Origin of the sequence: Acinetobacter sp. 12966 (genome assembly GCF_031196995.1) — a bacterium.
In the GTDB taxonomy this organism is placed as follows: Bacteria; Pseudomonadota; Gammaproteobacteria; order Pseudomonadales; family Moraxellaceae; genus Acinetobacter; species Acinetobacter geminorum.
In genome coordinates this window covers 1-115,343 of the sequence record NZ_JAVIMC010000071.1, presented here as the reverse complement: position 1 = coordinate 115,343, position 115,343 = coordinate 1, and the positions used below count along the sequence as shown (strand labels likewise).

Here is a 115,343-nt window from a genome sequence, read left to right as displayed (position 1 = left end):
ACCCCGAGTTCTGCAAGCTGATTGGCAAGGTGAATGTCTGCGACGATACCAGGTGTATTTGGGCTAATAATAATTCCGGCAATTAAATAGCCGATAAGAGGGGGGAGTCGTAATCGGGCTGCAATATAGCCAAAAATGAGGGCAACACCGAAACCAACGGCAAGTAAAATAATTAAATCTACGTCATGCGGCACTAAAAACTCCTTTTACGTGAGTTAGGCTAAAAACAAGCATAAAAAATGCCAAGGCGGAATGTAGAGAAAGTTTAACAAAAAGGTGGGTATAAAAAAAATGCAAAAAAAAACGACTTCATAAAGAAGTCGTTTTTTTCGAGGCTAAAATTATTTGATTTTAGCTTCTTTGAAAATCACGTGTTGACGGATTTTTGGATCAAATTTTTTGATTTCCATTTTTTCCGGCATAGTACGTTTGTTTTTAGTCGTGGTATAGAAGTAACCTGTACCAGCTGAAGAAACGAGGCGAATCTTATCACGCATTGCTCAGACTCCTTAGATCTTTTGACCTTGAGCACGAAGGTCTGCAACAACCTTTTCGATACCCAATTTGTCAATAATACGCATACCTTTAGTGGTTAAACGAAGACGTACAAAACGTTTTTCGCTTTCTAACCAGAAACGGTGGTGGTGCAGGTTCGGCTCGAACCGGCGCTTGGTTTTGTTGTTGGCGTGTGAGACGTTGTTACCAACGACTGGACGCTTGCCGGTAACTTGGCAAACCTTAGACATGGTGTAACTCCATTGATTCAGCCAACAGCAAATCTGTGGCCAGTCATACTAAATGTAAACGGATGAATTCATTCAAGGGGCGTTTTATACCAAAAATACGATTAAAAGACAAGCGAAATTGGTAAAAACGAGGCATGATTTAGTATAACAGATCATGCCTTGATCAGTTAGCGCAACAAGGTTTTCGAAATGAAACGATGAATCGGCTTATTGAACGGTGGAAGAATGTATTTAAGGCTATAAAGTTTTGGATTTGACATCACCGAACGCTCATGAGAAAGGCTAAAAAAGCCCTCTGGTCCGTGATATTTACCCATACCTGATGCGCCAATTCCGCCAAACGGTAAATCATCTTGTGCAACATGGGTAATCACCATGTTAATTCCGAAATGCCCTGAATGGGTGTGCTGTGCAATATAGTCAGCACGCGCTTGATCATAATCAAAATAATACATCGCTAGAGGACGTGGACGACTATTAATGAATTCGATGACTTCTTCTATTTGGTCATATTCTAAAATCGGTAGAATAGGCCCGAAGATTTCATTTTGCATAATATCCATTGCGGTCGTCACCCCAGTGACTAAAGTTGGCGCAATTTTACGGACATCATCTAAAATTTCATTTTGCGGATTAATTTCAACAATACGTGCACCTTGATCACGGGCATTTTCAAGATAACCCTGAATGCGGTTGTACTGTTTATCATTAATAATAGAGGTGTAGTCTTGGTTGTTGCGGAAATGAGGATACATTCCAGCCACAATCAATTTAAAGTTTTCGATGAACTCGGCAGTTTTGCCTCGTGGTAAGAAAATATGATCTGGCGCAACACAAGTTTGTCCTGCATTCCATAATTTACCTACAGCAATACGCTGGGCAACATCTTTCATGTCCATTGACGCATGTACTAGGGCAGGAGATTTTCCGCCTAACTCAAGAATAACTGGAACTAGATTTTGAGCTGCGGCTGCCATCACTGTTTTACCAACAGAAGTTGAGCCTGTGAAAATCATTTTGTCAAAAGGCAAATGACTAAACGCATCTGAAATAACGCCACCACCATTTACCACAGCAACTAATTCTTGTGGGAATGCTTCTGCTAATGCACTTTCAAGGACACGTCCAAAATTTGGAGAGGCACTAGAAATTTTGATCATGGCATGGTTGCCCGCAGCTAGTGCACAGATCAGAGGTCCAACCGAAAGTAATAATGGGTAATTCCATGGTGTAATAATACCAATTACACCCATAGGCTGATATTGTACCCAACCTTTTGCTGGCTGATGTAATACACTGATATGGCGTTTTGAAGGTTTCATCCACGCAGTCAGATGCTTACTGTAATATTTGATTTGTTCCAAACTAGTGAGTAGCTCACCAATTTTTGTTTCCATAATTGCACGATTGCCGTAATCAAGGTTAATTGCTTCGGCAATCTGATCTTGATATTTTACCAAGACTCTTTTAAGACGAGCTAAACGATCAATACGCTCTTTAGCAGTGGGTACCGGATGACGTAAATAAGCAAGCTTTTGTTGTTCAAGCAAGTCATGTAAATGCTTTACATCATAAGGAAGCTGAGTCTCTGGATTTGTTTTTGTTTGACTGTTCATCGGTACTTACCAAATATACTGATATACTTATTTTTTAGAGTAAATACTCTAAATAGTCAAGTCAGTTTATGTGTTTAAGTCTTAACCATGTGAATTATTAAAGGTTATTAAAATGTCTCTACCTAAAGCTCTGAAGACAAAAGACCGGATTTTACAAATCAGTTTGCAGCTTTTTAACGAGCGAGGTGAACGGTCGGTTACAACCAATCATATTGCTGCAGAGTTAGGTATTAGTCCGGGAAACTTGTATTATCATTTTCGGAATAAGCATGAAATCATTAAAGAGTTAATGTACCAATATCAGGTTGAGACTTTAGACATGCTTTCTTTACCTGAAGACAGGCCATTAACGACCAATGATAAAATCAGCTATTTTCAAGTGTTAAGCGGTCAACTATGGAGTTATCGTTTTATTCATCGCGATGTGTATCATTTAGTTGAAAGTAACGAAGACTTTAAAAAGATTTATCCACGGTTTGCTGGACAGGTCATGCAGCAGGGGCAAAAGATTTATCAAGCCTTTGTCGATGCAGGTCTTATGAAAATGACGCCGTCTGAAATTGAAGCACTCATTATTAACTTGTGGATTGTATTAACAAACTGGACAAACTTTTTATATATGTCTGGTCACATTAGTGACAATAACCACTTAGAAGAAAAATGGGTTTGGCAGGCATTACGTCAAATGGTTTTCCTTGAAGGTCCTTATCTGATGGGAGAAAGCCGAGCAACTTATGAGCAGTTGCTTGAGTCACTGGGACCTTCTGATCTATTCGCCAGCTTATCGTCGTTAAAAGATGAATAGTTGTGCTTGTTTATTTAGAGCGCTAGAATACTCGGCTTATTAAAAAATTGACTCAATTAAGTGATATTAACCAAATGAATATGACCACTGCCAATACAGCCCGTTTACTGATTACTTGTGAAGACAAGCCTGGGATCGTACAGGCTGTATCGAGCTTTTTGTACCACCAAGGTGCAAACATTACCGCGCTTGACCAGTATGCGACGGAAGCTCAGGGCGGACGTTATTTCATGCGTGTTGAATTTGAACTTGACCATTTACAGTCGCGTAAAGATGCATTAATTCAAACATTTGCTGCGAACGTTGCTGAGCGTTATGGCATGCAATGGCGTCTGGCTTTCGTAAACGAAATTAAAAAGGTTGGTATTTTAGTTTCTAAAGTCGACCATGCTTTACTTGAGTTATTATGGCGTCATGCACGTGGGTCGTTACCTTGTGAAATTACGCATGTAATTTCTAACCATGAAGATTTACGTGAATCCGTTGAGAACTTCGGTATTCCATTTACTGTAATTAAAGTAACAAAAGACAATAAAGCTGAAGCTTATGCACAAATTGATGAAATGATGCAAGGCAATGACTTATTGGTTCTTGCACGTTACATGCAGATTTTAAGCGAAGATTTTGTTGCGAAATGGGAAATGAAAATCATCAATATTCACCATTCTTTCTTGCCAGCTTTCGTGGGTGCTAACCCATACAAGCAAGCTTATGAAAAAGGTGTGAAGTTAATTGGTGCGACAGCTCATTATGTGACTGCTGATCTAGACCAAGGCCCAATTATTGAGCAAGACGTTGAGCGTGTAAGCCATGACTATAATGTTGAGCAACTTCGTGAGCTAGGTGAAGATGTAGAGCGTAATGTATTGGCACGTGCAGTAAAATGGCATTTGGAAGACCGTATCATTGTTGATGGCAACAAGACGGTTGTTTTTTAAATAACGCTTATTTAAAAAAAAAAGCACGCTTCATGCGTGTTTTTTTATATCAAAAAAAATATTGAAATGATATAACGTAACAATGATGAATGAGTTTATGTTAGGATTTGATCTCTTCATAGTGAAATTAGCCTAGCTATATAAGTTAGATTAAACACTTTGTGAACAAGAGATACTCGTTCATGTAACTATGAGAAAACAAAAGCAAAGACACTTAACTGATACAAAGTAGGGATCTTGAGCAAATGTTTTTCTCAAAAAATAGTTGCAAATGAAAACACTTCTCATTTATTATTGTGGCACTTTATTGTTCTATCCGATGTTTGAAATCGTTTCTACAAATAGAAATCTGAAATCATCATCCATTAGGTAATTAGATTCTTATGAGTCAATCTTCCGCAGCCTTAAACTCTCCCAATCCGATGAAAAAGAAAGTCATCACTGCACTAATTGCGGTTGCAATTGGTCATATCGGGGTCTTATGGGCGGTCAGCCATATTAAGCCTGCTGAATTAAAGCCAATCGAGAAGAAGCCTTTACAGGTACGTTTCGTAAAAATTCAAGAGCAACCAAAACCACTGCCTCCTAAACCGAAGGAACCACCTAAAAAGCCGGAACCTAAGAAAGAGGTAAAAGAAGTTAAAGTTGTTGAAAAGCCTGTGACACCACCCAAAAAAGTGGAAAAAATTCAACAGGTGAAAAAGGCCGAAACACCAAAACAAACAGTAAAGACAGAACCTAAAGTTGAAACCAAAGTGGTGACAACGACGACAACAGTTACTGAAAAAGTTGTCGAAAAACCTAAGCCGGTAGTACAAGAAGCGCCTAAAGCTCAACCTGCTCCAGATCCATCACCGAAACGAGTTTCAATTGGTGGTTCAGGTGTACAGTGGAGCCGTTCACCGAAGGTATCTATAACAACGAAGGAATTAGATAATAAAGCTTGTTCTGCAAACGTTTCTATAGATGCGGATGAGAAAGGTCGAGTGACTGATGTTCGCTTCTTGCGTAGTAACTGTCCTCCTGTTGTAGAGGCAAAGATTTTGCGTGCTGTAAAAAGTGCGAAGTTTAAACCTTATACGGAAAACGGGGTTGCTTATCCAATTAAAGGTCCAGAGCAACCATTTGATTTCGTTCCTTAAATAACTTTGAGTCCCAACGGCTAACCTTAATCAGGAGTTCAATATGAACTTTTCAATCTATTGGCAACATGCAGATGCAGTGAGTAAAACCCTGTATTTCATCTTATTGGCAATGTCGATTGCTACTTGGACAGTTTTCATCTTACGTTTGATGGGGACTCGCCAGCTAAAACAACAAGCTTATGCTCAACTTTCTCAGGCTATCACTTCGCTAAAAGCAAAGTTACAACCTTTGAGTTTTGAACAGCGTAAAGCGGTTGCAGAGCAGGCATTACTTCGTCAGATTTCTGCTGAAAAGGCCAATGCTGATAAAGGTATTTCTGTTTTAGGAACGATTGCTTCAATTGCACCATTCGTAGGTTTGTTTGGTACGGTTTGGGGTATTTTCCATGCGCTGGTTGCCGTTGGTAAAAGCGGACAAGCTGGTTTGGCTCAAGTGGCTACACCAGTAGGTGAAGCACTGATTATGACGGGTCTTGGTCTTGCAGTTGCGATTCCTGCGGTATTGGCTTATAACATTTGTGTACGTGCAAACCGTGGTCTTGCTCATGACTTACAAGATCAAGCACACAGCTTATTAATTGACACGATGTTGCAGCAAGACTCAACTGTAAAGTCTGATGTTAAAACTGCACAGCAAAGTTATGTTGGAGGTCAAGCTTAATGGCTTTTCAATTGGGTGAAGACCACGATAGTGGCATGAATGAGATGAACCTCATTCCGCTAATCGACATTATGTTGGTGTTAATGATCATCTTTTTGGTCACAGCAACAGTTGCCAACCCATCGATTCCATTAACGCTTCCTAAAACAACTGCTGAAATTATTGATCCACCACCAAAAGCTATTACGATTAGTATCAATGCAAATGGTGAAGTGGCTTGGGATACTCAAGTAATTAGCCTAGATGAGCTTCAAAAACGTTTTCAAGAAGCAGGTCAAGGTGATGTTAAGCCAACAGTTCAACTTCGTGCTGATAAAGAGTCGAAGTACGATACTGTTGCTCAGGTAATGTCTCGCGCCAGTGAAGCCGGACTGAGCGATATTGCCTTTGTAAGTGAAAACTAAAATTTAGTTTACTCAATAAAAAAGCAACCAGTTTGGTTGCTTTTTTTATTGCTCTGATTTATTGATCTTTCATCAGATGCTGGAATTTACTATATAGCTTGAGCAGCTTTGGTGGAATCGCAAAGTTGCAATAACCTTGTGAAGGGTTCTTTGCATAGTAATTCTGATGGTATTCTTCTGCCGGATAGAATGTCGGAACAGGAGACAGCTCAGTCACAATATCAAGATCGTCATTTTTTAGAGTCTGAATCGTCTGTTCCGCTGCCTGCTTTTGCTCTTCATTATAATAGTAAATAACAGAGCGGTATTGTGTGCCAATATCATTACCTTGGCGATTTAAAGTCGTTGGATCGTGAGTCGCGAAGAACACATCAAGTAATTGGGAGTAAGTTACTTGCTCTTCATCAAAATCAACCAAGATCACCTCAGCGTGCTGGGTATCTCCTTGACATACTTGCTCGTATGTAGGGTTAGTCGTGTGTCCACCTGCATAACCACTAGTTACTTTTTCTACACCGCGTATTTGTAAAAATACAGCTTCGACGCACCAAAAACAGCCGCCGCCAAATAATGCTTGTTGCATTGTTTTTCCCTCTATTTCCTGCCTATTACAATAGGGTTTATGTATTTAAAATACAAAGTAAAGCATGTATAAAAAAGTAAAGAAAAGTGCATTACTTATTTCATTTAGCTTTAGGTAAACCTTGTCGAACGATTTGAGAGAAGTGTTCACTACTCTGATCTGAAAGTTGTTCAAAATTTTCAGTACGTGGATTGATATGCGCAATTTGATACCACTGTTTTAAACTGATATTTTGATTAAGTGCTTTAAGATCATATAAATAATTAGGTAAGTAACCTGAAGCGATTAGACGATAATCTTTAGGAAGCTGATAGGGGTTAATCGCTTGAACCATATCAAAAATTAAGGTTGTACAGTTACTGGTTAAAGTGTTGTACCACTTTGGTTCTGCACGAAGTTCATCGGATTTCTTTAGATATTCTAAAAATAAAGCCTTTTGCTCACTACGAGGCATGTTAACAGGAAAATTATAAACTTGCTCTTTGCGGATGTTACTGCGTGTGTAAACAATATCTTTTTCATCAGAAGCAATTAAGCTCAGTTCATATTTCCTAAAAAATCCGCCAATTGCCGAAAACTCTTCACTCTTTTCTTTGCGAATTTCAATTGAAAAGACTAAAGGTTGTTGGTGAGCAAATTCGAAACTTACCAGTGTATGGGCAATTTGTGGCCCCATCCAGTAAGAGGCAATGATATTTATACCATTCAACTGGTTTAGATCAAAAGTTCGGGTTTCCCAGCGGACATCATAGGTTCCGTCAGGATGCCAGTTGAAGTTACGAACATTGTGTAAAGTAACTACATCGCCATGCTTTTCGTAACTCAGCATATTGGCAACTTCTGGGTTCCAATCACGATCTTGACGTGCGGTAATCGAAAAATACCAGACTAGTGAACAAGCAAAGGCAGCAAGGTAAATCAGGATATCGGTACGGCGGCTAATAAGATGACCTTCAACATATAAGCCAGCCATACTGAGTGCAAAAGCAATCCAGATGCCAATAAGTATGCGACTACCTAACCAGCCAAAAGGTTGTTGGACCCAGAGCGCTACGCATACCCAAATACTAGAGAACACAATAAACAACGTGAATAGACTATGTAACAGCCCAAAAAGTAGAGCAATAATAAATTCACGTGTTCCGATATTGTGCATAGGCATCCATAAAATTATTTTTTATAAGTCGCAAACTCGAATGAAGTTCCTGATTTTTCATCAACTTGCTGTTCACTCGCAATTTTATGAAATTCACTCGGTATTGTTGGATAATGTGCATCACCTTGCACATCTAAGTCAACATGAGTAAGTTCAAGACGGTCTGCAATCGACAATGTTTGCTTAAAGATTTCACCACCACCAATAATGAACAAAGCTTGTTTTTCGGTATTCTTTACATCTTCTAAAGCTGCATTTAAAGCATCTTCAATTGAATACGCAACTTTAACGCCATCAAATTGCCAGTTAATGTCACGGGTAATTACCCAGTTCACACGGTTTGGTAAAGCACGGCCCATAGACTCAAGGGTTTTACGACCCATCACGACCACGCCACCTTGTGTGATTTCTTTAAAGTGTTTTAAGTCGGCAGAAATATGCCATGGCAACGCATTGCCTTTACCAATACAGTGATTTTTGTCCATTGCCACAACGTGGACAACTTCTACATTTTGCCATGCCATAATCTTATTCTCTAAACCGTAATCTAATGAAATTTAAGCCGTCTTTATACTGCAACTGGTGCTTTAATTGCAGGATGTGATTCATAACCTACAATTTCAATATCTTCAAATTTGAAATCAAATAAATCGGTTATTTCTGGATTTAGTTTCAATTGGCATAGCGGTAAAGGCTCACGTGTCAATTGAAGTTTAGCTTGTTCAAAATGGTTGGCATAAAGATGCGTATCACCACCAGTCCAGACAAAATCACCTACACCTAAACCGCAAACTTGAGCAATCATATGGGTGAGTAGAGCATAACTCGCGATATTAAAAGGTACGCCTAAGAAGACGTCAGCACTACGTTGATAAAGCTGACATGACAATTTGTTATCTTGTACGAAAAATTGGAAAAGTGTGTGGCAAGGTGGTAAAGCAACTTGTCCAGCTTCATTCGGGTTCCAGCCAGAAACAATTAAACGGCGTGAATTTGGGTTAGTTTTAATTTCGTTAATTAACCATTTAATCTGGTCAAAACCATCTTGGTTATAAGAGCCGTCTGCATTTTTGGTTGCGCCGAAATTACGCCATTGATGACCATAGACTGGTCCAAGTTCATGTTCTGGACGGCCAAAACGAGCTGTTTGTTCTGCGGTTGCCCATTCATCCCAAATTGAAACTTTATTGTCTTTTAGATATTGGACGTTGGTGTCACCTTTTAAAAACCAAAGTAACTCAATCACAATCGAGCGGAAATGAACTTTTTTTGTGGTGAGTAAAGGAAAACCTTTAGAGAGATCAAAACGCATTTGATGACCAAATACAGAACGGGTTCCTGTGCCTGTACGGTCGCCTTTGTCACCGCCATTATCAAGGATATGTTGTAGTAGGTCTAAATATGCACGCATAACACTCTCGAGTTCGGATTAATTCCATAAAATAGAAGGGAGATAGCTCAGAAGATAAATAATTACTCAATAGAGCTGCTTCATCATGAACCACTGAAGATGATACCTGTTGTAGCTCAAGATGAAAATCTAAAATTAGTTCTAAGATATTTTTGCTGAATGTGTTTAGTTAAATCTTTTAGCTCGATTTTGATAAATCGAGACAAGAAAAAAGCCAACTAGTACAAAGCCTAAAGCTTGTATGAGATGAATCCATTTATGCTGAACAGGGAGCAAATACATCAAAATAATAATGATCAAAATAGGATAGATTTTGATTAAAAGTCCCAAGCTCGATTTGCCTGATGTGTTGTTTGAAAGTTTAGTATTCAAGTAATGCCCAATATGTAAACCAAATCCGAAAATAAGGCTGAGTATTGTATAAATAGGAGATAAGGGCTGAACTTGATTAGCAGCATAAACTGCAACACAAACAACAATAATGAACATAAGTTTGATGTGACGTGGTGCGTTGTACCAATAAGCCAACATATATCAAGCCTATTTATTAAAAAGTGATTGAGGAGAAAAGATAAAAGCTGCAAGTGCCATAAAAGCGATTCCTTGCACACCCCAGATCAGCAAGTTGGGCATTGTTTTAACAAAAATAAGTGCAAATAAAAGAGCGATAGGAATCCAAGTCAGCAGGCGGTAAAGTAGGCCAGTTGGATTTTTCTGAGCAAAATGTAATTTAAAATAGCGGCAGATTAAAAAGATAACACCCGTGCCAGTAAACATTAAAATCGTATCTAAGGGCAAAGGCTGGTATTGATATAGCCCAATACAAATAGCCAAAGTAATAATTAAAATCACTAATTTTTTAAATGTCGGGACTTGTGTGTCAAACCAGAATTCCAGCATGGCATATCTTCATTTTTGGGAGAGTAAAAACTGTAGCATAAAAAAGAAAAGAGGAGCCGAAACTCCTCTGATTTATCATATTAACTGTTCTTTTGTGGGCCCCAGTCATAAATTTTCTTTTGGTAGGCATACCACATCATCCAAAGGCCAATCAGCAACATTGGAACGGTAAGGATCTGACCTTTAGTCATCCAGCCAAATAAAATGAAACCTTGATCGGCATCTGGTTGACGGAAGAATTCCATTACGAAGCGTGCAACACCGTAGCCCATTAAAAATAGAGCAGAAACCGCCATGCGTGGGCGTGGTTTTGAACTAAACCACCACAAAACAATAAATAGGATTAAGCCTTCACAAATTGCTTGATAAATTTGTGATGGATGGCGTACCAGTTGCAATGGATCAGTTGGGAAGATCATACCAAATGGATAATTTGGGTCAGTTACTGCACGACCATATAACTCTCCACCAATGAAGTTACCAAAGCGCCCAAACATTAAGCCAGTCGGTACACATGGGGCGATAAAGTCGAGAGTTTGGAACCATGTTTTTTGATATTTTTTACACCAAAATAACATCGCAATCATGACGCCTAAAAAGCCGCCATGGAAACTCATACCGCCTGTCCAGACTTGGAATAGCCAAATCGGATTTTCAAGGAATTTATCAAACTCATAGAAAAGGACATAGCCGACACGACCGCCCAGAACGACACCTAAAGCACCGTAAAACACCAGATCGGAAACCATGTCCGATGTCCAGCCATCACGCTGTTTGGCACGGTAGGAGGCAAGTCCCCAAGCGCATAAAAATGCCAATAAATACATGAGTCCATACCAATGGACTTGAAGAGGTCCTAGATGTATTGCGACCGGATCGATATTAGGATAGGTCAGCATTGCTGCTCCTTGATCTTACGTTTTGACAGATTGTAGCGGAATGATGTGAAAAATGTTGTACATTCAATGTGTAAAGATAGGGAATAAGAAAAGATGTGTATTGTGGCTTTAGCATGGCATGTTCTTGATGATATGCCCTTATGTCTTATGTCAAATCGGGATGAGTTCTATCATCGACCAACAGCTTTATTACATCAGTGGCAACACACACCGATTATTGCTGGCCAAGATTTACAGTCGGGTGGGACTTGGATGGGCGTAACACCTCAAGGTCGATGGGCTGTCTTGACCAATTTTCGTGATGGACGAGATCAAAAAAAATATGAAACTTCTCGGGGGCATTTGGTTCAGGCTTTTTTAGAGTCTGATTTATTGCCGATTCGATTTGCTCAGCAATTAGAACAGCAGCAACAGAACTTCGCTGGCTTTAACCTGTTTATGGGAAATGCTGATCAAGCAGTTTATATGAGTAATCGTGGTGAAGCACCGCAAGTATTAGCCAATGGTGTTTATGTGGTTTCGAATGGCTTGATGTCTGAACATTGGGAAAAAACCAGACATTTAAGAACACGTTTTACGCAAGAGTTTTTGCCTATGCTTCAGCACCAGACGGAAGAGTTAACTTTGCAACACGCTGCATGGGATATTCTTGAAGATGAACGTAAGGTCACAACTGCATTATTACCCAATACGGGCATTCAGCCAGAAATGGAAGAGTTATTGTCATCGACTTTTATTCAAAGTCCTGTGTATGGCACACGTTGTTCAAACTTTCTAAGAATGACCAATAATGAATGGCTTTGGCTGGAAAAGACTCAGCAAGGCGAGCATAGTGGGCAAATTGTTCAGCAGCAGGTTCTCTTAAATCGATGATAATAAAAATGCCGATCAATCGACCGGCATTTTCATAGTTATAAAAGAATTAGCCCGCGATCACACCGCCATCTTTGCGGGTAATCACAACAGTTGCTGAGCGTGGGCGCGCAGTTTTGTTGTTTGGATCTTTCTGGGTTGCAGGCCAGTTACTTGTTGGGGCATCATATTTTTTAGACTTTTCCCCAGGGTGTTGAACATTAATGAAAATTGCTTTGTGGTCTGGAGTCATCGCAATACCTGTAATTTCACACTCTTTGGGCCCAACAAGGAAGCGACGTAGCGTTTCATCTGTTACTTTAGCACCCACTAAAGTTTGCTGACCATTTGACGTAGTTGCAGTAGTACCATCTCCAATCTGGCCTGGTAACGCAGCAAGCATCATACAGTTAGTAACATCAGTGTATGCGCCATCATCTGTTTGAATCCAAAGTACACCACGTGGGTCAAACCACATACCATCTGGAGATGACAAATCATTGTTGTCTGTCAGACCCGATAAGTTAATGTTTGAAGCCATAGATGCTTCTGCACCAAACAGATAGATATCCCATTTGAAGGTTTCAGCAGTGGTTTTGTCATCAGTTTCTTTAAAACGGATGATATGACCGTTTACATTACCTTTTTGTTGCTCTTCTTTACCTTTGATATCTGTGTAATTACGTGGGTTAGCTGCATCAGTTGGGTAGCTTGAACCACGATTCGAGTTGTTGGTTAGAGTGACATAAATTTCGCCGTTCACTGGATTAACTGTACACCATTCTGGGCGATCCATTTTTGTAGCGCCGACGGCGTCACCCGCCAAACGTGCAAATGTCACAACATCTGCTTGAGATTTAAATGGGTAGGTGGTGTTGCTTTCATTTAAACCATTTTTGCCATAAGCAAGTTCAATCCATTGACCTGACCCATCGTTATTAAATTTGGCAACATAGAGCTTACCTGCGTTCATATATTTGTCACCAGTCGTATAGCCACCATTTATATCCTTAGCATCCCAAGCAGCCGTTGATACAAATTTATAGATATACTCGCCAGTTGAGTCATCGCCCATATAAAATGCTAATGGTTGACCTACTACGGCACGACAAGCACTGTCTTCATGTGCAAAACGACCAAGTGAAGTACGTTTAACTGGATTTTGACGTCTATCAAATGGATCAATCTCAACCATCCACCCGAATGTATTTGGACCGTTACGATAGTCTTGGGTAGCTTGTGCAGCATTTACGTCGGCATTCCAGCGGTCATATAAGTCTTGTGACTCTACTTGACCAATTGCTGTTTCCCAGCTGTAACGTGAACCAGATCCTGCTTTTAAGCCATAGCGTTTCAGTGCAATAATTTCTTCTGGAGTACGTAACGCGTCATCAGTCGTACTACGAGCAAAGTAACCAATAAAGTTTTCTTCGGTAGTTAAGTATGTGCCCCAAGGGGTATGACCATTACCGCAGTTATTATGGGTACCACGTGTTTTACGGGCAGTCGGTGAGAATCGAGTTGCAAGCAAGCCAGAACCAGCTGCTGCACCTGCAAAATCCATTTCTGTTGATGCTGTAATACGGCGGTTAAAAACAGAACTTTTATCAATTACTACTTTTTGAGTTATTGGATCTTTTTTAATGTGAACAATAGATACGCCATGTGCATTTGTTTCACGAATCACTTCATCTTCAGGGCGGCGTCCATCAACTTTTGTTGGACCTTTTGGGTGAAGGAAGGTCTGGTTGATATATTCGTGATTCATCACTAATAAGCCTTCAGCTGAAACATTCCCATCAAATTTGTCTGTTGAAGTATTTAAACCAAAGAAATGCATGCCGTCATGGCAGTCACCAGAACGTAAAAGGAAGCTTGGGCCAGATGGAATATTGTTGTCATCCCATTCGCCAATATCAGGGTTGATTGAATCACCTAAAGCATAAATGACATTGGCTTCATAACCTTCAGGCACTGTCACAATATCATGTAAATTTTTAGCAACTGGGGTAAATGTGAGTTTTTCTGGTTTTTTATTTGGATCTACAGGTGTAGTTCCGCCATTGTTTGAACCTGAATCATCATCGCTATCATTACAGCCTGTTAAGGTAGAGGCTAAAGTTAGCGCTACAGCACCACTTGCTGCTTTAGTAATTAAACTACGGCGACTGATGTGTTGTTCTAAGATGTCGCGGAAGTGGATATTGTCAGAAGTATTATTATCCAATTCTTGGTCTTCATTATATGGCGTCAGCTCTGTCATGGGAAATTCCTAAGTAAATAAAGAGATTGTTCTAAAATTCTTCATGAGCTTAGTTTGTGAATGTGACGAGGCGTTGACGTTTTGATGATAAGTTAATGAAAAGTTCTGTAATTTTTCATTTAATTTTCATCAAAAGTAAAAGCTGAATGTAAAAACATTAAAGCTGACCTTAGCCAGCTTTAATGTTTAAAGAGGTTATGAAAAATTATTTAGTTGTGACTGAAGGGGCAATTGGGTCGGCTGTAATATAGCCGACGTTAGCACTATAACCATTATTGTAATTTTGGTTAATTAATGCCTTAACATCATCAGGTACACTGCTGCTATCGCCTGGGTGCTGGAAGTTGCTCATGATGTAAGTCCAACCGTTGATTGAATCTACAGCATGTAAACCTGTTGACTCTGCACCTGCTGGTGTAGAAAGTAAACGTGTTAACTCTTTGGTATCTACATTGTATGCCCATAAGAAGTTATTCACGTGGTTACCTGAGTCCTCACCAATGAATAATGTTCGTAAAGTTTCAGAGAACTTCAGATTGTCTGGGCTAGCAATTTTGTCTGGGTTCGCTGTATTACCTAACTTATCTGCTGTAGCAAGATCTTCACCCATTAGTAGCATATATGAGTAAAGTGGAACCCACTCACTATTGATTGCGCTACCCTCATTGTCTGTAAAGCTATTACCTAATTTGTGTGCAAGCACGCCACCAGCAGTAATTTTTTTAGAGAACGCAACATTATGTCCAGCCACATAACCCTTACCGCCAATGACCATTGAATCTTGAATATTAGCTAAAGCAGAGTACGCAATTTTATCTTTAATATTTACGTTAGTACCTTCCATCTTGGTGAACGCCATACTTGCACCTTTTAGTGCTGCATAACGATGTGTTTCCAAGAAAGCGGCCGCTTTTTCCATACCTGGTTTAAGTTTTACCCAAAGCTGTTTCTTTGCCAAAGTGATTTCAGTATAGCTGGCATCATTTGGATTGGTTGTTAAACTTTCCATGATGTCAGTTGATTTGATCCCACCAGCAACTAAATCCTCAATTTCTTTACTTGTCGCATGGCCAAGTTTGATCCATTGAATGCTAGCAGTTGAGGTCTCAGTTAGGGTATTAATGTATTTAGCAACATAGAGCGTACCTGCCGATAAATCTTTTTCTTTATCAGCAACGAACATGAAGAAACCACCGTTGGTGTAGTCATCTCCCATAAGCGCTGTACGGTTGTCTGGCATAACATGGATAAGTTCGTGAGAAATACGACCTAAACAATAGTGCTTTTTAATACTACCCGTACCATCAAGGTTAACTGTTACTTCTGGCAAATGACCGTAGTTATATGGGTTTGCTTTAGTTTCATCACCAAAGAAGTATTTACCAAGATATTTTGGATCTGTACCGCCAATGCCTTGATTGAATGCATCTGGTTCGTATTCTTCACTTGATAAGTGAGTGTTCCAAGGTGATAAGCTAGCACCGCAAGTAATCCATAAACCGTGTACTGGTGCAGTATCAACGTTGAAGTATTTTTTAAGTTCTAGGTGACCTGTTTTTGGGTCTTGATCCAACGTTAAAATTGCAATTGGTGAAGGTAACTGACCGTAAGTATCACCACCTGCTTGGTCTTTTGAGTTGTACTCAAATTGAACAACGTGAAACACTGGGTTTGCTACGCCTTCAACTTTCGCACCTTCTAATTGAATTAGAGATGAACCATCTGGACAGTCTGAAAAGAATTGACGTTCTTTGCCAGCAATTGATTTATCCATAATTGGATTGCCATTAACATCAAAATAACCACCAGCGATAATTGTTCCACCACCGTGCTTTGGTACGCTATCACCTGTTTTAAAGAAGGGTTTATAAGCGAGTTGGTATTCAGTACTGGTTGAATTTTCCCAATCAATTTTTAATTTAGAATTCACTAAAGTAGTTGCGCGATCTGCTGCAGTTGTTGGCGCTGGCATTGCTGTGAATTTTGCATTTTTAAATTTGCTTGGTTGTGGTGTTGGAGTGATTGCTGAACTGTCATCACTATCATTACAACCTGCTAACGTTGCTGCCGTAGCCATCGCTCCTAATGGTAGAAAAGGAATCCCCGAAAACCATTTTAAAATTTCGCGACGCGTTGGTTGAGTAGAAGCAGTTGTCATAAGAAATCCGTAAATTTTGTGGGTATATTTGTTGAGTTGATTCTATGGACTGAAAATGACACTTTTCTTACATTTTTAAGTCACTTTGAAGACAGTTTATTGCTTTGTAGATTAAAAAGTGTTCTACATAAAAAAGCCTGAACTTGGAGGTTCAGGCTTTTTCTTAAAAACTATTTTATTCAGCAGGATGGGCTTTTCTTTTCTCAAGAATTTTACCAAAGAGTAGACCAAGTTCGAAAAGCAACCACATTGGAATTGCTAACATTACCATTGAAATTGCATCTGGTGGTGTAATAAACATCGCTACAAAAAAGCATCCAACAATGATAAAACGTCTTTTTTCAGCAAGGCTTTTTGTATTTACCACACCGATTAAAATCAGTAGAAGCGTCGCGATTGGAATTTCAAAAGTCAGTCCAAAAACTAAAAATAGCTTTAAGCAAAAGCTTAAGTAGCTATTAATATCCGTCATCGGTGCAACAGTTTCAGGCGATACACTAATAAAGAAATGTAAAATTGCCGGAAGGGTAATGTAATATGCAAAAGCAACGCCCGCATAAAATAAGACAATACTACCGATGAGTAATGGCAGTGCTAAATGACGTTCTTTTTGATAGAGCGCTGGACGAACAAATGACCATATTTCATAAAGAATAAATGGCATTGCCAGCACAAGTGCGACAAATAAATTGAGTTTAAAAGGCGCCATGAATGTTGCAGTGACATCGGTTGCAATCATTGACGAGGAGGTCGGAAGTTGCAGCCTCAAAGGTTCAGATAGTAATTGGTAAGTATTATTTCTAAAAGGTAATAAGCAAAAAAATAAAAATAAGGTTACTCCGACAATCCTAAATAAATGACGTCGTAAAACGACCAAATGGCTCATGATTGGCATTTGGTCTAAATTTTCCTGATTATTTACAGTGGTTGAAGGCAGTTGGTTCATACGGCAATCTTCAATTTAACAGGTGATGTCTCTGAAATATCAGTTGATGATGCTAAAGGCATAAATTTTCTAATGTATGGGACTTTATAATGGCCAGATATAGGAAGACATATCCGAATAGGTTGGGGCACTGATTTGATTGCCTCAGCCTTATCTATATTTTCAGAAATATTCTGCTTTTGAATTTCTTCAAGCTGTTGTTGTACTTTACGTTCTAGTGCTTCAATGCGGTTGAGTTCTTCTTGCATTTCTTTTCGAAACTCAGAAAGACGCAACTCTTGATCAATCTCATTTTGCAAATTTGTAATATAACGTTTTAGGCGAACATACCAACGACCAGCAAAGCGTGCAGCTTCTGGAAGTTTATCCGGGCCTAAAACTAAAATTGCAATAATTGCAAAACAGAGTAGCTCTGTCATTCCTACATCAAGCATGGTCGAAAACCTTTAGCTTTTTACTGATGTGCTGTCAGGTGTTTTGACTTGGGCATCAATTGTACGTGGAGTATTAAGAGCAGTAGTCTCATCTTCTTCACGGACTGATTTTTTAAAGTCTTTTACTGCACCGCCTACGTCTTTACCGATATTTTTTAATTTCGACGTACCGAATAATAAAATAACGACAATTGCAAAAATAACGACATGCCAAATAGATAAACCGGCCATGATCTTATACCTCTTTTCAGTTTGCTTTATATCAACAGGTTGCCATGACAGGAATGTGACATTTATATGTCATTTTTAAGACAATGAATGGCTGCCAAAATCTAAAAAGTTAATTTTATAAACTGCATATCTCCTTTTTTTTATTTATACATAGTTTGAAAAGAGTCACTTAAATTACTTGAAATGGAGAGTACATTGCATTTTGAAAAGGTGTAGCATAGCAAGCTGATTTTAATGAGCAAGAGGAGAGAGCGTGGCGCTACTACTGCCTGTATTGGCATTTATCACAGGACTTCTACTTGCTCAGACTTCGATTGCAGAAACTATAAAACCTATTCTCTCAGCTTGGCTTGCACGACTCCTGATTCCGATTGTGATTATTTACAACATGGTATTTTATCAGCCAGGTAGTTTGAGTTTGATGCTGTTTAGCTTCGGTTCAGCATTTCTTATTTTCTTTGCCTATTTAGCTCTATTTAAAGACAGATTATTAGCGCTATGCGTGAGTTATACCAACATGGGGTGGCTTGGTTTTCCTTTTGCTATGGCTTTATTTGGCCCTGATGCTACGGCTCCTATTGTGGCTTTATATATTGGTATGTCTCTTTTTGGAAATGCATGGGCTGTTACGGCAGTCACCACTGCACCACAAAGTAAGCTCAACATATTAAAAAAGGTTTTAACTTCTCCACCATGTATTTCAATATTTTGTGCACTTTTACTTAGGTCATTAGGTGCTCAACATATCGAGCATCCTGCTATACATTGGGTATATGAAGTTGCCAAGTTTGTCATGACATTTGCTGGTATGTGCGTGCTAGGAATGTGGCTACGCCGTACTCGAGTGCATTTGAAAGACTTAATTTACAGTACTAAAGCTCAAGCATTTAAAGTAGTGTGCGGATTTATTCTCTGTGGCTTAACTTATAGATTTTTACCCATTCCAAATATCAGCCAGCAAATTGGAGTGATGTTTTTAATGTTCTGTCTGCCACCAGCAGCGAATATTGTAGCGCTAGAAACACATTATCAAGGAACTGGTAGATCTGCGGCTTATATTGCTTCGGGGACGATTGTGAGTTGTGTGTGTATTGCGATTTATGCTGTTTTTTTGCATTTTTATTTCTAAGAAAGATGGTTAAACCCGACGGCCTTTGAATCGTGGTTATATGCTTATTTTGTGTATGTAGGCAATATTTACTTTTGTTTCGTCAAAAGTAACAAAACCATTTGTCGAACTGACGACACATCCTTGATGTCGCAGTTCGACAGGCGACATCCATGTCGCCTAGCACGATAGCAAATGGCTTTAACGTTAAACTAAAACTGATATAAAGTTTTACTTCTGCAAGCTCTCTTTAAATAACCGCATCGCTTGCCCACGATGGCTAATCTTGTTTTTGTCTTCTTTAGACAATTCAGCGCTAGAAACTTGTAGCTCAGGCAACCAGAACAGTGGGTCATAACCAAAGCCATTTTCTCCACGTGGCGCTTCTAAAATTTCGCCGTGCCAGATGCCTTGGAAAATTTGTGGTAACGGATCTTCAGCGTGAGTGACTAAAGCAAGTACACATACAAACATGCCTTCAATCGCTTCACCATTTTTACGGTATGGCATAAGATCATTTAATAATTTTGCATTGTTAGCTGCATCGTCACCATGCTCTCCAGCATAGCGTGCTGAGTAAATACCAGGTGCGCCGCCTAAGACTGGTACACAAATACCAGAGTCGTCAGCCATAGCAGGTTTACCTGAAATTTTAGAGGCATGACGAGCTTTAATAATGGCATTTTCAATAAAGCTTAAACCATCTTCAATTGCATCAGGAATATTAAGGCGACCTTGAGGAATAATTTCTACTGGTAACTTAAGCTGTTCAAAAAGTTTTTCAAACTCTGCGACTTTACCTTTGTTATTGCTGGCAAGAACTAAACTGCCCTGATCAAACCAATGTGGGGTAGACATAATAAAACCAAACTTTATAGCTAATATCGAACAGCAGTTATGTTACGTGTTTTTTGGAAGAGGATATAGAGAAAAACAAATAGAATATAAAATGGGATAACCTAAACTAAAGCCACCTTGTAGAGCATACAAGGTGGCTTTAGTCGAGTAAGGTTTTTTACGGATGAACCGTTATTATTGTGCTTGAATCCATTTGTCCGCACGGTCACGAGCTGTACGGATTTGTTCTTGGGTTAAGTTCGCGGCTAGAGCAGTTTTCTTACCTTCAGATAGGCTAATCACTTTATTGTCGAGCATGCCATCACGAGTTGAAAGCTCATACCATTGGTAAGCACCAACGTAGTTTTTCTTTTGCTCTTCCATCATCGCAAGGTTATAGCTTGCACGATTATCACCATTGCTTGCTGCTTTTTCAAAATATTTACGAGCCATAGACTCATCTTTTTTAACGCCAATACCGTCGGCATACATGCGGCCTACGTTTAATTGTGCTGGTGATAAACCTTGATCGGCTGCTGCTTTAAACCATGCGAAAGCTTGTTTCTCGTCTTTTGCTACATCTTTACCATATTGGTAATGGGTACCAAGGTAAAACTGTGCGCCTGCTTGACCAGCTTTTGCCGCTTTCTGAAGATCGTTAATCCCCATTGTTGAAAAGCGTGCGGCCTGACTCGCAACCGATTGTGGCTGGGCGATATAATCTGCATGAGCCTGCATACTTAGCAGTCCTGCAAATAGTGTGCTAAATAATGTCTTTTTCATAGTGCACTCACTCGATAAATAGCGACTTCACCAAACAAATTTGGAACATGTTTGCTTAACAGGCTTCCCTGCTGATTTCCATTGACGGCGAGTCGATTAATAATTTGTATCTGATTTTCAGCACATAGTGCTTCGAAATCTTTAAATGTACATAAATGAATGTTGGGGGTGTTATACCACATATATGGTAGAGCATCCGATACAGGCATCATTCCTTTTAATGCAAGAAAAGAGCGAGTCTTCCAATGTGCAAAGTTTGGAAATGTAATAATTGCCTGTTTACCCACACGCACCATGTCTCTTAATAAAACATCGGGTGCATCTACGGCTTGCAAAGCTTGTGCCATAACCACATAGTCAAAGGACTGGTCTGCAAAGCGGCTTAAGCCGAGATTCAAATCTTGTTGAATAATATTTAACCCGCGACTGACGGCAATTGCAATCTTTTCTTGATCAATTTCTAAACCATAAGCACGAATTTGATGCTTTTGACTCATATGAGCGAGTAATTCACCGTCACCACACCCTAAATCGAGTACGCTTGAGCCGGGTTTAATCCACTTTTCTGCTAGTTGTTGATCAATACGCATTAGCTTGCCTCCAGTGATGTCGATTTTAAGTGTTCTTCACCGCCTAAGAAAGCGCGCATGGTTTTGACATACAGTGGAATAGGAAATAAGAACGAGTCATGACCTTGTTCAGCATCAATATCAAGGTAACTTACAGGCTTATGATTGGTAATAAGCGCATCTACAATTTCTTGTGAGCGGCTTGGTGCAAAACGCCAGTCAGTTGTGAACGAGACAATAAGGAACTGGCATTTAGTTTTGCCCATTGCTTCAGTTAAAGAATGACCGTACTCACGTGATGGGTCAAAGTAATCTAAAGCTTTAGTCATGATGAGATAGGTATTGGCATCAAAGTTACGGCTGAACTGTTCACCTTGATAACGTAGATAGCTTTCGACCTGAAACTCGACATCAAAACCGTACATAAATTTGCCAGATTTTAAATCACGGCCAAATTTTTGTTTCATGGCTTCTTCTGAAAGATAGGTGATATGACCTACCATGCGAGCCAGAATTAGTCCACGTTTCGGGTAACTATCATTTTCTAAATAACGGCCATGATGGAAATCTGGATCAGACAAGATTGACTGACGAGCAACCTCATTAAATGCAATATTCTGTGCTGAAAGCTTTGGTGCACTGGCAATAATCACACATTTTTGCAGGCGGTCAGGGTAGTCTACAGACCATTGTAGTGCTTGCATGCCTCCTAATGATCCACCAACCACTGCATACCAGACATCTACACCTAGACGGTCCGAAAGCATGGCTTGTGTTTTGACCCAGTCACGTACCGTTACTAATGGAAAATCAGGTCCATATGGGCGATTGTCATTTTCAGGGTTTGGTGAGGTCGGGCCAGTTGAGCCATTACAGCCACCAATATTATTTAGCGAAACTACAAAAAACTTATTCGTATCAATTGCCTTACCCGGGCCAATACAACTATCCCACCATCCAGCTTTTTTATCATCTTCGTGGTGATAACCCGCTGCATGATGATGTCCGGAAAGAGCATGACAGATTAAAATTGCATTTGATTTATCAGCATTTAAAGTGCCGTAAGTTTCGACCATTAGTTCAAAACGTGGCAAAACACGATCACATTCAAGGTGTAATGGTTCTTCAAATTGGAACTTTTGCGGAGTGACTAACCCCACTGAATCAGCTGGAAAAGACACGGGAACATTTCGCCTTTTAAATCTTTCAGGAATAAAAAGAAAGGATACCAAGCTAGGTATCCTTTCCAAAGTCTTTTTTTTAATTAAACAGCGGCGGCAACAACCTGATCTGTACTTAAAACACCTTGATCAATCAAACGGTTGGTACACGCAATAATTGCTTCAATGGATGAGGTGACTGTGTTGTCATGAACACCGGCACCAAACGAACCTTTACCAGTACCTTTTACTTGAAGCTCAATTAAGGTTAATGCTTTCGCATTTGCACCAGAACTAATACTACGTTCTTCATAGTTCAATACGTCAATTGGTAATTGAAGAGCATTTAAGAACGCAGAGATTGGCCCGTTACCTTCACCGCGAAGTTGTTGAGTTTCACCTTCGACATCCACATCAAGTTCGATAATCTGAGTACCGTTAATGTCAGATAATTTGTAGTTTTTAACTGTGTAATGATGGTTTTTCACATCAACATAAGTGTCTTTAAATAAGGTCCAGATTTCTTTGGCATTAATTTCAGTACCGTTCTCATCAGCATATTGCTGAACAACTTGGCTGAATTCGATTTGCAAACGACGTGGCAACACAACGTTGTAGTTTGATTCTAATAAATAAGCAATACCACCTTTACCAGACTGACTGTTTACACGAATTACAGCATCGTAGTCGCGGCCCAAATCTTTTGGATCGATTGGTAAATAAGGCATATCCCAGATTTCTTCATTTTTCTGGTATTCGAAACCTTTTTTGATCGCATCCTGATGTGAACCGGAGAATGCAGTAAATACCAAGTCACCTGCATATGGATGACGTGGGTGTACCGGTAAGCCAGTACATTCTTCAACCGTTGCAATCACTTCATTAATGTTAGAGAAATCTAACTCAGGTGCTACACCTTGGGTATACATGTTCAATGCAATTGCTGCAACGTCAACGTTACCTGTACGTTCACCATTACCAAACACACAGCCTTCAACACGGTCAGCACCCGCCATAATGGCAAGTTCTGATGCAGCAATACCACAGCCGCGGTCATTGTGGCAGTGAACAGAAATGATTACGCCATCACGACGTGCCAAATTACGATGCATCCATTCAATTTGGTCTGCATAAACATTTGGTGTAGAAACTTCTACAGTCGCTGGCAAGTTTAAAATCACTTTATGATCTGGACGTGCATCCCAGATTTCTGTGACGGCATCACAGACATCTTTAGCGACTTCTAATTCAGTTGCAGAGAAACATTCTGGACTGTATTGGAAAATCCAGTCAGTTTGAGGATATTGAGCCGCATACTCTTTAACTTTTTGAGCAGCATTAATTGCTAATTGTTTTGCGCCATCAACATCTACATTCAACACCTTTTGACGGAAGGTTGGAGAGTTCGAGTTATAAATATGTACAATCGCTCGTTTAGCACCTGCCAAAGATTCAAAAGTACGTTCAATTAAATGGTCACGTGCTTGAACCAAAACCTCAATGTATACGTCATCAGGAATATGATTTTCTTCGATTAACATGCGAGTAAAATCGAAATCAATTTGAGATGCTGAAGGGAAACCGATTTCAATATGCTTAAAACCAATTTTCACAAGCATTTTGAACATTTTGAATTTTTGTTCCATGTTCATTGGTTCAAAAATTGCTTGGTTACCGTCACGTAAATCTGTACTCATCCAGATTGGCGCTTTTGTAATTTCTTTATTTGGCCATTGGCGATCTGGTAAATCCACACGCTGGTACATACGGCGGTATTTTTTGCTAGGGTCAGCCAACATCATGAGAAAACTCCTTGTCTCGTAGCGCGGTTGCTCTGGATATATTTAAAAGGCAACGTCTCTACTTAATATATGGTATCTAATTCAGAAAAATTAAAGGTAATTTCAAAGTGCTGCTTTAAAAAGCAGACAAAATTTTTATACGCGCGCTTGGCGCAGCATCAGGAGTTGCAGATGATGTCTTGCTTGAGTAGGCTGGGCAAACAAGTAATTCGTTTTCATCTCTAGACCGTGAAATAATAAGTTTGGTGGTTTGCAGGTAATCTTGTTATTTAGATATATCACATCTAAACAATGATTACACCTTGTGCGAAATTCTTATCATAATTTTAGTTAAGTTGTTTAGAAAATAATTTTCTAATTTTGCGCTGTTTTGTTTTTTGTGGGAAATAATTTTCATATTTTTGCCTTATTAAGGTAAAAAAGATTATCTGGTCTTAAAAAGGCAAAAATAAATATAGTTACAGTTCTGACCACATACGGATTAAATTATGATAAATGTTGGTCAGCTTCATGACTTCTGAGTAGTTATCACCGTGTGATTTACGTAGTTCTCGAATGCTCTCATCAAGATTAAATAAAAGGTGGCGTTTACTATCGTCACGGACCAAACTTTGTACCCAGAAAAAAGAAGCAAAACGAGTACCTGAGGTAATGCTACTGACTTCGTGCAGACTAGTAGACGGGTAGAGCACGACATCACCTGCTGGTAATTTAACTTCGTGATAACCATAAGTGTCTTCAATCACTAGGTCACCACCTTCATATTCATCGGGTTCACTTAAAAATAATGTACAAGATAAATCAGTGCGGAGCTGCTCTGAAGTTCCACGAATAAGGCGAATTGAGTTATCTACATGGAAACCAAAGCTTTCATGTTCATCATAACGATTAAAAAGCGGTGGAATAATTTTGTGGGGTAGGGCTGCAGCCTGAAATACTGGATTTTGCCAAATTTCTTTGATGACGAGATCACTTAAATGATGAGTAAGCGGGTCCTGTTCTGAAAGTTGCTGATTTCTTTTCACTGAAGCAGACAAGGTGCCGGCAGTCACTTTTCCACCTACCCAATTGGCGTCTTCCATGAGCTTACGAAACTCGGCAACTTGCTCTTTGCTTAAAACATTGGGGATATGATGAATCACGGCAAACACCTTTTAAATAGATACTTCATTTGTAAAAATAGCCTCATGACGAGGCTATTTTATATGAACTTTAATTAATTCCATAAATAAATTATGGAATTTAACTTTAGTACTTAAAGTTAATCGCTAAGACAGCATTACGGCCATTACCTTCAAACGCGTAGTGAGCTGCATGCGCACTAGTAAAATAGCGCTTATCAGAGATATTGTTGATATTAAGCTGCAAATTCACATTCTTATTAACATCATATTTAGCCATAGCATTGTAAATGGTATAGGTTGGCAGATATTTCGGAGCAGTTGTGTTCACAAAAACTTGATCGCGATATTCAACACCAGCACCTAGAGTCAATTGAGGCATTACTCGGTAAGTAGACCATAGGGTAGCACTGTTTTTCGCTACAAATGGGAGAGGTTTACCTTCTTGAGCAACTGCATTATAGGCAGCTTCGGTAATTTCACTATCTAAATAGCTATAGCCTGTAGAAACATCCCACTTATCGGTAATTTTTCCGTTCAGACTAATTTCAAATCCATCAACTTTACTTTTACCTGCATTGGCAGTCGTAGTAGGGTCAATTTGGATACGTGTATTTTGCTTTTCAGTACGGAAAAATGCTGCTGTTAAGTTCGCACGGTTATTAAATAAGTCCCATTTTGTACCTAACTCGAAAGTACGTGCTTCTTCTGGCTTGAGAGCATTTGCACTCGCACTTGCAGTACCTGAGTCGCTAATAGAATCTGAACCTGTGTCACCCTCAGCAAGCACGCCTACTGGGTTTGCTGACGTAGCATAGCTTAAATAAATACTACCATCTTCTGTTGGTTTAAAAACTAAACCAGCTTGGTAAGAGAAGTAATCTGTATCGCTTTCTAATTTATCACCAGCTTTATGAGGAGTACGTCCACTTACGTCCTTATTATATTTTTTCTCAGTTTCAAATTTATCCCAACGAACGCCTAGGTTAAGTAACCATTGTGGATTAAATTCGATACTATCTAAAGCATACACGCCTACATTATGACTACGAGTGGTCGATTGTGCTGTGATAGATCCACGCTTATCTGTGAAGGCACCATTTCCAGGATTATTTAAACTCGTACACCAGCCATTTGCCACAGCAGCAGCTGAAGTACAGTTTTGAATATTGCTGTCTAAAATGGTCGATGTGGTTTCACCAGCAGCATTAGTAAAAGTATGTACACCTTGGTCAGTTTCTTGGAAGCTCCACTCGGTACCAACATTAAAAGAATGCTTTAAGCTACCTGTGTTGAATTTACCTCTTAAAGAAAGCTGATCGCTATAAGCATCGCTATCTAAGATACGGCTTAACGCACGGCGAGCGATTGTGCCTCTGTAAATGTTACCCTTAGAGTCATCAGCATTCGTATAAACATAATCAGATTTAGATTTGTTGTAGGTTGCTATATTAGACAAGGTAAGATTTTCATTAAAATCATGTTCCAACTTAAACGTACCAATGTGGTTTTCACGTTTGTCGAAATCACGCGCTTTCCAGCCATAGTAGGTTCCAGCTTTTACGTCAACAGGCTTGCCGTCACCAGGAGTTACAGTAACCCCAACTGGAGGTTTGGTTGGGTTTGCATTATTAAATGGAATACCTGCATCAGGTTCATCATTACTACGTAAATAGTAGTAGCTCAGTGTTCCGTGAGTTGCAGTATCTAAGCCAAATGCAAGACTTGAGGCAATACCGGCACGGGCATATTCTGCACCATTACTTTGACCAGCTTTTTCATTTTCGTGACCCATGATAACTACACGACCAGCAATTCCATTTCCAAAGTCTTTGTTGGCATCAAGTTGGATATGACGATAGTTATCAGTACCGCCTTGGATACTGCCTTGATAAACGTCACCTTCATGAGCAACTTTAGGAATTAAGTTAATACTTCCGCCAACGCTACCACCACCACCAAGAGCAGAAGAAGAGCCTTTGATGACTTCTACTTGTTCAATGGCAAACATATCGCGATTTTGAGACGTTGTATTACGAACACCATCAACATAAATAGAAGATTGACCGCTATAACCACGAATGTAAGGCATATCTGTAAACGGGGTACCACCTTCACCAGCACCTAACGTAATACCAGGTTCATAGCGTAACGCTTCGAGTAGGGTATTAGAGTTTGTATCTTTAATTAATTTTTGAGAAAGGATAGAGACTGATTTTGGTGTGTCTTTGAGAGGAACTACGAATTTAGAGTTTGCAGACTGATCTACTTTTAAAGATTCTTCTTGAGTCGCTTTAGCATGAATTGTTGGTAATTGTGAAACTGCTTCTTGCGCGATGGCTGTTGTTGCAATCATTGATAGCGATGAAGCTATTGCAGAAGAAACAATTTTTTTACGTGTTCTAATCAAAGACATAACTTCAGGACTCTAAAACTAAAAGGTTATGCGAATAATAATAATTCTTATTTATATGTACAGTTTGTGTTAATTGGATTTGCCAATTGAATTATGAAGAGAAAATGAATAATTGAATGGTAAATTGTACTTTTGTGTAGCTAATCTACTGATTATTGGTAATTGTTTGTTAAAGCGATTAAATTCAAAGTTTAATTGTAATTTTAGATTTATAAAGAATAACTAAAAAATTAGTTTTACTTAAGTACTTATGAAAAATATTTAAAGAATCATAAAATTACTGTGAAATTTACTAGAATAATGTCCTTCACTTACATCAAGTGATCGGTTAATTTTGTATATCTTGAAAGTTGTCATATAATACAGCACTTTTTTAAAAACTGTTCCTACTAACTAATTTTTATCGAGGAAGCCATGCAAGTAACGACTGAAGCGGTTTCGGGCGTTGCCCGTCGTTTAAATGTGTCTGTACCGACGAGCCGTATTAACGAGCAATTTGAAGCTCGTTTGAAGCGCACTGCCAAAACTGTGAAGATCAACGGCTTCCGTCCAGGTAAAGTACCTGAAAACGTTGTTCGTCGCGAATACGGTGCAAGCATTTATCAAGAAGTTGTAAATGACATCATTCGTGATAGCGTTTTTGAAGCAATTCAACAAGAAAAAATCAATGCGGTAGGTATGCCGAACATTGAGAAAGTTGAACATAAAGAAGACGCTTTAGTTTTTGAAGCAACTGTAGAAGTTTATCCAGAAGTTGAAGTAAAAGCATTTGACGGCTTAGAAGTTGAACGTAAATCAGCTGAAATCAAAGACGCTGACGTTGACGCTATGATCGAAAACTTGCAAAAACAACGTCAAACTTGGGCTGTAACCAAGGGTATGGCGAAAAAAGACATGCAAGTGACTTTTGACTTTGAAGGCACTATCGATGGTGAGAAGTTTGAAGGCGGTTCTGCTGAAGACTTTAAACTTGTGTTAGGTTCAGGTCGTATGATCCCTGGCTTCGAAGATGGCATCATTGGCATGAAAGCTGGTGAAGAGAAAGTAATTGACGTTACTTTCCCTGAAGATTACCAAGCTGAAAACTTGGCTGGTAAAGCAGCTCAGTTCAAAATCACTGTGAAGCAAGTTGAAAAATCTAAACTTCCAGAAATTGATGCTGAATTCTTAAAAATCTTCGGTGTAACTGAAGAGGAAGGCGTTGAGAAGTTAAAAGCTGACGTTCGTAAGAATATGGAACGTGAAGTTCGCAATGGTTTACGTAACCAAGTTAAACAAGCTGCTTTTGATGCTCTTGTTGCTGCGAATGAAGTTGAAGTTCCAACTGCAATGGTTGCTCAAGAAATTGACCGTCAACGTCAACAAATGGTTCAACAGTTCACTCAACAATTTGGTGGTGCAGGCGCGCAATCTTTTGACAAGAGCATGCTTCCTGACGAATTGTTCAAAGAACAAGCAGAACGTTCTGTTAAGCTTGGCGTATTGGTAAGCAAAGTTTTAGCTGATGCTAAACTTGAAGTTGATCAAGCTCGCGTTGATGCTTACATTGACGACATGGCTTCTTCTTACGAAGATCCAACTGAAGTGATTGAATACTTCAAAAATGATGCTCAACAACGTGCTCAAATCGAAGCAGTTGTATTAGAAGATCAAGTTGTTGATCACATCCTAGCTGGTGCTAAAGTGACTGACAAAGCTGTATCTTATGATGACTTATTGAAAGAACAACAAGCTCGCCGTATGGGCTAATCTTTTAAGAAGTCAGAAAAAGGCGCCGAAGGCGCCTTTTTTGTTTTTCATTATGTGGTCAATTTGAGTGCGGCATTAAGTACTTAGGTATAAATAATATAATATTTCAGTGCGAACCTTTTGCAATTTGAGAAATTATCCCGCATATTGTTGCCATAGGTTAAGTCACAAAAAATTTAGGAATAAATAACGTATGTATGTTCCAACAATTGAAAATGCTTTAGTTCCTGTTGTGGTTGAACAATCTTCTCGCGGCGAACGTTCTTTTGATATTTATTCACGACTTTTACGTGAGCGCGTCATTTTTTTGACAGGTGAAGTTGAAGATAACATGGCAAATCTGATTGTTGCCCAAATGTTGTTTTTAGAAGCTGAAAATCCTGATAAAGATATCCACCTTTATATTAACTCTCCAGGTGGATCTGTGACAGCGGGTATGGCCATTTATGACACGATGCAGTTTATTAAGCCTGATGTTGTGACATATTGTATGGGTCAAGCTGCTTCAATGGGTGCATTCTTATTAAATGCGGGTGCTAAAGGCAAACGCTATTGTTTGGAAAATGCCCGTGTCATGATTCATCAACCATTGGGTGGTTTCCGTGGTCAAGCATCGGATATTGAAATCCATGCGCGTGAAATTCTCTTTATTAAAGAGCGCTTGAACCGCTTAATGGCAGAGCATAGTGGTCAAGACTATGAAACCGTTGCTCGTGATACTGACCGTGATAACTTTATGACAGCCCAAGCTGCTAAAGAATATGGTCTGGTTGATCAGGTGTTAAGTAAGCGTCCATAAGGACCTTCTTATATAAATAACTTGAGATGTTGAAAAAGATCTCCATTTAGTTATTTATGCAGTGCATCTTGCCCTAATATTTAAGATTCTATTTGTGGAGTGAATATGTCCGAACATCCTCAAGGACAAAAACATTGTTCATTTTGCGGTAAAACGCAGTCTGAAGTCGGGAAACTGATTGCAGGTGAGGACGCATATATTTGTAATGAATGTGTGGATGTCTGCTTAGACCTTGTACAAACCAGCCAACAGGTTGAAGCAGGTGACTGGGCGAGTAAGGCATTGCCAAAACCACATGAAATACGTGCTGCGCTTGATCAATATGTTATTGGTCAAGATCTTGCCAAAAAGACATTATCTGTTGCGGTTTATAACCATTATAAACGCTTAAAAGTTGGTCATAATGGCCATGTGTCTAAAGAAGTAGAAATTGCTAAAAGTAATATCTTACTGATTGGACCTACTGGCTCAGGTAAAACTTTACTTGCGCAAACATTAGCTCGCCTTTTAGATGTTCCATTTGCGATGGCAGATGCAACAACATTAACCGAAGCTGGTTATGTGGGTGAGGATGTTGAAAATATTGTGCAAAAGCTTTTGCAAAAAGCAGACTACGATGTAGAGAAGGCTCAGAAGGGCATTATCTATATTGATGAGATTGATAAGATTACTCGTAAATCTGAAAATCCATCAATTACGCGTGATGTATCTGGTGAAGGTGTACAACAAGCATTATTAAAAATGATTGAAGGTACAGTTGCTTCGATTCCGCCTCAAGGTGGTCGTAAGCATCCACAGCAAGAGTTTATCCAAATTGACACCTCAAATATCTTATTTATTTGTGGTGGTGCATTTTCTGGTTTGGAGAAAATTGTACAACAGCGTCAAGAGAAAGGCGGTATTGGTTTTACAGCTGATGTTAAAAACAAAGATGAAACCAAAAAGCTTGCTGAATTGTTCCGTCAGGTTGAGCCAACTGACTTAGTGAAATTTGGTTTGATTCCAGAATTCATTGGCCGTTTACCAGTGATTGCGACACTTGAAGAGCTAGATGAAGAAGCTTTAATGCAAATTTTGACTGAGCCAAAAAATGCATTAACTCGCCAGTATCAATATCTTTTCACTATGGAAAATGTTGATCTGATCTTTGAAGACTCTGCATTGCGTGCTGTTGCTAAAAAAGCGCTTGAACGTAATACGGGTGCGCGTGGTCTGCGTTCTATTATGGAAAACGTACTGCTTGAAACTATGTATGATTTACCAAGTCGTACAGATGTTGGAACAGTCATTATCAATGAAGCAGTTATTAATGGTGAAGCAGAACCTGTTTATCAGGCTGAACGCCAACCTAAAGAAGCTGCAACGCATGAAAGTGTTGCTAAGGCAGATTTAAAGGTTATTGATTCGAAGTCTGCATAGATTTCATTCATCTAAAAAGCATGAATCGCGTTAGTGATTCATGCTTTTTTTGTTTTCAATTTATATGGGTAGTGTTAATCTTAAAATACAAAATACGCATAGTTTTGCGGTGTAAAAAATAAATCAAAAACAAAACGCTTTGAGGGATGCCATGCGTTATTTAATCGTATCTTTGTGCTGTGCTGGACTATTTGTGGGCTGTCAAAGTTCATCTCATTTAGAAAAAAATCCGAGTGAATTGACCGCGACTCTACCTAAAGTTGATGTTGAAAAAGAACCTGGTTTATTAGATCAATATCATTTAGGCGGCTTTACCGTGGGAGGGTGGGTCAACCAAAAATTGGGTCAGACTTTTGCTCCAATCAAACCACAAAATGAACAGGCTGCTGTAGTTTATTTATATCGACCGGACACAAAATGGAATCGTCAAGAAATTGCAGCGATTAATCTCTTTGTGAATGGTAAGCGCATTCCGAGTCTATTACATAATCATTATTACTGGATTGAGTTACCAGCAGGAACGTATCGTCTTTCAGCAAGTCGCCCTTTACTTGGTATCCATTTTCAAGAACCAAAATATATTGATATTACTGTTGAGGCAGGAACGTCTTATTATTTGAAATATGATGAAGAAAATAAAATGGACCGAAGTGAACATACTGGTCCATTTATGTTAATGCAAGACAATATTGGACGTAGAGAGATAGCATTTACCGAGCTTAAATCTTCTAGCTACAACTTTGTTGCTGAAGATACTTCAGGAAAGGTCCGTCATAAACCACAAGAATTAAAGCCAGCCAAATATGATGAGAAATCAGATGTACATCTGATTAAACCATTTAAATTATGGAATCCTTTAACTTGGTAATGAGCTGCAAAAGATAAAGAAAAGTTAAGACTTTTCTTTATCTTTCATTAATGGTGCAAGAATTTTAAGCATTTCTTCTTGCATATGATCTCGTGCTTTAGGGTCATTAAACGTTTGCTGTCCCAACTCCATCATATATTCTGAAATTTGTCCCATAATCTGTACGTTCTTGCGTGTAATTGATTGGCCTTCTGGGGTTTTTAAAAATTTCAGATTAGCCTGAATTTCCTCTTCAGTATAAGTCTTTAGGTAAATATCCTGTAAGGCTTGGGTGGTTTTTGGGTTGCTAATGAGCTGATTGCTCGAATCTTTTAAGAGAGAACCTAACTTCTTCGCGGCCTCTTTTTCTTTTGGACCTAAAGTTTTGATACCCGTGATATTGCTAACGATCTGTTCTGCCTGTTGATCATAGTAAGGCGTTAATTCATCAATTGATTCTTTAAGCAGGTAATCAATTTGGCTCATTTGCATGAGTTCTTTAACTGAACTTAACTTGGCAGGAGAGGCAAACAAGCTTGTGGTAATACAGCTTAGACAAAGGCTGATTGAGAGATTTTTAAGAATAGGGCGAATAGTCATGAAATGACCTATATTCAATATTTGGCGAGAGGGTGCTTTCATTAATAGCACAGATTGACAAACTAATTGTTACAATTCTTTTCAGATTTTAAAATAAAAAAAGAATGCATAAAAAAAGCACCGAATTCGGTGCTTTTCTTGATTAGCCAGCTGCTGCATCGACTACTGGAATTTTTCCAATTTTCGCTTGCCAGATTTTTGGAGCTACTGCGTGAATTGAAGTACCGTTTACATCAACTGCAACAGAAACAGGCATATCTTCAACTACGAATTTGTAGATGGCTTCCATACCTAAGTCTGCAAACGCAACAACTTCAGCTTCACGAACAGCTTTAGATACGAGGTAAGCTGCACCACCAACTGCCATTAAGTAAGTTGCTTTGTTGTCTTTGATTGCTTCAATTGCTGTAGGACCACGATCAGCTTTACCAATCATACCGAATAGACCAGTATGCTCGAGTACTTTACGTGTGAATTTATCCATACGTGTTGCAGTTGTAGGACCAGCAGGACCAACGACTTCATCACCCACTGGATCAACAGGGCCAACGTAGTAAATAAATTTACCTTTAAGATCAACTGGTAATTCTTCACCGTTGTCGATCATTTCAACCATACGTTTGTGCGCAGCATCACGACCTGTGTACATTGTTCCGCTAAGAAGTAATGTATCACCCGGTTTCCAAGAGTCCATTTCTTCTTGTGTAATGGTATCAAGGTTTACGCGTTTAGATTGTGAAGAGTCCCAAGTTACAGATGGATAATCTTCAAGTTTTGGTGCTTGAATATGAGCTACACCTGTACCATCAAGCTGGAAGTGAGCATGACGAGTAGCAGCACAGTTAGGAATCATACCTACTGGTTTACCAGCAGCATGACATGGGTAATCTTTAATCTTAATATCAAGAACAGTCGTTAAACCGCCTAGGCCTTGAGCACCAATACCAAGTGCGTTTACTTTTTCAAAGATTTCGATACGAAGCTCTTCGATTTTGTTCTCTGGTCCACGGCGAAGTAATTCGTCCATATTGATTTCTTCCATGAGTGCTTCTTTAGCAAGCATCATGGCTTTTTCAGCAGTACCACCAATACCAATACCGAGCATACCAGGAGGACACCAGCCTGCACCCATAGTTGGAACGGTTTTAAGTACCCAGTCAACAATCGAGTCAGATGGGTTAAGCATCGCAAGTTTAGATTTGTTTTCTGAACCGCCACCTTTAGCAGCAACAGTAATATCTACTTTATTACCCGGAACGAGTTTGTAGTGAATTACAGCAGGGGTATTATCTTTTGTGTTTTTACGACCAAATGCAGGGTCAGCAAGTACAGATGCACGAAGAACGTTACTGTTTTCAAGGTAACCTTGGCGAACACCTTCATTTACTGCATCGTCTAAGCTCATCGTTAAATCAAATTTAACATCTAAGCCCACTTCAAGGAAAACGTTAACAATACCAGTATCTTGGCAAATTGGACGATGACCTTCCGCACACATGCGAGAGTTAATTAGAATCTGTGCAATTGCATCCTTTGCGGCTTTGTTTTCTTCGCGATCATAAGCACGGCTCATCGCTTGGATAAAGTCTTGCGGGTGATAGTACGAAATAAACTGTAGGGCGTCCTTGATCGATGTAATCAAGTCATCTTGTTTGATAATCGTTGTCATACCAGAAAATCTCTTGAGCGGGCTGTTAGCTAGCGGGCTAAATTATATGACAAAAAGACAGTGTTGTGGGAGATTGGTTGATCTTTTGACCGAAAGTCGCATAAGAACATATTGATGTGATTTAAAAGAGATAGATCGGAAAATTATTTATTTTTGAATGACTAAAATAAAAAAAAGCCATTTGAGCGGACATCAAATGGCGAGAGGTAGTAAAGGTTAATTATATTAATTATTTGGCGGCGGCTTGCTGTTCTGCCTGAATTGCCGTTAACGCAATGGTAAAGACGATGTCATCTACCAATGCGCCGCGAGACAAGTCATTTACTGGTTTGTTGAGGCCTTGCAGCATTGGACCTACACTGACTACATTTGCAGCACGTTGTACCGCCTTATAAGTTGTGTTGCCTGTATTTAAGTCTGGGAAAATAAATACATTTGCGCGGCCAGCAACGCGTGAGTCTGGTGCCTTTTGACGTCCTACGCTTTCAACTGAAGCTGCATCGTATTGAAGTGGACCATCAATCAGTAAGTCCGGGCGACGTTGCTGCGCAATTTGAGTTGCTTGCTGTACTTTTTCAACATCAGCGCCTGTTCCGGAAGTACCAGTTGAGTAGCTGATCATGGCAATACGCGGGTCAATTCCAAAAGCTTTCGCTGAGTCAGCAGACTGAATTGCAATTTCAGCAAGTTGCTCTGCTGTCGGGTCTGGATTAATCGCACAGTCGCCATATACATAGACTTCATCTGGTAAAAGCATAAAGAATATTGATGAAACCAATGAATATTCAGGGGCTGTTTTGATGAGCTGGAATGCTGGGCGAACCGTATTTGCCGTAGTGTGTATCGCCCCTGAAACTAAACCGTCGACTTGATCTAAGGCTAACATCATGGTGCCAAGCACTACGGTATCTTGAAGTTGTTCTTTCGCTTGAAGCTCGTTGAGTTTACCTTTACGTAGCTCAACCATTGGTGCAACGTATTGATCACGAATACTATCGGGGTCGACAATTGCCAATTCGGCAGGTAATTCAATACCGCGTGCTTTTGCAACATCGTGCACAGCATCTGGTTTAGCTAACAAAATACAGTCAGCAATACCACGTGCCTGACAAATTGCCGCAGCTTGAATGGTGCGCGGTTCATCACCTTCAGGTAGTACAATCCGTTTTTTAGCTGCAATTGATTTTTGCACCAGTTCATGACGGAAAGCCGATGGCGACAGGCGAGGGGTAGCGGCATTGTTGCTGTGCTGCTTAAGCCATTCGACATCAATGTGACTTGAAACAAATCGAGTCACTTGCTCAGCACGTTCAGTATCATCTGTTGGAATTTCATTACCAAAATTAGATAAACGCTGTGCAGTTTCAAGTGTGTTTAAACGGGTATGTAAAATCGGTAACCCTTGTTTAATTGCACTTTGACAAAATTCTAAAAGCTCTGGTGCTGGCGCTTCTCTTTCGGTAAGGACTAAACCTGCCAGAGGTATACCGTTGCTGGTTGCTAAGCTACTTGCAAGTAAAACGTCGGTACGCTCAGATGCGCTAATAATTAATTCGCCTGCAATAAACTTATTCAGTTCATATTCAATGCTTGAAGCAATTAAACTTGAATGCAAAATACGACGTGTTTTAGCTTCACCTTGATGTACCCATTGCCCATCAATGACATTTGCAATATCAAGTGTTCTAGGTACGCTTAGCGTGTTACTAAATGGGACTAAACCAATGATTGGTAAATCACTAGAGCCAAAATAACGATTATATTTTTGCAGCTCACTTGTAAATTTCGCGATTTCTTCAGTTGGTCGTAACGATGGATCAAACGCAACAGGAATTTGAGCTGTTTCTTCGGTTAATCCACGGGTACGCATAAACAGTACGCCAGCAGTACGATTTGATGTTGCACCACCAAACTGACGTAAATGAGCATCTACTTTTTCTGCTGCTTTTTTCGGGTTTTGAATATCTGCTGTGCTGACCAGCACGACTTCTGCATCAAGTGCTTGTGCAAGACTTGCGTTGAGCTCACTGGCAAAATGGTCTTGTCCGTTTGGTAATAAGCCTTCCACAATAATGACATCATGGTCTGCTGCCACACTACGATGAAGGCTAACCGCTTCTTCAAGTAATTCATCTACTTCCCCAGCGGCAATAAGCTGAGTTAATTTTTCATGCGAAATAGATTGAACGGTTTTACTTTGAAATAAATGACCAAATAATGAAGTTGTTCGGTCAAGATGCTCTTGGTCTTCTTGAGAAAATGGTTTTAAAAAGCCAGCTTTAATCCCGTTGCAATCAAGTGCGTAAATCATACCTAAGCAGGCAGAGGTTAGGCCAACCCCTTCGCCTGTAGGAATCAATAAAATTGTATTCATATAAACCTATAAATAAACGAATATCGAGTTTTCGCTAGGATCTGATTAAGCAAGGCTTGCTACAGATGCTGTATTTTCTGCCGCTTCAACAACTTGACGAGTTTCTTTGGCAATACGGCCTTCTTCGTCTGTAGGAATGACCCAAATTTGAGGACCTGTTCCATTGTCGATTCGACCTTCGGTGCCACGCTTTAAGTTATTGTTTTGATCTTTATCAAGCTGCAAACCAAAATGAGGTAAATAAGCTAAGGTTTTTTCACGAATATAGGCTGAGTTCTCGCCAATACCGCCCGTGAAGATTAAGCCGTCTAAAGTTGGTAAACCACAGCTTAATGCAGCAAGTGATTTTGCAAGGCGATAGCTAAACACTTCAATTGCAAGACAAGCATCTTCATTACCATTTTCAGCCGCTTCAATCACTGTACGCATGTCGTTAGACAATTGCGATAAGCCAAGTAAGCCACTTTCGTTATTTAAAACTTTATCAATTTTTGCTAAGTCCCAACCGAGGTTTTTAGCAAGGAAGCTGTGTAAGCTTGGATCAACGTCACCACTACGCGTTCCCATTACCACACCTTCAAGTGGAGTAAGACCCATAGAGGTATCAACACTTTGTCCATTCCATACTGCGCAAGTTGAACTGCCGTTTCCTAGGTGCGCTGTTAACCATCCACCCTTTTTCAGGTTACCTGCTAGCTCACTCGCTTTGTCAGATACATAAGCATGGCTTGTACCATGGAAGCCATAACGGCGGACGTTGTGGTCAGTATATAAAAACTTAGGAATTGCATAACGGTATGCATGTGGTGGCATGGTTTGATGGAAGGCAGTGTCGAATACGGCAACTTGAGGTAATTCAGGAAATAGACGTACGGTTGCGTCAATACCAATTAAATGTGCTGGGTTGTGAAGTGGGGCTAAAGGTGTCGCAGCACGAATACGTTCGATAATTTCAGGAGTGAGTAATTCTGCTTTGGTTAAACTGCCACCGTGTACAACACGATGTCCGATTGCCTGCGGTTTGTAGTTGGCAAGACGTGCAAGTAAAGTTTCTAAAGCTTTGGCATGGTCAGCATAAGGGATTGAAAGTTCAAGTGGTTCACCACCTACTGTAATTCCCTTAATACGAGCATCAGCTGCCCCCAAGTTTTCTGCTAAACCGTAAATACGATCTTCACGACGCTCTGAAACCAGTGCGTATTTAATAGATGAAGAGCCGCAATTGATAACTAATACTGATGTAGCCACGTTGAAATACCCAAGTCCTGATTTAAAATAGTTTTCCTAACTTCCTATTCAAGATGTATTATTTTTTGATACAGATTGAACGGGTTGTCATGTTTTAGCATGTGTTGTTTTTCTGTCCAAGATAGACTTTAGCCCATTAGACTTAAGAACTATCGACCATCAAATTATTTGCAACTAATATCTGTCCAGTATAAAGCTTAACCACTGTATTCCTTGTTTTTTTGTAGAAGAATTAAACAGTTTTTTGTATATATTTATGAAAGGTAAATTTTGAATTGATGTAATTTTCAAATATTCGGTATAAATTTTTTAAAGTAAAAGAATTGCTGTTATTTTAATCAAACCCGATGGGTATATTACAAATAATATACGTAACTGGAATTAAGTTTTAATCGCTTATATATAAGTTAAAAAGAATAAATCATAAACATTTTTAATATAAAACTCAGTATAAAAAGTCGGTATCTGTACATTTATAAAGATATTTCATTGCATTGATATTATGAGAATTTTCTCATAGTTTTTAGAGTGTAATATACCTGTAAATATAGTCCAAAATAAAACCCTTCACTTGTTTATAACTTAAACATTATTTGTCTTTAATACTCATGCTTGGGTATTCCCGTAAAGTTGACTAGGGCTTGCATGTCGCTTTTTGCCTTAATAATATTGTTCCTCCCCCTTACCAAATGATTATGAAATATATCATTTGGTCTATTTTTTATGTTCCGGCTTATCCGGTTGTACAGGAGCGTCCAGCATGGACTTGCCGAATCCAATATTGGCAAAAGTGACCGAGCGTGTAATAGCACGTAGTCAAAAAACTCGTTCTGCATATTTACAACGTATTGAACATGCACAAGGCAAATTTCCTGCCCGTGGAGCACTTTCATGTGCCAATCTGGCTCATGGTTTTGCCAGTATGGAAGATAATGAAAAATTAATTATTAAAGTAGGCCGTGAACCAAATATTGGCATCGTATCTTCGTATAACGAAATGCTGTCGGCGCACGCACCTTATAAAACATTTCCAGATTTAATTAAAAGTGCCGCTCGCGAAAATGGTGGCGTAGCACAATTTGCAGGTGGCGTTCCTGCGATGTGTGACGGTATTACCCAAGGTAATGCTGGCATGGAACTATCATTGTTTTCTCGTGAAACCATTGCGATGAGTACAGCGATTGCATTGTCTCATAACATGTTTGACGCAGCTTTATGTCTTGGGGTTTGCGATAAGATCGTGCCGGGCTTGCTCATTGGTGCTTTGCAGTTTGGCTATTTACCTACTATTTTTGTGCCAGCTGGACCAATGACCAGTGGTCTATCTAACGATGAGAAAGCCAAAATTCGTCAGCAATTTGCAACGGGGCAGGTTGGACGAGATGCTTTGTTAGAAGCTGAGTCAGCTGCTTATCATGGACAAGGGACTTGTACTTTTTATGGTACAGCCAACAGTAATCAGATGCTGATGGAAGTCATGGGTTTGCATTTGCCAAGTGCTGCATTTGTTCATCCTCATACACCATTACGTGATGCACTCACCGCAGAAGCTGCGATTCGTGTACTTGATTTGACAGTTGAGCGTGGAAACTACACGCCGATTGGTCATGTTGTCGATGAAAAAGCAATTATAAACGGTATTGTGGCGTTACTCGCTACAGGTGGTTCAACGAACCATACTTTGCATTTGATTGCGATTGCTCGTGCCGCTGGCATCTTGATTGACTGGGATGACTTCGATGAGTTGTCGGCTGTTGTTCCATTACTCGCAAAAATCTATCCAAATGGTAAGGCGGATGTAAACCATTTCCAAGCTGCGGGTGGAGTAGCTTTCCTCATTCGTAATCTACTTGAAGCTGGCTTATTACATAACGATGTAACGACTGTAGCTGGTAAAGGTTTGCAGCATTACACCAAAGAACCGAAACTGATTGATGGTAAGCTCACTTGGGTTGACGGTGTGGTTCAAAGCCTTGATGACAAAGTTTTACGTAGCATTGATGCGCCGTTTCAAGCAGATGGTGGCTTGCGTTTAATGCAGGGTCGCCTTGGCCGTGGCGTAATCAAGATTTCTGCTGTTGCGCCAGAACATCGCAAAGTTAAAGCTCCAGCAATTGTGTTTGATTCGCAAGAAGCAGTGCAAGCTGCATTTGATCGTGGTGAATTACACAGAGACTTTATTGCGGTTGTTCGTTTCCAGGGTGCACGTGCGAATGGTATGCCTGAATTGCATCGTTTAACGCCTGTGTTGGGGGTTTTACAAGATCAAGGTTTCCATGTTGCTTTAGTCACTGATGGCCGTATGTCTGGTGCTTCAGGTAAAGTTCCGGCGGTCATTCATTTATCTCCTGAAGCCTTATTAAATGGGCCGATTGCTAAAGTTCAAACAGGCGATATGTTAATCATTGATGCTGAAGCTGGTGTACTTGATGTCGAAATAGATGACGTTGTATGGCAGTCGCGCCCTGTTGCACAGCCAGAACATCAGGCAGAAAACGAAGTTGGCTTTGGCCGTGAATTATTTGGTGTTTTCCGTGCTGCTGCTGCGCCAGCTGAACATGGAGCATCTGTGTTTGGTGCATTGGTTGGTGAAAATTCACCAGAGCAGATTTGAATCAAAGGAACTGAAAAATAATGATTAAAATTGAAGATATCGTCAAATTAGGCCCAGTCATCCCTGTATTGGCATTTGATTCTGCCGAGCAAGGTGAGGATGTATCACGTGCTTTACATGCAGGTGGCGTGAAAGTCCTTGAAATTACCTTACGTACCGCTGCTGGTCTTGCTGCTATCGAGCGTGCTAGCCAATTGGCTGATGACATTGTGGTGGGTGTAGGAACAATTACCAAACCAGAACACTGTGCTCAAGCCAAAAAAGCAGGCGCTCAATTTGGGGTATCTCCTGGTTTGACTAAAGATCTGCATTTGGCTGCGCAAGATGCTGGTTTACCTCTATTGCCTGGTGTGATGACACCAAGTGACCTGATTCAAGCGATTGAATTGGGTTATGACATTGTGAAGTTCTTCCCAGCTCAACAAGCAGGTGGCGTTGAGATGCTAAAAGCATTTTATGGTCCATTTCCAAACTTGCGCTTTTGTCCGACTGGTGGAATTACGGCAGAGTCAGCGCCAGATTTCTTAAAACAACCTAACGTGGTTTGTGTAGGTGGTTCATGGTTAACACCTAAAGCTACTGTAGCTGCCCAAGACTGGGCTGAAATTACTCGCTTGGCACAAATTGCGAGTCAGTTGAGAGCTTTGTAAATGTAGACAATATTTATAAAAAATGAAGTGCATTCTATGTGCTTTAAAGGCTGTATTGATGTGACCAGTTTGTGCTGGTCACACCTAAATATAAAAATTTAATGTCTTAACAGTAGGAATTACTGTGGTTGAAGACCCTTGTTTAGGCAGTGTGCCTAAATAATTATTCCAAGGAGAAGTGTCCCATGGAGACGGTTCAGGGTGGCATGTTACTGATCTACACTGTAATCGCGATTATTGCTTTAGTGGTCATGATCGCGAAGTTTAGAATTTATCCATTTTTAGTTCTTATTATTGTTTCACTCGGTTTAGCCTTGGCTGTTGGCATGCCAATGGGTGATATTGTTAAGTCTTATGAAGCCGGTACAGGTAAAACCTTAGGTCACCTTGCGATTGTAATCGCACTCGGAACGATGCTCGGTAAAATGATGGCCGAGTCTGGTGGTGCAGAGCGAATAGCAATTACTTTAATTAAGTGGTTTGGTGAGAAAAATATTCACTGGGCTATGATGTTTATTGCCCTTATTGTTGGCCTTCCCGTATTTTTCGAAGTAGGTTTCGTTCTACTCATTCCAATTGCGTTCAACATTGCTAAACGGACAGGCAAATCTTTATTAGTTGTTGGCCTGCCAATGGTTGCAGGTTTATCGGTTGTGCATGGCTTAATTCCACCACATCCAGCAGCATTGTTGGCAGTACAGGCTTATCATGCTGATATTGGTAAAACGATTGCTTATAGTCTGATCGTTGGTGTGCCAACAGCTATTGTTGCTGGACCATTGTATGCACTTTGGATTAATAAATACGTTAAATTGCCCGAAAATAATCCGTTAGCGAAGCAGTTTATTGAAGCAGATACGAATAGAACTCGTGAGCTACCAAGCTTTGGGATTACCTTATTCACAATTATGCTGCCTGTAGTATTAATGCTGGTTGGAAGCTGGGCTGATCTGTTCTTTGCACCACAGACTTTCGCAAATGATTTGCTACGTTTTATTGGTACTTCTGATATCGCATTACTCATTGCCGTACTGGTCAGCTTTATTACCTTTGGTACGATGCAGGGCTTTAACCGTGAACAAATTGAAAAATTCTGCGGTGGATGTTTAGCTTCTATTGCAGGGATTATGTTGATTGTAGGTGCAGGTGGTGGTTTTGGCGGCATTTTGCGTGATACTGGTATTTCTAATGAGATTGTCTCTACAGCGTTGAAAGCAAACCTGTCGCCGTTATTGTTGGGTTGGTTTGTTGCAGCATTAATTCGTTTGGCAACAGGTTCTGCAACGGTGGCTATGGCTACAGCGTGTAGCATTGTTGCTCCAATTGCAGCTACGGCTGGTGTTGCAGTTAGACCAGAACTTTTAGTGCTTGCGACGGGTTCAGGTTCATTAGTTTTCTCACATGTAAATGACGCAGGATTCTGGTTAATCAAAGAATATTTCGGTATGACAGTGGGACAGACGCTCAAGACTTGGTCGGTATTGGAAACGATCATTTCAGTGTTGGGTTTATCTTTTACGCTACTGCTTAGCACTATTTTATAATTAAAGGTGAGTAATCCATGATTGTGATTGCAATGGGTGTCTGTGGAACAGGTAAAACCCTAATTGGTGAATTGTTATCAGAGCGTTTGGCTTGTGAGTTTCTTGATGGAGATACGCTTCATTCAGCTGCAAATAAAAGTAAGATGAGCCAAGGCATTCCTTTAACTGATGAAGACCGCTTGCCATGGTTACAGGCAATTCGTCAGGTCATTGAAACCAAACAAAGAGACGGTGAAACAGCTGTATTTACATGCTCATCTTTAAAGCGAATGTATCGCGATATTTTAAGAGGGCAGGATCAGAATATTAAGTTTGTGTACCTAAAAGGCTCTTATGAGTTATTACAGCAAAGACTGGCAGAAAGATCTGGTCATTTTTTTGACCCAGCGTTGCTACAAACACAGCTAGATACGTTGGAAGAACCTGATATGAATGAAGCAATTGCTATTGATATTGCTCTCACACCAGAACAAATCATTGAGCAAGTCATTCAGAAGCTAGGAATGACTGATAATGTGTGTCGGGGGTAAATTCATCTAGAAAGATTATCAACGCTTTAAGTTATTCACCTTGTGATTTACGGTTCAAGCAAGGTGAATACGGATAATAATAGTGATATTGACCCGAAAAAGACCTGATTACAGTGGACAGTTCGGGGATATATAAAAGACATACGAATAATTAAGGTATTAAGAAGAATGAATCAGTTAAATAATTTACAGCATAAATTCCCAGTAGAGGACAGTATTCCTGAAAGTGTGCGTCTGCCATCTCAAATTCATCAGCGTGTCTCACTAGTGGATGGTGAGTTGAGGTTGTGGGCTGGTGCAACCAAGAAAACATTATCTCCAATCTGGATTCAGCAGCCTGACGGTAGCCTACAGCAAGTTGAACTTGGTAGTTATCCAGTCATGGGTGAAAAAGAAAGTGATGAAGCGTTAGAGGCAGCGGTACGAGCTTACAACAATGGTCGTGGCGAATGGCCAATGATGAAGGTTGGTGAGCGCATTGCCTGTATGCAAAATTTTATTCAGCGCATGGTGGAGCAGCGAGATCTGATCATTAAGCTGATCATGTGGGAAATTGGCAAAAGCTTGGCTGATTCAGAGAAAGAGTTTGACCGTACGATTACCTACATGCGTCAAACGATAGATGCTCTGAAAGATCTGGATAATGCCAACTCTCGCTTTGTCATGGCTGAAGGTACGATTGGTCAAATTCGTCGTACTCCACTAGGCGTAGTGTTGTGTATGGGGCCATACAACTACCCACTGAATGAAACTTTTGCGACTCTGATCCCAGCCATGCTGATGGGTAATACCATCATTTTTAAACCACCTCAATTTGGGACCTTGTTGTTCGAACCATTACTAGAAGCGTTTCGTGACTCATTTCCAAAAGGTGTGATCAATACCATTTATGCACCAGGTTCTTTAGTGGTGCCGCATTTGCTGGCATCTGGGCAAATTAATGTGCTGGCACTGATTGGTTCTAGTAAAGTAGCTGATCACTTGAAGAAGCAACACCCTAAATCTCACCGTCTGCGGGCAATTTTGGGGTTGGATGCGAAGAATGCAGCTATTATTTTGCCGGATGCCGACTTGGATCTGACAGTGAAAGAGTGTCTGCTGGGTGCATTGTCGTTTAATGGTCAGCGTTGTACCGCGCTCAAAATGCTGATGGTACATCGCTCGATAGCCGATGAATTTGTTAACCGCTTAACGACTGAACTAGCTAAACTGAAAGTTGGTATGCCATGGGAAAAGGGTGTATTTATTACGCCGCTACCTGGTATGCACCGTACAGCCTACATGACTGACGTCATTGAAGATGCCGTGGCTAAAGGGGCTCAAGTAGTTAATCCGGAAGGTGGTGAATTCTGCAAAACAATGTTCTATCCAGCCGTGGTTTATCCAGTGACTGAGGGGATGAGACTGTATCGTGAAGAACAGTTTGGTCCAGTGATACCAGTCTCTGTTTATGATGACATTGAAACTGTACTGGAATATGTCACGACTTCTGATCATGGGCAGCAGGTGAGTATTTTTGGTAGCGACCCTGAGCAAATTGGTCATTTAGTTGATCCGTTGGTCCATCAGGTCTGCCGTGTAAACATCAACTGTCAATGTCAGCGTGGCCCTGATGTGTTCCCATTTGGTGGTCGTAAAGATTCTGCGGAAGGTACATTGTCTGTGCATGATGCGCTTCGTGCATTCTCGATCCGTTCAATGATTGCTGCTAAACAGACAGATGATAGCAAAGGCATGTTGGCCTCTATGGTGTCTGAACACTACTCTAAATTTGTGAATACCGACTTTATTTTCTAATAAATATACGATTAAGAAAAACCAGCCTTCGGGTTGGTTTTTTATAGTGACTCATAACTTGAATAATAAAAAACGCCTGATCAAGATCAGGCGTTTTTGTTTGAACCAATAGATTAATTATTGACGAATTTGACCGTCACCTAACACAATCCATTTTTGAGAAGTTAAGCCTTCTAAACCAACTGGACCACGGGCATGAATTTTATCTGTAGAGATACCAATTTCTGCTCCTAAGCCATATTCGAAACCGTCAGCAAAACGAGTTGAAGCATTGATTACAACTGAGCTTGAATCTACACGAGCCAAGAACTGACGAGCTAAAGTGTAGTTTTCAGTCACAATTGCATCGGTGTGATGTGAACCATATTTGTTGATATGGTCAATTGCTTCATCAATACCGCTAACCACTTTAATAGCAAGAATTGGCCCTAAATATTCGGTATACCAATCTTCTTCTGTCGCAGGTTTTACAGAGGCACCCAAAATACGGCGTGTCTCTGGACAACCGCGTAATTCAACTTGTTTTTCAGCATACAGTTCAGCAATGTGCGGTAAGAAAACATCGGCAATTTTTTCATCAACGAGCAAAGTTTCCATCGCATTACAAACGCCATAACGATGTGTTTTGGCATTTAAAGTAATTGGTAATGCTTTTTGCAAGTCTGCCTGTGCTTCAACAAATACATGGCAGTTACCATCAAGATGTTTAATGACAGGAATACGCGCTTCATTGGTTACGCGCTCAATTAAGCTTTTACCACCACGTGGAACAATAACATCAACATATTCAGCCATTGTAATAAGATGACCAACAGCTGCACGGTCAGTGGTTTCAATGACTTGCACGGAATGTTCAGGTAAACCAGTAACTTTTAAGCCATGCTTAATAGCTTCTGCGATTGCTTTATTTGACTCGAGTGCTTCTGAACCACCGCGTAAAATAATGGCATTGCCTGATTTAATCGCTAAAGATGCAGCTTCAAGTGTTACGTTTGGACGTGATTCGTAAATCATACCAACCACACCTAAAGGTACACGCATTTTTCCAATTTGAATGCCTGTGGGGCGATATGCAAGATCAGTAATTTCCCCAATTGGATCGACAAGCGCGATCACATCTTTTAAACCTTGCAACATCCCTTTAAAGCGTGCGGGCGTAAGCTCAAGACGATCAAGTAAGGCACTGTCGAGCTGGTTGCTACGACCTTTATCCATGTCGATTTGATTCGCCGCCAAGATTGCTGCCTGATTATTTTCCAAAGCAGTATAAATAGCAGAGAGTGCATGATTTTTTAGTGAGGTAGAAGCACTTGTTAAGACGCGTGAGGCCTCGCGTGCTTGTTGCCCAACTTTTTGCATATATTGTTCAATTGAATCTTGCATAGCATTTTTTAATCATTTACCAATGAGTAAGATAGTAGCAGTCAAATGCGGAACAATGAATGGCTTTTTTTGAAAAATGTGACCGCCATAAAAAAACATTTAAATATTTTGCAAACTATTAGCGGCTTAAACAAGATGAGCGGTCATTTCAGCGATTGCGTATATTTCAGACAATTGTTTAGAATGTTATTGTGCAATACAAACTAATACAAATTTTAAAGATTTGTGCATAAAAGATTACGTGTTCAAGAAGGAACTCTTGCAGCATAAAAAAATTACAGCAAGGAGGAAGCAAGGATATGAATTCCATTATTCAAATGGATTCGGAGATCAACCAAGCTTATGCCGGTTTTGGCTTTTTCGATATCTACCATAGAGATAGTTTTAAGCAACCTGCTCGTACAACATGGATTGACGGTTGGAAAATTGAATATATGGCAATTGCCGATCCAAAAACGATTCACAAAACACCGATTGTGATTGTTGGTGGTGCTTTCCAGAATTTTAATTCTTATAAATATTGTGTTGAACAGTTGTTTGAAAGTGGTCCTGTTATTTTAATCGATTTACCTTCGATGGGTGCAAATCAGCAAATTACTAATCGCGATACAGGAGTATCTGCGGGAACTTTAGAACTACCTGATTTATCTGAAATGTTAGGACGTTGGTTAGATATCGTTGGAATACAAAAAGTTTCTGTGATGGGAATGTCTTTAGGGTCTGTGATTGCCTCTTGTTTTGCTCATCATCGTCCCGACCTGATGGATCGTATGATCTTGATGGGGGTTATGCAAAAGACTCGTAAAAGTTGGCGAATGATTTTGGAAGAATCGCTCAAACTCATGCAAGAAAACCGTATGGAAGAGTTTGGACAAGCTGTCATTTTGTATTTGGTGAATCATGCAAAATTAGATAAAACTCGTATGTCACCAACTGCTAAGAAGTTGTTTTTTAGACAAATGGCTGAATTTACAGGGACTGAGCGGGAGCGTTATGAAATTAACTGTAATCGCCTTTTGCGTTTAACAGATGTACCTATTCCAGAGTGCAAAACGCTAGTTGCAGCAGGGCAATACGATAGTTTTACTCTGCCTCATGAAAATGCCAATTTTGCGTTGCAATGTCCTGATATGGAATTTGCCCTTATTGCAAACGCAGATCATGTACCGCAGCTACAGCGTCGTAAAGAAACTATGAGTTTGTTCACTTCATTTTTAAAAGGTGAATCTATCCAAAATCTGGATGGTATTATTCCAATGACGCGTTACCAAATGCAAAAAATGGAACGTCGTGGTGAGGAGCGAGTCCCAGTTTTACAACCGCATACTCAACTTACCCATAGAGAGTTTGATGTACAGGTCCCTGTATCAATTGTTGATGTGACTTTCTTCGGTATGTATTTAAAAATGAATGATGTTTCGCAGCTTGATTTTGTGAATGACCATCCACGCGATTTGGCACTTCATTTAGAAGATGAAGAAGGTAGTTTTGCGATTGAGTGCTTAATTTTTGAAAGTACAGCGCAGGGTATTCGAGCTTTATTTAAACATGGTAGTTTTGAGCTTGCTGATCGGTTAAGCCGTTTTATTGCTCGTCAAAAACAAGCAGCTTAATAATATATTTATAGATGGGAGCTCGTTTATTTCGAGCTTCCATTTTTTATATTTATTATTTTATTTGAGAATGAATAATCCAGACTAAATCCCCTAAATGCTCTTCATGGTTATCTTGAGAAACTTGCCCAAAGAATATTTGTGGCTGTTCAATAGTAACTTGCCCAAACTCTGTATCTTTAAAAAAGTCTTTAACCTCTTGTGGACTTTTGAAATGAAAACTAAAAGAACTGCGAGACATTATTTTAAGTAACTTACTACTATTCCAAATAATACTGGCGAGTTTGTTTTTAATAGGTTCAGGGTAGAGGTCAGTTAAATAATGAAAATTTTTAAAAGAAGCGCCATAGTGAGCAATCGATTGGATCAATTGTTTTAGTAAATCTTTATCAAAATAATTAATTAAACCTTCACTAATTACAACCAATGGGCGGTTCGGGTCAAATACTTCAAATGCTTGTGCAAAAGCGTCTGTAAATAAATCAACTGATAAAACTTCAGGCGCATTTTTTTCAATTTGCTGAAGTGCATTTTGTTTGGTTTGTGCCATATCGGGTAAATCAAGCTCCCGATAGGTAATAGAAGGGTAATGCTGTCTAAACCACCAGCCACGTGGCGACAGGCCACATGCTATTTCTAGAACTTGTAAATCAGGATTTTCTTGAATTAATTTTTCTAAATGATGATCAAGCATGGTGTGGCGTTGTTTTAGTGTGGTGCGCATGCTGCCACCCACATATTTTTCTGCCCATGATTCTAGCGGGTGAACCAAATACGCCAGTGATTTTCCTTTAGCTGTAGCAAGTGCTTCGTGAGAAATCCCCATTTGGTACCAGATATAGCCGGTATAGTGTGCAGTAAAAGAAATATGGCGGTGTTTTGAAAGTTGTTGTGTCATTCGTCCTGAACTCGGTTTATTGTTTTTCTGTGATCTTCATTATTCATAACAATGAAGAGGTATGTTGAATGAACCTGCATGACGGAGTCCTGTCAATTAGGTTAGCATTCTGAGATGAACTTTCAGTTGGAGTTACTTTTCTTTCGGGAAAAGTAACCAAAACCATTGTCATCTGCAAAACCTGTTAGATGCATCCATTTGTCTTATATATTGCAAATACAATACTTATTTAAGAACTACGCAGGTTGCAGATGACGCTTCCACGTATCCGTAATTTAGAATGAATTTTTAAACTCTTCAATGGCTGTTTTGACAGCTTGCCACTCATTTCCAAGCGATAAAGTTTCACCAATCTGAATTTGTGGAATTTGGCCACGCATGCGTTCTAAACGCTGTTGATTTGGCAGTGCTAAGTTTGTAATACCTTCGAGCGCTATACAGGCTGCACTTCGATCATTACACACCAGCCCCATGTCACACCCAGCCGCTAGAGCAGCCTGAATACGAGCATCTGCACCACCTGCGACACATGCAGCCTGCATGCTTAAGTCATCAGAGAAAAGTACACCATTAAAATTCAAACGTTTGCGTAGAACTTCTTGAATCCAGAAAGGTGAAAAACCTGCTGGATTTGGATCAACTTGATCATAAATCACATGTGCAGGCATGAGCGCATCTAGCTGAGGCATAAGCTTAATGAAGCTTTGCATATCATGGTTGTAAATTTCGTCATAGCTACGACTGTCGATTGCGGCCGCAACATGAGAGTCAGCTTTTACTGAACCATGACCCGGGAAGTGCTTGCCTGTATTTGCCATGCCGGCTTTTTTCATACCTTGCATAAATGCGCCTGCAAGCGGGGCAATATCATCAATATTTTTAGAGAAGCCACGGTCACCAATTACATCACTAATAGCATTCAGGTCTAGAACTGGCGCAAAACTGAAATCGATGCCGACAGCAAGAACTTCAGTTGCCATTAACCAACCGCATTGATCAGCTAATTGAAGAGCCTTTTGGGGTTGAGTTAAATATAACTCTCCGAAACGACCCATGGCTGGTAATAGGGTGAAACCTGATCTTAGGCGCTGAACTCGGCCACCTTCTTGGTCAACAGCAATCAAAATATCTGGGCGAATTTGACGCATATGGTCGGTTAAAGCACGCACTTGTTGTGGAGATTCAATATTTCGTGCAAATAAAATCATGCCACCGACTTGCGGAGCGCGTAATAGTTCAATATCTTCTTGAGTAAGTTCTGTGCCGGCGATGTCCAGCATCAATGCGCCAATCATATTGGTTCCATTTGAATTTTGATTGAAAAACAATAAGCGAATTTTGCAATGTTTTGCTACATTTTGTCAGTACAGAATATGATAAAACTACACGGTATAAACAATTTAGTTGGTTAAGATTTTGAATCTGCTTAGTTCATATCGAAAACAGAGCGTGTAAGATAGGAACACCCAAGGAAGTATTAAAAATTTATGAAACTTCAAACTATAGCTTGTGCAGTAGCGATCGCGACTGGCGGTTTATTCTTCTCTCATACGATGAATGAAGCGAGAGCGGCAACCAATACTGCTGCGGTTTCTCAATCAATTCAGCCAACGCAAGAACAGGCTTTGGTGGCTCGCCAACTGGCAACTTTAGTTGATCGTCAACATTATTTAAATATGCGTCTGGATGCGACCACATCAAATCGTATTCTGGATATGTATTTAGATAGTCTTGATCCAGATCACTCACTATTTTTAGATTCTGAAGTTCAAAATTATAAAAAACTATATGGTTCAAATTTTGGTGCTTCATTAAAAGCGGGGAATTTAACTGGACCGTTTGCAATTCATCAGCAATATCGGGAACGCTTAAAACAATTTTATGAGTTCATGTTAGCTGAGTTAAAACAACAGCAAAATTTAAAGCAGCCAAATAGCTATATTGAAGTTGATCGTGAAAAAGCACCGTATTTTAAAACGACTGCTGAGCAACAAAATCATTGGCGCAAAATGTTGGTTTCACAGTTAATCAACTTAACCATTAGCCGTGAAGAAGAGCAGGCGAAACAAAAAGCGCTTAAAGAGAATCCTTCACTTGCAAATGGGCAAGACTTAACTGGCCCAGAAGATTTAACGCCAGCTCAAACGTTAACTAAACGCTATACACGTCAGCTTGAAAGAATTAGTCGTGTAAAAAGCGATGACGTCTTGGACAAAACATTAAATGCAATGTTGGCGACCTATGATCCACATAGTAACTATTACCCGCCAATTGATGCGATCGAACTTAATCGCCAAACGACTTTGCAACTAGAAGGTATTGGGGTGTCGATTCGTCCAGAACGTGGCAACGAAGATTACACAAAGATTGAAACCATTGTAGAAGGTGGTCCTGCAAGTAAGTCTGGTCAAGTGAAATCAGGAGATCGAATCATTGGTGTCGCCCAAGAAGGCGAGAAAATGGTTGATGTGATTGGCTGGACTAGTTCTGAAATTGTTGGACTCATTCGTGGTAAACGTGGAACGAAAGTCACGCTAAAACTTCTTGGTGCTGGTGCGTCAATGAGTCAGGCTCGTAATGTGACTTTAGTACGTGATGTTATCCAGGAAGAAGATGCTGGTGTTCGTTCACGCACAGTTGAAGTAACACGTGATGGTAAAAAGCATGTATTGGGCGTAATCGAAATTCCATCATTCTATTTTGACTATCGTTCACGTCGTGCGGGTAAACAATACCGTTCAGTCTCTGAAGATACTGCAAATGCTTTTGAAGCGCTAAAAGCGAAGAAAGTAGAAGGTATTATTATTGACTTACGTAATGACCCAGGTGGCTCATTAGAAGAAGTTGCACGTATGTTGGGGCAGGTGATTAAGTCTGGTCCGGTTGTACAAATTCGTGATGGCAATGGCAACGTAAGCGTGTTTGAAGATAACGATGGTGGTCAGCAAATTTATACAGGTCCACTCGCGGTATTGGTGAACTTGGCATCGGCATCAGCAAGTGAGATTTACTCTGCTGCAATTCAAGATTATGAGCGCGGTATTATTATTGGTAGTACAACAACTGGTAAGGGTACAGCTCAGGTACAACTTGATACTCTTGCATATGGTCAAGCGACTTTAACTCAGCGTAAGTTTTATCGTATTACTGGTGGTAGTACACAAAATAAAGGTGTAGTGCCAGACATTAAACTCGTCGATATCTATAACGAAGAGTTTGGTGAGCGTAAATCGAAGAATGCATTGAAGTGGGACACAATTCCTACTGCACCATTTAAGCGCGAAGGTTCTGTTCAACCATATGTTACGAAGCTGTCTCAATTCTCTGAACAACGTGTTGCCAATGACGCTCAGTTTAAATATCTAAATAAACGTACTGCGATTGCTAAGGTAACGAGTGATCAAAAACAAGTTGTACTTGATATTGATAAGCGCCGTGCTGAATTGCTTGGTTTAGAGAAACAAACTTTAGATGCAGAGAATGAACGCCGTGCTGCAACGGGTCAAAAGCCTTTTGCAAACTGGGAAAGCTATCAAGCTTCATTAGATGCTCTAGCTGAATCTCGCGCTAAAATGAAAGCATCGCAACGTCCAGCGTTACCAGAAGAAGAAACTTTTGTTACTGAAGCTGCTAATGTGCTCATGGATTATGCAAAATTGCAAAATCGCTAAGAGTTACTAGGATTTAAGAAAAAAGCATGCTGTCATCAGCATGCTTTTTTTATTTTTCATGTCAGTAAACTGTCATGCATTTATCATCAAAATGTCAAAAAAACTGCTTAATCTTTAAGCATGAAAATAAATACATTGATGGATGGCGCTATGCAAAGTTCATACGCGACAGCACTATTAAAACAACAGCAACTTCCTGAAAGCTTCCAATTCTTTTTTAAACAAAAGCAGCAGCTATCTAATGCACATTCATTGCATGATTTGGTGCGCCCACGTTTAAAAATTGCGATTGTGACGGAAACTTGGCCACCCGAAATCAATGGTGTGGCACTATCATTATTACAGTTATGCCAAGGTTTACAAAAACAGGGGCATAAGATTTTACTGATTCGCCCAGAGCAAAAAGCAAAATGCCATGACTTTACACCAGAGCAAGAATGCTTGGTTATGTCACAGGCGATTCCCAAGTATCCAACTTTACAGTTTGGTTGGCCACAATATTTAAAAGTATCGAAAGCTTTTGAAAAGTTTGTCCCAGATGTCGTGCACATTGTGACTGAAGGGCCATTAGGTTTAACTGCCATGCAAGCTGCTAAGGCAAAAGCTATTCCAGTTTCTAGTGGCTTTCATTCACCATTTCAAGACTTTAGTCGATTCTTCGATTTGGCTTTTTTAGTCAAACCGATTCAAAAATATCTTTGCTGGTTTCACAATAACACTCAAGTAACTTGTGTGCCGAGTAAAGATACTCAAGAAGCATTACGAGGTTTCGGTATTACTTGTCCACTGGTTGTCGTTGGGCGTGGCGTAGATACAACAAGATTTTCACCGAAGCATCGCTCTGAAAATTTGCGAAAACAATGGGATGCTGATGAGAATACTCGCGTTATGCTTTATGTGGGGCGTTTGTCTCCTGAAAAAGAAGTGCAAGTACTTATTGAAAGTTACGCGAACCTGCAAAGCATTCAGCCACATAAAACTAAATTAGTTATTGTGGGAGATGGCCCAGATTTTGCTCGTTTAAAGTCACTACCTGAAGCGAAGGGTGTTATCTTTACCGGAAGTCTGAGAGGTCAAGATTTGGCGGTGGCCTATGCGAGTGCAGATGTATTTGTATTTGCGAGTCAAGTTGAAACGTTTGGTAACGTAGTTTTAGAGGCAATGGCAAGCGGTTTACCAGTTATAGCGTATGATTATGCATGTGCACATCAATACTTAACACATGGTGTGAATGGCTGGTTAAGCCCACTTGGACAAAAAAACCACTTTATACAACAAATTTATCAGCTTCCTTCGGTACAACAACTTAGAGAAATGGGCGTACAAGCCTGTCATAAAGTACAGCAAAGCGGTTGGCAACTTCCGGTTCAGCAATTGGAGCAGGCATTTTATCAGGTAGTGAAGGAGCCCTCGTTGGACTTCACCTAAGTATCCTAAGATAGGAGAATGACCATGAAATTTAAGAATGCAAAAATAAAAATACTCGATTTAGACTTGAGAGGCTGTTTATATCTGAACAATTTCTCTCACTCACAGCGTGTTGCCCTTTTTTTCAAAATTATCAGTCGTGTTGGTGATGGTCCGTTTTGGTATCTAATGTTGGCAATCGTGTGGGGTATGCAAGGCATTACCTATAGTTTGCAAATCATCTACTTGTTATTAGGTGGTTCTGTCGGCACAGCAATTTATAAATTCTTAAAACATAAAACCACGCGGCCACGTCCTTATCAGGTGCATCAGGTGATTGTGCTCGGTGAAAGACCGCTTGATCATTTTAGTTTTCCATCAGGCCACACACTTCATGCGGTCATGGTGACAATTGTATTGGGTTACATCCAGCCAGTTCTGCTTGCAGCCATGTTCCCATTTATGGTGCTTGTCGCTTTGTCTCGTATGGTACTGGGTCTTCATTACCCAAGTGATGTGATTGTTGGTGCGCTAATTGGTGCAGCGGTCGCGGCTATGATTATTTTTGTGGCGCCATTATTGAACATTGCTTTATAAGCATCGGTAATTTTTATCAGCTTAAGCTATCGATTAGGTTTGTGGATTTGCTAAAGTACACAGTTCGTGATTTAGCAGATTAAACAGATAGGAGCCGCTATGGGCTTACGTTGGACAGATACGATTGATATTGCCATTGAATTGTCAGAAGCACATCCAGAAGTTGATCCGCAATGGATCCGTTTTACCGATTTACATGCATGGGTGTGCGCATTGCCAGACTTCAGCGATGACCCAAATAAATCGACAGAAGGATTGCTAGAAGGCATTCAGATGGCCTGGATAGACGAAGTTCGCTAAAAACAGTAGAAAAAATCGCAACTTTTACACATTCAAAGCTGATTATTGCCTATGACATCGGTATAATGCGGCAAATTTTTTAAAGTTTAAATCTTAAAATAAAGGAGCCACTCATGGCTATTGAACGTACTTTGTCTATCGTAAAACCTGATGCAGTGTCTAAAAACCACATCGGTGAAATTTTTGCTCGTTTTGAAAAAGCGGGTTTAAAAATTGTTGCGACTAAAATGAAACACCTTTCTCAAGCTGATGCTGAAGGTTTCTATGCTGAGCATAAAGAACGTGGTTTCTTTGGTGACTTAGTTGCATTCATGACTTCTGGTCCAGTTGTAGTATCTGTTCTTGAAGGTGAAAACGCAGTTCTTGCACACCGTGAAATCTTAGGTGCTACAAACCCTAAAGAAGCTGCTCCTGGTACTATCCGTGCTGACTTCGCTGTAAGCATCGACGAAAACGCTGCTCACGGTTCTGACTCAGTTGCTTCTGCAGAGCGTGAAATTGCTTACTTCTTTGCTGACAACGAGATCTGCCCACGCACTCGTTAATCGAAAGCATTCAAACCAGATAAGTGGTATACTACTTATCTGGTTTTTTTATTCTCTTAAGAGAATATTGTTTGATTCTTGAACAATATCTTCAGTTTTTTGACATGGTTTAGGTAAATACACATGAGTTCTGCAGTGGTCGTTTCATCTGAAAATCTTGATGGACAGCAGCAATCTTCGTCCACGCCGGTAATCCCTGCTGCCGAAAATAAAGTGAATTTACTCGGCATGTCTCGTCCTGAGTTAGAAAAATTCTTTGAAGATATTGGTGAGAAGAAGTTTCGTGCCGGACAGGTCATGAAATGGATACATCAATACTTTGTTACTGACTTTGCTGAAATGACCAATATTTCAGGCAAACTACGTGCGAAGCTTGAGCAGATTTGTGAAATTAAAGCACCTGAAGTGGTTCACCGTCATTATTCAAAAGATGGTACACGTAAGTGGGTGTTTCGCGTAGGTGAGGGTGCAGGTTCTTTAGTTGAAACTGTATTAATTCCTGCCGAAGATAAAACTGGATTACGTAAAACACTTTGTATTTCCTCTCAAGTGGGCTGTGCATTAGATTGCTCATTTTGTTCAACAGGTAAGCAAGGTTTCCAACGTGATTTAACGCCAGATGAAATTATTGGGCAACTCTGGATGGCAAACTATTCTTATATGGAAGAAGTGCCTGTTGCCGAGCGTGAGCGTTCAGTGACCAATGTCGTGATGATGGGTATGGGTGAGCCATTACTCAACTATGATGCCGTATTAAGCTCAATGCAGATTATGCTTGATGACTTTGCTTATGGCATGTCAAAACGTCGTGTGACTTTATCAACGTCGGGTGTTGTACCGAAAATTGACCAGCTTGCAAAAGACATTGATGTCGCTTTAGCCATTTCTTTACATGCGCCAAACGATGAATTACGTAATGAGCTTGTGCCAATTAATAAAAAATATCCATTGGCTCAGTTAATTGCAGCATGTCAGCGTTATATTGCCAAAGATGGTAATGAAAGTACGCGTAAACATGTAACGATTGAATATGTGATGTTAGAAGGCGTAAATGATCAGCCTGAACATGCACAGCAAATGATTAAATTATTAAAAAATTTACCAAGTAAAATTAACTTGATTCCATTTAACCCGTTCCCTCATGCGCCATATGGTCGCTCAAGCCGAAATCGTATTATCTCGTTCCAAAAAACTTTGTCTGATGCGGGATTTGTGTGTACGATTCGTCAAACACGTGGTGATGATATTGACGCTGCATGTGGGCAGTTAGTGGGTCAAGTGGCTGACAGAACCCGTCGTGCTGAACAGTGGCAGAAAAAAGTCACACAGCGACAAGAGATTTTGCGTACACAAGGATAAATTGAGGGCAGGCTTTGAGTATTCCAAAGTTAAAAACGGTCTTATGTATGGGGATGGCAGTTGCATTTCTGGCAAGTGGTTGTCAGACAACGCATACGCAAAAAAAAGACCCAGAGAAAGCGGTAAAGGTGCGTGCACAACTTGCTGCTGAACATATCCGTTCGGGTGACTTGGACTCAGCAAAGCGAGCTCTTGATCAAGCTTTAAGTGTAGATAGCCGCGATGCTACTGCAAATATGATGATGGGTATTTTGCTACAGCAAGAAGGTAGCAAACCCAATTTAGAAAAAGCAGAACATTATTTCAAACGAGCAATTTCATCTGAACCGGATAATGCTCAAGCACATAATAATTATGGTACTTATTTATATCAAATGGAGCGTTATAATGATGCGGTTGAGCAATTTCGTATTGCTGGTGCAACATTAGGTTATGACCAACGCTATCAGGCATTAGAAAATCTGGGGCGTATTTATTTAAAATTGGGTGATGTTGCGAATGCTGAAAAAACATTCAAACAAGCACTCCTTGCTAACCGTGACTCTTATATTTCAATGTTAGAGTTAGCGGAAATTTTTTATTTGCAGCAGCAGATTCCGGCTGCTACACAAATGTATGAGCAATATGTTCGTACAGTGGGGCAGAAAAATCAGGGTGCAAGAGCACTTTGGATTGGTGTAAGAGTGGCTCGAGCCAATGCGGATAAAATGGGAATGCAAGTGTTAGTAAACCAGTTACGTGCTTTGTTCCCGGAAAGTCCAGAATATCAACGTTATTTGCAATTACAGTATAGTACTGAGGCCGTATGGAAATAAATCCTAATTCACAGCAGCCAACTGGCTCAAGCTTACCGACTTCTGCTTTAGGAAATATTCAACGTCCTGGTGAGTATTTACGTCAAATTCGAGTTGCTCAGAATAAAGAGTTAGGGCAAGTTTCTTCAGATTTAAATATGCCGGTTAAGACCTTGACCGCTTTAGAGCAAGATGACTATAAATCATTGCCGGAAGCGACTTTCATTAAGGGTTATTACCGTTCATATGCAAAATATTTAAATACGGACGCGACGGCAATTATTCAGCGTTTCGATGAGATTTATGCAAATGATACTGGGCTGTTACCAAATCATGCCTTAAATAATTCGCCAATTAAAATCATGGGTAAACTCCCGGGTTCTAATAGTGATCGTAATAAGAAATGGTTAAAGCGCGCACTTCTTGCTGTTGTAATTCTTGCTGTTGTGTCATTGCTTGTTATGGGTGTCCAAAAATGGACTTCAAACAAAGAAGATGCTGATTTACCTAAAGTAAATCAATCGAATGTTGAAGTTTTACCTGTGCAAGGGGCTACCATCTCAACAGTGGGTGACCAATTGGTGTTAAACTTTAACCGACCAACTTCTGTTCATATTGTTGATGCAACAGGTAAAGTTTTGGCGACAGGTCGTCAGTCATCAACTTTAAGTTTAAATGGTGAGTCTCCATTTCAGATTCGTCTTGATGATGCAACAGCTGTGTCATTAAGTCTAAACCAAGAACAGATTTCATTGTCTCCATATACGGTAAACGGTAAAGCAGAATTCCGTTTATCCCGCTAATACCATGAGTTGAGCGATACAATGATAGAGAACCCAATTAAACGTCGACCAACACGCAAAATCCGTGTTGGTTCGGTGTATGTCGGTGGCGATGCACCTATTAGTGTGCAAAGTATGACAAATACCGAAACTTGCGATGTCGATGCAACCGTTGCTCAAATTGAGCGTTGCGTTGATGCAGGTGCTGATATTATGCGTGTTTCGGTCCCATCTATGGAGGCTGCTGAGGCATTTGGCGCGATCCGTAAACGTGTTTCAGTTCCATTAGTGGCTGATATTCACTTTGACCATAGAATTGCTCTAGCTGTTGCAGATTATGGTGCAGACTGTTTACGTATTAACCCAGGTAATATCGGCTCAGATCAGAAAGTGCGTGAAGTCGTTGCTGCGGCGCGTCATCATGGCATTTCTATGCGTATTGGGGTCAATGCGGGTTCTCTAGAAAAAGATTTACAAAAGAAATATGGCGAACCTACTGGTGAGGCGCTGCTCGAATCAGCACTACGTCATATTGATATTTTAGATCGTCTCAACTTCCATGAATTTAAAGTCAGCGTAAAAGCATCAAATGTGTTTTTAACCATGGATGCTTATCGTTTACTCTCAAAACAAATTGATAACCCCTTACATTTAGGTGTGACTGAAGCTGGTATTTACCGTACAGGTACTGTGAAGTCAGCGATTGCCCTTGGCGGATTGTTGATGGAGGGTATTGGCGATACGATGCGTATTTCGCTTGCAGCCGAACCGGAAGATGAAATCAAGATTGGTTTTGATATTTTAAAGTCGCTAGGGCTTCGCTCTAACGGGATTAACTTTATTGCTTGCCCAAGTTGCTCTCGCCAAGAATTTAATGTTATTCAGGTAATGCAAGCATTGGAAGAGCGTTTAGAAGATATTCGTACTCCAATGGATGTGTCGGTAATTGGCTGTAAAGTAAATGGTCCGGGTGAAGCAAAAGAAGCTGACATCGGGGTTGTTGGGGCTGCGCCTCGCTCATTGGTTTATCGTAATGGTGAAAAAAGCCATTTAATCGATACCGATCAATTGGTTGATGAAATCGAAACAATGGTTCGTCAACGTGTCCAAGAGCTTGAAGAAGCTAAATCTAAAGAAATTATTCGTAGTTCATCATGAGTTCAATCGTCGCAATCAAAGGTTTTAATGACATCTTGCCAACGCAAACAGTAGCGTGGAGACGTCTCGAGCAACATTTAGCATCTTTAATGGATGCTTATGGATATCAACAAATTCGTTTGCCGATCGTTGAACAAACGGGCTTGTTTAAACGTGCTATTGGTGATGCTACCGATATTGTTGAAAAAGAAATGTATACCTTTTTCGATAAAGGCAATCCACCAGAGTCATTAACCTTACGTCCGGAGGGTACAGCAGGTTGTGTTCGTGCTTTGGTAGAACATAATTTGTTGCGCGGTGCTACGCCACGCGTGTGGTATATGGGACCTATGTTCCGTTATGAGAAGCCACAAAAAGGACGTTACCGTCAGTTCCACCAATTTGGTGTAGAAACTTTCGGTGTTGCGACTCCTGATATTGAAGCTGAAGTTATCTTGATGACAGCTCGCTTATGGAAACGTATGGGCGTTGATCACATGGTTCAACTTGAGTTGAATACTTTGGGTGAAAAAGATGAGCGTACAGAGTATCGTAATGCTTTAGTTGCGTTTTTAAACGAGCATAAAGATGCGTTGGATGAAGACTCACAGCGTCGTTTAACAACAAATCCATTACGTATTTTAGATTCTAAAATTGAATCGACTCAGAAAATTCTAGAAAATGCGCCGAAATTATATGACTTTTTGAAAGAAGATAGTTTAAGTCACTTCCAACAATTACAAGATTGTTTGACTGCTGCGGGTGTTAAATTTGTCATTAATCAAAAATTGGTGCGTGGTCTGGACTATTACAACAAAACCGTTTTTGAATGGACAACAACTGCACTTGGTTCGCAAGGTACTGTGTGTGGCGGTGGTCGCTACGACGGTTTAGTTGGTCAGCTAAAAGGTAAGCCGGATCAATCTGTACCTGCTGTTGGCTTTGGGATGGGGATGGAGCGCTTATTGCTTCTGGTTGAGCAGGTTGAACAGGCTCAAGTTATTCGTGATTGTGAAGTCTTCTTGGTTGCAGAACCTGCTTATCAAACTAAAGCTTTGATTTTAGCGGAGCAATTACGTGACCAGTTAGAAGCTGCAAATAGCAGTATTCGAATCAAAACAGGTTCACAAGGCAGCATGAAGAGTCAGATGAAAAAAGCTGATCAGGCTGGGGCTGTTTACGCCATGATTTTAGGTGAGCGTGAATGGGAAGCACAGCAGCTTGCTATCAAAGAGTTAGCAACAGCTGAGCAATCTCAAGTTGCGCTGGCTGAGCTTGTACCATTCTTAATCGAAAAATTTACAAAATAAACTGAAACATCTGGAAAAGGACAATCACATGAGCTTAAGTGATGAAGAACAATTCGACAGCTTAAAGTCGTTCGCCAAAAAATATGGTTCTGCCATGATTAGCGGGATTCTCATTGCATTGATTGCCTTTTTTGGGTGGGAATACTGGCAAAAAAGAAATCTTGCGAGCAGCCAGACAGAAACTGCAAAAGTACAGCAGTTAATGGATGAAGCAAATGCAAGTGCTGATAATCCTAATGCCTTAAGTTCGGTAACAGCATCGGCAGATAAAATCGTAAAAGATGATATCGATTCTGTTCAGGCGATACAGACTCAGTTTGTATTAGCAAAATTAGCTTATGAAAAACAAGACTATGCTGCTGCTGAAAAAGCATTGAAGAAAGTCGAAAATTCAAAAGTAAAAGATGAAGGTTTGATTCAGGTTGTAAAATTGCGTTTAGCAGATGCACAATTGGCGCAAAACAAATATGATGAAGCACTGAAAACTTTGTCTGGTAACGTCGATCCTGCGTTTAAAGCAACAGTAGAAGAGTTACGTGGCGATATCTTTGTTGCTAAGAAAGATATTGATTCTGCTAAAAAAGCGTATCAAGCTGCATGGGATTCGTTACTGGAACGTAAACAAGAACGACAAATTTTACAAATTAAACTCGAAAGTGTTGGCGTTTTAGTTGAAGATCCACAGATTGAGCGCCCAATTTTGGAAACACAGGTGGAAGAGTCTTAATGAATCAGAAATTCAAACTGCCTTTGGCAATTGCAATCGCATCAGCTGTACTGGTGGGATGTTCTAGCAACAAAGTAAAAGAAGCAAAACCAAATCCACTACCGAAATTGACTGAGTCGAAAAAGACTCTAGTACCCGTGTTTTCGCGCAGTGTTTCTTCTACAGATAAGGCAGATCCGTTACGTTTGCAGCTTGATGCAAGTGAGGGCGTGGTCTTTACGCTTGACCCAAAAGGTGAGGTCGCTGCATATCGTGGCAAGCAACGCATTTGGGAGAAAAAAGTCAGCAAATTAGGCTTGAGCTCTGGAGTGGAAGCTGCTGAGGGAATTGTTGTTGTTGGTAATAGTAAAGGCCAACTTTTTGCTTTAGATCAGGCAACAGGTGAACAAAAGTGGACTGCGCAGTTATCTGGTGCACTATTAAGTCCTTCTTTAGTTCAGTCTGGACGCGTGATTACGATTGCAAACGACGGTACTGTATTTGCGCATGATGCTGCTTCAGGCCAGCAAGTTTGGGCTTATAAATTACCAAATGTCCAATTTAGTTTACGTGGTCAAGCATCACCTGTGAGCCTTGACCCACGTACCGTATTAATCGCATCTGCGAATGCTTATGTTTATGCAATTGATACAATTAGTGGTATTCCACGTTTCCAACGTCGTGTTGCGGTAAGTGAAGGTCGTTCTGATATTCAACGTTTGATTGATATCGATGGCGATCCTACTGTTGCTGGACAGTTTATGGTAACTACTAGTTTCCAAGGACAAGTGACTGTAACGGATCTAGCTTCTCAACGTGTAGTTTGGAGTGAAGATTCAAGCAGCACAAAGCGTCCGGAAGTTTATGACAATAAAGTATTTGTTTCATCAACTGATGGTAAGTTAACTGCTTATGATTTAACGACAGGCGAACAAGTTTGGCAAAATGATAGTTTATTAAACCGTCATTTAAGTAACCCTGTTGTGTTGGGATCGGACCTTATTGTTGGTGATTTAGATGGCGTATTACATCTTGTTGATCCTGCAACAGGTAAGCTGATTGGTCGTTCAAAAACAAGTGGTGAGGTCAATACATTACGTGTTATTGAGAACCAACTTTACGTTTCGACCAGAAAAGGCGATTTAAGTATTTGGCAGAATCGTTAATTTCGTTTGCTTGTGCTAAAATAGCCGCTTAACAAATTACGCTGTTAAAAAATATCGGGGTGTTTGAATTAAATCAGTTCAAAGCCCCGTCTTTTATTATGGTCATATCTGACCTTAAAATATATCTCCTGTATTGTTTCTAATGCTCATGCCATGAGATATGGCTGGTCTTGAATTAAGGTTATTGTATGAAACCCGTTATTGCGCTCATTGGTCGTCCGAATGTCGGAAAATCAACGTTATTTAACCAGATTACCAAGAGTCGTGATGCACTTGTAGCCGACTTCGCGGGTCTGACTCGTGACCGTAAATATGGTGATGCGACTTATCAAAATAAGTCTTTCATTGTTGTTGATACTGGTGGTATCGGTGAGAGCGAAGGCGGTATCGATAACTACATGGCCGAGCAGTCAAAAACAGCGATCAACGAAGCAGATATTATTATTTTTGTGGTTGATGCTCGTGCTGGATTGTTAGCTTCTGATGAGCAAATTGCTCGTGAACTACGTACTTTAGGCAAGAAAATTTATCTTGTTGCGAACAAGGTAGATGGTGTTCATGCTGAAGCAGCTTTGGTTGAGTTCTACAAACTTGGTATGGGTGAACCATTACAAGTTGCCGCTAGCCATGGTCGTGGTGTACAGCAAATGCTGGAAGATGTACTTGCAGAAGTTCCAGAAGATGAAAATCCAGAAGAGCATGACAAAGATACTGGTTTACGTTTAGCAATTATTGGTCGTCCTAACGTTGGTAAGTCAACACTGGTCAACCGTTTGCTTGGTGAAGACCGTGTGGTGGCATTTGACCAACCAGGAACAACTCGTGACTCTATTTACATTCCTTTTGAGCGTGAAGGACGTAAATACACTTTAATTGATACAGCAGGTGTGCGTCGTAAAGGTAAAGTTGATGAAATGATTGAGAAGTTCTCAATTGTTAAAACTTTGCAAGCCATGAAAGATGCACATGTTGTAGTGGTTGTAGTCGATGCGCGTGAAGGTATTGTTGAGCAAGACTTACATTTAATTGGCTATGCACTTGAAGCTGGTCGTGCCATGGTTATTGCCATCAACAAATGGGATAACATGTCTGAATACGACCGCAAGCAATGTAAGCTTGATGTTGAGCGTCGTTTTGACTTTATTCCATGGGCAAAAATCCATTTAATTTCTGCTTTACATGGAACTGGGGTAGGTGATTTATATCCTTCTATCCACCGTGCTTACGAGTCTGCGAACTTAAAAGTATCACCAGCTAAATTGACTCAAATTTTGAGTGATGCGACAGAAGCTCATCAACCGCCAATGATTAGCGGTCGTCGTATTAAAATGCGTTATGCGCATATGGGTGGACAGAACCCACCGACTATCGTCATCCATGGTAATAAGGTTGATAAGACACCTGCCGATTATCGCCGTTACTTAGAAAACGTGTTCCGTAAAGTATATAAACTTGAAGGTACGCCAGTTCGTATTGACTTTAAAACTTCTGAAAACCCATTTGAAGGTCGTAAGAGTCAGGTTGATGAACGTACTGCTGCACGTCGTCGTCGTTATATTCAGAAATTTAAGAAAGCAGAGAAAAAATTTAACCGTTAAGTTTTTTAATGTCCAAAAACCCAAAGTTTTCTTTGGGTTTTTTATTTTATTAGCTAATAATTTATAGGCACGTTGTTAATTTTAGCTTTGAGTTATGAAGGGTTCGGATTAATAGGATGAATAGTAAATATATAGATGTTTATATAGTAAAACTTAATAAGTTTTTAAATAAAGAACAACAAGATTTTCCCGACTTCCGTACATTTAATCATTATAAAAAACAACAAATACAGAATGTTAAAAATAAACTGATTGCAGAGAAACTACAACTCACTTCAACGGAGTTAGAGTTTGCCAAGCATGAACATGGTAAACCTTATTTATTGAATCACACTTTGCATTTTAATCACTCACATAGCCAACAATACTACGCTTTAGCCATGAGCGAACATGTTAAAGATATTGGTGTGGATGTTGAGGAACTTGATCGGAATGTACGCCTAGATGCTCTAGCAAAACATGCCTTTCATCCCGATGAATATGAAACATGGCTAAGCTTAGAACAAGATAGAGAATATTGGTTCAAAGTCTGGACCATTAAAGAAGCTGTTTTAAAAGCCTCAGGACTAGGTATACGTTTAGATTTAAATACGTTAAATACTCAGGCACATCCTACAGATCAGGGAGGAGTCTGTTCTCATCCACTGAATGGTACATTTGCTTATCAAAATTTTATTGCTGGCAATATGATATTAACCGTAGCATGGCGTTCAGAGTTATCTTGCCGTGGCTTCCAGTTTCCGTCTATTCAGCTTCACTCACTAATCTAAATAGCACACATAAAAAAACCGCGTAATACGCGGTTTTTTTATTAAAAGGAGAAGCTAAAAAAATTAAGCTTGACCTTCAACAGCAGCAGCTTGAGCACGTTGCATATTAGCTTCAAACTCTGCATCAAAGTTGATTGGAGTAAGAAGTAACTGTGGGAAGCTACCTTTAGTTACTAAATCATTTACAGCTTCACGTAAGAACGGGAACAAAATATTTGGGCAGTATGCGCCTAAAATATAAGGTAAACGCTCTTCTTCAATGTTGTCGATCAAGAAAATACCTGATTGAGTTACATCTACAATGAACGCTGTTTCGTTGTCGTTATCGGCTTGTACCACAACTTTTAAAGAAACTTCAAAGTGAGTTGGGTCAATCTTTTCTGCAGCAGAAGAAAGATTGATATTAAGTTCGGGTTGCCATTGTTTAGTAAAAACCTGCGCCCCTGGAACCTCAAAAGAAATATCTTTTGTATAAATACGCTCTAAAGCTAATTGTGGTTGAACTTGTTGTTCTTCGCTCATTGTTTTTTCCTTAATATGGATGCGATGTTAAGCCAATAATTCGTCGAGTTTACCTTCACGCTCTAAAGCATAAAGTTGGTCAAAACCACCGATAAACTGATCGTTAATGAAAATTTGTGGGACAGTACGATGATTTGTGCGTTGCATTAATTCAACACGTACTTCTGGTGCTTCAACAGAAAGATTTACTTCTTTATAAGCAACACCTTTACGCTCAAGTAACTGTTTAGCACGAACACAATACGGGCATACAGAAGTTGAGTAAACAATGACATTTGCAGCCATGATAATTCTCCTTAAGCTTTTGGTTTGCTTTTAACAAGAGGTAAGCCTTGTGCTTTCCAGTTACTGATACCACCATCAAGACGATAGCTATCGTGGTGAGCAACTTTTTGCAAAGCACTTCCAGCAACTTGCCCCAAGTTGCAAATAAATACCAATGGACGGTCACTTGCTTTTAATTCGTCAGCATGACTTGCGATTTGGCTATATGGAATATTGCGACTGCCACTAATGTGACCTTCGCGGAAATCTTTGCTATCGCGTAAGTCAATCAAAAGAGCATTTTTCGCTTTCACTAAAATACCAAGCGACTGTGGAGAAATTTTACGACCATTACGTTGACCTTCAAAAATGAAGAACAACACGATCAAGACTCCGAGCGTACCAAACAAAATGGGGTGATTCCCCATAAACTCTAACCAGCGTTCCACAAGTCACCTAAAAAAATTAAAAAACAAAATTGACCTAGAGTATAGCGTATATAGATGGTGATCAAAATCACCACTTCAAGGGCAAATAGGGCAGAAAATCAGTTTTTTTGCTGCGCTTCTTGAATCTCATCGATTAAACGCAAAAAGCTATCTAGTCGTCGTGGCAAAATTTCACCCGCTTCAACGGCCTGTTTAAGCCCACAATTCTTTTCATGAGTATGTGTGCAATTACGGAATTGGCAAGATCCTAGATGTGCTGCAATGTCAGGAAAGCCCATACGAATTTTTTCTAAATCGAGATGCCAAAGCCCAAACTCACGAATTCCCGGAGAATCAATTAAGGCACCATTTTTACCGAAGTTGATTAAGCGCGTAGAGGTTGTCGTATGTTGTCCAAGTGCAGAGTTTTCAGAAATAACATTAGTTTTTTGCTCTGCATCTGGAATGAGCACATTAATTAAAGAGCTTTTTCCTACACCTGATTGCCCTACAAATGCTACGGTTTCACCATCTAAACGCTCAGATAAAGCAGAGATATCTCCCTTCTTGGACTGACAAATCATCACCTCATAACCCAACGTTTTATATTCTTCTAATAGGGTAAGAATTGGGTCATTTTCAGTGAGTAAATCAGACTTATTGAGGACCAAAAGAGCGGGAATGTTTGCATCTGCACAAGCAACTAAATATCGATCGATGAGCGTTGGAGCGGGTTCAGGAAGCGGTGAAAATACAATCACAATCAAACTGATATTTGCGGCCACTGGTTTAACTTTGTGATAGCGGTCAGGGCGGGTAAGTAAAGATGTACGTGGGTGAATGGCTGTAATAATGCCTAAACCCGTATTTGGGTCTGCCTGCCATTTAACACGATCACCAGTTACAAGTAACTCAAGATTAGTTCGAGTATGGCAACGCCAAACACTATCGAGCTCGATCGGCTTCCAGAATGGTTCTGGTTCTCCTTCGGCAACTTGTGGTTTTTCTGGGTGATGTTCAGGCACAGAGAGGGCTTGTACTTCAAGTTGACGGCCATAATGTTGTACAACGAGTCCGTCTAGATCCTGTGAAGTATCGATCTCTTCTTGGCGAGTTTTATGCTGTTTTTCAATACGACGTTGCTGTTGTTCAGTTAAACGACGCTTACGAATTAAAGCCATTCATATCCCAAAAAAACCATTGTTTGAAGACCGCAAAAATAGCATGAAGCAGCTATAGAATTACAGCGCGGAAGCAAGAAATTTGCTACTATTGATGTTTTTACGGCATTTTAGAACGTACATTCATGAGCAGTACTTTAAATACACGATTAATTTGGATTGATCTGGAAATGACCGGATTAGATACCGATAATGATCAAATTATTGAAATCGCAACAATTATTACAGATGATCATTTAAATGTACTTGCCGAAGGTCCAGTTTTGGCTATTCATCAACCTGATCGTATTTTAAATGCAATGGATGAATGGAACACTCGTCAACATGGGCAGTCTGGTCTGATTGAACGAGTTCGTCGCAGTAAGTTAACAGCCCGTGATGCTGAGTTACAAACTTTAGAATTCCTAAAAAAATGGGTGAATCCAAAAGTTTCACCAATGTGCGGCAATTCAATCTGTCAGGATCGCCGTTTCTTACACCGTCTTATGCCTGAACTTGAGCAGTATTTCCACTATCGTAATCTTGATGTATCTACGGTAAAAGAGCTTTCAAAACGCTGGCGCCCTGAAATTATGAGTGGCCTGAAAAAGAATGCATCTCATTTGGCAATGGATGATATTCGTGACTCAATTTCAGAGTTGAAATATTACCGCGAATATTTCTTTATTATGAATACTGATGGTAAAGATTGATTACATTGTAGACGTGATATGAAAGGAGGCTTATGCCTCCTTTTTTATTGTATAAAGGACATTGTTACAATAATGCCGATCGCCTGATTTGGCTTTCATATTCATTTTGCTTAAAATGATGTTTTAAATTTTTATTATAAAAAGAGAGCATTTATGCAAAGTAATAACCCGATACTGACTCGCGTTGAAACGGTCAGTGACTATAGTCAACCGATGACTGTGCAAGGTGCGATTCAAAAATCTGTTATGTTGACGGTCATTGCAGCTGCGGTGGGTGTCGCTTTATTTTTCTATGCAGCCTTTACTGTAAATGTTGGTATTGCTTACGCAGCTTCAATTGTGGGTGCAATCGGTGGCTTGGTTTTAGCTTTAATTACAACCTTTAAACCAACGACTGCGCCAACATTGGCAATTCCGTATGCCTTATTTGAAGGGGCTTTTTTAGGTGGTATTTCGTTTACTTTCCAGTTGAAATACCCAGGTGTTCCACTTCAGGCTTTATTAGCGACCTTTGTCACCACTTTGGTGATGTTTGGTTTATATAAATTCCAAATTATCCGCGCAACTGAAAAGTTTAAGTCAGTTGTAATCTCTGCATCTTTGGCAATCTTTATTGTATTTATCGTGCAGATGGTCATGCGTTTAGCTTTTGGTTCAAGCGTTCCTTATATTTTTGAAAGTAACTGGTTAGGTATTGGTTTTGCTGCATTTGTCGCTGTCATTGCTTCACTTAACCTGATTTTAGATTTTGATTTAATTGAAACTAATGCAGCTTATCGTGCACCAAAATTCATGGAATGGTTGTGTGGTATCGCATTACTTGCAACTTTAGTGTGGATGTATATTTCTTTCTTACGTTTACTAGGCTTACTGTCTGACGACTAAGATTGAATTCATCTAGAAGTCGCTCCTTATCAGGAGCGATTTTTTTTCGTGCGATTTTTGAAAAAAGATGCATTATGCAATTTCGAAAACCGCCGAATATTGGCATTATGCTTGAAATTGTTTTGAGTGAGATCGGCATGACACAAGGACTTTTAGCAGGTAAGCGCTTTTTGATTGCAGGCGTTGCTAGTAAATTATCAATTGCTTTTGGTATTGCCCAAGCATTACATCGTGAAGGTGCAGAGCTTGCGTTTACTTATCCAAACGAAAAATTAAAAAAACGTGTGGATGAATTTGCTGAGCAATTCGGTTCTAAGCTTGTGTTTCCATGTGATGTTGCTGTTGATGCTGAAATTGATAATGCATTTGCAGAACTTGCAAAACATTGGGATGGTGTAGACGGTGTTGTACACTCAATTGGCTTCGCACCTGCACATACACTTGATGGTGATTTTACTGACGTGACTGACCGTGAAGGTTTTAAAGTTGCTCATGACATCAGTGCATACAGCTTTGTTGCAATGGCACGTGCTGCAAAACCTCTATTACAAGCTCGTCAAGGTTGTTTATTGACTTTGACTTACCAAGGTTCTGAGCGTGTTATGCCTAACTATAACGTTATGGGTATGGCAAAAGCGTCTTTAGAAGCTGGTGTTCGCTATTTAGCATCAAGCCTTGGCGTTGATGGTATCCGTGTAAACGCGATTTCTGCGGGTCCAATCCGTACTTTGGCTGCTTCTGGTATTAAATCTTTCCGTAAAATGTTAGATGCTAATGAAAAAGTTGCGCCATTAAAACGTAACGTAACCATTGAAGAAGTAGGTAACGCAGCATTATTCCTATGCTCACCTTGGGCTTCAGGTATTACTGGTGAAATTCTATATGTGGATGCTGGTTTCAATACTGTAGGTATGAGCCAATCTATGATGGATGATGAATAAGTTTCGAAATTTATTCAGGCATAAAAAAAGCCGTAGTTGAAGGACTACGGCTTTTTTATGGGCGCAAGTTACTGAGGAAGTTCTTTTACAGGTGAACCACCTAAAGCTTGCATGAGGGTGACATACGCGTTGTATTGGCTTTGCTTGGTTTCAACGAGGCTTAACCGTGCAGTACGTGTGGTTTGCTGAGCATCAAGAAGTGTTTTTAATGCGACAGCACCATAACGGTAACGGACTTCGGTTAAACGTTCAGTTTTTTCTGCAAGTTCAACATTACGCTCCTGTAACACTACTTGTTTGTCGAGTTCTGTACGACTCGATAAAGCATTTTCTACATCAGCAAAAGCCTGATAAAGCGTTTGACGATATTGAATAATCGCTTTTTCATAATCCAGATTGCTAATCGCGATATCTTTCTTCATATCGTTATATTGCAAAAACGGTAAGCTTAAACTTGCACCAAGCGTGAGAGCAGGGTTTCGTAATAACTCTGTTAACGATGTGCTGCTTGAGCCTAGACTGCTGGTTAAGCTAATCGACGGGTAGTAGCTCGCCTTAGTAGCATCTTTAGTCGCTAATGCTTTTCTTAAGCGTAGCTCACTTGCTTGCAAATCAGGACGGCGCGATAAAATATCGGCAGGTAAACCAGCACCAATTGCAGGTAGAGCAGTGCATGGTAAACGCTTTGGCTCTTGAATGTTTAATTGCTGCAATGGTTCATGCAATAACACTGCAATGGCTGTGCGTGTTTCAACCAGTTGTTGTTCAATCTGACTTAAACTCGCTTTTTGACTCTGTACCGACTGTTCTGCTTGAGTCAGATCTACACCGGAAACGGCACCAGCTTTATATTGAATCTGTACCAAGTCATAAAGCTTTTGAGAGGTTGCTAGACTTTGCTGTGCGGTTGTATAACGCTCATTTAAATAACCCAGTTGCCAATAAAGTTTGGCAGTAGTTGCAATTAAACTTTGCCCAGTAGCTTGTAAATCTTGTTCTGTCGCTAAAGCTTCCCATTTACTTGCTTCGGTTTGGCGTGCAAGCTTGCCAAACAAATCAAGCTCATAGCTTACTCCCGCACTCATGGAAAGACCATTAGCGCTGTCATCTCCCGAATTTAAATCGAAAGAATGTCCAGTAGAAACACTAGAGCTAGTTCGCAAGCCTTGCTTATTAGCGGTTAAATCAGCTTGTAGACGGGCTTGCTTTAAAGCAATACCTGCAACTGCTAAATCACTGTTACGCTCTAATACATTGCTTACAAGCTGATTGAGCTGTGCGTCGTTAAAGAGTGTCCACCAACGGTCAGAATATTGATTGGCAGACATGGTTTTTGTTTTTGTTGTGTCATACTGAAAACTACCCGGAACTTGTACTGCAGGTGTTTCATAAGGTGTTTTTACTACAGCTGCACATCCTACAAGAGAACTTGTGAGAAGAAGTGCTGTGCTGAGTTTAGTCATAGAGAAAGACATGCAATTTTCCTTATTCTCGAGATAGTGCGGCAACAGGGTCAAGTTTCGCGGCATTCTTGGCTGGTAAGAAACCAAAAACGACCCCAATCAGTGTTGAACAGACAAATGCTGCAATAATAGAAGTGCTTGAATAAGCCACGCTAAAGTTACCGCCAGCAAATTTATTAATGAGTTGTCCAAGGCCAAGCGATAGTAAGACGCCAAGCACACCACCAATTAAACACACCAAAATTGCTTCAATTAGGAATTGCTGCAAAATATCACTTTGACGCGCACCTACGGCCATACGTACGCCAATTTCCTGAGTACGTTCAGTCACCGAAACCAACATAATATTCATTACCCCGATACCACCAACGACCAATGAAATTACGGCAATTGCTGAAACCAGAAGGGTCATCGTGCTGGTTGTTTTCTCAATAGTCTGACGGATACTGTCACTGTTCATGGTGAAAATATCTTGTGCACCATGGCGCTGGGTTAATAAATTCACAATCGCATTTTCTGCGGCAGCAGTTGAATATTTGTCATTAATACGAACCACGATATTACGTACATTAGATTGTCCTAACATACGGCTCATCACGGTTGTATAAGGCATATAGACATTTAAAGTGTCATCTGAGCCCATGCCGCTCGTTTGCGGTTCTACAACCCCAATAATACGAGCAGGTACACTACCGAGTAACACTACTTGACCAATAGGGTTGGTACCGTCACTAAAGAACTGCTTTTGAGTATTAGTATCAATGACCACATCCTGTGAGCGATCACGAACACTACGTTGATCAAAAGTTTGTCCATCTTTAAAGACCAAACCTTTCACATCGAAATAATCATTACTCACACCATTAATGGTCGCGTTCGCTTCATTTTGTTGGTAACGCATGGTTTTGGATGTACTAACGATTGGGCTGACTGCACTGACATACGGTTGAGTCATTAACGCATCGGCATCGGCAGGCACCAAGGTTTTAAAACTTGCAGTTTTAGAGTTGTCACCAAAACCACGGCCCTGAAATACCGTAATCGTATTTGTTCCCAGACTGCTAATATTGCTTAAAATTTGCTGTTGAGAGCCTTTACCTAATGCGACAACTGTAACAACCGATGCAATACCAATGATAATCCCAAGCATGGTTAAAAAAGTACGCATGCGGTGGGCATTCATAGACAGTAAAGCCATTTGAAAGGCTTCAGATAAACGATCTAAAGTAGAGCGCCATGCAGAAATACTTTTGCCTTTCTTCTGTTTACCTTGCAAAGCAGGCGCTGCATCAGGATCAGATTTGATTGGTTCAGCTGCTTGATCTGGAACATTAGGGCGGTCACTAATAATTTCTCCGTCACTAATCTCGATAATGCGAGTCGCATTTTTTGCAACTTGCATATCGTGGGTGACTAAAATAATAGTGTGACCTGCGGCATTGAGTTCACGCAAAATACGCATCACCTCAACACCACTATGAGAGTCAAGCGCCCCTGTTGGTTCATCTGCCAGAATAACGTCTCCGCCATTCATCAGCGCACGGGCAATAGAAACACGTTGCTGCTGACCACCAGAAAGTTGGCTTGGTCTATTGAGGGTTTTAGTACCTAAACCTAATTCGGTCAGTAAAGCCGTTGCGCGTTGTTTACGTTCAGAAGGGGTAACACCTGCATAAACAGCTGGAACTTCTACGTTACCTTCAGCAGATAAATCACCCAATAAATGGTAGCGCTGGAAAATAAAACCAAAATATTCACGGCGTAGTCGAGCGAGTTGATCTGGCTCAAGTTTACCTGTTTCTTGTCCATTAACTTTGTAACTACCACTCGTAGGTCGGTCCAAACAACCCAGAATATTCATGAGGGTCGATTTACCAGAACCAGACTGGCCGACAATGGCAACCAGTTCACCTTCATAAATGGTCAGGTCAATGCCTTTTAAAATTTGTATCGTGCTTTCGCCAGCAGGGAATTCCCGGACTAGATTGCTGACTTCAAGCAAAGCTTGTTTTGTCATGCTTACATTCCCATTGGGCCACTACGGCGACGGTTATTACTACTATTTGCTGATGCAGCAGAAGTATCTGCACTATCGGCAATCACAACTTGATCACCTTGTTTTAAGCCCGCAAGAACTTGCGCATTTACACGGTTGTTAATACCTACCAAAATCTGAGTCGGTTTAGTTGTGCCATCGGCTTGTAATACACGTACAACACTTAACGTTAATTTACCTTGCTCAACCAGTTGTTTTTGTTCAGCAGTTAAATTTAAACGTTCTAAACGAACACCACTACCTGAATTTTTTCTTTCTGTATTTGGAGTCGAAGCAGCTTTATCTGTAGATTGACCAGATTTTCTTTGGCCTGAAAATTGTTTAGAACTCAGTGCTGATGAAGGAACGAGCAGGGCATTTTTAGCTGAATCTAATACGATATAAACTTGTGCTGTCATATCAATACGCAATTTACCATCAGTATTTGGCACATCGAATAACGCATTATAGTAAACAGCTGAACTGGTTGTTGAGCTTGTTGTACTTGTTGATTCGCTAGAAATTGAGTCTGGAGCTGGTTCAATCTGACGTAATGTTGCATAGCGCTTAGTTTCATCACCTAAAGTTGTAAAGTAAACCTGTTGTCCTTTTTCAACTTTCATAATGTCAGCTTCACTCACCTGCGCCTTAATCGTCATGTTTTGTAGTTTTGCAATTTTGACAATTGTTGGAGCGCTTTGGTTTGCGTTTACAGTTTGGCCTTCTTCGGTCACAATCGCGACAACCGTACCATCGGTTGGAGCAACAATACGTGTGTAACCAATATTGGTTTGCGCCGTAGATCTTGTCACTTTTGCAGATTCGATTTGCGCATCTAATGCTTTGATTTGTGCTTGAGCTGTTTTATAGCTTGCCTCAGCCGATTCTAAATCTGCACGAGGTGTTGCATCTTGCGCATACATTTGTTGCTGACGGCGGTATTCAAGTTGTTTTTCATTTAAAGAAGCAACTTGTTGAAGGCGCTGCGCTTCTAAATTTTTAATATTCGCATCAGAAGTTTTTAAACTATTTTCTTGGGTGGTTGAGTCAATTTGTGCGATAAGTTGACCTTGTTTCACTTGATCGCCCAACTGTACATACATCTTTTTGACCTGACCAGATACCTGTGCACCCACACTAATCAGTTTGGTTGCATCAAGTGTACCTGTTGCAAGGACATTATTTTCAATATCTCCGCGTGTTACCTCAGCTGTAATATATTGAGGCTGCTGCTCTTTAGGCTTTAAAAATTTCCAAGCTAATACAGCAATAATGGCTATACAGACGATGATAATAACAAGTTTGATTGGCTTTATTTTTGGCATGGTGAGAGGTCGAAAAGTTTAAAATTTAATTTAGTATAAAAGCGAAATGAGGATAAAACGTGAATTTTTATGATATTTCAGGAATGAAGAAAAATGATTCGGCCGAATTATTGTATAAATAGTGTTTTCCCACATAATTCAGCAATCGCTTGCTGCATCAAATGTTGGGCATTTTCATTCGACATTCCTTTAATTGCTGCATCTACTTGCAATAGAAGGGTAGACCAGCCTAAAAACTGTTGAGGATTTAATCTTCTTAAAGCTTGTTGATATAAACCAACCTTTGTTTTCCAGATACCAAGTTGTAATGCATTATGAGGCTGCTCAAATAATTGCATCAATAAACGCATTTCTTTACTTAGTGTCCATAAGATCAGACTTTCTGGCTCACCAGCTGCAATTAAATATTGAAAAATCTTAATGGACTGAGCGAGATTACCTTCTAATAAAGCATCGCTTAAATCATAAGTGGTGTAACGAGACTGATCTTGTAAACAAGCATACAACTGTTCAATTTGAATTAGTTGCTGGTCTGGAAAAGTATCTCTTACACGCATCAAGCTATTTTTAGCTGCGAGCAAATTATGTTCATGATGCTGCATGAGCCATTGCCAGGCATCATTATCAAGTTGAATTTCAAGTTTCTCTGCTTCGGCAGATAAAATTCTTTGGCGGTCTTGCGGATAGTTTGCCGTAAGGGCAACGACAACACCATTTGCTTCAACAACTTGGAAAAAAGCAGACTTTAAACTACTACTATCTTGTTTAGGTAAAACAATTAAAAGTAAGTTAGTTTCATTATGTTGGATATAACTTTTAAGTTGTTTTAGCCCATTTGCGTCAGGCTTTATATTGCCATGTACTTCAATGGCAAGCTGCTGAGAAAATAAAGATAAGCTGTTAAGAGCGTTAAAAACATTTTTCCAGTCGCTTACACTACTAATATCGTAGCGCTGTCTTTCAACTTCTTGTTGTTGCCAACTTTTACGAAAAGCATCTAATAAATTTTGTTCCAGCAAAGGTTCTTGGCCATGTAAAATCCACGCACCTCGTGCTTCCGGAATGCGTTTTAATGCTTGCAAATAGTCAATTTTCATTGCTGATAAAACTGGAGATTAAGGTTGAGCTTTTGGTAAGCGGTTTGCTGAAATCTGACGAGTAATTTGTTGTGCAATGTCATCAATTACAATACGTTGTAAATAAGATTCTTGCTGATTTTCGGTGTTAACCGTTGCAAGATCATATTGATAACTACGAGATGCAGTTAATGAACGTGGTTCAGTAATTTTGTTACCTTGACGGTCTTCAATCTGGAAGGTTACGGTTAAGCGTAATAATACTTCCGTTAGTTTTCCGTTTAAAAGCTGACGACGTGGTGTGTACTCTAAAACACGGAGTACATAGGCATCATTATCATTACTGAATTGAACACCATTTGCAGCCAAATAAACTTTTAACTGGGTTTCTAAATCATCAGTTTTAGCTGGTAACTCAAGGCTTAACTTTTTATAAACAAGCGGAGTTGCAGTCGGGTTGGTTCCTTTTAAATGAAATCCACACCCGACTAAGCCTGCACTAAGGCCTAAGGTTAAAACAACAGCGGCTAAACGTTTGGCAAAGTGCATGCTTGATCCTCTCATTAATAACTTTAATTAAACCACGAGGTTAACTAATTTATTTGGAACCACAATTTCTTTCTTTGTTGGTCCTGTTAAGAATTGTTGAACTTCTGGAAGGGCCTTAGCTTGAGCTAATAGATCTTCTTTAGAAATATCAACAGAAACTTCAAGTTTACCGCGAAGTTTACCGTTAACCTGTACAACAATCGTTTGCGTATTACGAGTTAATGCAGAAGCATCGACTTCAGGGAATGTTGCTGCTGTTACATCCGTACCAAACTGAGCCAATAATGTTTGACTTAAGTGCGGTGCAAATGGAGCAAGTAAAGTTAACAGCGTGGTGATCGCTTCACGTTCTACAGCAACATCGTTGTCATCTTTTGCTTCAAACTTATTGCTTGCATTTAACAATTCCATCAAAGCAGCAATCGCAGTATTGAATGCATGACGACGTTCGATATCATCACTTACTTTTTGAATAGTTTCGTGAGTTTTACGACGTAAATCTTGAGCATCTTTAGACAAGTTAGCAGCATCAATTGTAGAAGCTTGGTTGCCTTTTTCAAGGAAGCTTGCCACAAGGCGCCACACACGTTTTAAGAAACGGTTTGCACCTTCGATACCTGCATCAGACCATTCTAAAGATTGATCTGGTGGAGCAGCGAACATCATAAATACACGTGCTGTGTCTGCGCCGTATTGATCAATAATCGCTTGTGGGTCGATACCATTGTTTTTCGACTTAGACATTTTTTCTTGTCCGCCGATCACAACTTCTTGACCATCACCTGAATATTTTGCAGAAACAATACGACCTTTTTCATCGCGTTCTAATTCGATATCAGCAGGGTTAAACCAAGTTTTCTTACCATTTTCTGCTTCACGATAGAATGTATCTGCAAGCACCATGCCTTGAGTTAACAAGTTGGTAAATGGCTCATTACCTTGTACAACACCTTCATCACGCATCAATTTATGGAAGAAACGTGCATAAAGTAAGTGGAGAATCGCGTGTTCAACACCACCAATATATTGGTTTACAGGAAGCCAGTTTTGAGCTGCTTCAGGTTTAACCATACCGCCAGTAAAGTCTGGAGATGCATAGCGTGCGTAGTACCAAGATGACTCTACGAAAGTATCCAAGGTATCTGTTTCACGACGTGCATCGCCGCCACAGCAAGGACATTTAGTTTCATAGAATTCAGGCATTTTATTAAGCGGATTACCTGAACCATCTGGAACAACGTCAGTTGGTAATACAACCGGAAGCTGGTCTTCTGGAACTGTGACTTGACCACAAGTATCACAGTTAATCATTGGAATTGGACAACCCCAGTAACGTTGACGAGAAACACCCCAGTCACGTAAACGGAATTGAACTTTAGAATTTGCTAAACCTTGTGGTTCTAATTTTGCAAGGAATGCATCGAATGCAGCTTGGAATTCTAGACCGTCAAACTCGCCAGAGTTAACAAGTTTACCTTCTTTAGAACCGTACCATTCTTGCCACTCGGTAGCAGAATAATCTGCATCGTCAGCACCTTTAGCATCAATCACTTGCTTAATTGGCAAATTGAACTTGTTAGCAAATTCAAAATCACGTTCGTCATGCGCCGGTACAGCCATAACTGCGCCAGAACCATAAGACATTAATACGTAGTTTGCGATCCAGACAGGAAGCTCTTCACCAGTTACAGGGTGCTTTACAAACAAGCCAGTTGCCATGCCTTTTTTCTCGGCTGTTGCCAAGTCTGCTTCTGCAACTGAACCCATGCGGCACTCTTCAATAAATTCAGCCAATTCAGGGTTGTTTTCAGCAGCTTTAAGCGCAAGAGGGTGTTCTGCTGCAACGGCAACATATGTCACGCCCATTAGCGTGTCAGCACGTGTTGTATAAACAGTTAAGCCATCAGCATAAATTTCGGTATTGGCAGATGGGAAAGTAATTTCCATGCCTGTAGAGCGACCAATCCAATTACGTTGCATGGTCAACACTTGTTGAGGCCAGCCGTCTTGTAGGGTGTCTAGGTCGTCTAATAATTCTTGTGCATAGTCCGTAATACGGAAGTAGTACATTGGAATATCGCGTTTTTCAACCAATGCACCTGAGCGCCAGCCACGACCATTTTCAACTTGCTCGTTTGCTAAAACAGTTTGGTCAACAGGATCCCAGTTTACTGTTGAAAGTTTACGGTAGATTAGGCCTTTTTTATAAAGCTGAACAAATAACCATTGCTCCCAGTGATAATATTCTGGTGTACAAGTTGCAAATTCGCGATCCCAGTCTACAGATAGACCTAATTTTTTTAATTGATCACGCATGTAAGCAATGTTTTCAAATGTCCATTTTGCTGGAGCAACTTTATGGGCAATTGCTGCGTTTTCCGCAGGTAAACCGAATGCATCCCAACCCATAGGTTGTAGTACGGTTTCACCTTTTAAACGGTAGAAACGGCTAATCACATCGCCAATTGTATAGTTACGCACATGCCCCATATGCAGCTTGCCACTTGGGTAAGGAAACATTGACAGGATGTAGCGATGTTTACCTTCGACAGTGTCGGCAACTTTAAAGACTTTACGATTTTCCCAATCTTGTTGAACTGATGGTTCAATCGTGTTTGCTTGATATTCGGGGTCAATGTGAGAAATAGTCATAGACGTAAGCTATACAACAAAAATTGATATTAAAGATTGTTGCACAGCATAGCGCAAAATCGACAAAAATGCAGTTTTGGGATAGATTTATTTTCCGTTAAAAATTAAACAAGAATAAACCTGAAAAAAGCGGGGTAGCCATAAAAAAAGAAAAGTGGAAAAATCAAATAAGATGAAAAAATAGTCAGTTAAAAAATAATCATAGAAAAGTGTTTCTTTAATCTTGACTTTAGTGAATTAAACAACAAAAATGCTTCCTTTAGTTTTATATGCGATTATTTGATCACCCTTCGAATAACCGTCATGTTTTGTAATAGACATTCTCTCTAGCCGAGAGATTGATTTTACTTAAAGTATGTATATCCAGACATGCTTTATTAATGTTAAAAAAGCTTATACGGCTGAAAAACAGAAATTTTTCTATTGCAACGAAAACTAGACAATATGTGTGCTATAACAGTGCAGACAATTCAATGAATGAAACACTATTTGTGCCTTCCATAAATAGTGATAAAGATTTTAGGGTGAATCACGTTGGAACTTTTATCTGGTGGTGAAATGCTCGTTCGTGCTCTTGCGGACGAAGGCGTTGAACATGTTTTTGGTTATCCAGGCGGCGCTGTATTACATATTTATGATGCGCTATTTCAACAAGACAAAATTAATCATTACCTCGTACGTCATGAACAAGCTGCTGGTCATATGGCAGATGCTTACTCGCGTGCTACAGGTAAGACTGGCGTAGTACTGGTCACTTCTGGACCTGGCGCAACCAATACAGTAACTCCAATTGCAACAGCTTATATGGACTCAATCCCGATGGTGATTTTGTCTGGCCAGGTTGCATCACATCTTATTGGTGAAGACGCTTTCCAGGAAACTGATATGGTGGGTATTTCACGTCCTATCGTGAAACACAGCTTCCAAGTTCGTCATGCAAGCGAAATCCCTGCAATTATCAAAAAAGCATTTTATATCGCAGCAAGTGGTCGCCCTGGTCCAGTTGTCGTCGATATTCCTAAAGATGCGACAAATCCTGCAGAAAAATTTGCGTACGAATATCCTGAAAAAGTGAAGATGCGTTCTTACCAACCACCTTCACGTGGTCATTCTGGCCAAATTCGTAAAGCGATTGATGAGCTTTTAAGTGCAAAACGCCCTGTAATTTATACGGGTGGTGGCGTTGTTCAAGGTAATGCATCAGCATTATTGACTGAACTCGCGCATTTACTCGGTTATCCGGTGACTAACACACTTATGGGCCTTGGTGGCTTCCCTGGCGATGATCCACAGTTTGTGGGCATGTTGGGTATGCACGGTACTTATGAAGCAAATATGGCGATGCATAATGCTGACGTCATTCTTGCAATTGGTGCGCGTTTTGATGACCGGGTAACCAATAACCCAGCAAAATTCTGTGTGAATGCTAAAGTTATTCATATTGATATTGATCCGGCGAGCATTTCAAAAACAATTATGGCGCACATTCCAATTGTAGGGGCAGTTGAGCCTGTACTACAGGAAATGTTGACGCAATTGAAACAATTAAATGTGTCTAAGCCAAACCCTGAAGCAATTGCTGCGTGGTGGGATCAAATTAATGAATGGCGTAAAGTTCATGGCTTAAAGTTTGAAACCCCGACTGATGGCACAATGAAGCCGCAGCAAGTTGTTGAAGCTTTATATAAAGTCACTAATGGTGATGCCATTATTACTTCGGATGTTGGCCAACACCAAATGTTTGGTGCGTTGTATTACAAATACAAACGTCCACGTCAATGGATTAACTCAGGCGGTTTAGGCACCATGGGCGTAGGTTTACCTTATGCAATGGCTGCTAAGCTTGCTTTCCCTGATCAACAAGTTGTTTGTATTACTGGCGAAGCTTCAATTCAAATGTGTATTCAAGAGCTTTCAACATGTAAGCAATACGGCATGAATGTGAAGATCTTGTGCTTGAATAACCGTGCTTTAGGTATGGTGAAGCAGTGGCAAGATATGAACTATGAAGGTCGTCACTCAAGCTCATACGTTGAATCATTGCCTGATTTTGGCAAGTTGATGGAGGCTTATGGTCACGTTGGTATTCAGATTGATCATGCTGATGAGCTAGAGTCGAAGCTTGCTGAAGCAATGGCGATTAATGATAAATGTGTATTCATTAATGTCATGGTTGATCGCACGGAACATGTTTATCCAATGCTGATCGCAGGTCAGTCTATGAAGGATATGTGGTTAGGTAAAGGGGAGCGTACATAATGAGACATATTATTTCTGTACTCGTTGAAAACGAAGCTGGTGCGCTTTCTCGCCTTGTTGGTTTATTTAGCCAACGTGGATATAACATTGAAACACTGAATGTTGCGCCAACCGAAGATCCAACTTTGTCACGCTTAACATTAACAACTTATGGTGATGACCATAAGATTGAACAGATTACTAAGCAGCTCAATAAACTTGTTGAAGTTGTAAAAGTAGTTGACTTATCAGAAGGTGCACACATCGAACGTGAACTTATGCTAATCAAAGTAAAAGCATTAGGAGCTTCACGTGCCGAAATTAAGCGTACTGCGGATATTTTCCGTGCGCAGATTGTAGACGTGACACCAACTACCTATACCATTCAAATAGCAGGGACAACTGAAAAATTAGATGGTTTTATCGATGCGCTTGCAGAAAACACTATTCTAGAAGTTGTTCGTTCAGGTGTATCTGGTATCGCCCGTGGCGAAAAAGTATTAGCCATTTAATTTTTTAAAAAGTATTTTAGCGGAGAACACAAATGCAAATTTTTTACGATAAAGACTGTGACTTATCAATCATCCAAGGCAAGAAAGTAGCGATTATTGGTTACGGTTCTCAAGGTCATGCTCATGCACTTAACCTTAAAGACTCAGGCGTAGACGTAACTGTAGGTTTACGTGCAGATTCAGCTTCTTGGAAGAAAGCTGAAAATGCAGGTCTTAAAGTTGCAGAAGTTCCTGCTGCTGTTAAGCAAGCTGACCTCGTAATGATTTTGACTCCAGATGAATTCCAATCACAACTTTACCGTGACGTGATTGAGCCAAACATCAAAGAAGGCGCGACTCTTGCATTTGCTCATGGTTTCTCTGTTCTTTACAACCAAGTTGTTCCACGTAAAGATTTAGACGTAATCATGGTTGCTCCAAAAGCACCTGGTCACACTGTACGTTCAGAGTTCCAACGTGGTTCAGGTGTTCCTGACCTAATCGCAATTCACCAAGATGCTTCTGGTAATGCACGTAACGTTGCTCTTTCTTATGCTTCTGGCGTAGGCGGCGGCCGTACAGGTATTATTGAAACTTCATTCCGTGAAGAAACTGAAACTGACTTATTCGGTGAGCAAGCAGTTCTTTGTGGTGGTGCGGTTGAATTAGTGAAAATGGGCTTCGAAACTTTAGTTGAAGCTGGTTATGCACCAGAAATGGCTTACTTTGAATGCTTACACGAACTTAAATTGATCGTTGACTTAATGTTCGAAGGCGGTATCGCTGACATGAACTACTCAGTTTCTAATAACGCTGAGTACGGCGAATACGTAACTGGTCCTGAAGTTATTAACGAACAGTCTCGTGAAGCAATGCGTAATGCATTGAAACGTATTCAATCTGGTGAATATGCTAAGATGTTCATTCAAGAAGGTGCGTTGAACTACCCATCTATGACAGCTCGTCGTCGTCAAAATGCTGCACATGGTATTGAAGTAACTGGTAATAAGTTACGTGCGATGATGCCTTGGATTCAAGCAAACAAGATCGTAGATAAAGAGAAAAACTAAGATTTCTCTTTAGCTTGAAACGTGCGTTAGCGAAGTAAAACTTCGCTCTTGTGCTCGGGTAGAGCAATGCTCTACTAGTCCTCGCTCCTTGCGTAGGAAGAAAGCGCTGCTTTCTTGATTCCTATTCAGGATTCAAGCAAATAAAATCGTAGATAAAGAAAAGAACTAATTTTCTTTATCAAACGCTTTAAAAGAACCCTGCTTTAAGCAGGGTTCTTTATTTATACTATTTTATTTGAATGTGAAAGTTGCGATTAGGCCCACTTGACTAGATTAAATAAATTCTATATTTTTCATATAATTGGCTGCTTAATTTTTATTTACTTTATTGATTTATAAAGTAAAAAATACTTGACCAAAAGATAGATAATGTTATTGTTTATAACTGACTGAATAAGTCAAATTTACTAAAATTTCTTTAACATGTTTAATTGTATTTTGGGCAATGAGTTGAACAAAATAAAAAAAAGTATTGAATAATCATGGAAGTCCAATATGGGTCATATTGATTACGATAGCACATTGATCGTCGGCTCTTTTATTGCAGCTGGCTTCATTTGCTATATTGTAATTTCCATGGAGCAGCTAATATTCAAGCAAGTCTATAAGAAATTTGAGTCCTTAATTTTATTTATTAACGGACTACTACTCGCATTAGCAATTAGTATCGTCCATATTGTTGGTATACAAGCTTATCATCTGTTTGATACTGCTCACTCTAATATTCCTTTAATTGCAATTTCTTATGCTATCAGTGCGTTGTTATCTTGCATTGCGATGTGGCTGACTTCGCGTTTTACACTCCCTTTGTTTAGACTCATTTTGAGCTCGATTATTATGGGAATTGGAATTTCAGCCTCATATTACATTAGCATGCTAGGTTGGAATATGAATGTTTATAAAAAAGATTACACTTCGTTTTTACTCTTATTTTCTGTATTAATTGCAATGAGCGGTTCAGGGCTAGCGTTTTTACTCGCCTATAAATTAAAAGATACTGAACGATATCGCTTAACTTTAAAAATCGCATTTTCGGTTATGATGACCTTAAGTATTATGGGGATGCACTACACAGCGCTTATTGCGACGAATATTACTGATAAGTTTATTAGCCAATATCAGGCTGAGCATGACTTATTATTATTCACAATTATTCTGGTTACATGTTTGGTACTCGTAGCAAGTTTTATTGTTGCAATGTTAGAGCAACGCCTTACTCAACAGAATTTAGAGCTACGTAAGGCAAACAAAGAATTAGCTAACCTATCTATACAAGACAATCTAACCAAATTGCCTAACCGCCTTTATTTGGTGGATTATGCTGAAGTGTTACTCTCAGATCATCGGTACAAAGACCAGAAAATTGCTTTCTTATACATTGACTTAGACCGATTTAAATCGGTGAATGATGCATTTGGACATCATGTGGGTGATCAATTACTGATTCAGATGGCAAACCGCTTACACTGGCAACTCAATGAGAAATGTAAACTGCTTAGAATTGGCGGTGATGAGTTTTTGCTTATTGCCGAAAATACAAATGCCGATGAAGCAGTTATTTTGGCTGAGAAAGTTTTACAGCTGATTCAGGAAAGTTATCAAATTTCTGGTAAAGAAATTAATATCTCTGCAAGTTTAGGGGTGGCACTATTTCCTGAGCACGGACAAAATGTTCAGGACTTACTCATGAACGCTGATGCCGCGATGCTTATGTCTAAAGAACAAGGCCGAAATACTTACACCATCTTTAGTTATTCAACCCATCAACAAGAAACAAGAAGTCAGTCAAAACTGATCAATGATCTTTATAAGGCCGTAGAAGAAAAGCAGTTCATCCTATATTACCAACCAAAATTTAATACGAATCTTGAAATCTGTGGTGTTGAGGCATTAATCCGTTGGAATCATCCTGCTTTAGGAATACTCACACCACATATGTTCATAGAAGGGGCAGAAAAAACGGGTTTGATCATTCCAATGGGGTATTGGGCGCTTGAGCAAGCTTGCCTGCAAATTCAACAGTGGGAACGTAGTAACATTCCATTTTACCCAGTTGCAGTAAACTTATCTGCACTACAGTTCGAAAATAAAAAATTATTTAGTACGCTCGAAGGATTATTAAAAAAATACCAGATTCAACCTCACCATTTAATTGTTGAAATTACTGAATCGACAGCAATGCGTCATATTGACTTGAGCATTCGAGCTTGTGAGCGGCTACGTGATATGGGTATTCGGGTCGCAATTGATGATTTTGGAACAGGCCATTCAAGCTTTTTGTATTTAAAAGATTTACCTGTAGATGAGTTGAAAATTGATCGTGGCTTTATTGTTGATTTAAAGCCGGGTTCTAAAGAAGAAGTTATTCTAGAAAGTATTATACATTTAGCTAAAAAGTTAGGTTTAACTGTAACAGCAGAAGGGGTGGAAACCCAGCAACAGGTTGAGATTTTAACGCGTTTAGGGTGTCAACAGTTCCAAGGTTATTTGTTGGGAATGCCAGTTCACGTCGATCAACTGATTGAATCTCAAGGCGCTCACTTCGCTTAATCTTTTCTATATCGATTTTTAAAAATAACATTTCCTTTTTATTTTTTTCTTTAAAGAATAATTAATTAAAATAAATTTATCTTCTAAAACACACCTATATATTTGTAGTAGTGAATAGTATTAGTTTTTCAGTTAGTTGAGTATTTTACATATAATAATTCATGAATATATACTGCAAGTATAAAGTAATACTAATAAGTTTATTGTTTGGGATATAAGTTTCAATGTTTAAAATTGATTAATATAATTTATTATTAAGTTTGTATAATAAATTGTTATTTTTTATAAAATATAGTTGTTTAAATTTTTAAATATTTTAAGAGATAGAGATCGTGGTGGAGTTTGGTTTATGCTCCACCGAATTAAAATATTGTTTATTTTTGTTAAAATGTAGGGTTCTAGCTAATTTATAGGTTATGCAGTTTCGAACTCTTGAATTGCTTCGAATTTAATAAATTTTTTAATATAAGACCATGTTTTTTGGGAGTTAATTTGTGATTTATTTATTGTACCATCAATAATAACTCCATCAATTATATTAAGGAAAAGACTAGTAAGTGTATGAGTATCTTTAATTTCTAATTCTAGAAATATTGAGAAAACCAATTTGTAAATCCACTCTCGATATTTATTCACTTGATCTTTAAGAGAGGGATACAATTGCATGACTTCGATCGTCGCTTTTTTAAATAAACAACCATTGAAATCATCTGTATTGATCCAGTCAATATACCAGTTAAAAACACTTTTAAGTTTAATCAATGGATCATCAATATTGCTAATTTTTTGAAATAGAGAAGCCTGAACTTCTTGATTCCTTTGGCGAAGACATTCTTCAATTAAGTTTTCTTTAGAAGAAAAGTACTTATAAAAAGTCATTTTTGCAACGCCTGATTCAGCGATAATACAGTCAACTCCAATAGAGGTGTAGCTTTTCTGATTAAAGAGGGAGGTGGCTGTTGTTATAATATTTTCTCTTTTTGACATCGATTTATCCGTCACAAATATTTTTGATTAACTCTGCTATTGTAAAGTATGAAAGCTTAAATAAATTTTCTCTAATCATATTTAAAAAATTATATTTATTCAATATCTTGATTTGTTATTAAAAATAAAAATATATGTTTCTACTTGGCAATATTTTACTTTTTTTAAAAATTATTAATTAATTCGTTGATTTGTTGAGTTAACAAACATAATATAAAATTGTTAAGTTTTGGTTTGTGGAATTTATTTTAGCAATTGAATGCAAAATTTAAATAAAAATAAGACCTATAACTTAACTATAAGAATAAACTTTTTACTGAGAACGATTATGTCAAAAAAATTTGAAGACTTTAATAATCCAAGAGAAAAAGCATTGCAGGGGATGAGAAGTAGTATTCCTGCAAAACAATGGGATGAAAATTTAAAATTTCTCGAACAGTTAAGAAGTAAAATTGCGGAATTACCCGTTTCTAAACATCCGGCGATTGAGGTATTAAATAATGGGTATCTCGATAAGACGAGTTTAATTCGTATTCATTTAGAATATCGTCATGCAATTGTACAGATTTTTACTGATGCTTTACTACAAGCACAATTTCAGACCAAACAATTGGAACCTAAACTCCATTCTGGAGCTAAAATGTTTCCAAGAGTATTATTAAGTTTAAATATACTTGATGAATTTGGTTTCCGTCCGGGATTAGATAAAGATAACTACTATCTGGGTAATCCTGAATACGCTCACTATCCTTTGTATGAAGATTTACTTAATGATTATGGCTTAACAGAGCTTGATCGTCGTAATTATAAACCATCAAAAATCGCTAATCAGGTTAGATCATTTTTAGAATCTTCGTATGATAGTTATATTAATGTCGTAGCATTGTTAGCTGTTGCAGAAGAGGAAGTCATTCTTTTTAGTCCTCCATTACGTCAAGCAACCAAATTCGTAAATATCGATGTGGAAGGTGGTGGTTACTACCATGTACATGGTGTATCTACGGATGAAACATCTGAGGCTGCTGACGATGATCATGAAGATGACCTTTGGTTTGCGTTAGCGCAAGCAATTACAAAAGATGATTATGAAAGCTTAACCAAGTTATGTATTGATTATTGTGCTTTATGGAATGAATTCTGGGATGCACAAATTGCGGATGTCCAATTTATTGAAGAAAAAAAACTGGCATAACTATTCTACTAATTCTTAAAAAAGCTCATCTACGATCAGATGGGCTTTTTTATTATAAAATTTCTAAGACGCTAAGCCACATTTTAAAAAAAGTATTTAAAAAGCTTGTGAGTGGCTCATGGCTTATCAACAACCATTAAACACTTCTATAAATCTGCTACAATTACGCCAATTTTTATTTTGATCGACTTTAGGTCTTTGGCACTGCAATCTCCGCAGTAGGTGTATTTCATGAGTTTTAAAGATGAGTTAGCGGCACAGGTTGCTCAACGCCGCACATTTGCCATCATTTCCCACCCTGATGCCGGTAAAACGACTATGACAGAGAAATTACTGTTATGGGGTAAAGCAATTCAGGTTGCAGGGATGGTAAAAAGCCGTAAATCTGATCGCGCAGCTACATCTGACTGGATGGAAATGGAAAAAGAGCGTGGAATTTCCATTACCACTTCGGTTATGCAGTTCCCATATAAAGGTCATACTATTAACTTGCTCGATACACCAGGGCATGAAGACTTCTCTGAAGATACTTATCGGACTCTAACCGCTGTTGACTCGGCACTTATGGTGATTGACGGTGCAAAAGGTGTCGAAGAACGTACCATCAAATTGATGGAAGTTTGTCGTATGCGTGACACTCCTATCATTTCATTTGTAAACAAGATGGACCGTGAGATTCGTGAACCACTTGAGTTGCTGGATGAAATTGAGAATGTCCTTAATATTCGTTGTGTACCTATTACATGGCCATTAGGGATGGGACGTGATTTTGCGGGTGTATACAACATTCTTGAGAATAAGTTGTATGTCTACAAAGCAGGCTTTGGCTCAACGATTACAGATATTGAAGTGCGTGAAGGTTATGACCACGCAGATATCCGTGAAAAAGTAGGTGAGCTGGCTTGGGCGTCTTTTGAAGAGTCACTTGAGCTCGTACAAATGGCGAACGAACCTTTAGACCGCGAATTATTTTTACAAGGTAAACAAACTCCAGTTCTATTTGGTACAGCATTGGGTAACTTTGGTGTTGACCATGTATTAGATGCATTTATGAATTGGGCACCAGAACCTAAAGCTCATCCAACACAAGAGCGTGTTGTTGATGCAAAAGAAGAAGGCTTTTCTGGTTTCGTATTTAAAATTCAAGCAAATATGGATCCGAAACACCGTGACCGTATTGCCTTTATGCGTATTTGCTCAGGTAAATACGAGAAAGGTTTGAAAATGAATCATGTACGTATTGGTAAAGATGTTCGTATTAGTGATGCATTAACATTCCTTGCGGGTGAGCGTGAGCACTTAGAAGAAGCGTGGCCAGGTGATATTATTGGTTTACATAACCATGGCACAATTCAAATTGGTGATACGTTCACTAGCGGTGAAAACTTGCACTTCACAGGTATTCCTCACTTTGCTCCAGAAATGTTCCGCCGTGTACGTTTGAAAGATCCATTAAAGTCAAAACAGTTGCAAAAAGGTTTGAAAGAGTTGTCTGAAGAAGGCGCAACTCAGGTATTTATGCCACAAATTAGCAATGATTTGATCGTGGGTGCTGTGGGTGTACTTCAGTTTGATGTGGTTGCTTACCGTCTGAAAGAAGAATATAAAGTTGACTGTGTTTACGAGCCTGTAAGTGTAAATACTGTGCGTTGGATTCATTGTGATGATGACAAGATTCTTAATGAGTTTAAGAAAAAAGCACATGATCAACTTTCTATAGATGGTGGTGGTCACTTAACTTATCTTGCGCCAAGTCGTGTGAACTTGCAGATTATGCAAGAGCGTTGGCCTGATATTCAGTTCCGTAGCACACGTGAACACTAATCTTTAAGATTTGACAGACAGCTTCGAACAGAAGCTGTTTTGTTTTGAAAAATAAGAAAGGATGATGAAATGAATTTGAATAGAAAGACAGTTATTGCACTTTTAGTTGCGGTAATCATATTACTTTTGGCTATTTGCCTTTTTGTCTGGAAAAGCTCTCAACCTTCATCATCTTCTCAAATAAAATCAGCTTCTACCCAAAATCAAAATATAGAGAAAGCTGAAGTACTACCATTTCTAAACTTGCAGCAAGTAAAAGCTGATTATGCTTTACCATTTTGTGAGAAGAAAAATTGTATTGATGTCGATATTCAAACGATAAAGACCCAAGATGTATGGCTAAATGAATGGATCGCGAAAAGTCAGGCTAAGGTAATTCAAGATCAAATTGATTTGAAAAAAGACTTAAGTTTGCAGCAAGCCATTAATGCTTATGTTAAAAAGTCTGATGAATGGCAAGATAAATATTCAAAGAATCGGGCTTACGAATTGCATCTTCATACCCGTATTGCATCGCAGCGTAACCAATACGTTTTATTGCAATTAGGACTTGATACCAAGCAAGAAGAGCTCACGATCAAAGATCGCTATTACTTTTTTGTGGCCGACCGAAAACTGCATAAGAGCTTAACTTTGTTAGATGTTTTAAAAAAGGATCAGCAAACGACTGTGCATCAAATGGTGCAGGTCGCATATCAAGATTGGTTAAAAAAGCAGACTGCTGACATAAAAAAAGAAGCACCAAAAACTTTATATTGGGGGCAGGCAGATTGGTTCTTTGATGGAGAAGGTGTTGGCTTACATTATCAGGCAAACCAGATTACTAAAGACGCTCCACAGCTCGATATTTATTTATCTAAAGAACAGACCAAAAAAATATTACAACCCGAGGTTTATGAACAAATGTTTTAAGATGGTAGCAGAATTTGCAACCTCTATTTATATGCGCTAATTTCTTAGAAAGGCATAGCGTAATCTCCTTAGAATAAAAGGCAAAATATGATGTTATCTTCTAAAGCTTCACTGCGATTAACTTTGCTTGCTTCTGCTATATTTTTGGCAGCATGCCAACCTAAAGCTGATCCTAAGGATTCTCAAGAGCAGCAGAAACCAGCAGTCGAGGAAAAAAAGCCAGTAGAGTTGACTTTGAAGGGTGAAACGATTCCTAGTAAGGTGGTTTTACCTGATTGTGATGGTAAAACCTGTCCAGAATTTACGGTAGCGCGCTTACAGAGTAATTTTCCTTTTATTGACAAAATTATAGATCAACAAATCTTAAATACATTAAATCAAATTTTAGAAATTGCTGAACCTGATGTTAAGAATACGCAAGCGGAACAAAAAGCAGAAGCTTCAGCGGCAGCGGGTGCAGAGCAAAAAAATAGCTTTGATACACAGGTGCAACGCTATGCAAATTCATTTATTGATCTAGATAATGAGTTAAAAGCTTTAAGTAGTAATCATCAGATTAATCTTTTAGTTAAACCTAAGATTTTGCAGGCTCAAGGTAGAGTTGTAACTGTAGTGCTTAATAGTAGTAGCTATTTAGGAGGGGCTCATGGCTCTGCTGCACAGCATTATTATAATTTTGATTTAAAAGAACAAAAGCAAATTAAGCTTGAAGATTTATTACGCCCTCAGCAAAAAGCAAGTTTAGAGAAGTTAGCTCATGAAGCCTTTAAGACATGGGTAACGGACTCTAAATTAGCTGATAATGTTGCTGACTATGAACAAGCATGGCCATTTAAATTATCTAATAACTTCTTGTTGAGTGAGCAAGGTTTAATCCTTCAATACGGTGAGTATGAAATTGGACCATATGTGGTTGGACTCCCTCGATTAGTCATTCCTTATGATCAATTGCAAGATGTGTTGAAAGAGGAATATTTGCCACAGCCTAAAGCTAAACCAGCTTCGGCACCAGTTGCAAAAAGTGCTGGCTAATGCATTTGTTTGATACTCATACCCATTTTGATGTTGCCGATTTTGATGAAGACCGGCAACAGTTAGCAGTCGACGCTAAAAAGGTGGGTGTAGATGCATTAGTCTTAATTGGGTTTGTGCAGTCACGTTTTGATGAGCTGGTGCAGACTCATCATCAGTTAAAAAGTTGGGAAAATGTGCCTGCTTCATATTTAGCACCAGGTTTACATCCGTTTTATATTGAACAGCATCAACCAGAGCATTTGACTCATCTTGAACAAATCTTGCAGCAAGAAAACTGCGTGGCTGTAGGTGAAATTGGCTTAGATACTTTCTTAAAAGAACATAAGCAGCCAGACGTATATGCAAAGCAAAAACAATATTTTGCAGATCAGTTAGAGCTTGCAACCCAATATCAAAAACCAGTGTTACTCCACATTCGAAAAGCGCATGGTGATGTGCTTGCTATATTAAAATCTCAAAAATTTAAATTGGGAGGCATTGCTCATGCATTTAGTGGTGGGGTAGAAGAGGCAAAGGGTCTTATTAAGCTTGGTTTTAAAATTGGTGTAACGGGGCAAATTACCAACCCAAATGCGAAAAAGCTTCATACTGTGGTAAATGCTATAGGTGCCGAGCACTTGGTGATTGAAACAGATTGCCCAGATATGACACCGCTTTGTTGTCAAACCTCAACTGAACAGCGTACTCGTAATACCCCTGTTAATTTGCCTTATGTTTTACAAAGTTTGGCCGAAAATTTAAACATGCCTGAGTCAGATTTAGCTGAGTTGCTGTGGAAAAACTCTCAATCTGCTTTGAAATTATCGTAATAAAAATCAAAGATTAGAAATAGTAACTAAAACAAAACACAGCGATTAGAAAAGAAGCTTAAAGTAAGAAAACAACATGTAAAAACGTGAAAAATAACATTGCCAGACATGGGAGGATAACCCAATGGCTAAGTATAGCAATATCAATAGTTTTAATGCTTTACAGACGCTAACAGTAGGTTCCAGCAATTATCAGATTTTTAGCTTAACCCAAGCCGAGAAAAAGCTAGGTGACATTGCCAGACTGCCGAAATCATTAAAAGTACTGTTGGAAAACTTATTACGGTTTGAAGATCAACATAGTGTTAAAACGGAACACATTCATGCTTTAGCTGAGTGGCTAAAAAACCGTAGTTCCGATCAAGAAATTCAATATCGACCTGCACGGGTTCTAATGCAAGATTTTACCGGTGTTCCCGCTGTAGTTGACTTGGCTGCAATGCGTGCTGCAATGGCACAAGCGGGTGGCGATCCTGAAAAAATTAATCCGTTATCACCTGTAGACTTAGTGATTGATCACTCGGTGATGGTGGATCATTTTGCTGATGATCAGGCTTTTGAAGAAAACGTTCAGATTGAAATGCAGCGTAATGGCGAGCGATATCAATTTTTGCGTTGGGGGCAATCTGCTTTTAATAACTTTAGTGTTGTACCGCCGGGTACGGGGATTTGTCATCAAGTCAATTTAGAATATTTGGCTCAAGCGGTGTGGCTAGGTGAAGATAATGGACAAACCTTTGCTTTCCCTGACACCTTAGTTGGTACGGACTCCCATACCACCATGATCAATGGTTTAGGTGTATTAGGTTGGGGTGTTGGCGGGATTGAGGCGGAAGCAGCTATGTTGGGCCAACCCATCTCTATGCTGATTCCTGAAGTCATTGGTTTTAAATTGACAGGAAAATTACCAGAAGGGATTACTGCAACTGACTTAGTGCTGACTATTACTCAAATGCTTCGTCAAAAAGGTGTCGTGGGTAAATTTGTAGAGTTCTATGGAGATGGCTTAGCCGATCTACCTCTTGCTGACCGTGCAACCATTGCCAACATGGCGCCAGAGTATGGTGCGACTTGTGGCTTCTTTCCGATTGATGAAGTGACATTGGGATATTTGAAATTAACTGGTCGTCAAAGTGATCGTATTGAACTGGTTGAAGCGTATAGCAAAGCACAAGGCTTATGGCGTAACCCTGGTGATGAACCTGTTTTTACAGATACTTTAAGTTTAGATATGAGCACGGTTCAGGCAAGTCTAGCTGGTCCAAAACGTCCACAGGACAAAGTTCTTTTATCTGATGTGCCGAAAACCTTTAATGCTTTAATGGAGTTAACGCTAAAACCGGCTAAAGAAGCTAAAGAGCGTTTAGAAAATGAAGGCGGTGGTGGCACAGCCGTAGAGGCAAAAAAAGCAAATATCCAGCATGAAAGTCCGTCATGTGTGATTGAAGGAAAAGAGTATCCATTAACTCATGGTGATGTTGTTATTTCAGCGATTACCTCTTGTACCAATACTTCTAACCCAAGTGTAATGCTAGCCGCAGGTTTACTTGCAAAAAAAGCGATTGAAAAAGGCTTGCAGCGTAAACCATGGGTGAAAAGTTCACTTGCACCAGGCTCGAAGGTGGTGACGGATTATTTGCTGGCTGCTGGGCTTACACCGTATTTAGATGAGTTGGGCTATAACTTGGTGGGATATGGTTGTACAACCTGTATTGGTAACTCAGGTCCACTACCCGAACCAGTTGAAGAAGCAATCCAATGCCATGATTTAAATGTTGCATCTGTACTTTCTGGTAATCGTAATTTTGAAGGACGCGTACACCCATTAGTTAAGACAAACTGGCTTGCTTCGCCACCTTTGGTAGTCGCTTATGGTCTTGTTGGTAATATTCGTACTGATTTAACTACGCAACCTATTGGGCAGGGTAAAGATGGACAACCTGTTTACTTAAAAGATATCTGGCCAAGTCAGGCTGAAATTGATGCTGTCTTACAGAAAGTAAGTACAGATATGTTCCATAAAGAATATGCGGCGGTCTTTGATGGTGATGAAAGCTGGCAAGCGATTCAGATTCCAAAAAGTAAAACCTATGAATGGGCTGATGATTCGACTTATATCCGCCACCCGCCATTCTTTGAGGGCATTGGCGAACCTCCAAAACCGATTAAGAATATTGAACAGGCACGTATCTTGGCAGTACTTGGTGATTCGGTAACAACTGACCATATTTCACCGGCAGGTAATATCAAAAAAGACAGTCCGGCTGGCCGATATTTGCAAGAGCAAGGTGTTGAACCAAAAGACTTTAACTCTTATGGTTCTCGACGCGGTAATCATGAAGTCATGATGCGAGGTACTTTTGCCAATATTCGTATTAAAAACGAGATGCTAGGTGGTGAAGAGGGTGGTAATACCATTCATGTGCCAAGTGGTGAAAAGCTTGCTATTTATGATGCAGCAATGCGTTATCAACAAGAACATACACCGCTTGTGATAATTGCTGGTAAAGAATATGGAACAGGATCTTCGCGTGACTGGGCTGCCAAAGGAACAAACTTATTAGGCGTGAAGGCTGTCATTGCCGAAAGTTTTGAGCGTATTCACCGTTCAAACTTGGTAGGTATGGGGGTGTTGCCCTTACAGTTTATTGATGGGCAAACTCGACAATCTCTTAACTTAACTGGTCATGAGGTAATATCAATTCGAGGTTTGTCGGATGGCATAGAGCCTCATCAAATTCTTGAAGTTGATGTAAAAGGAGCAAATGGGGTCGCTAGCCATTTTAATGTGTTATGTCGAATTGATACGTTAAATGAGGTTGAATACTTTAAGGCCGGTGGTATTTTGCATTATGTACTTCGAAATTTGATTGCTTCATAGATTGGCTAAGCTTGCACAGCCTTATAATGAATGTGAATAAGCTAATGTTGGGTATATAACTGTATCCTTACTTTTTAAGGATAATGAGCTGTGACTAAAACAGCGCAAGGCAAAAATCCTTTGTCGGGCTGATGGTATATCCTTATACCACAGCCCAACTGGGCGGCATCCGTGCCGCCTGTCACGTTAGTAAATGATGACTTCAGTCTTAAATAATGTAATTTATAATGACAGACTTACCGTGAGTTTAAATATCCCAATCCCAAGTTTTCTTTGATATGAAATACACTTTCTTCTGAAAAGCAGTAAAATACCTCCCGTGTTTTATATCCCCTCAGAGTAGCAATGACCGATATCCAACAAGATGAATATGACCGCCGTTTTGCAGGTGTAGCCAAAGTTTATGGTGATTCATCGTTCCAGCACTATGAAAAAAGTCATGTGATGGTGATTGGTATTGGTGGTGTCGGTAGTTGGGCAGTAGAAGCTTTAGCACGTACGGGTATTGGCGAAATTACATTGGTCGATATGGACGTGGTTGCAGCATCAAATGTAAACCGTCAGCTACCTGCAATGACCTCAACATTAGGCTGTGAAAAAGTTGAGATTATGGCAGAGCGTTGTCGCCAAATTAACCCACATATTAAAGTCAATATTATTGATGACTTCTTAACGCCTGAAAATGTCACAGAGCTTTTAAACCCTGTACCAGACATTGTTTTGGATTGCATCGATGACGTTAAAGCTAAACTGGCTTTAATGCTGCATTGTCGTTTTAATAAAATTCCTTTGATTGTTTCAGGTGGAGCAGGTGGTAAGCTCGATCCACTTAAAATTCGCGTGGCCGATCTATCAAAAACAGAGCAAGACCCAATGTTAGCGAAGCTACGTAGTCAACTTCGTGCTCGCGGCATCTGTAAAAAGCCAAAAGAGAAATTTGGTATTACGTGTATTTACTCAATCGATAATCCATTTTCCAGTGCAGATGTCTGCCCATCAGCTGGCCTACGTTGTGGTGGCTATGGTTCAGCGGTAGTAGTGACTTCAAGTTTTGCCATGATTGCTGTGGCTGAAGTTTTGAAAAAGCTTGATTTAAAGAAAGCCTAATTTAAATATTGAAATTGAAAAGGCATGTGCTTATGTGAGTGCATGCCTTTTATTTTTGAGAGAAACTAATCATACAGCTCTATGTTGTCTTGTTGGGGTTGTGTGGGTAGCTGCTGATCATAAAATTTAAAGCACCATAAAATTAGAACAACAACGGTGAAGATGGTGAGCCCTTTTAAATACTTCATGAATAATTCAATCAAGTGAATGGTCTTGATAAAATTCTAGCGAAGGCTATCTATCTAATCTAATATATAAAATAGACCTAATAATCTAATTTTGAGATGATTATGCTCACATTAAAACAATTCCAATATTTTATAAAAATTGTTGAAGAAGGGAGCTTTACCGCGGCTTCAGAGAAACTCTTTATTGCCCAATCGGCTTTAAGTCGGCAAATTAAACTATTAGAAGAAGAAATTGATTTTCAGTTATTTGATCGAGTTGATAAAAGAGCAAAACTCACATCAGCTGGTGAAGTCTTTTATAAAAAGATAAAAGATAATATGGCCTATTTAAATGAAATTATTGGTCTTTCTAAAAATATTGCAGAAGGAAAAAATCGCCAGATTAAAATCGCTCATTCGAGCAGCATTATTATGGACGATAAGAAAATTCAGATATTAAAAGAAATTAGCTTAGCCAAGCAGATAAATTTTGAGATAAATACTTTGTCATCTGAGCATCAAATTCTAGCTTTAATGAGTGGAGAAGTTGATATTGGTTTGATCAGACCACCAGTTCGACACACTTTAGATGAGATCAATATTGTTAAGCTATATGAAGAACCTTTAATGGTGGCTGTGCATGTTGATCATGCTAAGTTTGCAAATAAACAAGAGATTCAAGTCAAAGACTTAAAAGATGAGTATTTCGTTTCTACACCACATTCTAAGCGCGGAGGTTTGAGTTATTTAGTTTCAAACTTATGCATAGGAGCTGGCTTCTGGCCTAAAACAGCGATGATCCAATCACGTAAGCTAAGCCAATTACAGTTAGTCGCTGCAAATTTGGGTATTAGCATTGTTCCTCAAGAATTTGAACAAATATTACCTAAAAAAGTAAAATTGATTCCTCTAGAAAATAAAAATCTTTTATCTGAAGTGGTTTTAGCTTACAGAACAAACCAGAGTGATCTGATTCAACCTTATGTTGAGCATATCTACAATCTACTAAAAGTGTGAGAGGAGATATGTTTAACCTATGCTGAAACAATTATTGTGGTCCAGTGTGTTCACTAATAGTAAATGTATATTCAGTATCACCCTCTAACTGACGTTCCTGAGATAGGATGTCCATTTTGGGGCGCTTATCTTGGTAAAATTCCAAATTGATACAACCACTATTGTTAACCGCATAGCGAATATAGTAACGATCAGGCTCTAGAAAAAAAGTTGTTTCTTCAAATGAGCGAAGAGATAGTATTTTCTTCTTGTCGTGATAAATCACGGAAGGACAATCTAGTAGTCCATTTAAATATTGTTTTCGTATCACATGGATCCGAGCTTTAGGTGTGGTTTCTTTTAATAAATATTGAGGTTCATAAATCCGTTTCCCGGGTACTTTTTTAAAAACCTCTATAATGTTTGTATCGGAGGCGGCATAAGTCATGCTAAACGATGTCAGTAAGTAAAAGCTCAGCAGTATTCTTTTCATAAAGTTCCATCATTATTTTTGATAAGTACAATATGAAAATAAAGCAAAAAAGAAGCCAAGCTGGATTTAAAATACTCGTTTGATCAGTTGTTTCAAACAATTAAAGCAATTGAATATCTCTAGTTTTTAGGTAGATTACCCTAGTCGATAATAAGTATAAGTTACGCTGTCATCTTTATAGACATCATAGCTATTTTGTTTGAAGTCAGAGACCCATTCACTTCCAGTGTACCCTGCGATGTGTCCATAAATGTGGTTGCGGGTTCTGTGAATGATATAAATGTCACCTTCTTGAGGTTCATCGAAGGCTGGATCAATTTGTTTATAGCCAATCTTTTTGAGAGTATCGCCCCAATCTGAAGCTGCGATTGGATGGTTTTTAACATTAGCACCAGCAGATTCGAGTGCAAGACGGATACTACGTGCGCATCTAGCTTTACTGCGTCTAGAAGTAACGCTTTCTAATTTTTCTACAAACTTTTCTACATCGATCGGTGGGTTGGTTGAAGTTTGAGTTTGATGATTATTAGGTTTCATGGTGAAAGGATAAGGTAGGCTGGGTGCGCTGTGCGATACAACAATGGCTGCCTGATTTGAATCCTGATACATATAATTATCAGCTACTTGTCCGTCATAAATAATCATCGTGAAATCTCTACCGTGCTACCCATATCCATATTAAAAAAATCACCACCTACCTGTGGCGTTCAGAGATACTAATAGACGTATCTTAAAAGTTTTGTTTATGTTATGTAATAACGTATCTTTTTTCCAGAGGTGCCTGCCTTGGAGCGAAAAGATACTTATCAAAAGAGGCGGTTAAAAATAGTGAAATTTAAATTATTGATATCATTGTAAATAAATAACTAATCAGAGCTTAAATTTGAATATTTTGTTCCAATATTTGCGAATATACTCAAAATCTAAGTCTCTGATTTAAAATGCCACATTTTCTTACAATTTAAGAAGTCGTCGCCAACTTAAACCTGCTGCTCTTTTACATATTCTTCAGTGCGAATCATGGCTGCTCGCATGTTTTGAATTGCATTTTCAACATCAGCTAAAGTCTTTGCATTTCCACCACTTAGTGCTTGGCGCCATTTACGAGCACCCGGTAAGTTTTGAAATAAACCTAAAATATGACGTGTAATGATTGAAAGGGGAGCACCTTCAGCCATACGTTGCTCAATATAAGGCAGCATTTGTTCCATAATATCGAAACGGTCTGGTGCTTCTAAGTTCCAAAGTTGGCCAAGCTCAGCAAGTAGATAAGGGTTGTGATAGGCTTCACGGCCAATCATGACGCCATCAACATGTTGTAAATGAGCTTGAGTTTCGGCAAACGTTTTAATACCGCCGTTAATTTCAATAGTCAGATGTGGGCGTTCTTGCTTTAAGCGATATACATCTTCGTAGCGTAAAGGAGGGACTTCTCGATTTTCTTTGGGAGACAAGCCTTTCAATATCGCAATACGGGCATGCACAATGAAATACGTACAACCTGTTGCAGCGACAGTATCTACGAAATGTAGCATTTCTTCGTAAGACTGCATGTCATCAATACCGATACGGTGCTTTACCGTTACGGGAATACTCACCGCCTTTTGCATGCTGTGAATGCATTCAGCAACCAAGTCTGGCTCTGCCATTAAACATGCACCGATTTTATTATTCTGTACCCGGTCACTTGGGCAGCCTACATTGAGGTTGACTTCATCGTAGCCCCAGTCTTCAGCCATTTTTGTGCAAGTGGCAAGCTCTTGAGGGTTTGAACCGCCAAGTTGCAATACGATCGGGTGTTCTTGAGCACTATAGTCTAAATGACGTTTTGCATCGCCAAATAAAATCGCGCCTGTAGTCACCATTTCGGTGTATAGCACAACGTTTGGGTTAAACAAGCGTGCAAAGAATCGGTAGTCCTTGGTAGTCCAGTCCATCATCGGGGCAACACTGATTCGCGGAGATTGAGTGTTTTCAATGTTTTTGTTAATAGTCATTAAAAATCATACCTTTAATCTATGTTTCGCAACCTGCGCGAATCTGTTTTAACCTGTGTTTAGGTGGGTTAATCGGTTTGCATTTACACCAAATTTTACACCATAATCAAAAAAACAGGTTATGGTGTAAATTATGGGGTCAATTACAGCAAGGAAAGGTGCAGATGGTAAAGTTAACTATCGTGCTGCGATTCGAATCAATCGAATGGGCTTTCCTACTTTCTCTGAAAGTAAAACATTTCACTCAAAGAAGTTAGCTGAAAACTGGGTTAAGAAACGAGAAGTCGAAATTCAAGAAAATCCTGATATTTTGCTTGGCAAAGAAAAGCTGATTGATCTGACCTTATCAGATGCCATAGATAAATATTTGGATGAAGTCGGGAGCGAGTACGGAAGGACGAAACGCTATTCTCTGCTCTTAATTAAGAAGCTACCAATTGCGCGCAATATTATCACAAAAATAAAATCAGTACATTTGGCCGAGCATGTTGCTTTAAGGAAGGGAGGAGTACCTCATCTAGAACTTGAACCTATTGCGACCAGTACGCAGCAACATGAGCTTTTACATATCCGTGGTGTGCTTTCTCATGCTGCTGTTATGTGGGAAATGGATATTGATTTAAATGGCTTTGATAAGGCTACGGCTCAGTTAAGAAAAACACGTCAAATTTCCTCAAGTCAAAAAAGAGATCGACTCCCTTCAACTGGTGAATTGATTGCATTAACGAAATATTTTACAGAACGATGGAAGCTAAACCGTTACGGTTCTAAGTATCCAATGCATTTGATTATGTGGTTTGCTATTTTCTCATGCAGACGTGAAGCTGAATTAACACGATTATATCTTCGAGATTATGATTCACATCACTCAACTTGGAAAGTGCATGATCTAAAAAATCCAAACGGCTCCAAAGGTAATCATAAATCATTTGATGTCCTTGATCCTTGTAAGGAAATGATTAAAAGATTAAAGCACTCAGAAGTTCGTGAACGGATGTTGAAGCTTGGGCATGATGAAAATTTGCTACTGCCGTTGAATCCTAAAAGTTTAGGCAAAGAGTTTAGAGAAGCGTGCCGAATGTTAGGTATTGATGATTTGCGCTTTCATGATTTGAGACACGAAGGCTGTACACGTTTAGCAGAACAGAGTTTTACTATTCCTGAGATTCAGAAGGTAAGCTTGCATGACTCTTGGAGTAGTTTACAGCGTTATGTGTCAGTGAAGGCAAGAAGAAATACTATGCAGTTTGAAGAGGTGCTACGCCTCATCGATGAAACGTAGCATAATCTTTAGAAGCTTCTAAATACTTACTGTCTAAAATATCTGCTAGATCTTTAATGTGCACCAAAAAGGGTGCACGTTTACTTTGATCTATTTTAAACACTGAGAAAGGGAATTCTTGATTATTCGCCTTTCTCAGTGCTTCAGCTTTACTAAGATGGGGGTAATAGTCGGAAACTATTGTCATCAGTTCAACGGTCATAGAGCGATATTTCATAAAGAGGTAGTCAGCAGTGGTAAGCTGAAATATTCCCATTATTAAATTTTCAACCCTATTTGACAAATTTTGAGTACAAAATCTCAAGAGAAGTCTGTAATCCATCTACTCTATATAATGCATCTGTACCTATAAGATAGCTTTTTAGACACCTGATCCGTTCTCTGTAATTTGGATTTTTCTTACTAAAACGGTTGTTAGCAAGAAACCCATTTAAGCATCCAGAATCATAGTTAAAGTAATAGCAACTATTTGATTCAACAGTATTTTTTATACATTGAAAGAAGCTTAGGTCTGTAAACCCTGATGGTTCATCAATGTAATCTTTCTGCAAGATCACGATATAGCGCAGGTTCATTCGCTTGTTTAAACAAGGTTCTTTCTTTAACAAAATGGCTAAACATTTATCAGGCTCGATCTGACTCAGCTGAGTTTTTAGTTCATTACTGATAAATTTCTCTAACCCATTAATATGTATAGTATTATTTTGATCCGTATCATAATTAAGGCAGAACTCTTGGAGCTCAAAACCAGAAGAGCTTCTTTCAATATTTCGAAATATTGTATCCAATTCTTGCTTTGAGCCTTCAAAAGGCTTAGACCATTCGATAAGGCTCTTAGTAAATTCAATAGTTTGTATGCGATATTGGAAATGCTCAGATAAATAAGATACAGCAAGTGGATTAATGGTAGCAGTTTGATTTTGCTGAATTAAGCCATGTTCATAAGCTAGATTACCTAAGTTTGCATTATATGGATTCAGGCTAATATTTGACATATTGCCATTAAACCATGGTGCATTATTCAGCCAAGGAATTGTCTGTATTGCTTGCATAATAGCGACATTTGAGCCTTTAAGGGCTTTTTCAATGCTTTTAGCAGATGCTTTTCCAATAAGTGATGCTGCTTGATAAATATCAGATGGACTTGGATGTGATAGTGCTAATCGTGCACCAGTGCTACAAAAATATGCAGTATGAGCTACTGAAAGATCTTTCTTAGTCAACATTAGAAATCCCCCTTATCTTTGCTATTCAACAAAGTTGTGTTAACAGCTTTTCTTGGACGACCAGCATTAGAGCCTCGTTGAGGTGGTTGGCTGGTCTGAATTGTTCTAACGCTTTTCAGTTTGTTAAACATAAAGTACTGTTCCTTTTTACAGAAATATTGAACACAGTCATCTAACGCTTTACGTTTTGCGGTATCTGTGTAGCCAATCATTCCTATACATAGAGTTTTGTATTTGTGTTTTGCCATATGGCAGTTATAGGTGCAGCCTCGATCGTTCGTAAGCTTCTTCCAGTACTTGGTAATTTCATGTGCAAAATACCCATCACTTTGATGTAAATTGCCATCCATAAAAAACAGAGCATGGACGTGAAAACCTTTTTTCAACCCATGTTCAAACTTCAAAATATAACCCTTGATTTGGTTCAATATTTTGTTGTGCCTTCTATTCCTTAGTAACTGTGCAATCAATTCTTTTAAAGATTGCAAGGCATCTTCAGAATGAAAAGGGTGTTGTAGTTCATTTGGGCAATAAGGGGTTAAGTTCTCTAAAGGTGGCTTAAAGGCAAAATCAACACGTATAACCAAAAGTTTGCTGAATTTGGCAAAGCATTGGTTTATCGCTTTACGACAAGACTTTAAGTTTTGTTTAGCCTTTTCCTCACGTTTTCGGATAACATTTTTTACTATAGTGTTACCCATTTGCTCACGAATCAGTTGAACGAATTGATTTAATAAATCTGCTCTTGGTTGTATATGTACAAGAGGTTGGGAATTTGGTTGTTCAAATAACCCAATCAGATCTAATTCGGTATTTAAAAGTTCTTTTGCTTTGAAGAAACATAATATTTCTTCACAGACTATAAAGTCTTTCAGGTAACTAAGATCAATGCCTGCAATATCATCAAAGACAGGCACAAATGGTCTTATCCACTGAGCGTAGTAAAAGAAGCCCTTAAATACGTTGAAATCATCGGGTTCAACTTTGGCTGCAAATTCGCTTTGCGTTTAAACATTCCCTGACGAATGACACTATATTGAGCATACATTTCAATCGGTGGTCACGATATAAAATGGTCTGTTCAATCTCTGATGATGGCAGAAGTTCAAATGCACCATCGCTAATGAGAGGATAAACAATCGCAGGTGTTTGAGCTTTGTAAGATTTAAGAGGCATGAGTGTACCCCTTAGCTTTATAGCAGTTAAATCTATACTGATTAATAATCAGTAGTGTTTTGTATAACACTACTGGAATAGGTATAGACAAACTACCCAGATGATAAGTAGTACACCTATTGGGATAATAGATACTTAATAGTAATATTATCCTTAATTCAGAGGTTCGGCCTGATCGAGGTTTTATACTTTGACCTTGTGATGAACCCGAAGGTTTTTTAAATATTGCGGTGTACATACTTACTGTCCTAAATGTTGGATTAGTTATGGGAAAAGCCCATTAAATTGAATAGCTACCTTGAAGCAGAAAGGACACTATCCAATGACAGTAAATTTACACTTGATTGAAAAATTAATAATGAGCCGTCCAAGTAATTTAAAAAAACTTATTCAACATTAAAATCAGTTACTTATGGATTATTTGTTCGTAAAGGGCAGGGTTTTTGTTGATGAGTTTAAGTATTCTGGTTGGTAAGTTCTCTAGCTTAATGTACTGATTGTGGTTATTGTTGTTTCGGTCATTATTCATGAAAACCTCAATTTCCTTTGCAATCTCATCTGCTATTTTCTCAGCAGCTGCATTCTTGCTTTTATATTTATTCTTGAATTTGTCTTGCTTGAGAAGTTCTAAAATTTTGTGATCAATAGCTTCAAAATTGTGTTTCTTTTTTAAATTACCCTCAATATTTAATGATGAGCCATTTAGTTTTTTAAGTAACTTTGTATTGTTTAACAAAGTATGTCCTTCACATATAACTGGTATATTCTCTATTTTTTTATTTGATGTCGAAGATCTTTGGTATTGTTTAAAAAGACCAAGCGCAATACATTCATTTATAGCTTGTTCTAAGTGAATGCCTGAATTTATATACATTGATTCGCGATAAGACTTTAATTTATCTATAAAACAAGGCTCATTTTTGTATTGCTTTTTAGCACCCTCTGGATCTTCGATAAAGGAATCAAGCAAATCAAGTTTTTCGTATATGTCTATGGCTTTTGCTAGATACTCGAAAATAGAAAGTATTGACTTATGACGGTCTTCCTCATATGTATCAATAATTTCTTGGCAGCGTTGTAAGCTCGCTTCTATGGTAATTGTCGGATCAACCACTTCTACTAAAATTGATTTGATACAAGTCGAAAAAATTATAACTATGCCGGTAAATAATTGGATAATGCTATTTTTGGAATTGTATGTACCTGCACGCATTATCTCTACATCGAGAAAGTTGCATTGGAAAATTTCTTTATGCAAGTAGTCTGGGATTAATGTACCTCTAATATTTAGAAAATTGTAGGGGTAGCTTTTACCTGAATACACAATTTCAATTTGGGTAAGTATTTTTGTTTCTTTTATATCTTTATAAGTGGTCTTGATCTGGTGCAGTTCAGAGATACAGGGACTTTGTTGTAATGACATCTCTTTTAGAAAAGCTCTAAAATTTTTTTCAGCTAATTTTAGATCGGCTTCAGTTGGATCTGGTCTTTCTAATTTTTCAAATTGATCTGTTATGTTGTCTGGCTTCTTTTGTTTATTTTTAATACGCATAATCTGGCTTCAATAGTTGTACATACTTAACTATTTTAGCTTAAAAGTCATTAAATTGAGTGTAAGACACTTATAACTAAAAAAGCGTTAACGCCGTGTCTTTTCTAAAGTTGAAGGCCTAAAAAAGCCCTAGATGATAGGGCTATTTTTGATTTTTATTCACCTGAGCTATGAAGGTCTTCCCAAGTTTGAGCAGCAACTTCATATGAAACATTGTCCGATTCAGCAATTTTTCGAATCTCATTTTCGCGAGCTTCTTTGTAATCTTCTTCTTGCTGTTCAAGATTTAGATCTTGTTTCATGTTTAATCCCCCTTAATTAAAAATTTTAGTTGGATTAATATGCAGAAAAAGAGCTAAGGTTTCAATACTACAAATGATGCAATATAACATTAATTTTTTACGTATTAGCTGATTGCTTGACGCTCTACAATCCGCAGATTATCCTTAGCCTGCTGACCTACATCGTCAGTCGGTTTTGACAGACCGTTATCATCTAGCACATCAAAAAAGTAATTTTTTGGTGGCGAACTCGTTCGTCCCCCTTCGTTGCGGTAGGGCGAGGGAGGGACGCCTTGTGCGTGCCGGTTCCTAGATGACTGGTCTGTCAACCCTTTCTCGTTCTGCCACCATCATTTGACAGTGACTTGGTAGAACTTCTAAACCATCTAGGAGTACGCCATGCGCTTACATCAAGACCGTCTTTTATATTTCTCTTTTTTCATGTTTGTGCCGTTGGGTGATTAGACCTGATGCTGTGCAGTCAATGCATAGCTGTGTCCATGACTTTCTAAGAATAAAACTTTTTCAAGTACATATTACCGATATGAAGATGAATCTCTCATGCTGTTTGAGGGGCATAGATTTGTGTGCTTTATCGTCTATAACACTTCAAAAAAAACATAGATATTCATTCCAACATTTATGACATTAGGAACACTGTCTCTGATTAAGACTAAGACCAGTGATGCCTATAAAAAGAGAAAATGATTATGTTTAAAACATTCCTAAAAACGGCCCTTATTTCATCACTGCTTACAGGCGCATCATTGACGCAGGCAGGCTGGTTTGCACAAGCCAGCGAAGCCTATTTTGTTAAGGCCCGCAATTTGGGTGGTGGAGTGTATCAGTGCATGTATAAAACCAATCCGGGCAACCGTGGTTGGCGTAATTTCACGGTGAACTTTCAGGGTGGTTGTCCACGCTTCGTTCACTTTAATGCTCAGAATGGTCAAGTCACTGTACCCAACTAAAGACGGGGGAGCATTTGAGATGAACCAAAAAACCATATTGGGCTTGGCGGCAATCTTAGCCCTGACCTTGATCAGCATTGCAGGTTTCTATTTCTTTAGCCCCAAACATGCAACTGAAAAAACTGTTCAAGCAGCTAGTACTTTGGAGGCCAGCTCTGCACAGCCTCTAGAATCTGCCAGTTCAGAGCCAGCTTCAACCGAGATTGCAGCGGCAGAAGTGGATGGGATTGATGTCAAAGAATTGACCACGGGAAGCAAAAGTCTGAGTCCATCAGGTCATGAACCTGAATTACTCAGCTTTGAGTTTGATAAAAACCTAAAGTCTGTCGATACCTTACTGTCGATGCTGCCTTATGACGAACTGCCTCAGTTTGAGCAGGACAACATAGACAAGTATCAACGCTATGTATTCGCTAAAGCCGCAAAAGATACAGGCAAATCAGTGAAAGACTTCAGCTTGCAGGAACACGGAGCACTGGAATCGGAGCAGGCGGGTAATCGTTACTACGTTTATAAATTTGATAATGGCACAGACTGTGAAATTCATCTGGTCAGTATTGATTTAAACACGGGCGATTATGGCGTGAGCTATAACTACTGCTAGGGATGAATTTTATGACGCAATTTTTTAAACCGATCCTACTCGCATTGACTGCAACGACAGGAATGTTAATGGGTGGCTGTAATTCTGGCCTTGATCCAAATACATTTACGGTAGAACTCGATGTCAAAGATACCAGTAACTGGTATGCACAAAATCAATCCGCTACAGTATTGACGATCCGTTCTAACAGTGCAGATCCGATTGATGTCACCAATGTGCTGATCAACAACGGTGAATGCAGTTATGAAGGCTATCGTCGATCGTTGGAATATCCACAGCATTTTAAAATGGGTCTGCGTTTAAGACTGAAATTAACAGGCTGTGGCTATGACAACGTAGTGCGTGTTGATGTTGAAACGGAAAAAGGCACTGCAAGATATAGCTTTCAATAACGGCCTTCGACTCTCCACGACAAATCAAAATCTAAATCAAACCGTGTCCTCAATGGGCACGGTTTTTTTATGCCCTTAATTCAGCTCTTCGCACTGAATTCATCTAACAAGGAATATCAATGTCCTTTATTCAATGTCCCTACTGTCAGTCTAGCCATGTCAGACAGACCGATTCAGGCAACGCCCACGCCAACTACTTCGAACAGTTACAACGCTGTATTTCACCAACACAGATAGCGATGTTTGGCATGCAGGTCGCTCGCAAGTCAGGCTTTTCACCGCTCTTCGGTGCAGCCGTCGGGGTGGTGATCGGCGGCGTACTGGTGGTGGTTAGTCAGTACTACTTTGAAAAGTATTACAGCAATGCCGAGCAGTATGTCTGCTTGGATTGCCAACAACCCTTTGCATGGGTGAAGCAATAGTTACATCGATATATACATTTACATGCACGCATTCTTCATTCTTTAATACCTTACACCACATCTTTACATTTTCATTTTAGGAATATTCACAATGGCACATCAAATTGAACAAATGGCTTATGTAGGTCAAACCCCTTGGCATGGTTTGGGCAATCAACTCACACCGAACCAACCGATCGAAGTCTGGGCCAAGCAAGCAGGCATGGACTGGCAGATCGAAAGCTCGAATGTCAGTTATATGGCGGAAAACCATAAAGGACAAAGCTTAATCCTACCGCATGATGAACAGCGGGTTTTGTACCGTTCCGATACGCATGCGCCTTTATCGGTGGTCAGTCAGCGTTATCAGGAAGTCCAACCCCGAGAGATTCTAGAATTCTATCGAGACTTGACTGAACAATCAGGCTTTGAACTGGAAACCGCAGGCGTACTGAAAGGTGGTAAGAAATTCTGGGCTTTAGCCAAAACAGGGCAGACTTCTGCTTTAAAAGGCAAAGATGTCAGCAATGGTTATATTCTCTTGGCTACGGCGTGTGACGGTACACTGGCAACTACAGCGCAATTCACCAGTATTCGCGTGGTGTGTAACAATACTCTAGCCATTGCCCTCAAAGGTCAGAGCGCGAGTGCAGGTGTGGTCAAAGTGCCACACAGTACCAAGTTCGATGCCCAGAAGATCAAACAGCAATTGGGTATTTCAGTGCGAGCATGGAACGAGCACATGTATGAAATGAAACAGCTCAGTCAGCGTAAAGTCACACAGACTGAAGCAGCAGCGTATTTCGATGCGGTGTTTAACAATAGCAGTCTGAGTCCAACCGAGCAGGATGACAGTATTATTCAGTTCTATCGCAATGTAGCAACGCAAGGGAGCCAATCCAATAAAGCTGACAACAAGACGGAACCAAATGGCCGAGCAATGTCTAAGGTCATGACTATGTTTAATGGACATGGCCGTGGGGCAGAACTCAGCTCAGCCAAAGATACGGCGTATGGCTTACTTTGCAGTATCACCGAATTTGCCGATCACGAACGTCGAGCGATGAGTCAGGATCATCGTTTAGATTCAGCATGGTTCGGTGCAGGGGCAGGCTTAAAACAACGTGGACTGGAACAAGCATTACGCTTGATTGTTTAAGTTTAGATTCAGATTCGGAATTTAAAATAATCACATCAGATCAACATGATCCTGAAAATCTCCTTGAATCCAAATACCTCTTTGCCACATCTCCAGATGTGGCTTTTTTATGCCTAAAATTTAATAATCAGAGGACATCTATATGAACTCAGTTTTAATTCAACCTCATCCCACTCGAGCAAATATCCATATTCATCGCCCTAAACTCCTCCATGCAAAACGCTTTGTGGAGACCAAAAACCTAAGTCAGGCCGAATGGCTAGAAGTAAGACGCAAGGGCATTGGCAGTAGTGACTGTGCCGCGGCGTGTGGCCTCAATCCCTATATGTCGATGCTCGAACTATGGATGATTAAGACTGGACGTATTCTACAAAATATAGAAGATGAAAGTGAAGGCCATGCACCCTTGTACTGGGGGAAAAGGCTTGAGCCTTTAGTGGCAGAATACTACAGCATGCATACCAACTACAAAGTACGTCGAGTCAATGCGGTATTACAACATCCTGATCCAGACAAGCACTTCATGCTGGCGAATCTGGATTACTCCGTAGTTGGGGATGCAGATGTACAAATTCTGGAATGTAAAACCGCAGGGGAATATGGGGCCAAGCTGTGGCGAGATGGTGTACCGTTATACGTACTCTGTCAGGTACAACATCAATTGGCAGTCACAGGCAAGAAAGCAGCTCATATCTGCGTACTGATTTGTGGACATGAAACTCGCATCTTTAAAGTAACGCGTAGCGAATCGGTGATTCAGCATATTGTGAATGCAGAGCGTTACTTCTGGGACTGTGTGGAAAAGGATACGCCACCTGAAGCCGATGCCAGTGAATCCGCAGCTAAAGCCTTACAGCTACTCTATCCTGAACATGTACCGCTCAGCACCACGGATCTATCTGAGGATGAGCAAGCCAATCAACAGTTTGAGCAACTGCTTCAAGCTCGGAGCCAAATTGACAAGCATCAGGAGCAGTTTGATCTGCTGAAGCACCAACTTCAAGCCAAGATGCAGCAGGCTGAACGTGCCACCTTCAAAGCGGGTTCAGTGACGTGGAAGAAATCGAAAGACTCAATCAGCTTAGATAGTAAGGCATTACTCAAACAGCATCCTGAATATCTCAATCAATTTCCACAAAGCAAGCAGGGCACACGGCGTTTTAACATCTATAGCGATGCTGACTGAAATAGATTTAGCCTAAGTTCAATTCATAAGCAAAACACTCAACCAATATCCGAGAATCCCATGCCTCAGCGCATGGGATTTTTTTATGCAAATTTTATTTTAACCAAGCAACACATTTAAGCAGAAGAGGAAAACACCATGATTAAAGGTCTAGCCATTACACCGCCAATTCTTGGGCGGATCAGTATCGGCAAGGTTGTCGAAAAGAACGGCAAGCGCATCCCTGAAAAGGATGACCAATTCACCATTACCAGCCAAATCCAAAACAAGGATAGTGGTTGGGTGAAACATCCACTCGATGAGCAACTACGTGCTAAAGCACCCAATCAAAAACTACGGGCTATTCCAGTTCGTATGATCTTTAATGATCCTGAACTGAATCTACGGGCGGAATACAGTTTATTTGACCGTCAAACGGGTAGGCCTGTATGTGTTGGGAATGGAGAAACCTGCCAACGACTGACTAATCAAGGGGTAGAACAACATCCATGCCCATCCCCTGATTTATGTCCATTGGCACAAGGAGGTAACTGTAAACCTTATGGGCGTTTGTATGTCAATTTAGATGAGTCGGATGAACTCGGGACATTCATCTTTAGAACCACGGGCTTTAATAGTATTCGGACTTTGGCGGCACGACTCAGTTATTACCATGCAGCATCAAATGGCTTACTTTCATGCCTACCTTTACAACTCACGCTGAGAGGCAAGTCCACTACACAAAGCTATCGTCAGCCCGTGTATTACGTAGATTTAACGTTACGGGAAGGCGTGGATTTGCAAACCGCGATTCAGACAGCCAAGGAGATTGACCAACAGGGGAAGCAGGCGGGGTTTGATCAGGCGGCATTAGATCAGATTGCGCGGCAGGGTTTTGCCAATGCCAAGTTTGAAGTGTATGCAGAGGAGGGGATGGAATTGCTAGAAGAGTTTTATCCACATAGTCACAGTGCTGTAGATACAGAGCATTCAGCGCAATTGAGCTATGTGCAGGAGATTCAGCAGGGGTTGCAGCAGAGTGTTAGAGCTGTGAATTGAACACAGTTGAATTATCTAGTCAGCTTGGTAAGTCAATTAATAGATTGCGAACAAGTTGGCTAGCCACTAATTGATGGGAGCTTTGGCTCCCTTATTTTTTAGTCTGGTAGGGTAAGACATGATTCAAATATTTGAATTAATAGCTGCAAATTACCATAAAAGCCTTCAATATTTGCTTGTACCCATTGTTCTTTAGAGTTGATTTTCGACCAATCAATGCCATAGCCACAGTAGGCAATTAGGTGTTCAAAGAAGATACGTTGGGTACGTCCATTACCCTCACGAAACGGATGGATGACATTGAGTTCGCAATACAAATCAGCAAGTTTAGGTATAAAATATTTCGACTCTAGATCTTGAAAGTAATTTTGCTGTTGAAGTGAATTGAGCAGTTTGTTTGTTTCAATTCCAATACGGGAAAATGTACAAAAGCGAGTATCACCTTTAGAAATATCAATTTGTCGAAGTTGTCCTGCCCATTCATACAAGTCACCAAAAAGCTGGGTATGGATGGCTTGTAAGTATTGTAGGTTATATGGTGGTTCTGCATAGTCAATTAAACTACTAGATAAACCAGATAGTTCAAGTTCGGCTTGCTCTAAGATGTGCTCATCACGGATATTGAGTTTATTCTTTAAAATACTTGTACCAGAGTAGCAATATAGGCTGTCCCCCAGTTCCCCATATTTATCCATAATGCTATCCGATTAGCTTTCAGTTTGCGAATACTTTTTATATTTTTGCAAAATTTGTGCTTTGCTAAGCTGGGTTGGGTTCCCTAGTGTGGTCATCCCTTCAAGTTTGAGACTAGCTTGGTAGTTTTGCAAACGCGTCTCTTGAATATATTTTTTTTTCTGTTCGGTGGTCTTAAGCATTTTGAGACTCCATCAATTTAACAACTAAAATAAGTATAGCAGAGAATCCAGCCATATATTAGTGCGACAGTTCATGACTTTTTAACACCGAAGTTCGCTAAAAAACTTGATTTTTTGCTAAACTCCTTCTGCTTATCGATTTTAGACTTTATTGCATTGTTTATGCGCAACACGAAAGAGATTGAATAACGCATATGCAGCTCGAATCTACAGCTATTTAACATATGAACAATCTCTCATACTCTTTTAAGTTGTTTTACTTAGGAAAGTGGATTAGGGGATTAAGCTGAGCTGTAAAGTTTTAAAAACCACGAGCTAGACTTTCTTAACAACGATTTTTTAGGATGTTTCCATGACCAGTACCCAACAGCGCGCAGCACTGCAACGCCAAATTTGGCAGATTGCCAACGATGTCCGTGGCGCAGTGGATGGTTGGGACTTTAAACAATATGTATTGGGTACGCTGTTTTATCGCTTTATTAGTGAAAACTTTTCCAGTTATATAGAAGGCGGTGACGACAGCATTCAATATGCTGAACTTTCTGATCAAGTCATTACGGCAGAGATCAAAGATGATGCGATTAAAACTAAGGGGTATTTCATCTACCCAAGTCAATTATTTAGCAATATTGCCAAAGGTGCTAATACGAACGAAAGTCTGAATACCGATTTAGCTGCCATTTTCGCTAGTATTGAAAGTTCAGCCAATGGCTATCCGTCGGAGCAGGATATAAAAGGGTTATTTGCTGACTTTGACACCACCAGCAACCGTTTGGGCAATACCGTTAAAGATAAAAATATCCGTTTGGCTGCTGTGCTCAAGGGCGTAGCTGGGCTAGATTTTGGTGACTTTAATACCAGTCATATTGACCTGTTTGGTGATGCGTATGAGTTTCTAATTTCTAACTATGCTGCCAATGCAGGTAAATCAGGCGGTGAGTTCTTTACGCCACAGCATGTATCTAAATTAATTGCTCAGTTAGCTATGCATAAACAAAAAACGGTCAATAAAATTTATGACCCTGCTTGCGGTTCAGGTTCTTTGCTTTTACAAGCCAAAAAACACTTTGATGCCCATACTATTGAAGATGGTTTTTGGGGACAAGAGCTGAATCATACCACCTACAACCTTGCACGTATGAACATGTTTTTGCATAACATTAACTACGACAAGTTTAATATCCAGTTAGGTGACACATTAAGAGAACCACACTTTGGTGATGACAAGCCATTTGATGCGATTGTGTCTAATCCACCGTATTCGGTGAAATGGATTGGTTTGGATGACCCCACTTTAATCAATGATGAACGCTTTGCTCCCGCAGGCGTACTTGCACCCAAGTCTAAAGCTGATTTTGCTTTTGTGTTGCATGCGTTAAGTTATTTGTCTGCTAAAGGTCGTGCGGCGATTGTGTGCTTCCCAGGGATTTTTTACCGTGGTGGTGCTGAGCAGAAAATTCGTCAATATTTGGTCGATAACAACTATGTTGAAACGGTCATTTCACTTGCATCGAACTTATTTTACGGCACGACCATTGCTGTAAATATTTTGGTGCTGTCTAAGCATAAAACCGAAAATACAACTCAGTTTATTGATGCCAGTGGCTTATTTAAAAAAGAAACCAATAACAATATTTTGACTGATGCACACATTGAACAGATTATGCAGGTATTCGATAGCAAAGCCAATATCGAATATTTTGCTCAATCTGTCTCATTCGATGCGATTCAATCTAACGACTACAATCTATCTGTTAGTAGTTATGTGGAAGCTAAAGACACCCGTGAAAAGGTGGATATTGTCCAACTGAATGCTGAGCTAAAAACGACGGTGGCTAAAATTGACCAACTTCGTAAAGAGATTGATGCGATAGTGGCGGAGATTGAAGGTGAGGACATGGCATGAACAATACAGATTTTATGCAAAAGCTACTTAATGGAGCACAGGTTGAATGGAAAGCAGTTTCAGAAATATTTCATTTGAAAAATGGCTATACACCATCGACATCAAAAAAAGAATTTTGGGAAAACGGTTCTGTTCCGTGGTTTAGGATGGATGACATCCGTGAGAATGGTCAAATCCTTGGAGACTCATTACAAAAAATTTCGGAAACAGCCGTAAAAGGAGGGAAATTATTTCCCGCTAATTCCATCATAATTTCAACATCGGCTACGATTGGCGAACACGCATTAATTACTGTTCCATATTTAGCAAATCAAAGGTTTACCAATTTAAGTTTGAAAGATAGTTATGTAAAAGTTTTTGATATGAAGTTTATTTTTTACTACTGTTTTTTATTGGCAGAATGGTGTAAAAAAAATACAACGATGTCAAGTTTTGCCTCTGTAGATATGGATGGTTTTAGAAAATTTCAAATCCCCATCCCATGCCCAGATAACCCAAAAAAATCCCTTGAAATTCAAGCTGAAATTGTACGAATCTTGGATGCATTTACCGCTATGACTGCGGAGCTGACTGCGGAGCTTAAACTAAGAAATCAACAATATCAATATTTTAGAGATAAGTTGTTGACATTTGATATGGGCGAAGCACAATCGTCTTCGGACGAGATCGGACGAGATCGGACGAGATCGGACGAGATCGGACGAGATCGGAC

Annotated in this window: 107 protein-coding genes and 2 pseudogenes (1 of these 109 running past the window's edge); 56 read left to right on the top strand and 53 right to left on the bottom strand. The window is 39.6% G+C overall.

The window, feature by feature from the left end; all coding sequences use genetic code 11:
• The 4 genes from RFW85_RS11440 to RFW85_RS11425 form a co-directional block, all read right to left on the bottom strand.
• A protein-coding gene (locus RFW85_RS11440) for a cation:proton antiporter (protein ID WP_170247626.1) crosses the window boundary here: on the bottom strand, positions 1-194 show its 5' end (the start). It extends 1,516 nt beyond the left edge of the window; only the first 194 of its 1,710 coding nucleotides appear in the window; its start codon is at positions 192-194; its stop codon lies off the left edge, out of view.
• A 147-nt stretch (positions 195-341) separates the two neighbouring features.
• A complete protein-coding gene (gene rpmG / locus RFW85_RS11435; protein ID WP_001205031.1) occupies positions 342-497 on the bottom strand; it encodes a 50S ribosomal protein L33 in 156 nt (51 codons plus the stop codon).
• Positions 498-509: 12 nt separating this feature from the next.
• Complete coding sequence (gene rpmB, locus RFW85_RS11430) at positions 510-746, bottom strand: 50S ribosomal protein L28 (RefSeq protein WP_000048256.1); 237 nt, start codon at positions 744-746, stop codon at positions 510-512.
• Between the two features lie 167 nt (positions 747-913).
• Complete coding sequence (locus tag RFW85_RS11425) at positions 914-2,362, bottom strand: coniferyl aldehyde dehydrogenase (protein WP_086265052.1); 1,449 nt, start codon at positions 2,360-2,362, stop codon at positions 914-916.
• A 112-nt stretch (positions 2,363-2,474) separates the two neighbouring features.
• On the opposite strand from RFW85_RS11425, the gene RFW85_RS11420 reads away from it, so the two are divergent.
• The 5 genes from RFW85_RS11420 to RFW85_RS11400 all read left to right on the top strand — a co-directional run bounded on the left by RFW85_RS11420 (position 2,475) and on the right by RFW85_RS11400 (position 6,315).
• On the top strand, positions 2,475-3,167 hold the full coding sequence (locus RFW85_RS11420) for a TetR/AcrR family transcriptional regulator (protein WP_086265051.1): 693 nt from the start codon (positions 2,475-2,477) through the stop codon (positions 3,165-3,167).
• 74 nt (positions 3,168-3,241) lie between these two features.
• Positions 3,242-4,105, top strand: a complete 864-nt coding sequence (purU, locus tag RFW85_RS11415) for a formyltetrahydrofolate deformylase (protein ID WP_005066088.1) — start codon at positions 3,242-3,244, stop codon at positions 4,103-4,105.
• Between the two features lie 383 nt (positions 4,106-4,488).
• A complete protein-coding gene (locus RFW85_RS11410) occupies positions 4,489-5,247 on the top strand; it encodes an energy transducer TonB (protein ID WP_216076481.1) in 759 nt (252 codons plus the stop codon).
• 43 nt (positions 5,248-5,290) lie between these two features.
• Entirely contained in the window at positions 5,291-5,911 is a 621-nt protein-coding gene (locus RFW85_RS11405) for a MotA/TolQ/ExbB proton channel family protein (protein ID WP_001011664.1), read from the top strand.
• Positions 5,911-6,315, top strand: a complete 405-nt coding sequence (locus RFW85_RS11400; protein ID WP_000885432.1) for a biopolymer transporter ExbD — start codon at positions 5,911-5,913, stop codon at positions 6,313-6,315. The genes RFW85_RS11405 and RFW85_RS11400 overlap by 1 nt, the downstream gene beginning before the upstream one ends.
• A gap of 58 nt (positions 6,316-6,373) precedes the next feature.
• Here RFW85_RS11400 and msrA read toward each other — a convergent pair whose 3' ends face one another.
• The 7 genes and pseudogenes from msrA to lgt form a co-directional block, all read right to left on the bottom strand.
• Entirely contained in the window at positions 6,374-6,898 is a 525-nt protein-coding gene (msrA, locus tag RFW85_RS11395; protein ID WP_086400286.1) for a peptide-methionine (S)-S-oxide reductase MsrA, read from the bottom strand.
• A 100-nt stretch (positions 6,899-6,998) separates the two neighbouring features.
• Positions 6,999-8,054, bottom strand: coding sequence for a DUF4105 domain-containing protein (locus RFW85_RS11390; RefSeq protein WP_057085660.1), 1,056 nt, complete (start codon positions 8,052-8,054; stop codon positions 6,999-7,001).
• 14 nt (positions 8,055-8,068) lie between these two features.
• Complete coding sequence (locus RFW85_RS11385; protein WP_032035374.1) at positions 8,069-8,578, bottom strand: dihydrofolate reductase; 510 nt, start codon at positions 8,576-8,578, stop codon at positions 8,069-8,071.
• Positions 8,579-8,622: 44 nt separating this feature from the next.
• On the bottom strand, positions 8,623-9,465 hold the full coding sequence (gene thyA / locus RFW85_RS11380) for a thymidylate synthase (RefSeq protein ID WP_017482022.1): 843 nt from the start codon (positions 9,463-9,465) through the stop codon (positions 8,623-8,625).
• Between the two features lie 143 nt (positions 9,466-9,608).
• Positions 9,609-9,996: pseudogene (locus RFW85_RS11375) on the bottom strand (hypothetical protein); the annotation flags it as partial.
• 9 nt (positions 9,997-10,005) lie between these two features.
• Positions 10,006-10,365 carry a hypothetical protein gene (locus tag RFW85_RS11370; protein WP_033849483.1) on the bottom strand — a complete coding sequence of 120 codons (360 nt, stop codon included), beginning with the start codon at positions 10,363-10,365 and terminating at the stop codon, positions 10,006-10,008.
• Between the two features lie 80 nt (positions 10,366-10,445).
• Positions 10,446-11,264: a prolipoprotein diacylglyceryl transferase gene (gene lgt / locus RFW85_RS11365; protein WP_170247628.1), complete on the bottom strand. Its 819-nt coding sequence runs from the start codon at positions 11,262-11,264 to the stop codon at positions 10,446-10,448.
• 93 nt (positions 11,265-11,357) lie between these two features.
• Between lgt and RFW85_RS11360 the strand changes: the two genes are divergently transcribed.
• Entirely contained in the window at positions 11,358-12,137 is a 780-nt protein-coding gene (locus tag RFW85_RS11360; RefSeq protein ID WP_171545189.1) for an NRDE family protein, read from the top strand.
• A 49-nt stretch (positions 12,138-12,186) separates the two neighbouring features.
• Here the strand turns inward: RFW85_RS11360 and RFW85_RS11355 are convergent, their stop codons facing one another.
• The 5 genes from RFW85_RS11355 to RFW85_RS11335 all read right to left on the bottom strand — a co-directional run bounded on the left by RFW85_RS11355 (position 12,187) and on the right by RFW85_RS11335 (position 18,148).
• A complete protein-coding gene (locus RFW85_RS11355; protein ID WP_170247629.1) occupies positions 12,187-14,379 on the bottom strand; it encodes a PhoX family phosphatase in 2,193 nt (730 codons plus the stop codon).
• 205 nt (positions 14,380-14,584) lie between these two features.
• Positions 14,585-16,537: a PhoX family phosphatase gene (locus RFW85_RS11350; RefSeq protein ID WP_170247630.1), complete on the bottom strand. Its 1,953-nt coding sequence runs from the start codon at positions 16,535-16,537 to the stop codon at positions 14,585-14,587.
• Positions 16,538-16,712: 175 nt separating this feature from the next.
• Entirely contained in the window at positions 16,713-17,483 is a 771-nt protein-coding gene (tatC, locus tag RFW85_RS11345) for a twin-arginine translocase subunit TatC (protein ID WP_032005632.1), read from the bottom strand.
• On the bottom strand, positions 17,480-17,917 hold the full coding sequence (gene tatB, locus RFW85_RS11340; protein ID WP_086265047.1) for a Sec-independent protein translocase protein TatB: 438 nt from the start codon (positions 17,915-17,917) through the stop codon (positions 17,480-17,482). The genes tatC and tatB overlap by 4 nt, the downstream gene beginning before the upstream one ends.
• A 12-nt stretch (positions 17,918-17,929) precedes the next feature.
• Positions 17,930-18,148 carry a Sec-independent protein translocase subunit TatA gene (locus tag RFW85_RS11335; RefSeq protein ID WP_002114991.1) on the bottom strand — a complete coding sequence of 73 codons (219 nt, stop codon included), beginning with the start codon at positions 18,146-18,148 and terminating at the stop codon, positions 17,930-17,932.
• Positions 18,149-18,401: 253 nt separating this feature from the next.
• On the opposite strand from RFW85_RS11335, the gene RFW85_RS11330 reads away from it, so the two are divergent.
• The gene (locus tag RFW85_RS11330) at positions 18,402-19,277 is read left to right on the top strand and encodes an AEC family transporter (RefSeq protein WP_170247631.1); all 876 of its coding nucleotides are present in this window, start codon (positions 18,402-18,404) and stop codon (positions 19,275-19,277) included.
• A 210-nt stretch (positions 19,278-19,487) separates the two neighbouring features.
• Here the strand turns inward: RFW85_RS11330 and rdgB are convergent, their stop codons facing one another.
• The 7 genes from rdgB to RFW85_RS11295 all read right to left on the bottom strand — a co-directional run bounded on the left by rdgB (position 19,488) and on the right by RFW85_RS11295 (position 27,944).
• Positions 19,488-20,114, bottom strand: a complete 627-nt coding sequence (gene rdgB, locus RFW85_RS11325; RefSeq protein ID WP_170247632.1) for an RdgB/HAM1 family non-canonical purine NTP pyrophosphatase — start codon at positions 20,112-20,114, stop codon at positions 19,488-19,490.
• A 174-nt stretch (positions 20,115-20,288) separates the two neighbouring features.
• Positions 20,289-20,876 carry a tetratricopeptide repeat protein gene (locus RFW85_RS11320; RefSeq protein WP_017385717.1) on the bottom strand — a complete coding sequence of 196 codons (588 nt, stop codon included), beginning with the start codon at positions 20,874-20,876 and terminating at the stop codon, positions 20,289-20,291.
• On the bottom strand, positions 20,873-21,466 hold the full coding sequence (metW, locus tag RFW85_RS11315) for a methionine biosynthesis protein MetW (RefSeq protein WP_001217230.1): 594 nt from the start codon (positions 21,464-21,466) through the stop codon (positions 20,873-20,875). The genes RFW85_RS11320 and metW overlap by 4 nt, the downstream gene beginning before the upstream one ends.
• Positions 21,466-22,626, bottom strand: a complete 1,161-nt coding sequence (locus RFW85_RS11310; RefSeq protein WP_002114709.1) for a homoserine O-acetyltransferase — start codon at positions 22,624-22,626, stop codon at positions 21,466-21,468. Before RFW85_RS11310 ends, metW begins: the two co-directional genes overlap by 1 nt.
• Before the next feature lie 83 nt (positions 22,627-22,709).
• On the bottom strand, positions 22,710-24,407 hold the full coding sequence (gene leuA, locus RFW85_RS11305; protein WP_046811427.1) for a 2-isopropylmalate synthase: 1,698 nt from the start codon (positions 24,405-24,407) through the stop codon (positions 22,710-22,712).
• Positions 24,408-24,865: 458 nt separating this feature from the next.
• Positions 24,866-25,549 carry a Fe2+-dependent dioxygenase gene (locus tag RFW85_RS11300; protein WP_309171548.1) on the bottom strand — a complete coding sequence of 228 codons (684 nt, stop codon included), beginning with the start codon at positions 25,547-25,549 and terminating at the stop codon, positions 24,866-24,868.
• A gap of 106 nt (positions 25,550-25,655) precedes the next feature.
• Entirely contained in the window at positions 25,656-27,944 is a 2,289-nt protein-coding gene (locus RFW85_RS11295; RefSeq protein WP_170247634.1) for a TonB-dependent siderophore receptor, read from the bottom strand.
• A gap of 414 nt (positions 27,945-28,358) precedes the next feature.
• Here RFW85_RS11295 and tig point away from each other — a divergent pair, with 414 nt between their 5' ends.
• The 4 genes from tig to RFW85_RS11275 all read left to right on the top strand — a co-directional run bounded on the left by tig (position 28,359) and on the right by RFW85_RS11275 (position 32,779).
• Positions 28,359-29,693 (top strand): trigger factor, encoded by a 1,335-nt coding sequence (gene tig, locus RFW85_RS11290; RefSeq protein WP_002114878.1) that lies wholly within the window; start codon positions 28,359-28,361, stop codon positions 29,691-29,693.
• A gap of 193 nt (positions 29,694-29,886) precedes the next feature.
• Entirely contained in the window at positions 29,887-30,492 is a 606-nt protein-coding gene (clpP, locus tag RFW85_RS11285; protein WP_002114870.1) for an ATP-dependent Clp endopeptidase proteolytic subunit ClpP, read from the top strand.
• Between the two features lie 105 nt (positions 30,493-30,597).
• Positions 30,598-31,911, top strand: coding sequence for an ATP-dependent Clp protease ATP-binding subunit ClpX (clpX, locus tag RFW85_RS11280; protein ID WP_002114726.1), 1,314 nt, complete (start codon positions 30,598-30,600; stop codon positions 31,909-31,911).
• Between the two features lie 151 nt (positions 31,912-32,062).
• Complete coding sequence (locus RFW85_RS11275; protein WP_170247635.1) at positions 32,063-32,779, top strand: DUF2846 domain-containing protein; 717 nt, start codon at positions 32,063-32,065, stop codon at positions 32,777-32,779.
• Positions 32,780-32,803: 24 nt separating this feature from the next.
• On the opposite strand, the gene RFW85_RS11270 is transcribed toward RFW85_RS11275, so the two are convergent.
• The 5 genes and pseudogenes from RFW85_RS11270 to RFW85_RS11250 all read right to left on the bottom strand — a co-directional run bounded on the left by RFW85_RS11270 (position 32,804) and on the right by RFW85_RS11250 (position 38,750).
• Entirely contained in the window at positions 32,804-33,358 is a 555-nt protein-coding gene (locus tag RFW85_RS11270; RefSeq protein WP_033849457.1) for a DUF2059 domain-containing protein, read from the bottom strand.
• 142 nt (positions 33,359-33,500) lie between these two features.
• A complete protein-coding gene (locus RFW85_RS11265) occupies positions 33,501-35,027 on the bottom strand; it encodes a fumarate hydratase (RefSeq protein ID WP_002115045.1) in 1,527 nt (508 codons plus the stop codon).
• 229 nt (positions 35,028-35,256) lie between these two features.
• A complete protein-coding gene (gene pta, locus RFW85_RS11260; RefSeq protein WP_170247636.1) occupies positions 35,257-37,401 on the bottom strand; it encodes a phosphate acetyltransferase in 2,145 nt (714 codons plus the stop codon).
• Positions 37,402-37,446: 45 nt separating this feature from the next.
• The gene (locus tag RFW85_RS11255) at positions 37,447-38,649 is read right to left on the bottom strand and encodes an acetate/propionate family kinase (RefSeq protein WP_005079149.1); all 1,203 of its coding nucleotides are present in this window, start codon (positions 38,647-38,649) and stop codon (positions 37,447-37,449) included.
• Positions 38,631-38,750: pseudogene (locus tag RFW85_RS11250) on the bottom strand (hypothetical protein). Before RFW85_RS11250 ends, RFW85_RS11255 begins: the two are co-directional and overlap by 19 nt.
• A 659-nt stretch (positions 38,751-39,409) precedes the next feature.
• Here RFW85_RS11250 and edd point away from each other — a divergent pair.
• The 5 genes from edd (at position 39,410) to RFW85_RS11225 (ending at position 45,784) form a co-directional block, all read left to right on the top strand.
• Entirely contained in the window at positions 39,410-41,263 is a 1,854-nt protein-coding gene (edd, locus tag RFW85_RS11245) for a phosphogluconate dehydratase (RefSeq protein ID WP_309171547.1), read from the top strand.
• A 20-nt stretch (positions 41,264-41,283) separates the two neighbouring features.
• A complete protein-coding gene (eda, locus tag RFW85_RS11240) occupies positions 41,284-41,913 on the top strand; it encodes a bifunctional 4-hydroxy-2-oxoglutarate aldolase/2-dehydro-3-deoxy-phosphogluconate aldolase (protein ID WP_009390833.1) in 630 nt (209 codons plus the stop codon).
• A gap of 185 nt (positions 41,914-42,098) precedes the next feature.
• Entirely contained in the window at positions 42,099-43,457 is a 1,359-nt protein-coding gene (locus tag RFW85_RS11235) for a gluconate:H+ symporter (RefSeq protein WP_002115035.1), read from the top strand.
• 17 nt (positions 43,458-43,474) lie between these two features.
• Positions 43,475-43,987: a gluconokinase gene (locus tag RFW85_RS11230; protein ID WP_170247638.1), complete on the top strand. Its 513-nt coding sequence runs from the start codon at positions 43,475-43,477 to the stop codon at positions 43,985-43,987.
• Between the two features lie 168 nt (positions 43,988-44,155).
• Positions 44,156-45,784 (top strand): NADP-dependent glyceraldehyde-3-phosphate dehydrogenase, encoded by a 1,629-nt coding sequence (locus RFW85_RS11225; protein ID WP_170247639.1) that lies wholly within the window; start codon positions 44,156-44,158, stop codon positions 45,782-45,784.
• 117 nt (positions 45,785-45,901) lie between these two features.
• Here RFW85_RS11225 and RFW85_RS11220 read toward each other — a convergent pair whose 3' ends face one another.
• On the bottom strand, positions 45,902-47,167 hold the full coding sequence (locus tag RFW85_RS11220; protein WP_170247640.1) for a glutamate-5-semialdehyde dehydrogenase: 1,266 nt from the start codon (positions 47,165-47,167) through the stop codon (positions 45,902-45,904).
• Positions 47,168-47,466: 299 nt separating this feature from the next.
• On the opposite strand from RFW85_RS11220, the gene RFW85_RS11215 reads away from it, so the two are divergent.
• Positions 47,467-48,780: an alpha/beta fold hydrolase gene (locus tag RFW85_RS11215; RefSeq protein WP_216076483.1), complete on the top strand. Its 1,314-nt coding sequence runs from the start codon at positions 47,467-47,469 to the stop codon at positions 48,778-48,780.
• 55 nt (positions 48,781-48,835) lie between these two features.
• On the opposite strand, the gene RFW85_RS11210 is transcribed toward RFW85_RS11215, so the two are convergent.
• Positions 48,836-49,678 (bottom strand): class I SAM-dependent methyltransferase, encoded by an 843-nt coding sequence (locus tag RFW85_RS11210; protein WP_170247641.1) that lies wholly within the window; start codon positions 49,676-49,678, stop codon positions 48,836-48,838.
• A gap of 275 nt (positions 49,679-49,953) precedes the next feature.
• Entirely contained in the window at positions 49,954-50,973 is a 1,020-nt protein-coding gene (gene nagZ, locus RFW85_RS11205) for a beta-N-acetylhexosaminidase (protein ID WP_170247642.1), read from the bottom strand.
• Between the two features lie 192 nt (positions 50,974-51,165).
• Between nagZ and RFW85_RS11200 the strand changes: the two genes are divergently transcribed.
• The 14 genes from RFW85_RS11200 (at position 51,166) to RFW85_RS11135 (ending at position 65,820) form a co-directional block, all read left to right on the top strand.
• Entirely contained in the window at positions 51,166-53,349 is a 2,184-nt protein-coding gene (locus RFW85_RS11200) for a carboxy terminal-processing peptidase (RefSeq protein ID WP_086265035.1), read from the top strand.
• Between the two features lie 138 nt (positions 53,350-53,487).
• Positions 53,488-54,777, top strand: coding sequence for a glycosyltransferase family 1 protein (locus tag RFW85_RS11195; protein ID WP_130173286.1), 1,290 nt, complete (start codon positions 53,488-53,490; stop codon positions 54,775-54,777).
• 24 nt (positions 54,778-54,801) lie between these two features.
• A complete protein-coding gene (locus RFW85_RS11190; RefSeq protein WP_032054389.1) occupies positions 54,802-55,353 on the top strand; it encodes a phosphatase PAP2 family protein in 552 nt (183 codons plus the stop codon).
• A 99-nt stretch (positions 55,354-55,452) separates the two neighbouring features.
• Positions 55,453-55,653 carry a Fe-S cluster assembly protein IscX gene (iscX, locus tag RFW85_RS11185; protein ID WP_004698764.1) on the top strand — a complete coding sequence of 67 codons (201 nt, stop codon included), beginning with the start codon at positions 55,453-55,455 and terminating at the stop codon, positions 55,651-55,653.
• 113 nt (positions 55,654-55,766) lie between these two features.
• Positions 55,767-56,198 (top strand): nucleoside-diphosphate kinase, encoded by a 432-nt coding sequence (ndk, locus tag RFW85_RS11180; RefSeq protein ID WP_000963851.1) that lies wholly within the window; start codon positions 55,767-55,769, stop codon positions 56,196-56,198.
• Positions 56,199-56,321: 123 nt separating this feature from the next.
• Complete coding sequence (rlmN, locus tag RFW85_RS11175) at positions 56,322-57,557, top strand: 23S rRNA (adenine(2503)-C(2))-methyltransferase RlmN (RefSeq protein ID WP_002115097.1); 1,236 nt, start codon at positions 56,322-56,324, stop codon at positions 57,555-57,557.
• A 14-nt stretch (positions 57,558-57,571) separates the two neighbouring features.
• Positions 57,572-58,372, top strand: a complete 801-nt coding sequence (gene pilW, locus RFW85_RS11170) for a type IV pilus biogenesis/stability protein PilW (protein WP_216076484.1) — start codon at positions 57,572-57,574, stop codon at positions 58,370-58,372.
• The gene (locus tag RFW85_RS11165; RefSeq protein WP_170247643.1) at positions 58,363-59,154 is read left to right on the top strand and encodes a helix-turn-helix domain-containing protein; all 792 of its coding nucleotides are present in this window, start codon (positions 58,363-58,365) and stop codon (positions 59,152-59,154) included. Before pilW ends, RFW85_RS11165 begins: the two co-directional genes overlap by 10 nt.
• Positions 59,155-59,175: 21 nt before the next feature.
• Positions 59,176-60,291 (top strand): flavodoxin-dependent (E)-4-hydroxy-3-methylbut-2-enyl-diphosphate synthase, encoded by a 1,116-nt coding sequence (ispG, locus tag RFW85_RS11160; protein ID WP_002115078.1) that lies wholly within the window; start codon positions 59,176-59,178, stop codon positions 60,289-60,291.
• Positions 60,288-61,580, top strand: coding sequence for a histidine--tRNA ligase (gene hisS / locus RFW85_RS11155; protein WP_170247644.1), 1,293 nt, complete (start codon positions 60,288-60,290; stop codon positions 61,578-61,580). The genes ispG and hisS overlap by 4 nt, the downstream gene beginning before the upstream one ends.
• Positions 61,581-61,608: 28 nt before the next feature.
• Complete coding sequence (locus RFW85_RS11150) at positions 61,609-62,307, top strand: tetratricopeptide repeat protein (RefSeq protein WP_170247645.1); 699 nt, start codon at positions 61,609-61,611, stop codon at positions 62,305-62,307.
• A complete protein-coding gene (bamB, locus tag RFW85_RS11145) occupies positions 62,307-63,452 on the top strand; it encodes an outer membrane protein assembly factor BamB (RefSeq protein ID WP_017385738.1) in 1,146 nt (381 codons plus the stop codon). The genes RFW85_RS11150 and bamB overlap by 1 nt, the downstream gene beginning before the upstream one ends.
• 188 nt (positions 63,453-63,640) lie before the next feature.
• Positions 63,641-65,050: a ribosome biogenesis GTPase Der gene (gene der / locus RFW85_RS11140; protein ID WP_005066184.1), complete on the top strand. Its 1,410-nt coding sequence runs from the start codon at positions 63,641-63,643 to the stop codon at positions 65,048-65,050.
• A 116-nt stretch (positions 65,051-65,166) separates the two neighbouring features.
• On the top strand, positions 65,167-65,820 hold the full coding sequence (locus RFW85_RS11135; RefSeq protein ID WP_170247646.1) for a 4'-phosphopantetheinyl transferase superfamily protein: 654 nt from the start codon (positions 65,167-65,169) through the stop codon (positions 65,818-65,820).
• A 63-nt stretch (positions 65,821-65,883) separates the two neighbouring features.
• Here RFW85_RS11135 and secB read toward each other — a convergent pair whose 3' ends face one another.
• The 4 genes from secB to rsgA form a co-directional block, all read right to left on the bottom strand.
• On the bottom strand, positions 65,884-66,342 hold the full coding sequence (secB, locus tag RFW85_RS11130; RefSeq protein WP_002115005.1) for a protein-export chaperone SecB: 459 nt from the start codon (positions 66,340-66,342) through the stop codon (positions 65,884-65,886).
• Positions 66,343-66,369: 27 nt separating this feature from the next.
• Positions 66,370-66,627 (bottom strand): glutaredoxin 3, encoded by a 258-nt coding sequence (gene grxC, locus RFW85_RS11125; protein WP_002114715.1) that lies wholly within the window; start codon positions 66,625-66,627, stop codon positions 66,370-66,372.
• Positions 66,628-66,638: 11 nt separating this feature from the next.
• A complete protein-coding gene (locus RFW85_RS11120) occupies positions 66,639-67,055 on the bottom strand; it encodes a rhodanese-like domain-containing protein (RefSeq protein WP_000443006.1) in 417 nt (138 codons plus the stop codon).
• A 98-nt stretch (positions 67,056-67,153) separates the two neighbouring features.
• Positions 67,154-68,215, bottom strand: a complete 1,062-nt coding sequence (gene rsgA / locus RFW85_RS11115; protein ID WP_033849397.1) for a ribosome small subunit-dependent GTPase A — start codon at positions 68,213-68,215, stop codon at positions 67,154-67,156.
• A 125-nt stretch (positions 68,216-68,340) separates the two neighbouring features.
• On the opposite strand from rsgA, the gene orn reads away from it, so the two are divergent.
• From orn to RFW85_RS11100, 3 genes are all read left to right on the top strand, one after another.
• A complete protein-coding gene (orn, locus tag RFW85_RS11110; protein ID WP_000099436.1) occupies positions 68,341-68,907 on the top strand; it encodes an oligoribonuclease in 567 nt (188 codons plus the stop codon).
• A gap of 153 nt (positions 68,908-69,060) precedes the next feature.
• Complete coding sequence (locus tag RFW85_RS11105) at positions 69,061-69,792, top strand: Bax inhibitor-1/YccA family protein (RefSeq protein ID WP_170247647.1); 732 nt, start codon at positions 69,061-69,063, stop codon at positions 69,790-69,792.
• A 137-nt stretch (positions 69,793-69,929) separates the two neighbouring features.
• The gene (locus RFW85_RS11100) at positions 69,930-70,733 is read left to right on the top strand and encodes an enoyl-ACP reductase (RefSeq protein ID WP_031944198.1); all 804 of its coding nucleotides are present in this window, start codon (positions 69,930-69,932) and stop codon (positions 70,731-70,733) included.
• Positions 70,734-70,801: 68 nt separating this feature from the next.
• Here RFW85_RS11100 and RFW85_RS11095 read toward each other — a convergent pair whose 3' ends face one another.
• The 6 genes from RFW85_RS11095 to leuS all read right to left on the bottom strand — a co-directional run bounded on the left by RFW85_RS11095 (position 70,802) and on the right by leuS (position 79,833).
• Entirely contained in the window at positions 70,802-72,196 is a 1,395-nt protein-coding gene (locus tag RFW85_RS11095) for an efflux transporter outer membrane subunit (protein ID WP_170247705.1), read from the bottom strand.
• A 22-nt stretch (positions 72,197-72,218) separates the two neighbouring features.
• On the bottom strand, positions 72,219-74,213 hold the full coding sequence (locus RFW85_RS11090; protein WP_002114873.1) for a MacB family efflux pump subunit: 1,995 nt from the start codon (positions 74,211-74,213) through the stop codon (positions 72,219-72,221).
• A 2-nt stretch (positions 74,214-74,215) separates the two neighbouring features.
• On the bottom strand, positions 74,216-75,556 hold the full coding sequence (locus RFW85_RS11085) for a MacA family efflux pump subunit (protein ID WP_170247648.1): 1,341 nt from the start codon (positions 75,554-75,556) through the stop codon (positions 74,216-74,218).
• Positions 75,557-75,663: 107 nt separating this feature from the next.
• Entirely contained in the window at positions 75,664-76,653 is a 990-nt protein-coding gene (holA, locus tag RFW85_RS11080; RefSeq protein WP_017398822.1) for a DNA polymerase III subunit delta, read from the bottom strand.
• Positions 76,654-76,671: 18 nt separating this feature from the next.
• Positions 76,672-77,181, bottom strand: coding sequence for an LPS assembly lipoprotein LptE (lptE, locus tag RFW85_RS11075; RefSeq protein WP_002115142.1), 510 nt, complete (start codon positions 77,179-77,181; stop codon positions 76,672-76,674).
• A 27-nt stretch (positions 77,182-77,208) separates the two neighbouring features.
• Positions 77,209-79,833, bottom strand: coding sequence for a leucine--tRNA ligase (leuS, locus tag RFW85_RS11070; RefSeq protein WP_170247649.1), 2,625 nt, complete (start codon positions 79,831-79,833; stop codon positions 77,209-77,211).
• Positions 79,834-80,367: 534 nt separating this feature from the next.
• Between leuS and RFW85_RS11065 the strand changes: the two genes are divergently transcribed.
• The 4 genes from RFW85_RS11065 (at position 80,368) to RFW85_RS11050 (ending at position 86,182) form a co-directional block, all read left to right on the top strand.
• Positions 80,368-82,092, top strand: a complete 1,725-nt coding sequence (locus tag RFW85_RS11065) for an acetolactate synthase 3 large subunit (protein WP_005079103.1) — start codon at positions 80,368-80,370, stop codon at positions 82,090-82,092.
• Entirely contained in the window at positions 82,092-82,583 is a 492-nt protein-coding gene (gene ilvN, locus RFW85_RS11060; RefSeq protein WP_170247650.1) for an acetolactate synthase small subunit, read from the top strand. Before RFW85_RS11065 ends, ilvN begins: the two co-directional genes overlap by 1 nt.
• 32 nt (positions 82,584-82,615) lie before the next feature.
• The gene (gene ilvC / locus RFW85_RS11055) at positions 82,616-83,632 is read left to right on the top strand and encodes a ketol-acid reductoisomerase (protein WP_170247651.1); all 1,017 of its coding nucleotides are present in this window, start codon (positions 82,616-82,618) and stop codon (positions 83,630-83,632) included.
• Positions 83,633-84,127: 495 nt separating this feature from the next.
• Positions 84,128-86,182, top strand: a complete 2,055-nt coding sequence (locus RFW85_RS11050) for an EAL domain-containing protein (RefSeq protein WP_170247652.1) — start codon at positions 84,128-84,130, stop codon at positions 86,180-86,182.
• A 414-nt stretch (positions 86,183-86,596) separates the two neighbouring features.
• Here the strand turns inward: RFW85_RS11050 and RFW85_RS11045 are convergent, their stop codons facing one another.
• Positions 86,597-87,169, bottom strand: a complete 573-nt coding sequence (locus RFW85_RS11045; protein ID WP_170247653.1) for a TetR/AcrR family transcriptional regulator — start codon at positions 87,167-87,169, stop codon at positions 86,597-86,599.
• Positions 87,170-87,497: 328 nt separating this feature from the next.
• Between RFW85_RS11045 and RFW85_RS11040 the strand changes: the two genes are divergently transcribed.
• The 7 genes from RFW85_RS11040 to RFW85_RS11010 all read left to right on the top strand — a co-directional run bounded on the left by RFW85_RS11040 (position 87,498) and on the right by RFW85_RS11010 (position 96,929).
• Entirely contained in the window at positions 87,498-88,361 is an 864-nt protein-coding gene (locus RFW85_RS11040) for a hypothetical protein (RefSeq protein WP_170247654.1), read from the top strand.
• Between the two features lie 231 nt (positions 88,362-88,592).
• Positions 88,593-90,185, top strand: a complete 1,593-nt coding sequence (locus RFW85_RS11035; RefSeq protein WP_170247655.1) for a peptide chain release factor 3 — start codon at positions 88,593-88,595, stop codon at positions 90,183-90,185.
• Positions 90,186-90,254: 69 nt separating this feature from the next.
• Entirely contained in the window at positions 90,255-91,097 is an 843-nt protein-coding gene (locus RFW85_RS11030) for a hypothetical protein (protein WP_170247656.1), read from the top strand.
• A gap of 90 nt (positions 91,098-91,187) precedes the next feature.
• Positions 91,188-92,129, top strand: coding sequence for an RsiV family protein (locus RFW85_RS11025; protein ID WP_170247657.1), 942 nt, complete (start codon positions 91,188-91,190; stop codon positions 92,127-92,129).
• Positions 92,129-92,941: a TatD family hydrolase gene (locus tag RFW85_RS11020; RefSeq protein WP_170247658.1), complete on the top strand. Its 813-nt coding sequence runs from the start codon at positions 92,129-92,131 to the stop codon at positions 92,939-92,941. The genes RFW85_RS11025 and RFW85_RS11020 overlap by 1 nt, the downstream gene beginning before the upstream one ends.
• Before the next feature lie 124 nt (positions 92,942-93,065).
• On the top strand, positions 93,066-95,822 hold the full coding sequence (gene acnA / locus RFW85_RS11015) for an aconitate hydratase AcnA (RefSeq protein WP_170247659.1): 2,757 nt from the start codon (positions 93,066-93,068) through the stop codon (positions 95,820-95,822).
• A 345-nt stretch (positions 95,823-96,167) separates the two neighbouring features.
• The gene (locus tag RFW85_RS11010; RefSeq protein ID WP_002117228.1) at positions 96,168-96,929 is read left to right on the top strand and encodes a ThiF family adenylyltransferase; all 762 of its coding nucleotides are present in this window, start codon (positions 96,168-96,170) and stop codon (positions 96,927-96,929) included.
• Between the two features lie 65 nt (positions 96,930-96,994).
• Here the strand turns inward: RFW85_RS11010 and RFW85_RS11005 are convergent, their stop codons facing one another.
• A complete protein-coding gene (locus RFW85_RS11005) occupies positions 96,995-97,117 on the bottom strand; it encodes a hypothetical protein (protein ID WP_086265015.1) in 123 nt (40 codons plus the stop codon).
• A 96-nt stretch (positions 97,118-97,213) separates the two neighbouring features.
• Here RFW85_RS11005 and RFW85_RS11000 point away from each other — a divergent pair, with 96 nt between their 5' ends.
• Entirely contained in the window at positions 97,214-98,113 is a 900-nt protein-coding gene (locus RFW85_RS11000) for a LysR family transcriptional regulator (protein WP_170247660.1), read from the top strand.
• 31 nt (positions 98,114-98,144) lie between these two features.
• On the opposite strand, the gene RFW85_RS10995 is transcribed toward RFW85_RS11000, so the two are convergent.
• The 3 genes from RFW85_RS10995 to dusA all read right to left on the bottom strand — a co-directional run bounded on the left by RFW85_RS10995 (position 98,145) and on the right by dusA (position 100,582).
• The gene (locus RFW85_RS10995) at positions 98,145-98,540 is read right to left on the bottom strand and encodes a hypothetical protein (RefSeq protein ID WP_170247706.1); all 396 of its coding nucleotides are present in this window, start codon (positions 98,538-98,540) and stop codon (positions 98,145-98,147) included.
• Positions 98,541-98,720: 180 nt separating this feature from the next.
• Positions 98,721-99,230, bottom strand: coding sequence for a hypothetical protein (locus RFW85_RS10990; RefSeq protein ID WP_170247661.1), 510 nt, complete (start codon positions 99,228-99,230; stop codon positions 98,721-98,723).
• A gap of 335 nt (positions 99,231-99,565) precedes the next feature.
• Entirely contained in the window at positions 99,566-100,582 is a 1,017-nt protein-coding gene (gene dusA / locus RFW85_RS10985) for a tRNA dihydrouridine(20/20a) synthase DusA (protein ID WP_375143863.1), read from the bottom strand.
• A 133-nt stretch (positions 100,583-100,715) separates the two neighbouring features.
• On the opposite strand from dusA, the gene RFW85_RS10980 reads away from it, so the two are divergent.
• Positions 100,716-101,864, top strand: a complete 1,149-nt coding sequence (locus RFW85_RS10980) for a tyrosine-type recombinase/integrase (protein ID WP_309171546.1) — start codon at positions 100,716-100,718, stop codon at positions 101,862-101,864.
• Here the strand turns inward: RFW85_RS10980 and RFW85_RS10975 are convergent.
• The 5 genes from RFW85_RS10975 to RFW85_RS10955 form a co-directional block, all read right to left on the bottom strand.
• Complete coding sequence (locus RFW85_RS10975) at positions 101,848-102,120, bottom strand: pyocin activator PrtN family protein (protein WP_309171545.1); 273 nt, start codon at positions 102,118-102,120, stop codon at positions 101,848-101,850. The genes RFW85_RS10980 and RFW85_RS10975 overlap by 17 nt on opposite strands.
• A 16-nt stretch (positions 102,121-102,136) precedes the next feature.
• On the bottom strand, positions 102,137-103,090 hold the full coding sequence (locus RFW85_RS10970; RefSeq protein ID WP_309171544.1) for a hypothetical protein: 954 nt from the start codon (positions 103,088-103,090) through the stop codon (positions 102,137-102,139).
• The gene (locus tag RFW85_RS10965; RefSeq protein WP_309171543.1) at positions 103,090-104,007 is read right to left on the bottom strand and encodes an inovirus-type Gp2 protein; all 918 of its coding nucleotides are present in this window, start codon (positions 104,005-104,007) and stop codon (positions 103,090-103,092) included. Before RFW85_RS10965 ends, RFW85_RS10970 begins: the two co-directional genes overlap by 1 nt.
• A 665-nt stretch (positions 104,008-104,672) precedes the next feature.
• Complete coding sequence (locus RFW85_RS10960) at positions 104,673-105,818, bottom strand: hypothetical protein (RefSeq protein WP_309171542.1); 1,146 nt, start codon at positions 105,816-105,818, stop codon at positions 104,673-104,675.
• 155 nt (positions 105,819-105,973) lie between these two features.
• Entirely contained in the window at positions 105,974-106,120 is a 147-nt protein-coding gene (locus RFW85_RS10955) for a hypothetical protein (protein ID WP_309171541.1), read from the bottom strand.
• A 689-nt stretch (positions 106,121-106,809) separates the two neighbouring features.
• On the opposite strand from RFW85_RS10955, the gene RFW85_RS10950 reads away from it, so the two are divergent.
• From RFW85_RS10950 to RFW85_RS10920, 7 genes are all read left to right on the top strand, one after another.
• Positions 106,810-107,070, top strand: a complete 261-nt coding sequence (locus RFW85_RS10950; protein ID WP_087540846.1) for a hypothetical protein — start codon at positions 106,810-106,812, stop codon at positions 107,068-107,070.
• Positions 107,071-107,089: 19 nt separating this feature from the next.
• A complete protein-coding gene (locus RFW85_RS10945) occupies positions 107,090-107,674 on the top strand; it encodes a hypothetical protein (RefSeq protein ID WP_106985858.1) in 585 nt (194 codons plus the stop codon).
• A gap of 11 nt (positions 107,675-107,685) precedes the next feature.
• Entirely contained in the window at positions 107,686-108,066 is a 381-nt protein-coding gene (locus tag RFW85_RS10940; RefSeq protein WP_002116664.1) for a hypothetical protein, read from the top strand.
• A 119-nt stretch (positions 108,067-108,185) separates the two neighbouring features.
• Positions 108,186-108,488, top strand: a complete 303-nt coding sequence (locus tag RFW85_RS10935; RefSeq protein WP_309171540.1) for a hypothetical protein — start codon at positions 108,186-108,188, stop codon at positions 108,486-108,488.
• Positions 108,489-108,579: 91 nt separating this feature from the next.
• Positions 108,580-109,626, top strand: a complete 1,047-nt coding sequence (locus RFW85_RS10930) for a DUF932 domain-containing protein (RefSeq protein WP_309171539.1) — start codon at positions 108,580-108,582, stop codon at positions 109,624-109,626.
• A 142-nt stretch (positions 109,627-109,768) separates the two neighbouring features.
• Positions 109,769-110,812 (top strand): lambda-exonuclease family protein, encoded by a 1,044-nt coding sequence (locus RFW85_RS10925; protein WP_309171538.1) that lies wholly within the window; start codon positions 109,769-109,771, stop codon positions 110,810-110,812.
• A gap of 138 nt (positions 110,813-110,950) precedes the next feature.
• On the top strand, positions 110,951-111,850 hold the full coding sequence (locus RFW85_RS10920; RefSeq protein WP_309171537.1) for a hydrolase or metal-binding protein: 900 nt from the start codon (positions 110,951-110,953) through the stop codon (positions 111,848-111,850).
• 98 nt (positions 111,851-111,948) lie between these two features.
• Here RFW85_RS10920 and RFW85_RS10915 read toward each other — a convergent pair whose 3' ends face one another.
• Positions 111,949-112,545, bottom strand: a complete 597-nt coding sequence (locus RFW85_RS10915) for a putative adenosine monophosphate-protein transferase Fic (protein WP_309171536.1) — start codon at positions 112,543-112,545, stop codon at positions 111,949-111,951.
• A gap of 12 nt (positions 112,546-112,557) precedes the next feature.
• On the bottom strand, positions 112,558-112,725 hold the full coding sequence (locus RFW85_RS10910; protein ID WP_005032665.1) for a YhfG family protein: 168 nt from the start codon (positions 112,723-112,725) through the stop codon (positions 112,558-112,560).
• Between the two features lie 352 nt (positions 112,726-113,077).
• Between RFW85_RS10910 and RFW85_RS10905 the strand changes: the two genes are divergently transcribed.
• The gene (locus tag RFW85_RS10905) at positions 113,078-114,631 is read left to right on the top strand and encodes a type I restriction-modification system subunit M (protein ID WP_309171535.1); all 1,554 of its coding nucleotides are present in this window, start codon (positions 113,078-113,080) and stop codon (positions 114,629-114,631) included.
• Positions 114,628-115,343: restriction endonuclease subunit S (locus RFW85_RS10900; RefSeq protein ID WP_309171534.1), on the top strand; the 716-nt coding region annotated here is incomplete at its 3' end. The genes RFW85_RS10905 and RFW85_RS10900, both read left to right, overlap by 4 nt.

Excerpts from the sequence above, each read along its gene's own strand:
- rpmG (WP_001205031.1), bottom strand. The coding sequence starts at position 497 with ATGCGTGATAAGATTCGCCTCGTTTCTTCAGCTGGTACAGGTTACTTC.
- rpmB (WP_000048256.1), bottom strand. The coding sequence starts at position 746 with ATGTCTAAGGTTTGCCAAGTTACCGGCAAGCGTCCAGTCGTTGGTAAC.
- RFW85_RS11425 (WP_086265052.1), bottom strand. The coding sequence starts at position 2,362 with ATGAACAGTCAAACAAAAACAAATCCAGAGACTCAGCTTCCTTATGAT.
- RFW85_RS11420 (WP_086265051.1), top strand. The coding sequence starts at position 2,475 with ATGTCTCTACCTAAAGCTCTGAAGACAAAAGACCGGATTTTACAAATC.
- purU (WP_005066088.1), top strand. The coding sequence starts at position 3,242 with ATGAATATGACCACTGCCAATACAGCCCGTTTACTGATTACTTGTGAA.
- RFW85_RS11410 (WP_216076481.1), top strand. The coding sequence starts at position 4,489 with ATGAGTCAATCTTCCGCAGCCTTAAACTCTCCCAATCCGATGAAAAAG.
- RFW85_RS11405 (WP_001011664.1), top strand. The coding sequence starts at position 5,291 with ATGAACTTTTCAATCTATTGGCAACATGCAGATGCAGTGAGTAAAACC.
- RFW85_RS11400 (WP_000885432.1), top strand. The coding sequence starts at position 5,911 with ATGGCTTTTCAATTGGGTGAAGACCACGATAGTGGCATGAATGAGATG.
- msrA (WP_086400286.1), bottom strand. The coding sequence starts at position 6,898 with ATGCAACAAGCATTATTTGGCGGCGGCTGTTTTTGGTGCGTCGAAGCT.
- RFW85_RS11390 (WP_057085660.1), bottom strand. The coding sequence starts at position 8,054 with ATGCACAATATCGGAACACGTGAATTTATTATTGCTCTACTTTTTGGG.
- RFW85_RS11385 (WP_032035374.1), bottom strand. The coding sequence starts at position 8,578 with ATGGCATGGCAAAATGTAGAAGTTGTCCACGTTGTGGCAATGGACAAA.
- thyA (WP_017482022.1), bottom strand. The coding sequence starts at position 9,465 with ATGCGTGCATATTTAGACCTACTACAACATATCCTTGATAATGGCGGT.
- RFW85_RS11370 (WP_033849483.1), bottom strand. The coding sequence starts at position 10,365 with ATGCTGGAATTCTGGTTTGACACACAAGTCCCGACATTTAAAAAATTA.
- lgt (WP_170247628.1), bottom strand. The coding sequence starts at position 11,264 with ATGCTGACCTATCCTAATATCGATCCGGTCGCAATACATCTAGGACCT.
- RFW85_RS11360 (WP_171545189.1), top strand. The coding sequence starts at position 11,358 with ATGTGTATTGTGGCTTTAGCATGGCATGTTCTTGATGATATGCCCTTA.
- RFW85_RS11355 (WP_170247629.1), bottom strand. The coding sequence starts at position 14,379 with ATGACAGAGCTGACGCCATATAATGAAGACCAAGAATTGGATAATAAT.
- RFW85_RS11350 (WP_170247630.1), bottom strand. The coding sequence starts at position 16,537 with ATGACAACTGCTTCTACTCAACCAACGCGTCGCGAAATTTTAAAATGG.
- tatC (WP_032005632.1), bottom strand. The coding sequence starts at position 17,483 with ATGAACCAACTGCCTTCAACCACTGTAAATAATCAGGAAAATTTAGAC.
- tatB (WP_086265047.1), bottom strand. The coding sequence starts at position 17,917 with ATGCTTGATGTAGGAATGACAGAGCTACTCTGTTTTGCAATTATTGCA.
- RFW85_RS11335 (WP_002114991.1), bottom strand. The coding sequence starts at position 18,148 with ATGGCCGGTTTATCTATTTGGCATGTCGTTATTTTTGCAATTGTCGTT.
- rdgB (WP_170247632.1), bottom strand. The coding sequence starts at position 20,114 with ATGTCTACCCCACATTGGTTTGATCAGGGCAGTTTAGTTCTTGCCAGC.
- RFW85_RS11320 (WP_017385717.1), bottom strand. The coding sequence starts at position 20,876 with ATGAAAAAGACATTATTTAGCACACTATTTGCAGGACTGCTAAGTATG.
- metW (WP_001217230.1), bottom strand. The coding sequence starts at position 21,466 with ATGCGTATTGATCAACAACTAGCAGAAAAGTGGATTAAACCCGGCTCA.
- leuA (WP_046811427.1), bottom strand. The coding sequence starts at position 24,407 with ATGATGTTGGCTGACCCTAGCAAAAAATACCGCCGTATGTACCAGCGT.
- RFW85_RS11295 (WP_170247634.1), bottom strand. The coding sequence starts at position 27,944 with ATGTCTTTGATTAGAACACGTAAAAAAATTGTTTCTTCTGCAATAGCT.
- tig (WP_002114878.1), top strand. The coding sequence starts at position 28,359 with ATGCAAGTAACGACTGAAGCGGTTTCGGGCGTTGCCCGTCGTTTAAAT.
- clpP (WP_002114870.1), top strand. The coding sequence starts at position 29,887 with ATGTATGTTCCAACAATTGAAAATGCTTTAGTTCCTGTTGTGGTTGAA.
- clpX (WP_002114726.1), top strand. The coding sequence starts at position 30,598 with ATGTCCGAACATCCTCAAGGACAAAAACATTGTTCATTTTGCGGTAAA.
- RFW85_RS11275 (WP_170247635.1), top strand. The coding sequence starts at position 32,063 with ATGCGTTATTTAATCGTATCTTTGTGCTGTGCTGGACTATTTGTGGGC.
- RFW85_RS11270 (WP_033849457.1), bottom strand. The coding sequence starts at position 33,358 with ATGACTATTCGCCCTATTCTTAAAAATCTCTCAATCAGCCTTTGTCTA.
- RFW85_RS11265 (WP_002115045.1), bottom strand. The coding sequence starts at position 35,027 with ATGACAACGATTATCAAACAAGATGACTTGATTACATCGATCAAGGAC.
- pta (WP_170247636.1), bottom strand. The coding sequence starts at position 37,401 with ATGAATACAATTTTATTGATTCCTACAGGCGAAGGGGTTGGCCTAACC.
- edd (WP_309171547.1), top strand. The coding sequence starts at position 39,410 with ATGGACTTGCCGAATCCAATATTGGCAAAAGTGACCGAGCGTGTAATA.
- eda (WP_009390833.1), top strand. The coding sequence starts at position 41,284 with ATGATTAAAATTGAAGATATCGTCAAATTAGGCCCAGTCATCCCTGTA.
- RFW85_RS11235 (WP_002115035.1), top strand. The coding sequence starts at position 42,099 with ATGGAGACGGTTCAGGGTGGCATGTTACTGATCTACACTGTAATCGCG.
- RFW85_RS11230 (WP_170247638.1), top strand. The coding sequence starts at position 43,475 with ATGATTGTGATTGCAATGGGTGTCTGTGGAACAGGTAAAACCCTAATT.
- RFW85_RS11225 (WP_170247639.1), top strand. The coding sequence starts at position 44,156 with ATGAATCAGTTAAATAATTTACAGCATAAATTCCCAGTAGAGGACAGT.
- RFW85_RS11220 (WP_170247640.1), bottom strand. The coding sequence starts at position 47,167 with ATGCAAGATTCAATTGAACAATATATGCAAAAAGTTGGGCAACAAGCA.
- RFW85_RS11215 (WP_216076483.1), top strand. The coding sequence starts at position 47,467 with ATGAATTCCATTATTCAAATGGATTCGGAGATCAACCAAGCTTATGCC.
- RFW85_RS11210 (WP_170247641.1), bottom strand. The coding sequence starts at position 49,678 with ATGACACAACAACTTTCAAAACACCGCCATATTTCTTTTACTGCACAC.
- nagZ (WP_170247642.1), bottom strand. The coding sequence starts at position 50,973 with ATGATTGGCGCATTGATGCTGGACATCGCCGGCACAGAACTTACTCAA.
- RFW85_RS11200 (WP_086265035.1), top strand. The coding sequence starts at position 51,166 with ATGAAACTTCAAACTATAGCTTGTGCAGTAGCGATCGCGACTGGCGGT.
- RFW85_RS11195 (WP_130173286.1), top strand. The coding sequence starts at position 53,488 with ATGGATGGCGCTATGCAAAGTTCATACGCGACAGCACTATTAAAACAA.
- RFW85_RS11190 (WP_032054389.1), top strand. The coding sequence starts at position 54,802 with ATGAAATTTAAGAATGCAAAAATAAAAATACTCGATTTAGACTTGAGA.
- iscX (WP_004698764.1), top strand. The coding sequence starts at position 55,453 with ATGGGCTTACGTTGGACAGATACGATTGATATTGCCATTGAATTGTCA.
- ndk (WP_000963851.1), top strand. The coding sequence starts at position 55,767 with ATGGCTATTGAACGTACTTTGTCTATCGTAAAACCTGATGCAGTGTCT.
- rlmN (WP_002115097.1), top strand. The coding sequence starts at position 56,322 with ATGAGTTCTGCAGTGGTCGTTTCATCTGAAAATCTTGATGGACAGCAG.
- RFW85_RS11165 (WP_170247643.1), top strand. The coding sequence starts at position 58,363 with ATGGAAATAAATCCTAATTCACAGCAGCCAACTGGCTCAAGCTTACCG.
- ispG (WP_002115078.1), top strand. The coding sequence starts at position 59,176 with ATGATAGAGAACCCAATTAAACGTCGACCAACACGCAAAATCCGTGTT.
- hisS (WP_170247644.1), top strand. The coding sequence starts at position 60,288 with ATGAGTTCAATCGTCGCAATCAAAGGTTTTAATGACATCTTGCCAACG.
- RFW85_RS11150 (WP_170247645.1), top strand. The coding sequence starts at position 61,609 with ATGAGCTTAAGTGATGAAGAACAATTCGACAGCTTAAAGTCGTTCGCC.
- bamB (WP_017385738.1), top strand. The coding sequence starts at position 62,307 with ATGAATCAGAAATTCAAACTGCCTTTGGCAATTGCAATCGCATCAGCT.
- der (WP_005066184.1), top strand. The coding sequence starts at position 63,641 with ATGAAACCCGTTATTGCGCTCATTGGTCGTCCGAATGTCGGAAAATCA.
- RFW85_RS11135 (WP_170247646.1), top strand. The coding sequence starts at position 65,167 with ATGAATAGTAAATATATAGATGTTTATATAGTAAAACTTAATAAGTTT.
- secB (WP_002115005.1), bottom strand. The coding sequence starts at position 66,342 with ATGAGCGAAGAACAACAAGTTCAACCACAATTAGCTTTAGAGCGTATT.
- grxC (WP_002114715.1), bottom strand. The coding sequence starts at position 66,627 with ATGGCTGCAAATGTCATTGTTTACTCAACTTCTGTATGCCCGTATTGT.
- rsgA (WP_033849397.1), bottom strand. The coding sequence starts at position 68,215 with ATGGCTTTAATTCGTAAGCGTCGTTTAACTGAACAACAGCAACGTCGT.
- orn (WP_000099436.1), top strand. The coding sequence starts at position 68,341 with ATGAGCAGTACTTTAAATACACGATTAATTTGGATTGATCTGGAAATG.
- RFW85_RS11105 (WP_170247647.1), top strand. The coding sequence starts at position 69,061 with ATGCAAAGTAATAACCCGATACTGACTCGCGTTGAAACGGTCAGTGAC.
- RFW85_RS11100 (WP_031944198.1), top strand. The coding sequence starts at position 69,930 with ATGACACAAGGACTTTTAGCAGGTAAGCGCTTTTTGATTGCAGGCGTT.
- RFW85_RS11095 (WP_170247705.1), bottom strand. The coding sequence starts at position 72,196 with ATGACTAAACTCAGCACAGCACTTCTTCTCACAAGTTCTCTTGTAGGA.
- RFW85_RS11090 (WP_002114873.1), bottom strand. The coding sequence starts at position 74,213 with ATGACAAAACAAGCTTTGCTTGAAGTCAGCAATCTAGTCCGGGAATTC.
- RFW85_RS11085 (WP_170247648.1), bottom strand. The coding sequence starts at position 75,556 with ATGCCAAAAATAAAGCCAATCAAACTTGTTATTATCATCGTCTGTATA.
- holA (WP_017398822.1), bottom strand. The coding sequence starts at position 76,653 with ATGAAAATTGACTATTTGCAAGCATTAAAACGCATTCCGGAAGCACGA.
- lptE (WP_002115142.1), bottom strand. The coding sequence starts at position 77,181 with ATGCACTTTGCCAAACGTTTAGCCGCTGTTGTTTTAACCTTAGGCCTT.
- leuS (WP_170247649.1), bottom strand. The coding sequence starts at position 79,833 with ATGACTATTTCTCACATTGACCCCGAATATCAAGCAAACACGATTGAA.
- ilvN (WP_170247650.1), top strand. The coding sequence starts at position 82,092 with ATGAGACATATTATTTCTGTACTCGTTGAAAACGAAGCTGGTGCGCTT.
- ilvC (WP_170247651.1), top strand. The coding sequence starts at position 82,616 with ATGCAAATTTTTTACGATAAAGACTGTGACTTATCAATCATCCAAGGC.
- RFW85_RS11050 (WP_170247652.1), top strand. The coding sequence starts at position 84,128 with ATGGGTCATATTGATTACGATAGCACATTGATCGTCGGCTCTTTTATT.
- RFW85_RS11045 (WP_170247653.1), bottom strand. The coding sequence starts at position 87,169 with ATGTCAAAAAGAGAAAATATTATAACAACAGCCACCTCCCTCTTTAAT.
- RFW85_RS11040 (WP_170247654.1), top strand. The coding sequence starts at position 87,498 with ATGTCAAAAAAATTTGAAGACTTTAATAATCCAAGAGAAAAAGCATTG.
- RFW85_RS11035 (WP_170247655.1), top strand. The coding sequence starts at position 88,593 with ATGAGTTTTAAAGATGAGTTAGCGGCACAGGTTGCTCAACGCCGCACA.
- RFW85_RS11030 (WP_170247656.1), top strand. The coding sequence starts at position 90,255 with ATGAATTTGAATAGAAAGACAGTTATTGCACTTTTAGTTGCGGTAATC.
- RFW85_RS11025 (WP_170247657.1), top strand. The coding sequence starts at position 91,188 with ATGTTATCTTCTAAAGCTTCACTGCGATTAACTTTGCTTGCTTCTGCT.
- RFW85_RS11020 (WP_170247658.1), top strand. The coding sequence starts at position 92,129 with ATGCATTTGTTTGATACTCATACCCATTTTGATGTTGCCGATTTTGAT.
- acnA (WP_170247659.1), top strand. The coding sequence starts at position 93,066 with ATGGCTAAGTATAGCAATATCAATAGTTTTAATGCTTTACAGACGCTA.
- RFW85_RS11010 (WP_002117228.1), top strand. The coding sequence starts at position 96,168 with ATGACCGATATCCAACAAGATGAATATGACCGCCGTTTTGCAGGTGTA.
- RFW85_RS11005 (WP_086265015.1), bottom strand. The coding sequence starts at position 97,117 with ATGAAGTATTTAAAAGGGCTCACCATCTTCACCGTTGTTGTTCTAATT.
- RFW85_RS11000 (WP_170247660.1), top strand. The coding sequence starts at position 97,214 with ATGATTATGCTCACATTAAAACAATTCCAATATTTTATAAAAATTGTT.
- RFW85_RS10995 (WP_170247706.1), bottom strand. The coding sequence starts at position 98,540 with ATGACTTATGCCGCCTCCGATACAAACATTATAGAGGTTTTTAAAAAA.
- RFW85_RS10990 (WP_170247661.1), bottom strand. The coding sequence starts at position 99,230 with ATGATTATTTATGACGGACAAGTAGCTGATAATTATATGTATCAGGAT.
- dusA (WP_375143863.1), bottom strand. The coding sequence starts at position 100,582 with ATGACTATTAACAAAAACATTGAAAACACTCAATCTCCGCGAATCAGT.
- RFW85_RS10980 (WP_309171546.1), top strand. The coding sequence starts at position 100,716 with ATGGGGTCAATTACAGCAAGGAAAGGTGCAGATGGTAAAGTTAACTAT.
- RFW85_RS10975 (WP_309171545.1), bottom strand. The coding sequence starts at position 102,120 with ATGGGAATATTTCAGCTTACCACTGCTGACTACCTCTTTATGAAATAT.
- RFW85_RS10970 (WP_309171544.1), bottom strand. The coding sequence starts at position 103,090 with ATGTTGACTAAGAAAGATCTTTCAGTAGCTCATACTGCATATTTTTGT.
- RFW85_RS10960 (WP_309171542.1), bottom strand. The coding sequence starts at position 105,818 with ATGCGTATTAAAAATAAACAAAAGAAGCCAGACAACATAACAGATCAA.
- RFW85_RS10955 (WP_309171541.1), bottom strand. The coding sequence starts at position 106,120 with ATGAAACAAGATCTAAATCTTGAACAGCAAGAAGAAGATTACAAAGAA.
- RFW85_RS10950 (WP_087540846.1), top strand. The coding sequence starts at position 106,810 with ATGTTTAAAACATTCCTAAAAACGGCCCTTATTTCATCACTGCTTACA.
- RFW85_RS10945 (WP_106985858.1), top strand. The coding sequence starts at position 107,090 with ATGAACCAAAAAACCATATTGGGCTTGGCGGCAATCTTAGCCCTGACC.
- RFW85_RS10940 (WP_002116664.1), top strand. The coding sequence starts at position 107,686 with ATGACGCAATTTTTTAAACCGATCCTACTCGCATTGACTGCAACGACA.
- RFW85_RS10935 (WP_309171540.1), top strand. The coding sequence starts at position 108,186 with ATGTCCTTTATTCAATGTCCCTACTGTCAGTCTAGCCATGTCAGACAG.
- RFW85_RS10930 (WP_309171539.1), top strand. The coding sequence starts at position 108,580 with ATGGCACATCAAATTGAACAAATGGCTTATGTAGGTCAAACCCCTTGG.
- RFW85_RS10925 (WP_309171538.1), top strand. The coding sequence starts at position 109,769 with ATGAACTCAGTTTTAATTCAACCTCATCCCACTCGAGCAAATATCCAT.
- RFW85_RS10920 (WP_309171537.1), top strand. The coding sequence starts at position 110,951 with ATGATTAAAGGTCTAGCCATTACACCGCCAATTCTTGGGCGGATCAGT.
- RFW85_RS10915 (WP_309171536.1), bottom strand. The coding sequence starts at position 112,545 with ATGGATAAATATGGGGAACTGGGGGACAGCCTATATTGCTACTCTGGT.
- RFW85_RS10910 (WP_005032665.1), bottom strand. The coding sequence starts at position 112,725 with ATGCTTAAGACCACCGAACAGAAAAAAAAATATATTCAAGAGACGCGT.
- RFW85_RS10905 (WP_309171535.1), top strand. The coding sequence starts at position 113,078 with ATGACCAGTACCCAACAGCGCGCAGCACTGCAACGCCAAATTTGGCAG.